The organism is Psychrobacter sp. UBA2514, from assembly GCF_002341255.1.
In the GTDB taxonomy this organism is placed as follows: domain Bacteria; phylum Pseudomonadota; class Gammaproteobacteria; order Pseudomonadales; family Moraxellaceae; genus Psychrobacter; species Psychrobacter pacificensis.
Map to the genome: position 1 here is coordinate 1 of NZ_DDNS01000007.1, position 115,343 is coordinate 115,343.

The 115,343-nt window shown below is 44.6% G+C and carries 98 protein-coding genes, 5 tRNA genes and 1 pseudogene (1 of these 104 running past the window's edge); 53 read left to right on the forward strand and 51 right to left on the reverse strand.

Going from position 1 to position 115,343, the window contains the following annotated elements:
- Positions 1 to 201: 201 nt before the first annotated feature.
- The 8 genes from B3V51_RS01840 to B3V51_RS01875 form a co-directional block, all read right to left on the reverse strand.
- Entirely contained in the window at positions 202 to 891 is a 690-nt protein-coding gene (locus B3V51_RS01840; protein WP_071002496.1) for a 50S ribosomal protein L25/general stress protein Ctc, read from the reverse strand.
- 407 nt (positions 892 to 1,298) lie between these two features.
- Positions 1,299 to 2,246 (reverse strand): ribose-phosphate pyrophosphokinase, encoded by a 948-nt coding sequence (locus B3V51_RS01845; RefSeq protein ID WP_057758042.1) that lies wholly within the window; start codon positions 2,244 to 2,246, stop codon positions 1,299 to 1,301.
- A 110-nt stretch (positions 2,247 to 2,356) separates the two neighbouring features.
- A tRNA-Gln gene (locus tag B3V51_RS01850) sits at positions 2,357 to 2,432 on the reverse strand.
- A gap of 240 nt (positions 2,433 to 2,672) precedes the next feature.
- Positions 2,673 to 2,748, reverse strand: a tRNA-Gln gene (locus B3V51_RS01855).
- Positions 2,749 to 2,915: 167 nt separating this feature from the next.
- The gene (locus B3V51_RS01860) at positions 2,916 to 3,500 is read right to left on the reverse strand and encodes a hypothetical protein (RefSeq protein ID WP_286707860.1); all 585 of its coding nucleotides are present in this window, start codon (positions 3,498 to 3,500) and stop codon (positions 2,916 to 2,918) included.
- A gap of 1 nt (position 3,501) precedes the next feature.
- The gene (ispE, locus tag B3V51_RS01865; RefSeq protein ID WP_286707861.1) at positions 3,502 to 4,464 is read right to left on the reverse strand and encodes a 4-(cytidine 5'-diphospho)-2-C-methyl-D-erythritol kinase; all 963 of its coding nucleotides are present in this window, start codon (positions 4,462 to 4,464) and stop codon (positions 3,502 to 3,504) included.
- 90 nt (positions 4,465 to 4,554) lie between these two features.
- Positions 4,555 to 5,184 (reverse strand): lipoprotein insertase outer membrane protein LolB, encoded by a 630-nt coding sequence (gene lolB / locus B3V51_RS01870; protein ID WP_286707862.1) that lies wholly within the window; start codon positions 5,182 to 5,184, stop codon positions 4,555 to 4,557.
- A 178-nt stretch (positions 5,185 to 5,362) separates the two neighbouring features.
- Positions 5,363 to 7,300, reverse strand: coding sequence for a tetratricopeptide repeat protein (locus B3V51_RS01875; protein WP_286707863.1), 1,938 nt, complete (start codon positions 7,298 to 7,300; stop codon positions 5,363 to 5,365).
- Positions 7,301 to 7,850: 550 nt separating this feature from the next.
- On the opposite strand from B3V51_RS01875, the gene hemA reads away from it, so the two are divergent.
- The 4 genes from hemA to B3V51_RS01895 all read left to right on the forward strand — a co-directional run bounded on the left by hemA (position 7,851) and on the right by B3V51_RS01895 (position 12,053).
- Positions 7,851 to 9,242, forward strand: coding sequence for a glutamyl-tRNA reductase (hemA, locus tag B3V51_RS01880; RefSeq protein ID WP_093067289.1), 1,392 nt, complete (start codon positions 7,851 to 7,853; stop codon positions 9,240 to 9,242).
- A gap of 516 nt (positions 9,243 to 9,758) precedes the next feature.
- Positions 9,759 to 10,895 (forward strand): aminotransferase class V-fold PLP-dependent enzyme, encoded by a 1,137-nt coding sequence (locus tag B3V51_RS01885; protein ID WP_186475244.1) that lies wholly within the window; start codon positions 9,759 to 9,761, stop codon positions 10,893 to 10,895.
- A 205-nt stretch (positions 10,896 to 11,100) separates the two neighbouring features.
- Positions 11,101 to 11,538 carry a YeeE/YedE family protein gene (locus B3V51_RS01890; protein ID WP_075105759.1) on the forward strand — a complete coding sequence of 146 codons (438 nt, stop codon included), beginning with the start codon at positions 11,101 to 11,103 and terminating at the stop codon, positions 11,536 to 11,538.
- Positions 11,539 to 11,633: 95 nt separating this feature from the next.
- Positions 11,634 to 12,053: a DUF6691 family protein gene (locus B3V51_RS01895; RefSeq protein ID WP_286707864.1), complete on the forward strand. Its 420-nt coding sequence runs from the start codon at positions 11,634 to 11,636 to the stop codon at positions 12,051 to 12,053.
- 207 nt (positions 12,054 to 12,260) lie between these two features.
- On the opposite strand, the gene B3V51_RS01900 is transcribed toward B3V51_RS01895, so the two are convergent.
- Positions 12,261 to 13,925 carry an AMP-binding protein gene (locus B3V51_RS01900; protein ID WP_286707865.1) on the reverse strand — a complete coding sequence of 555 codons (1,665 nt, stop codon included), beginning with the start codon at positions 13,923 to 13,925 and terminating at the stop codon, positions 12,261 to 12,263.
- Positions 13,926 to 14,337: 412 nt separating this feature from the next.
- Here B3V51_RS01900 and B3V51_RS01905 point away from each other — a divergent pair, with 412 nt between their 5' ends.
- Positions 14,338 to 16,473, forward strand: a complete 2,136-nt coding sequence (locus tag B3V51_RS01905) for an NADPH-dependent 2,4-dienoyl-CoA reductase (RefSeq protein ID WP_286707866.1) — start codon at positions 14,338 to 14,340, stop codon at positions 16,471 to 16,473.
- A gap of 150 nt (positions 16,474 to 16,623) precedes the next feature.
- On the opposite strand, the gene B3V51_RS01910 is transcribed toward B3V51_RS01905, so the two are convergent.
- The 3 genes from B3V51_RS01910 to B3V51_RS01920 form a co-directional block, all read right to left on the reverse strand.
- Positions 16,624 to 17,319, reverse strand: coding sequence for a hypothetical protein (locus tag B3V51_RS01910; RefSeq protein WP_186475240.1), 696 nt, complete (start codon positions 17,317 to 17,319; stop codon positions 16,624 to 16,626).
- Positions 17,320 to 17,369: 50 nt separating this feature from the next.
- Positions 17,370 to 18,377: a lipoate--protein ligase gene (locus B3V51_RS01915; RefSeq protein ID WP_286707867.1), complete on the reverse strand. Its 1,008-nt coding sequence runs from the start codon at positions 18,375 to 18,377 to the stop codon at positions 17,370 to 17,372.
- A 226-nt stretch (positions 18,378 to 18,603) separates the two neighbouring features.
- The gene (locus tag B3V51_RS01920) at positions 18,604 to 18,858 is read right to left on the reverse strand and encodes a hypothetical protein (RefSeq protein ID WP_071002476.1); all 255 of its coding nucleotides are present in this window, start codon (positions 18,856 to 18,858) and stop codon (positions 18,604 to 18,606) included.
- Between the two features lie 626 nt (positions 18,859 to 19,484).
- Here B3V51_RS01920 and B3V51_RS01925 point away from each other — a divergent pair.
- The gene (locus B3V51_RS01925; RefSeq protein ID WP_286707868.1) at positions 19,485 to 20,414 is read left to right on the forward strand and encodes a DMT family transporter; all 930 of its coding nucleotides are present in this window, start codon (positions 19,485 to 19,487) and stop codon (positions 20,412 to 20,414) included.
- Positions 20,415 to 20,655: 241 nt separating this feature from the next.
- Positions 20,656 to 21,762 carry an alkene reductase gene (locus tag B3V51_RS01930; RefSeq protein ID WP_071002472.1) on the forward strand — a complete coding sequence of 369 codons (1,107 nt, stop codon included), beginning with the start codon at positions 20,656 to 20,658 and terminating at the stop codon, positions 21,760 to 21,762.
- Between the two features lie 98 nt (positions 21,763 to 21,860).
- Here B3V51_RS01930 and B3V51_RS01935 read toward each other — a convergent pair whose 3' ends face one another.
- The gene (locus B3V51_RS01935) at positions 21,861 to 22,877 is read right to left on the reverse strand and encodes a pirin family protein (RefSeq protein ID WP_093067314.1); all 1,017 of its coding nucleotides are present in this window, start codon (positions 22,875 to 22,877) and stop codon (positions 21,861 to 21,863) included.
- 115 nt (positions 22,878 to 22,992) lie between these two features.
- Positions 22,993 to 24,276, reverse strand: a complete 1,284-nt coding sequence (locus tag B3V51_RS01940; RefSeq protein ID WP_093067317.1) for an NAD(P)/FAD-dependent oxidoreductase — start codon at positions 24,274 to 24,276, stop codon at positions 22,993 to 22,995.
- Positions 24,277 to 24,714: 438 nt separating this feature from the next.
- Here B3V51_RS01940 and acs point away from each other — a divergent pair, with 438 nt between their 5' ends.
- The 3 genes from acs (at position 24,715) to pgsA (ending at position 29,454) form a co-directional block, all read left to right on the forward strand.
- Complete coding sequence (gene acs / locus B3V51_RS01945; protein WP_071002467.1) at positions 24,715 to 26,676, forward strand: acetate--CoA ligase; 1,962 nt, start codon at positions 24,715 to 24,717, stop codon at positions 26,674 to 26,676.
- 259 nt (positions 26,677 to 26,935) lie between these two features.
- Positions 26,936 to 28,099 (forward strand): NAD(P)/FAD-dependent oxidoreductase, encoded by a 1,164-nt coding sequence (locus B3V51_RS01950; protein ID WP_212563995.1) that lies wholly within the window; start codon positions 26,936 to 26,938, stop codon positions 28,097 to 28,099.
- 674 nt (positions 28,100 to 28,773) lie between these two features.
- Positions 28,774 to 29,454 (forward strand): CDP-diacylglycerol--glycerol-3-phosphate 3-phosphatidyltransferase, encoded by a 681-nt coding sequence (gene pgsA, locus B3V51_RS01955; protein WP_071003712.1) that lies wholly within the window; start codon positions 28,774 to 28,776, stop codon positions 29,452 to 29,454.
- Between the two features lie 99 nt (positions 29,455 to 29,553).
- On the opposite strand, the gene B3V51_RS01960 is transcribed toward pgsA, so the two are convergent.
- Both B3V51_RS01960 and B3V51_RS01965 read right to left on the reverse strand, forming a co-directional pair.
- A complete protein-coding gene (locus B3V51_RS01960) occupies positions 29,554 to 30,048 on the reverse strand; it encodes a pyridoxamine 5'-phosphate oxidase family protein (RefSeq protein ID WP_186475228.1) in 495 nt (164 codons plus the stop codon).
- A 345-nt stretch (positions 30,049 to 30,393) separates the two neighbouring features.
- Positions 30,394 to 30,888 (reverse strand): pyridoxamine 5'-phosphate oxidase family protein, encoded by a 495-nt coding sequence (locus tag B3V51_RS01965; protein ID WP_212563994.1) that lies wholly within the window; start codon positions 30,886 to 30,888, stop codon positions 30,394 to 30,396.
- Between the two features lie 442 nt (positions 30,889 to 31,330).
- On the opposite strand from B3V51_RS01965, the gene purL reads away from it, so the two are divergent.
- Positions 31,331 to 35,320, forward strand: coding sequence for a phosphoribosylformylglycinamidine synthase (gene purL, locus B3V51_RS01970; RefSeq protein ID WP_212563993.1), 3,990 nt, complete (start codon positions 31,331 to 31,333; stop codon positions 35,318 to 35,320).
- A gap of 76 nt (positions 35,321 to 35,396) precedes the next feature.
- On the opposite strand, the gene B3V51_RS01975 is transcribed toward purL, so the two are convergent.
- The 13 genes from B3V51_RS01975 to B3V51_RS02035 form a co-directional block, all read right to left on the reverse strand.
- Entirely contained in the window at positions 35,397 to 35,936 is a 540-nt protein-coding gene (locus B3V51_RS01975) for an MltR family transcriptional regulator (RefSeq protein ID WP_212563992.1), read from the reverse strand.
- A gap of 71 nt (positions 35,937 to 36,007) precedes the next feature.
- On the reverse strand, positions 36,008 to 36,211 hold the full coding sequence (locus tag B3V51_RS01980; protein ID WP_212563991.1) for a hypothetical protein: 204 nt from the start codon (positions 36,209 to 36,211) through the stop codon (positions 36,008 to 36,010).
- Positions 36,212 to 36,226: 15 nt separating this feature from the next.
- A complete protein-coding gene (locus B3V51_RS01985) occupies positions 36,227 to 36,976 on the reverse strand; it encodes a type 1 glutamine amidotransferase (protein ID WP_212563990.1) in 750 nt (249 codons plus the stop codon).
- Positions 36,977 to 37,001: 25 nt separating this feature from the next.
- Entirely contained in the window at positions 37,002 to 37,748 is a 747-nt protein-coding gene (locus B3V51_RS01990) for a pyridoxine 5'-phosphate synthase (protein WP_286707869.1), read from the reverse strand.
- A 171-nt stretch (positions 37,749 to 37,919) separates the two neighbouring features.
- Positions 37,920 to 38,807: an N-acetylmuramoyl-L-alanine amidase gene (locus B3V51_RS01995; protein WP_071002450.1), complete on the reverse strand. Its 888-nt coding sequence runs from the start codon at positions 38,805 to 38,807 to the stop codon at positions 37,920 to 37,922.
- Between the two features lie 96 nt (positions 38,808 to 38,903).
- Positions 38,904 to 39,152, reverse strand: coding sequence for a hypothetical protein (locus B3V51_RS02000; RefSeq protein WP_071002448.1), 249 nt, complete (start codon positions 39,150 to 39,152; stop codon positions 38,904 to 38,906).
- Positions 39,153 to 39,166: 14 nt separating this feature from the next.
- Positions 39,167 to 39,664 carry a type II toxin-antitoxin system HicB family antitoxin gene (locus B3V51_RS02005; protein WP_071002446.1) on the reverse strand — a complete coding sequence of 166 codons (498 nt, stop codon included), beginning with the start codon at positions 39,662 to 39,664 and terminating at the stop codon, positions 39,167 to 39,169.
- Entirely contained in the window at positions 39,657 to 39,917 is a 261-nt protein-coding gene (locus B3V51_RS02010; protein WP_071002444.1) for a type II toxin-antitoxin system HicA family toxin, read from the reverse strand. Before B3V51_RS02010 ends, B3V51_RS02005 begins: the two co-directional genes overlap by 8 nt.
- Before the next feature lie 213 nt (positions 39,918 to 40,130).
- Positions 40,131 to 40,859: an MOSC domain-containing protein gene (locus B3V51_RS02015; protein WP_156770981.1), complete on the reverse strand. Its 729-nt coding sequence runs from the start codon at positions 40,857 to 40,859 to the stop codon at positions 40,131 to 40,133.
- A 210-nt stretch (positions 40,860 to 41,069) separates the two neighbouring features.
- Entirely contained in the window at positions 41,070 to 41,483 is a 414-nt protein-coding gene (gene rsfS / locus B3V51_RS02020; protein WP_071002442.1) for a ribosome silencing factor, read from the reverse strand.
- Positions 41,484 to 41,614: 131 nt separating this feature from the next.
- Complete coding sequence (locus tag B3V51_RS02025) at positions 41,615 to 42,535, reverse strand: nicotinate-nicotinamide nucleotide adenylyltransferase (protein ID WP_212563986.1); 921 nt, start codon at positions 42,533 to 42,535, stop codon at positions 41,615 to 41,617.
- 359 nt (positions 42,536 to 42,894) lie between these two features.
- A complete protein-coding gene (gene pta, locus B3V51_RS02030) occupies positions 42,895 to 45,042 on the reverse strand; it encodes a phosphate acetyltransferase (protein WP_212563985.1) in 2,148 nt (715 codons plus the stop codon).
- 134 nt (positions 45,043 to 45,176) lie between these two features.
- On the reverse strand, positions 45,177 to 46,409 hold the full coding sequence (locus B3V51_RS02035) for an acetate/propionate family kinase (RefSeq protein ID WP_186475215.1): 1,233 nt from the start codon (positions 46,407 to 46,409) through the stop codon (positions 45,177 to 45,179).
- Positions 46,410 to 47,131: 722 nt separating this feature from the next.
- On the opposite strand from B3V51_RS02035, the gene lptM reads away from it, so the two are divergent.
- The 4 genes from lptM to B3V51_RS02055 all read left to right on the forward strand — a co-directional run bounded on the left by lptM (position 47,132) and on the right by B3V51_RS02055 (position 51,042).
- Positions 47,132 to 47,446 (forward strand): LPS translocon maturation chaperone LptM, encoded by a 315-nt coding sequence (gene lptM, locus B3V51_RS02040; protein ID WP_071002432.1) that lies wholly within the window; start codon positions 47,132 to 47,134, stop codon positions 47,444 to 47,446.
- 46 nt (positions 47,447 to 47,492) lie between these two features.
- Complete coding sequence (gene lysA / locus B3V51_RS02045; RefSeq protein WP_212563984.1) at positions 47,493 to 48,869, forward strand: diaminopimelate decarboxylase; 1,377 nt, start codon at positions 47,493 to 47,495, stop codon at positions 48,867 to 48,869.
- A 213-nt stretch (positions 48,870 to 49,082) separates the two neighbouring features.
- Entirely contained in the window at positions 49,083 to 49,970 is an 888-nt protein-coding gene (dapF, locus tag B3V51_RS02050; RefSeq protein WP_093067369.1) for a diaminopimelate epimerase, read from the forward strand.
- Positions 49,971 to 50,022: 52 nt separating this feature from the next.
- Positions 50,023 to 51,042: a tyrosine recombinase XerC gene (locus B3V51_RS02055; protein WP_286707870.1), complete on the forward strand. Its 1,020-nt coding sequence runs from the start codon at positions 50,023 to 50,025 to the stop codon at positions 51,040 to 51,042.
- Between the two features lie 42 nt (positions 51,043 to 51,084).
- On the opposite strand, the gene B3V51_RS02060 is transcribed toward B3V51_RS02055, so the two are convergent.
- Positions 51,085 to 51,984 carry a nitrilase-related carbon-nitrogen hydrolase gene (locus tag B3V51_RS02060; RefSeq protein ID WP_286707871.1) on the reverse strand — a complete coding sequence of 300 codons (900 nt, stop codon included), beginning with the start codon at positions 51,982 to 51,984 and terminating at the stop codon, positions 51,085 to 51,087.
- A 298-nt stretch (positions 51,985 to 52,282) separates the two neighbouring features.
- On the opposite strand from B3V51_RS02060, the gene rpoN reads away from it, so the two are divergent.
- Together rpoN and hpf are read left to right on the forward strand one after the other, a co-directional pair.
- Positions 52,283 to 53,929: an RNA polymerase factor sigma-54 gene (gene rpoN / locus B3V51_RS02065; RefSeq protein WP_212563982.1), complete on the forward strand. Its 1,647-nt coding sequence runs from the start codon at positions 52,283 to 52,285 to the stop codon at positions 53,927 to 53,929.
- Positions 53,930 to 54,288: 359 nt separating this feature from the next.
- Positions 54,289 to 54,669, forward strand: a complete 381-nt coding sequence (gene hpf / locus B3V51_RS02070; protein ID WP_071002423.1) for a ribosome hibernation-promoting factor, HPF/YfiA family — start codon at positions 54,289 to 54,291, stop codon at positions 54,667 to 54,669.
- A 228-nt stretch (positions 54,670 to 54,897) separates the two neighbouring features.
- On the opposite strand, the gene thiS is transcribed toward hpf, so the two are convergent.
- From thiS to B3V51_RS02090, 4 genes are all read right to left on the reverse strand, one after another.
- Positions 54,898 to 55,098 (reverse strand): sulfur carrier protein ThiS, encoded by a 201-nt coding sequence (thiS, locus tag B3V51_RS02075; protein ID WP_058025626.1) that lies wholly within the window; start codon positions 55,096 to 55,098, stop codon positions 54,898 to 54,900.
- 148 nt (positions 55,099 to 55,246) lie between these two features.
- Complete coding sequence (locus B3V51_RS02080) at positions 55,247 to 55,621, reverse strand: DUF423 domain-containing protein (protein WP_212563981.1); 375 nt, start codon at positions 55,619 to 55,621, stop codon at positions 55,247 to 55,249.
- 24 nt (positions 55,622 to 55,645) lie between these two features.
- The gene (rpoH, locus tag B3V51_RS02085) at positions 55,646 to 56,509 is read right to left on the reverse strand and encodes an RNA polymerase sigma factor RpoH (RefSeq protein WP_201587611.1); all 864 of its coding nucleotides are present in this window, start codon (positions 56,507 to 56,509) and stop codon (positions 55,646 to 55,648) included.
- A gap of 241 nt (positions 56,510 to 56,750) precedes the next feature.
- A complete protein-coding gene (locus B3V51_RS02090) occupies positions 56,751 to 57,218 on the reverse strand; it encodes a sulfurtransferase TusA family protein (protein ID WP_071002420.1) in 468 nt (155 codons plus the stop codon).
- A gap of 476 nt (positions 57,219 to 57,694) precedes the next feature.
- Here B3V51_RS02090 and B3V51_RS02095 point away from each other — a divergent pair, with 476 nt between their 5' ends.
- The gene (locus B3V51_RS02095; RefSeq protein ID WP_286707872.1) at positions 57,695 to 59,233 is read left to right on the forward strand and encodes a M48 family metalloprotease; all 1,539 of its coding nucleotides are present in this window, start codon (positions 57,695 to 57,697) and stop codon (positions 59,231 to 59,233) included.
- A 104-nt stretch (positions 59,234 to 59,337) separates the two neighbouring features.
- Here the strand turns inward: B3V51_RS02095 and B3V51_RS02100 are convergent, their stop codons facing one another.
- Together B3V51_RS02100 and rpsU are read right to left on the reverse strand one after the other, a co-directional pair.
- Entirely contained in the window at positions 59,338 to 59,787 is a 450-nt protein-coding gene (locus tag B3V51_RS02100; protein ID WP_058025631.1) for a GatB/YqeY domain-containing protein, read from the reverse strand.
- 206 nt (positions 59,788 to 59,993) lie between these two features.
- Positions 59,994 to 60,209 carry a 30S ribosomal protein S21 gene (gene rpsU / locus B3V51_RS02105; protein ID WP_010195908.1) on the reverse strand — a complete coding sequence of 72 codons (216 nt, stop codon included), beginning with the start codon at positions 60,207 to 60,209 and terminating at the stop codon, positions 59,994 to 59,996.
- A 370-nt stretch (positions 60,210 to 60,579) separates the two neighbouring features.
- Here rpsU and B3V51_RS02110 point away from each other — a divergent pair, with 370 nt between their 5' ends.
- The 4 genes from B3V51_RS02110 to crcB all read left to right on the forward strand — a co-directional run bounded on the left by B3V51_RS02110 (position 60,580) and on the right by crcB (position 63,213).
- Entirely contained in the window at positions 60,580 to 60,945 is a 366-nt protein-coding gene (locus B3V51_RS02110) for a hypothetical protein (RefSeq protein ID WP_286707873.1), read from the forward strand.
- An 89-nt stretch (positions 60,946 to 61,034) separates the two neighbouring features.
- Positions 61,035 to 61,538 carry a c-type cytochrome gene (locus B3V51_RS02115; protein ID WP_286707874.1) on the forward strand — a complete coding sequence of 168 codons (504 nt, stop codon included), beginning with the start codon at positions 61,035 to 61,037 and terminating at the stop codon, positions 61,536 to 61,538.
- A gap of 221 nt (positions 61,539 to 61,759) precedes the next feature.
- Complete coding sequence (gene tsaD, locus B3V51_RS02120; RefSeq protein WP_286707875.1) at positions 61,760 to 62,797, forward strand: tRNA (adenosine(37)-N6)-threonylcarbamoyltransferase complex transferase subunit TsaD; 1,038 nt, start codon at positions 61,760 to 61,762, stop codon at positions 62,795 to 62,797.
- A gap of 44 nt (positions 62,798 to 62,841) precedes the next feature.
- Positions 62,842 to 63,213 carry a fluoride efflux transporter CrcB gene (gene crcB / locus B3V51_RS02125; RefSeq protein WP_071002415.1) on the forward strand — a complete coding sequence of 124 codons (372 nt, stop codon included), beginning with the start codon at positions 62,842 to 62,844 and terminating at the stop codon, positions 63,211 to 63,213.
- 200 nt (positions 63,214 to 63,413) lie between these two features.
- Here crcB and B3V51_RS02130 read toward each other — a convergent pair whose 3' ends face one another.
- The 6 genes from B3V51_RS02130 to potA form a co-directional block, all read right to left on the reverse strand.
- The gene (locus tag B3V51_RS02130) at positions 63,414 to 63,935 is read right to left on the reverse strand and encodes a DUF2247 family protein (RefSeq protein WP_286707876.1); all 522 of its coding nucleotides are present in this window, start codon (positions 63,933 to 63,935) and stop codon (positions 63,414 to 63,416) included.
- A gap of 88 nt (positions 63,936 to 64,023) precedes the next feature.
- Entirely contained in the window at positions 64,024 to 64,476 is a 453-nt protein-coding gene (locus tag B3V51_RS02135) for a PH domain-containing protein (RefSeq protein ID WP_093067414.1), read from the reverse strand.
- A 226-nt stretch (positions 64,477 to 64,702) separates the two neighbouring features.
- Positions 64,703 to 65,593 carry a LysR family transcriptional regulator gene (locus B3V51_RS02140; protein WP_093067420.1) on the reverse strand — a complete coding sequence of 297 codons (891 nt, stop codon included), beginning with the start codon at positions 65,591 to 65,593 and terminating at the stop codon, positions 64,703 to 64,705.
- Between the two features lie 91 nt (positions 65,594 to 65,684).
- A complete protein-coding gene (gene potC, locus B3V51_RS02145; protein ID WP_212563979.1) occupies positions 65,685 to 66,473 on the reverse strand; it encodes a spermidine/putrescine ABC transporter permease PotC in 789 nt (262 codons plus the stop codon).
- The gene (gene potB / locus B3V51_RS02150; RefSeq protein ID WP_212563978.1) at positions 66,473 to 67,351 is read right to left on the reverse strand and encodes a spermidine/putrescine ABC transporter permease PotB; all 879 of its coding nucleotides are present in this window, start codon (positions 67,349 to 67,351) and stop codon (positions 66,473 to 66,475) included. The genes potC and potB overlap by 1 nt, the downstream gene beginning before the upstream one ends.
- Complete coding sequence (gene potA, locus B3V51_RS02155; RefSeq protein WP_286707877.1) at positions 67,351 to 68,592, reverse strand: spermidine/putrescine ABC transporter ATP-binding protein PotA; 1,242 nt, start codon at positions 68,590 to 68,592, stop codon at positions 67,351 to 67,353. The genes potB and potA overlap by 1 nt, the downstream gene beginning before the upstream one ends.
- Positions 68,593 to 69,023: 431 nt before the next feature.
- Here potA and B3V51_RS02160 point away from each other — a divergent pair, with 431 nt between their 5' ends.
- The 3 genes from B3V51_RS02160 (at position 69,024) to B3V51_RS02170 (ending at position 71,424) form a co-directional block, all read left to right on the forward strand.
- On the forward strand, positions 69,024 to 69,662 hold the full coding sequence (locus B3V51_RS02160) for a carbonic anhydrase (RefSeq protein WP_286707878.1): 639 nt from the start codon (positions 69,024 to 69,026) through the stop codon (positions 69,660 to 69,662).
- A 152-nt stretch (positions 69,663 to 69,814) separates the two neighbouring features.
- Entirely contained in the window at positions 69,815 to 70,372 is a 558-nt protein-coding gene (gene gloA / locus B3V51_RS02165) for a lactoylglutathione lyase (RefSeq protein ID WP_286707879.1), read from the forward strand.
- Positions 70,373 to 70,449: 77 nt separating this feature from the next.
- Positions 70,450 to 71,424, forward strand: coding sequence for a mechanosensitive ion channel family protein (locus B3V51_RS02170; protein ID WP_252962665.1), 975 nt, complete (start codon positions 70,450 to 70,452; stop codon positions 71,422 to 71,424).
- A gap of 270 nt (positions 71,425 to 71,694) precedes the next feature.
- Here the strand turns inward: B3V51_RS02170 and B3V51_RS02175 are convergent, their stop codons facing one another.
- The 3 genes from B3V51_RS02175 to ribA form a co-directional block, all read right to left on the reverse strand.
- Positions 71,695 to 72,168 (reverse strand): c-type cytochrome, encoded by a 474-nt coding sequence (locus B3V51_RS02175; protein WP_286707880.1) that lies wholly within the window; start codon positions 72,166 to 72,168, stop codon positions 71,695 to 71,697.
- A gap of 290 nt (positions 72,169 to 72,458) precedes the next feature.
- The gene (gene hemF / locus B3V51_RS02180) at positions 72,459 to 73,457 is read right to left on the reverse strand and encodes an oxygen-dependent coproporphyrinogen oxidase (protein WP_286707881.1); all 999 of its coding nucleotides are present in this window, start codon (positions 73,455 to 73,457) and stop codon (positions 72,459 to 72,461) included.
- A gap of 7 nt (positions 73,458 to 73,464) precedes the next feature.
- Positions 73,465 to 74,124, reverse strand: coding sequence for a GTP cyclohydrolase II (ribA, locus tag B3V51_RS02185; RefSeq protein WP_286707882.1), 660 nt, complete (start codon positions 74,122 to 74,124; stop codon positions 73,465 to 73,467).
- Positions 74,125 to 74,657: 533 nt separating this feature from the next.
- Between ribA and dxs the strand changes: the two genes are divergently transcribed.
- Together dxs and B3V51_RS02195 are read left to right on the forward strand one after the other, a co-directional pair.
- Entirely contained in the window at positions 74,658 to 76,715 is a 2,058-nt protein-coding gene (gene dxs, locus B3V51_RS02190) for a 1-deoxy-D-xylulose-5-phosphate synthase (protein WP_286707883.1), read from the forward strand.
- 353 nt (positions 76,716 to 77,068) lie between these two features.
- Entirely contained in the window at positions 77,069 to 77,896 is an 828-nt protein-coding gene (locus B3V51_RS02195) for an inositol monophosphatase family protein (RefSeq protein ID WP_071003709.1), read from the forward strand.
- Between the two features lie 57 nt (positions 77,897 to 77,953).
- On the opposite strand, the gene B3V51_RS02200 is transcribed toward B3V51_RS02195, so the two are convergent.
- Together B3V51_RS02200 and B3V51_RS02205 are read right to left on the reverse strand one after the other, a co-directional pair.
- The gene (locus B3V51_RS02200) at positions 77,954 to 79,381 is read right to left on the reverse strand and encodes a WS/DGAT/MGAT family O-acyltransferase (RefSeq protein WP_286707884.1); all 1,428 of its coding nucleotides are present in this window, start codon (positions 79,379 to 79,381) and stop codon (positions 77,954 to 77,956) included.
- A 120-nt stretch (positions 79,382 to 79,501) separates the two neighbouring features.
- The gene (locus B3V51_RS02205; protein WP_201587609.1) at positions 79,502 to 80,284 is read right to left on the reverse strand and encodes a thiazole synthase; all 783 of its coding nucleotides are present in this window, start codon (positions 80,282 to 80,284) and stop codon (positions 79,502 to 79,504) included.
- A 384-nt stretch (positions 80,285 to 80,668) separates the two neighbouring features.
- Here B3V51_RS02205 and gspE point away from each other — a divergent pair, with 384 nt between their 5' ends.
- Positions 80,669 to 82,222 (forward strand): type II secretion system ATPase GspE, encoded by a 1,554-nt coding sequence (gene gspE, locus B3V51_RS02210; protein ID WP_286707885.1) that lies wholly within the window; start codon positions 80,669 to 80,671, stop codon positions 82,220 to 82,222.
- A 147-nt stretch (positions 82,223 to 82,369) separates the two neighbouring features.
- Here gspE and B3V51_RS02215 read toward each other — a convergent pair whose 3' ends face one another.
- Positions 82,370 to 82,846 carry a RidA family protein gene (locus tag B3V51_RS02215; RefSeq protein ID WP_228724640.1) on the reverse strand — a complete coding sequence of 159 codons (477 nt, stop codon included), beginning with the start codon at positions 82,844 to 82,846 and terminating at the stop codon, positions 82,370 to 82,372.
- 87 nt (positions 82,847 to 82,933) lie between these two features.
- Complete coding sequence (locus tag B3V51_RS02220; RefSeq protein ID WP_186475192.1) at positions 82,934 to 83,662, reverse strand: DUF4442 domain-containing protein; 729 nt, start codon at positions 83,660 to 83,662, stop codon at positions 82,934 to 82,936.
- Between the two features lie 309 nt (positions 83,663 to 83,971).
- Here B3V51_RS02220 and B3V51_RS02225 point away from each other — a divergent pair, with 309 nt between their 5' ends.
- The 24 genes and pseudogenes from B3V51_RS02225 (at position 83,972) to tfpZ (ending at position 108,966) form a co-directional block, all read left to right on the forward strand.
- A complete protein-coding gene (locus B3V51_RS02225) occupies positions 83,972 to 85,435 on the forward strand; it encodes an McrB family protein (protein ID WP_252962659.1) in 1,464 nt (487 codons plus the stop codon).
- A 12-nt stretch (positions 85,436 to 85,447) separates the two neighbouring features.
- A complete protein-coding gene (locus B3V51_RS02230; protein ID WP_286707886.1) occupies positions 85,448 to 86,992 on the forward strand; it encodes an McrC family protein in 1,545 nt (514 codons plus the stop codon).
- Positions 86,993 to 87,222: 230 nt separating this feature from the next.
- Positions 87,223 to 87,299 (forward strand) — tRNA-Pro (locus B3V51_RS02235).
- 108 nt (positions 87,300 to 87,407) lie between these two features.
- Positions 87,408 to 87,484: transfer RNA gene (locus B3V51_RS02240), tRNA-Arg, on the forward strand.
- A 42-nt stretch (positions 87,485 to 87,526) separates the two neighbouring features.
- A tRNA-His gene (locus B3V51_RS02245) sits at positions 87,527 to 87,602 on the forward strand.
- Between the two features lie 434 nt (positions 87,603 to 88,036).
- Complete coding sequence (locus tag B3V51_RS02250; protein WP_071002397.1) at positions 88,037 to 88,972, forward strand: AraC family transcriptional regulator; 936 nt, start codon at positions 88,037 to 88,039, stop codon at positions 88,970 to 88,972.
- Between the two features lie 291 nt (positions 88,973 to 89,263).
- Positions 89,264 to 90,319 (forward strand): hypothetical protein, encoded by a 1,056-nt coding sequence (locus tag B3V51_RS02255; RefSeq protein ID WP_286707887.1) that lies wholly within the window; start codon positions 89,264 to 89,266, stop codon positions 90,317 to 90,319.
- A gap of 228 nt (positions 90,320 to 90,547) precedes the next feature.
- Complete coding sequence (gspF, locus tag B3V51_RS02260) at positions 90,548 to 91,750, forward strand: type II secretion system inner membrane protein GspF (RefSeq protein WP_286707888.1); 1,203 nt, start codon at positions 90,548 to 90,550, stop codon at positions 91,748 to 91,750.
- A gap of 558 nt (positions 91,751 to 92,308) precedes the next feature.
- Positions 92,309 to 92,749 carry a type II secretion system major pseudopilin GspG gene (gene gspG / locus B3V51_RS02265; RefSeq protein WP_058025683.1) on the forward strand — a complete coding sequence of 147 codons (441 nt, stop codon included), beginning with the start codon at positions 92,309 to 92,311 and terminating at the stop codon, positions 92,747 to 92,749.
- 241 nt (positions 92,750 to 92,990) lie between these two features.
- Positions 92,991 to 93,557 carry a protein-disulfide reductase DsbD N-terminal domain-containing protein gene (locus B3V51_RS02270; protein WP_286707889.1) on the forward strand — a complete coding sequence of 189 codons (567 nt, stop codon included), beginning with the start codon at positions 92,991 to 92,993 and terminating at the stop codon, positions 93,555 to 93,557.
- A 47-nt stretch (positions 93,558 to 93,604) separates the two neighbouring features.
- Positions 93,605 to 95,773 carry a protein-disulfide reductase DsbD gene (gene dsbD, locus B3V51_RS02275; RefSeq protein WP_286707890.1) on the forward strand — a complete coding sequence of 723 codons (2,169 nt, stop codon included), beginning with the start codon at positions 93,605 to 93,607 and terminating at the stop codon, positions 95,771 to 95,773.
- A gap of 369 nt (positions 95,774 to 96,142) precedes the next feature.
- On the forward strand, positions 96,143 to 97,555 hold the full coding sequence (locus B3V51_RS02280; RefSeq protein WP_286707891.1) for a phospholipase A: 1,413 nt from the start codon (positions 96,143 to 96,145) through the stop codon (positions 97,553 to 97,555).
- Between the two features lie 40 nt (positions 97,556 to 97,595).
- Positions 97,596 to 98,432 (forward strand): ComF family protein, encoded by an 837-nt coding sequence (locus B3V51_RS02285; RefSeq protein WP_286707892.1) that lies wholly within the window; start codon positions 97,596 to 97,598, stop codon positions 98,430 to 98,432.
- A gap of 268 nt (positions 98,433 to 98,700) precedes the next feature.
- Positions 98,701 to 99,207, forward strand: a complete 507-nt coding sequence (locus B3V51_RS02290; RefSeq protein ID WP_286707893.1) for a GspH/FimT family pseudopilin — start codon at positions 98,701 to 98,703, stop codon at positions 99,205 to 99,207.
- Positions 99,207 to 99,773 (forward strand): type IV pilus modification protein PilV, encoded by a 567-nt coding sequence (gene pilV / locus B3V51_RS02295; RefSeq protein ID WP_286707894.1) that lies wholly within the window; start codon positions 99,207 to 99,209, stop codon positions 99,771 to 99,773. Before B3V51_RS02290 ends, pilV begins: the two co-directional genes overlap by 1 nt.
- A complete protein-coding gene (locus B3V51_RS02300; RefSeq protein ID WP_286707895.1) occupies positions 99,773 to 100,777 on the forward strand; it encodes a prepilin-type N-terminal cleavage/methylation domain-containing protein in 1,005 nt (334 codons plus the stop codon). The genes pilV and B3V51_RS02300 overlap by 1 nt, the downstream gene beginning before the upstream one ends.
- A 70-nt stretch (positions 100,778 to 100,847) precedes the next feature.
- On the forward strand, positions 100,848 to 101,651 hold the full coding sequence (locus tag B3V51_RS02305) for a PilX N-terminal domain-containing pilus assembly protein (protein WP_286707896.1): 804 nt from the start codon (positions 100,848 to 100,850) through the stop codon (positions 101,649 to 101,651).
- 597 nt (positions 101,652 to 102,248) lie between these two features.
- Positions 102,249 to 105,791 (forward strand): pilus assembly protein PilY, encoded by a 3,543-nt coding sequence (locus B3V51_RS02310; protein ID WP_286707897.1) that lies wholly within the window; start codon positions 102,249 to 102,251, stop codon positions 105,789 to 105,791.
- A 12-nt stretch (positions 105,792 to 105,803) separates the two neighbouring features.
- Positions 105,804 to 106,352: a type IV pilin protein gene (locus tag B3V51_RS02315; protein WP_286707898.1), complete on the forward strand. Its 549-nt coding sequence runs from the start codon at positions 105,804 to 105,806 to the stop codon at positions 106,350 to 106,352.
- Positions 106,352 to 106,801, forward strand: a complete 450-nt coding sequence (locus B3V51_RS02320) for a type IV pilin protein (RefSeq protein ID WP_286707899.1) — start codon at positions 106,352 to 106,354, stop codon at positions 106,799 to 106,801. Before B3V51_RS02315 ends, B3V51_RS02320 begins: the two co-directional genes overlap by 1 nt.
- A gap of 334 nt (positions 106,802 to 107,135) precedes the next feature.
- Positions 107,136 to 107,235, forward strand: a pseudogene (locus tag B3V51_RS12870) (prepilin-type N-terminal cleavage/methylation domain-containing protein); the annotation flags it as partial.
- 44 nt (positions 107,236 to 107,279) lie between these two features.
- Positions 107,280 to 107,609 (forward strand): pilin, encoded by a 330-nt coding sequence (locus B3V51_RS02330; RefSeq protein ID WP_414706361.1) that lies wholly within the window; start codon positions 107,280 to 107,282, stop codon positions 107,607 to 107,609.
- Positions 107,610 to 107,699: 90 nt separating this feature from the next.
- Positions 107,700 to 108,149, forward strand: a complete 450-nt coding sequence (locus tag B3V51_RS02335) for a pilin (RefSeq protein ID WP_286707900.1) — start codon at positions 107,700 to 107,702, stop codon at positions 108,147 to 108,149.
- 79 nt (positions 108,150 to 108,228) lie between these two features.
- Positions 108,229 to 108,966: a TfpX/TfpZ family type IV pilin accessory protein gene (gene tfpZ / locus B3V51_RS02340; RefSeq protein ID WP_286707901.1), complete on the forward strand. Its 738-nt coding sequence runs from the start codon at positions 108,229 to 108,231 to the stop codon at positions 108,964 to 108,966.
- Positions 108,967 to 109,052: 86 nt separating this feature from the next.
- Here tfpZ and fdxA read toward each other — a convergent pair whose 3' ends face one another.
- Positions 109,053 to 109,376, reverse strand: a complete 324-nt coding sequence (gene fdxA / locus B3V51_RS02345; protein WP_011279554.1) for a ferredoxin FdxA — start codon at positions 109,374 to 109,376, stop codon at positions 109,053 to 109,055.
- Positions 109,377 to 109,473: 97 nt separating this feature from the next.
- A complete protein-coding gene (gene mutS / locus B3V51_RS02350; protein WP_286707902.1) occupies positions 109,474 to 112,557 on the reverse strand; it encodes a DNA mismatch repair protein MutS in 3,084 nt (1,027 codons plus the stop codon).
- A 459-nt stretch (positions 112,558 to 113,016) separates the two neighbouring features.
- Here mutS and secA point away from each other — a divergent pair, with 459 nt between their 5' ends.
- Positions 113,017 to 115,343, forward strand: partial view of a preprotein translocase subunit SecA gene (secA, locus tag B3V51_RS02355; protein WP_286707903.1) — the 5' portion only. 475 nt of this gene lie beyond the right edge of the window; only the first 2,327 of its 2,802 coding nucleotides appear in the window; the start codon lies at positions 113,017 to 113,019; its stop codon lies off the right edge, out of view.

Genomic DNA, 115,343 nt, shown 5'->3' on the forward strand with positions numbered 1-115,343 from the left:
AAATAAGCGCTTAGAGTGACTAAGCTTATTATTTTTAACATCGAATCGCCTAAAAAATAGTCGCTGTCAGTGCCATGGTCGAATGTTCAACACGCCCTACTTACAAAAACAGCAGGAGATTTCAAATCGCCTGCTGTCTTCTTAACTAAACGAATCTGTTACTAAGTAGCACAAAATAAAATGCTACCTAGACATAGTATATTACTCGTCGTCGTTGCTTTCTTCAGCATCAGCGCCGTCGTTTTGCTCAGTTGCTGGTACTTCATCAGCATCAACGTCGTCAGCATCTTCGTCAACTTCTTCAACCGTTGGTGGCTGCATGTTAACGATAGTACGGTCATGGCCGTCTTCTAGCTCAAGCTCATGAATCACAACGCCTTCAGGAAGTTTGATGTCTGATAGACGGAACAAATCACCGATTTCCATACCAGATACATCTACTTCTAGATATTCAGGAAGTTGTGATGGTAGGCAGATCACTTCGATATCAGATACTAAAGTAGACAATACGCCACCAGCAGCAGTACCTGGCGCTTCTTCACGACCAACAAAATGCACAGGAACGTTCATGTGGATTTTTTGACCTTTTACAACGCGCTGGAAGTCAGCATGCATTGGGAAGCCTTTAGCAGGATGACGCTGCAAGTCTTTGATAACAGCTTGATGCTCGGTACCGTCAACATTGATGGTCAAGATGTGTGAAAAGAATGCTTCAAACTCAAGTGCTTTTACTAGCTCGTTGATTTTGATAGAGATCGCTGTTGGCTGCTCACCACCACCATAGATGATAGCAGGAACTAGGTTCTGCTTACGTAGGCGGCGGCTCGCACCTTTACCTTGTAGGTCAGCAGAACGATCAGTAGCGTTTAGTTCAAAATGATTATTGCTCATGGATATAATCCTATAAAAAGAATGATGAAGTGTCTGGTCATAAAAAAGTGGATTTGCGACCAATCCACTAATACGTGATGAGAGCTAATATCTATCGTTGCGTATAAATGACACAACTATCGATGTTAGCCATTTGCTTATAACAATGATTTTTATAGTAAAAATTACCAAAATAGCCATTATTATTCAGCATGATCAGCACTTTTGATAATGCTGGCCTGATTGAATAAAACAAACGGTCAGCACAGGCGCGCATTATACGGGATTTTGTAGTAATAATAAAGACCTACGCAAAGTACGTACATAAAAATAGCGTCAAGTACTGATACTTGACGCTATTATTTTTATGACTAAATTTTTATTGTCACTACAATGTTATTAAAATTTATAGCAATGACTGTCTCATATTAAGCATCAAACATCGCACTAATAGATTCTTCATTATTAATGCGGCGTAAGCTCTCAGCAAGCATTGGCGCGATACTGACCTGACGGATTTTGCTACAGGCTTTTGCTTCGGCAGATAATGGAATCGTATCAGTCACGACGACTTCGTCTAGCGCAGATTCGCTGATGTTTTTGAGTGCATTACCTGATAGGACAGGGTGAGTGATATAAGCTAAGACGCGGCGTGCACCATTCTCTTTTAGTGCTTCAGCGGCTTTACATAATGTACCAGCCGTATCGACCATATCATCAACGATGACGCAATCACGGTCACGAACATCACCGATGATGTGCATCACTTGTGACTCATTGGCACGAGCACGGCGCTTGTCGATAATCGCCATGTCGGTATCGCCTAACTGCTTGGCCATTGCACGGGCACGAACCACACCGCCAACATCAGGTGAAACCACCATGATGTTGTCATAATCTTGTTTTTGTAGGTCGTTTAGGAGTACTGGCGTACCATAGATATTGTCTACAGGAATGTCAAAGAAACCCTGAATCTGATCTGAGTGCAAATCAACTGTCATCACGCGATCGATACTAACGATGTTCAGCATGTCAGCGACGACTTTTGCTGAGATAGGTACACGCGCTGAGCGCGGGCGACGATCCTGACGCGCATAACCAAAATATGGCATGACAGCTGTGATACGACCAGCACTAGAGCGACGCAAAGCGTCAGCCATCATCATGATTTCCATCAAGTTGTCGTTGGTCGGTGCACAAGTCGGCTGCATGATAAACACATCTTTACCGCGTACGTGTTCTTTGATTTCCACGGCAATTTCGCCATCAGAAAAACGCGTGATGTCAGCTTTACCAAGAGGTATGTGAAGATGATCGGCTACGGTTTTTGCTAATTCTGGGTGGGCATTACCCGTAAAAATCGCCAAATAAGGCATGACAGAAGTCCTATTGATTGACTCAAGCAGCGACCGCTAAGCAGTGACAAACTGCTCAATTTAAGAAAAGAGTGGTGAAAAAGATTGAAGACTACTATTACAGTAAAAAATGGCAGGGGTAGCTGGACTCGAACCAACGGATGTCAGGATCAAAACCTGATGCCTTACCAACTTGGCTATACCCCTGTAATGTCTAGGCTACGAACAACCGAAAGCTAATAGCGACTAATTTGTCATTCTTAGAATGGTGTCATGACCTGTCAGTTATGTTATAAACGATTGAGCCGCCTAAAACATAACCTTTCCCTAGCGGTGTTCATTGCGAACTATACCGAAACTGGGATAACGTTGTCAATGACAATAGCATAAGAGGTTGTCTATAAACCGCTTATACTCAATGTATGTCTAACGCTTCGTACTAAAAAATGGCAGGGGTAGCTGGACTCGAACCAACGGATGTCAGGATCAAAACCTGATGCCTTACCAACTTGGCTATACCCCTATTGTGGCGACCTATTATAAGTAAATTTTTAGATTTTGCAAGTCATTTGCGCCTTTTTCTGGTATTTATTCGAAACTAAGTGAATTAGCCTGAGTTGCATCGCTAATATTGTAGTGAATAGAGGTTTTTTTATTAAGCCTATCAATCGTAAGCTAATGCTGTGCGAGTTACTTTTGTACGAGAGGATTGACCACTCTACCACTCATAAATATTGAAGGTTCCGTCAAACAAGCTGTATTCTCTGGGTCTTCGATGACAATATCACCTTTTCGTAAATAGTAACTGCCTATACGCTCTTTAATTATACCGCTAGTGACAACCTCCTCACCGAGCTTAACTTTGGTTCCATTTAGAGAAATGGCTTGTTCATTCTCAAAAAGAATCGCTCTATCGGGATAAAAAATAGGACTAAGATACTTATCATCGTTCTGAACAAAGTATAAGCAGTTATCTTTTATAACGTATTTGCCTTTCAAAACAAAATTGATTTCGCGCATTGAAAGAGCCGGTGCGTAAGTAAATAGTTCAGCAGGTGAACTGGTTTTACGGTGTTGCTCAGAAGTAGATATATTCTGAGAGTTATCTTTTAATGCAATTCCTAGCTGCGGTGGTAAAATTACATTATCAGACAAACGCTTGGAATTAGGTTCATCATAAGACTTAGGTAGCGATATACACCCAGTTAGACTTAATGATAAGCAAACAAAAACCGTACCTATTATTGAGCATTTTTTTAGATATAAAGTATTCACATTACAAACTCCCCACCACATACCCTGAACAAGGCGTACCTTCAATCCACTTTGCCAATAGCTTTTTATCACTGGCAATACTCGCATCTAAGGGTAAAAACACCGCGCTACCAGAGCCAGTCATGCGTGCTATGCCCAGTGCTTGCGATTCTAACCCTTTTAAGTAATCTAAAGCCTCTGCAACCGCAGGAGCGAGGCTCGCTACCACTAGCGTAAACACATTGTGATAAGGCGTATTCAAATTTTGAACATAATCATTGGATTGATTTTTAATCGTATCAATCGACAGAGAAGTGATATCTCGCTGTAGTTTGGGGTGGGCGAATAGTTTGGCAGTATTGACATGCGCCTCAGGCGTTAAGACTAAATAATGCTGGTCAGGTAAATTGATGGCAGTTAATTCTTCACCGATACCCATGGCAATGGCATCTTGACCAAAGATAAAGATTGGCACGTCTGCGCCTACTTTTGCACCGATTTTTATCAGCGCATCACAAGTAACGTTAAGCTGCCAAAGCTCATTGAGCACCAGCATAGTCGTTGCGGCGTTGGATGAGCCACCGCCCAATCCTGCACCCATGGGCAAATGCTTGTCTAACGTGACAGTGACTTGTGCCAATTGCCTAGGTAGAGTCTCTGACTGTATGGCAAAAGCGAGCAATGCGCGCGCCGCTTTGAAGATTAAGTTGTCTTCTATATTGGCAGTTATCGCCTCGGCACCAGCTAATACTAATAGCTGATGACAGAGGGTATTGGCATCTGCTTTATTATCAGCCGTTTGTATCACAACATCATCTATGAGTGAAAAATGCAAATAATCGCCCCAATCAAGCAGGCGAAACACCGTTTGCAAATTATGATAACCGTCAGCACGCTTGCCTGTAATATGCAAAAATAGATTGATTTTTGCAGGGGATAGACGCGTAACAGTAGAGTCAGATGCTTCGGCTATGTTTTCAATCATGTTTTTTCATCATAAGGTACAGTCATAAACGACTATGTTAATGAGCAATAGGGGCTGATTTTTCAGTGGTGATACCCTAGTAATGACGGACTAGTGATTAATCGTCATCACCACTTTATTGCCCTGTGGTTGTACAGCGCTGATTTTACTAGGGAGCTTGTCATTCCCTTTATAAGTAAAGCTGGCACTCCAGTCGCCATTGACTGAGCTGATCAATCGGTTTTGAGCATCTAGCTGCGGAGCGCTATCTGAAGGCGCGGGGCGACCAGAAATCCAGTAAGGCATTTGCGAGATAGGCGCTTGCCAGCCAGTGGCTTTTTGTAATAGTTCCTCAGGGTCATCAGCGGTCAATGTACCTGTCTTTTCACTGACTAGTGTCGCGGTTTGTCCATTGTACTCAATGTTGGTTTTACCAATGCCAAGCGCGCCGATGAGTTCAATAGCAAAACGATCGTTTTCTTGTCCCCATGCATAAAACGCACTACCGCCTTGGGTACCTGAGGTGTCATTAGCAGGTGTGGTCACCCCAATTTTACCCGTGATATTAAAGCTCTCTAGCTTTTTGGGCTGATTTGCGTTTTGAGCTTGCATTGTGGTTGGTTGATTGGTCGCATTGGCTGTTTTTAGTGACTGACAGCCAGAGGTAATCACCATTGTAGTCGCTATCGCAGTAAGCAAAGCCAGTTTATTTGGTTTATAAGACATCGTTGATGCTGACATAATGTGCTCTCAAAATGGGAAAATGGACAGGTTAACAAAGATATTAGCTTAAGGGCTATTTGTTGCTCGGTTATGCACGGCTGTTAGCTTCTTATACGTCCCTTGTAATTGATAAGTGCTTTGTGACGTGTCAAGCCTAATGGCATCATGCCGCAACAGTTATTTTGAAAAACCACTATCAATATAGCTGTATGCTGTCATTGATATTGTGTTGTCCAAAGGAGAAGCGCTGTTGCAAGTCTGCGAGTAGTGCTTCGACTTTTTCGTTATTGCCAAGACCTTGATAAGCACGCAGTAATAGCGTGCCTGAGCGCAGAGTTGGGAGCACATCGTAAGGCGTTTGCAGATAATCGATGACTTGCTTATAGTTTTCTTTGGCCAGTGCATTACCCGCCAGTACATTGAGCGCTTGCAAGTGCAGCTCGTTGTCGTAGCGCGGATCATCATAACGAATTTGGATGATATCGGTCGCCAAGGCCAAGCCTTGCTCAGAGCTACGCTCGTTGGCCAATAGCAACTGTGCATAACTGAGCTGATAGGATAAATTGGTAGGATCGAGCGCCTGCAAATGATTAAGAAGTGTACGTTTGACGACATAGTCGCTTTTGTCATCTAACAGTTGGACACGGGCAAAGAGTAACATCTCATTATCAGGGTATTTACGAGCGGCCCGCGTCAATAGACGTAAGGCTTCTTCTGATTCATTTTGCTGCCACAAAATATCGGCTTGCATCACAAAGGTGTCAGGGGCGAACACCGTAAAGTCTTTGCGTAGCTTTTCTAAAGTAGCAATGGCAGCGTCGACGTCGTCATTGAGCAATTCAAATGCGACCACTTTTCGACGTGCTTCTAATACTAAGTCTTCTTGCATCACGGCATTGAGATAGTATTTGGCTTTATCAAACTGCTGCTGGCGCTCAGCACTGATACCGAGATAGTAATAAGCTTGGTCAAGGTAAGCGGGGTTTTTGGCAAGCATATTGAGTAGATCATCCGCACTCGCATATTCTTCGATATCCAAGCTCACTAGTGCTGCTAACAAGGTAATCTCAGCATCGTCGTTAAAGCGGCTGTGGGCTTCGAGCAATAGTTTCCAAGCTTGCTCGCTTTGTTTTAAGTCTAATAAGTAGCGAATCTCGTACAGGTACAAACTTTTGCTATCAGGATTGCGCAAGCGTGCTTGGCTTATATAGTTGACCACAGTTTCAGAGGTGACGATTTTGCGCAAGATGTCAGCCTTTAGGGTGATAAAAGGCACATAATCAGGCTGGCGCTCTAGCGCACGGTTGATATGCACGATAGCGATTTCGGGCTCATTAAATTGGTAAAGTAAACCAGCTTTTAATACGGACAGTGAAGCATTTTGCTCACTATCTAGTGGCTGCAAAGCGGCAAGCAGCTCGCGTTTGTCATCGTCATTATTGGGATAAATACCGATAAGGATTCCGCTCAAATCTGCACGCGGATCGTAACGCAAGATGCGGTTTAAGGTCTCGCCAGCTAAGATATAGTCGTGTGCTCGTAGTGCCAAATGCGCCACATAAAACCAAGCAGGTACATGATCAGGATTCTGGTCTTGCCATGATTTCGCAAAGGCTAATGAATCCTCAACCCTTTCATTACGCAATGATAGAGTTAGCGCCCTCTCAAATACCGCTGTGGCATCTTCTTTAAAAGATTGTTGCTTATAGATCGTAATCGCACGTTGTTTGTCATCACGATCCGCAGCAAACTCTGCATCTAATAGAGCATATAAACTGGGTTCGTTGAGTTCAGGCTGCCATAGGCTGGCTGGCGCTAGACCATCAATGTTGGTTACGTTATCTGTCATTTGGCTGTTTTTATGAACAGTCGTGCTGATAGAGGTGCTAGAAGTAGCATTATTATTTGCCCCGTTATCGCTAGTAATGACTGATGCTGGTGGCGTTTTTGCGGCCAATTCTGTATCAGCATGGCTGGCATGTGCAGGTACGGCAAGGCATAAACAGACGGCCAATGACAACGCTAGCTTATAACGCTGGCACAAACGATCGATAACGACCTGCAATAAAGCGCGGAGGCTAGATTGCTCGTTATAAAGAGGTTGTGATCTAGATAATGATCCAAAAAACATCATAGATAGTCGTGTTCGCCCATGGTTTACCTACATAGCTGAGGCAATTTATTTTAATCATTTCAAATCAAATAGTGGTAAAGAGTACCCATGACAAATATTATAAGAGCGGATGAACAGTATAAACAATAGCATCCGTGTTACTTATATCTGAGCAATCATCATTCTATTGATAGGCTATGACTGATACTTGTTTTAAGCATGAGTTATCTTGCTAAGACTTTTATACAAATAGGTATATTGATCAGAATACTGTGGAAATATAACAAGTTAGGCGACACTAAGCGAATGATTTATGGCGATCTTAGCGACTATTTGCCAAAACACATCCATTGATTTTATCAATCATATCGGTAGTTGATTTGTTACATTTGCGACCAAATACAGAGATATCGCTATCATAGATGGGTGAGTGTTAATTAACGCCAGCAATAATGATATAATAAGCGGTTTTTAGGGTCTTCCTTTCAGCGCTGTCGTCAAAAACTGTCTTTTAAAAATAATAAGATAGCGTGAGTGAGCAGCTAGGCGTCATGTTTATGGTCTATCGATAATGAGATTAGTGGTCATTGGGGTCAATCACAAAACTGCACCAGTCGCTCTGCGAGAGCGTTTGGCGCTGGTGGGCGACGATGTGAATGTCGCGCTTGAGCAAATAGAATCCTTCACGGATGGCAGTGTGATTGTCTCCACTTGCAATCGAACTGAGATCTACGCGCTTGTGCCCCATACGTTGACCCCGCACCACTCACACTCATCAAGCTCGGCAGTCAATGAGCAGACAGATCACGCCATCTCTCATAATGATTTTAGTAGCAGTGCTCATGTCACATCAAGCATGATCAGCGCTCATATCCTCAAGATTAAGACGTGGCTTGCTGAATTCAAACAGCTGCCACTCGTAGATATCGATCCTTATCTCTATGTGCACCGCGACACGCACGCATTGACCCACTGGCTAAGAGTCGCAGCGGGGCTGGATTCTATGATACTGGGTGAGCCGCAAATACTTGGTCAAATCAAGCGCTCTGTGCATTTGGCACAAGAGCAAAAAGTATTGAGCAATCAGCTCGGTTGGATCGTTGATCAAGTATTTGCCGCTGCCAAACGAGTACGTAATGAGACGCAAGTGGGTGCACAAGCGGTATCGCTGAGTTTTGCGGCGGCCAAATTGGTCACGCAGATATTTGATGACTTGCCGAGTCGTACGCTATTGGTCGTCGCGGCAGGTGAGATGAATCGCTTGGTTGCCACCCATATCGCAGGACTTGGCGTTGGGCGAGTGATTATTTGTAATCGTAATCCTGAGCGTGCTGAGGCATTGGCGGCTGAACTGCGTAGTCCCAATCGCCGCATAGACGTCAGACCCTTGCAAGATTTGCCGCAAGTGCTGGCAGACGCCGATATTGTCAGCAGCTGTAGTGGTAGTATGGATTTATTGATTGATAAAACCATGACCATGCAAGCGCTTAAGCGTCGCCGTTATCAGCCAATGCTAATGATAGATTTGGCCGTACCACGTGATATTGACTCAACCATCAGTCGCATGGATGATGTCTATCTGTATTCTGTCGATGATTTGCAGCATGTGATTGCTGGCAATATTGAGCAGCGTCGGCAAGCGGCGGTCGATGCGGAACTTTTAGTCAGTCAATTGGTCGTTGAAATAGATCGTCGCTTCCAAGTTCGTCAAGTGGGTAAAGACATCCAGCAGTATCGTACCTGTACTCAAAATCAAGTAGATAAGCTACTGCATGAGTCCATTGCTAAGCTGCAACAAGAAGATAACAGTCCAGAAGACATTCTCATTGAGCTGTCACGGCGCCTGACTCAAACACTGACGCACGCACCATCCAAGCTCATGCGTAAAGCGGCCCGCGAAGGTGATAGCGATTTGCTAGATTTTGTGGTGTCTGGGCTACAGGATGCCCATCGCGGGCGCTAATGTTCTCACAGCGTCGATCAACGAACACTTACCAATAAAACTCTAATCACGCAAGCCATATCAGTGCCTGAGCGTATCGTTGTCAACCTCTAGTATCAGTGCTACTATCAAATCTTATGGATGATTTGGGTCAAGACAGTTTGGCTTGACATAGGGTGATGAGACTCGCTCATGTTGTGACTATAACGTGACTAGAAATAGTTTCGCCCCATGTTTATAGCCCTCATTAATGTGTATTAGAATCAGTGCGTTTGCATATCATGAATCTGAAGCATTGATATCAAAACAACACATGACCTCATCATCAAAGACAGTAGCGCTGGGTTAAAGGGTTATCTTGTCTATCCTATATCTTCTTCATTTTTGTTCGATATGAGTATTCGGTTGATACCAATCATCTATGGTACTTAACGATATTAGTATCTATATTATTTCCTATCCCCATATTATGGTATAAAAATAAGGTCCAAAAAATTAAGAAACAGTCATCATCTAATCATATACTAGGAGTGTTCCATGCCTGCATTACGTCAAGATATCGATCCAAACGGCTTATTAGAGTATTCGGTGGTCTACACTGATCGTGCGCTAAACCATATGTCAAAAGCCTTTCAGCAAGTGATGAATGACTTATCTAGTGATCTAAAATCTGTCTACAACGCGGATGCCGTGGTGATCGTACCGGGTTCTGGTACTTATGGTATGGAAGCGGTCGCGCGTCAACTGGCAAATGACGAAGATTGCCTCATCATTCGTAATGGTTGGTTTAGCTATCGTTGGACGCAGATTTTAGAAAAAGGCAAAATTGCCAAATCCTCTACCGTGCTCACAGCCAATCGTGCAGATGATAGCGAGTTACCAAAGCCGTTTGCACCAGTCGATATCGACACGGCGGTAGCTAAAATCAAAGAAGAGCAGCCAGCAGTGGTATTTGCGCCGCACGTCGAGACTTCGTCTGGCATGATTTTGTCAGATGATTATATCAAAGCGTTGAGCGCGGCTGTGCATAGTGTCGGTGGATTGTTGGTTATCGACTGTATCGCGTCAGGCTGTGTCTGGTTAGACATGAAAAACTTGGGTATCGATGTGCTGATTAGCGCGCCGCAAAAAGGTTGGAGCAGTACACCAGGCGCTGGTCTTGTCATGCTAAGCGAGGCGGCGGTCAAAAAAGTAGACAGCACAGAGTCTGATAGCTTTAGTATTGATCTAAAGCAATGGCTAAATATCATGCGCGCTTACGAAAACGGCGGTCATGCCTACCATGCGACGATGCCGACAGACAGCTTACGCCAGTTCCGTGATGCGGTGAATGAAGCCAAAGCGGTTGGTTTTGATAAGCTATGTGAGGCGCAGTGGACGCTTGGCAAACGTATTCGTGAAGTACTAGAAGCCAAAGGCATCGAGAGCGTTGCGGCTAAAGGCTTTCAAGCGCCTGGCGTTGTTGTGTCTTATACCGATCGTGATGATATGCATAAAGGCAGCGCTTTTGCGGCAGCGGGTGTGCAAATCGCCGCTGGTGTACCCTTAAAAGTAGGTGAACCTGACAGCTTCAAGACGTTCCGTTTGGGTCTGTTTGGCTTGGATAAATTAACCGATATCGACGGTACGGTCACGCGTTTTGAGTCCGCACTGGATGAAGTACTAAGCCAGTAGTTATGATTGAGAAACCTTTTAAAATGATACCGCTAACTTTATAAGTACTTCTGAAGACGCTTTTATCATCATAAAATACTGAGCCGTTATTATCATCATACGTGCTCAGTATTTTTTTACCCTTTTATTATATTTTATAATATAATGTATTTATATAAATAGAACGTTAAGCAAATACTTAATAAACCTAAATGGGTAGTCCGTTATGAGTATACAAATAGACTGGCAAGCATTTACACCGATCTCTTTAGTCGGTGGTCTGATGCTAGGGGTGGCGACGGTTATTTTGCTGCTCGGTATCGGGCGTATAGCCGGTATCAGTGGCATTTTTTCAAGCTTACTAAAACCCAAGCGTGTAGAGATGTGGCAGGTGCTGTTTATACTGGGTTTGGTCATATCGCCCGTGCTGTACAGGCTGGCAAGACCGCTACCTAACGTAGAGATTAGCACTTCTTTGCCACTGTTGATTGCCGCAGGGCTATTGGTGGGCTTTGGCACGCGTCTTGGCTCAGGCTGTACCAGTGGGCATGGTATTTGTGGTAATGCACGTCTGTCTCCACGCTCACTGGCCGCGACCGTCACCTTTATGCTGTTGGGTATTGTGACCGTGTATATCGGTCGTCATGTCCTAGGGCTACTGTAAATGCTCAATGGCAGATTGCTATGAGATTGCTAGTAGGACTAAAGCACGCACGACATATGATAGTTAATAGAAGATAATAATAGCGAGAGACGACGATGCTAAAAAATATAATCGGATTGCTGGCAGGGTTATTGTTTGGGTTTGGGCTGCTGGTGTCAGGTATGACAGACCCTGAAAAGGTGCAAGGGTTCTTAGATGTGTTTGGCGCATGGGATATCTCCCTTGCACTGGTGATGGGTGGTGGTTTGTTCCTTGCATTTTTTGGCGTACTATTGGCCAAGCGTCAAGAGAATAGCTGGATTGGCACGCCCATTGATATGCCAAGCAAAACCGTCATCACCAAACAATTGATTATCGGAGCCATGTTGTTTGGTATCGGCTGGGGGCTGGTCGGTATTTGTCCGGGGCCAGGCATCGTCTTGCTCGGGACGGGTCAGTGGCAAGCGTATGTGTTTATCCCTGCGATGATCATAGGGATGCTGGTCTATCAGTGGTTTGAGCCAAAAATTGGCTGATATAGTTAGTTCTCTATAAATTGGATACGGTGTCAGCCTCGCTTAGTCTACTATTTGTAGTACCTTTACTTGGCTTCCTTGTCTCCAAATTATATTGAACCAACTATAGTATAAATAGGCTAGCACTCGAAAAAAGGTCAGCCACGTATATGTGATTGACCTTTTTTATGAATGTTAGTTGATGACAGGATTTAATGTATTGTCAGATCACTTAGCACTCGCAGTGACTTTTGACGTTTCGTGCGCCAACGATTTGGCTGCTTGGCGTAGCTCAAACTTTTGTACTTTACCCGTACTGGTCTTTGGGATTTCGGCAAAGACGATATATTTTGGCACTTTAAAACCTGCTAAGTGCTGACTACAATGCGCCATTACCGCATCGCGTTGCAAGGTGCTGCCCTCATGAATCTCGATAAAGGCGACGGGCACTTCGCCCCATTTATCATGTGGCGCGGCGACGACCGCACAGCTCTCAATCGCAGGGAGCTTGTATAAGACATTTTCGACCTCGATACTAGAGATGTTCTCACCGCCTGAGATGATAATGTCTTTGAGCCTGTCCATGATTTTGATATAGCCATCAGGGTATTTGACACCCAAATCCCCCGTGCGGAACCAGCCATCAGTGAATGCTTCTTCAGTGGCTTTGCGGCTTTTTAGATAGCCTTTCATCACCATATTGCCACGTAGTGCCAGCTCACCCATCTCTTCGCCATCGGCGGCGACTGGCTCAGTCGTGCCTTGTTTAAATACCTCAAACCCTGTCATTAAGTGTGAGGTCACGCCTTGACGTGATTTTTTTTGGGCGCGGGTGGCGACATCAAGATCACTCCATTCTTCTTGCTCAGCGCAAACGGTCACTGGCCCATAGACCTCAGTGAGACCGTAGACGTGAGAGATATCAAAGCCCATCTCTTCCATTGCTGCCAGCATGGTTTCAGATGGCGGTGCCCCAGCGACCCAGCCTTTGACGGTATGCGTAATGGCTTCCTTATACTCAGGTTTGCCGCCTGCAATCATATTATGGACGACGGGCGCAGAGCAGTAATGGGTCACTTGATGCTTGGCAATCAGCTGCAATATCAAATCCGCATCAATCTTACGCAAGCAGACATTGACCCCAGCGCGCTCAGCGATGCTCCACGGGAAGCACCAACCGTTACAATGGAACAGCGGCAACGTCCACAAGTAGGTCGGATGCTTTGGCATATCCCAATCCAAAATATTCGACACCGCATTGAGCGTAGCACCGCGATGATGATAAACGACGCCTTTTGGTTTGCCTGTTGTGCCAGAGGTGTAGTTCAGGGCAATGGCATCCCATTCATCCGCTGGCATCTCCCAATTATCCAAGCTGTCTGAACTGGCAACCAATGCTTCATAGTTCATCTGTCCAAACGGCTCGACATCGATAGCATGATCGGTCGCATGAATGACAATGAGGTTTGGGAAGGTCTCATCGATGATCTCAGCGTGCTCCGCAAACTCGCTATCCAAGATCAGCACCTTGGCCTCTGAATGCTGCAAACAAAAGGTCAGGGCGTTGATATCAAGGCGCGTGTTCAACGTGCAGAGTACGCCGCCTGACATGGGTACGCCAAAGGCGCATTCGACCATCGCTGGCGTGTTTGGTAGCATGACGGCGACCGTATCGTTTTTATCGATACCCAATTTGCGTAAGCCATCCGCCAATTGACGGCAGCGCGTATAAGTATGTTGCCATGTCTGAGTGAGATTGTTGTGTGCAAGGTCATCATAAATGATCGCAGTCTTATCGGGATAAACCTGAGCGCTACGGATAATAAAATCAATAGGGGTGAGCGGTTGATAATTGGCAGCGTTTTTGCCGAGGCCGGTATGAAAATCTGTCATGATGATAATCCTTTATCGTATTTTTATAACGCGTCAATAGGGTAACGCAGCACCGTAATTTAACATAGAAAGGTGTTAGATTAGAATAGTCGATGTTTATCGATTAGTCTAATGGGCGGTGAGGAGGAAGTGATAAAATAGTTGTCTGATTATAAAAAAACATTGTCAACACTGGAGCGGGTTTTATCGTAATAACCTAACGATACGCCACCAGCCCGTGTGATAATTGGCACACTTCACGATCATATTCTGATCGTCGCTAAATAGTGCTCACTCATCAGTCGTTTGTCTGCATAGCTAGTGATAATAGCGGTGTGTTACGATACCAGTAACGCTAAATCCCGTAGCACCACGATTTCTACAAAGCCATTTTTAAGAAGCCGTCTCAAAAAACATTCATAAGGAAAATGATATGACCGCCAGCCGTTCTGCCAATACGATCGATTCCGCCAGCACTAATGAATATTATCCACATTTATTTGAGCCATTAGATTTGGGTTTTACCACGCTAAAAAACCGCTTGGTCATGGGCTCTATGCATACAGGGCTTGAAGACCGTTTCTATAACTACGGTAAGCTGGCGGCGTATTTTGCAGAACGTGCCAAAGGCGGCGTGGCAATGATGATCACAGGCGGCATCTCACCCAATCGCGAAGGTTGGTTGTTGCCTGCTGGCGGTACGATGAATACCAAAGCTGACGTCATCAATCACCAACGCGTCACTCGTGCTGTGCATAAGCATGACAGCAAAATCATCATGCAGATATTGCACAGTGGTCGCTATGGCTATCATCCGTTTGCGGTATCCTCCAGCCCAATCAAATCCCCAATCTCGCCGTTTAAACCGCGCAAGATGAGCATAAAAAATATCGAGCAGACAGTCAAAGACTATGCTCGTTCAGCGCGTCTTGCCAAACAAGCAGGCTATGACGGTGTCGAAATCATGGGCTCTGAGGGCTACTTACTCAATCAGTTTTTATCGCGCCACGTCAATCAGCGTAGTGATCAATACGGCGGCGATATCAATGGCCGGATGAAGTTTGCCGTCGATGTGGTCAAAGCTGTTCGCGAAGCCGTGGGTGAAGATTTTATTATCCTATTCCGCTTGTCAGTGATTGATTTGGTCAAAGATGGCAACGTCATGGATGAAGTCATCACCGTGGCAAAAGCGCTAGAAGAAGCGGGCGTGACGATCATGAATACGGGCATCGGCTGGCATGAAGCGCGTGTCCCGACGATCGTCACCAGCGTACCACGCGCCGCTTTCGTTGATTTCACCGCTGAGATCAAAAAACACATCAGCATCCCGATGATGGCGGCCAACCGTATCAACATGCCAGATACCGCAGAAAAAATCATCGCTGATGGTCAGGCAGATGTGATTCAAATGGCGCGTCCATTCTTGGCGGATGCAAACTGGGTCAACAAAGCCAAAAACGGTCAGACAGATCGTATCAATACCTGTATCGCCTGTAACCAAGCGTGTCTCGATCATACGTTTGAAAACAAACGCTCGACTTGTTTGGTCAATCCACAAGCCTGTTATGAGACAGAGCTGGTGTACAAAAAAACCAAGAAACCGAAAAAAGTCGCCGTTATCGGTGGCGGGGTCGCTGGTATGTCAGCCGCTCATGTCGCCGCCTTACGTGGTCATGAAGTGACCTTGTTTGAAGCCAAAGATGTGTTGGGTGGACAGTTCAACTACGCCAAAGTCATCCCGGGTAAAGAAGAGTTCTTTGAGACTGTTCGCTACTATATCAACGAGCTTGAGCACTTAGGCGTCGAGATTAAACTCAATACCTTTGTGGATAAAGACATGCTGGAAAAAGCCAAGTTCCATCATGTTATCGTCGCCACTGGCGTTGTACCTAGAAGTCTCGCAGGTAAGCTTGAAGGAGCTGATCTGCCACAAGTGATCAGCTACGCAGAATTGCTCTCTGGTGAAAAAGCCGTGGGCAACACCGTGGCGGTCATCGGTGCGGGCGGTATTGGTTTCGATGTCAGTGAGTATCTGACCGCCAATCACGGACAATCGCTGGATGAAATCGGCCCTGAAGGTCTCAAAGATCCAGACTATCGCCCTGAGCCGCAGTCCATCAGTGAGTGGCGCGAGGAATGGGGCGTGACCAACGATACCGATTATCAAAGTGATGGCGGACTGGTCAGACCTAAAGCGATTAAGCCCATTCGCCAAGTCTATCTGATGCAGCGTAGCAAAGGCCGTTTGGGTAGTGGTCTGAACAAAACCTCAGGCTGGGTACATCGCGCGCATATCAAATCGCATGGCGTCATCCAAGTCGCTGGCGTGCAGTACGACAAAATCACCAACGAAGGTATTTGGGTCACCAACTCTCAAGGTCAAAGCCAGCTACTCCGTGTCGATAGCGTCGTCGTCTGTGCCGGTCAAGAGTCCGTCGCCAGTCTGATGCCAAACGTTGGCGATGCGCCAGACGCGCAATATCATCTTATTGGCGGTGCTAAGCTTGCCGCTGAGCTAGATGCCAAACGTGCGATTCGTGATGGGGCTGAGGTTGCGGCAGGGATTTAAGGATTATTTAGACTTTTCAAATAATCTATATTTGAAAAAATGAATGTTTTGACAAAGGCTGTTTTTCTTGAGAACAGCCTTTGCTTAAGTACATTAATTTGCTAAAGAAACTAATTCTTGAAATTATTAATGATTCTTTATCTAGCTTGATTAAGGGATATTAAGTATTTTTTTTACTATTTTGTCATATATTAATTCTTTATGTATGATATTGATATCACTTCGATGTATGTCAGCATGTTTTTTCAATACTATTACTGCTTCCAGAGAGACTTCCTTTTTTATACTGAAAAACGATCCCAAAAGAAAATAAAGCCCTAAAAACAGTAATACATACTGATTGTCTACAGAGACATAGATTTTTGATAAGTACTCATATTCTAAGAAATAAGATAGAAAACCTACAATGAAAAAAACCGAGAGCATATAGTAAAAATAAGAATATATTTTATTTAGTGTTTTTAATATAGGGTATGAATATCTATAAATTAAGCAGATATTTTCATTTTCGTAAGTAATATAGTTATTTGCTTTTCTAAAAGTCGATAACTCAATATCGCAAGAATTGTTGGAGATATCAATAATTTTTCTACGATAATATTTACTTATATTTAATTTATAAATCTTGTGGAACACCTCTCTTTCATAGGTAGTAACTAACTGTTCTCTGAGTTTGTTATCAACTTTTTCTGTTTCAAAAGCTTCTTTGAGCTTATCCAAGCTATAGTATCTATTCTCTTGGTAAGATTTACATACCTTTCCTATCTCAAAAAGTATTTTCAATGTTGCCATGATAATTGCGATTGGCCATAAACTGTCTAAAGATTCAAGATTTAAACCTAACATTTCTGACTTCTATGTGATAAAAAATTAAACTATACACTTTTAATCATAAATTAGTAACCTTCCATCTCACTAGTCAGCCACTCAGATACATCGTCTATCTGTGCTGCCAATTCAGGATGTGCTTTGCCCAGCTCAGCAAGCTTGGCATTAATCTCATGCTTATTATATTTCACACCAGTCAATGTCTCTTTGAGCAAATCAATCAGCTCAATATTTAACGCATCAGAGAAGATAACAACCTCCGTAATCACAGCTTGCTTGATATCCAAATGCACATCCATCATGCCCCAATCAAAGCGCGTCTCGATATGATGGCTAAACTCAGGCGTCTTGCCAAAGCGCCAATCCCAGTCAGCCATCTGCTGATAGTAAGCGTTTAGCGCCGGCTGCTTGGCAAGGCTGGCTTCATCCAACTGTTCAACTGGCGCAGTCTCTCCGTAATACTCACAAAACGCCTCGATAATCGCCTCAGACAAGGTTTCATGATTGATGGCATCATTGAACTCTACCAAGTTTGCCACGCGCGCACGTACCGATTTGATGCCTTTTGCTTTGAGCTTTAAGGGATGCGGATTGAGATAGTCGCCAAGCTTTTGCATGTTGGCATTGACTAGTAGTGTCCCGTGATGAAAGCTGCGATCGGCGGCGTGTTTGAAGGCGCTGCCTGATATTTTTCGATCGCCCACTTGCATATCATTACGACCAGACTGCTCAGCATCGATACCCAGCTTTTTTAGCGCATTGATGATAATGGTAAAGTTGGCCGTTTGGTCGTACGCGTGTTTTGGGGATAAAAAAGTAAAATTGGTATTGCCCAAGTCATGAAATACCGCACCGCCGCCACTTTGACGCCGCGCCAAAAAGACATCGTCTGCTGCCATCTTATCCGTCTTGCATTCTACCCATGGATTTTGTGAGCGACCAATGACCACGGTCTCAGAGTTGCGCCATAAGAAAAGCGTGTGCGAGTCGGGATTGAGCGTATTAAATATCCAATCCTCGGTGGCAAGATTGAACCAAGGATTGGTCACCGCAGACTTTAAGATGCGCAGTTTCATGATGGATCCTTTTTTAATCGTTTTTATAGGGAAGTGCTACAAATAGATACTGATATTCTTACTGATAAAAGATTGGGGTTCAATGATAGAGTGGTAGGGAGAGTAATTCGATGGAATATGTAAGCAATACTATAACGTAAAAAGTATTAAGTCTTGCTGCTAGTAGTGGAAAAGCTGAGCAATAAGCTCAGCTTTATGATGTATTAAATCTCAATAATATCTCACTCTATTCAGCACAAATCTCCCACTGCGACTTGGTACTAAGATAACACTGCATCACCGCTTTGCCAGACTGCGCATAGGCATCACTGACGATACGCTGATTGCTTGGCAAACGATATCTGATAATGGCTGGCTCATCATTGACGGTGGTCGTCCATCCAGTGATCTCATTACGGTCATTGTAGTTTGCTTGATTAGATGTGGCCATTTTGCCAAGTCCTGGCAGGTTATAAGAGACCTGCCTAAAGCTATAACTCATCGCTGCACCTTCAGCGCCCTCATACTGACAGTTTAGCTTTTTGTGTAATTTGTCATCTATTTTTGTATCGCCAGATACGAGCCAATACCTCTTAGATAGTAAATAGATAGTAAAAAATTAGCAAACAAATATCAATTATTATATTTTTAAGGAAACCTCCTACTGATTAGATGGCATTGCTTATACTTTGATATTATTAAGATTGTCTATCGATGAGTCTTATTGTTAGAAAGCTTCGATATCAAGATAGGTTCTATTCTTATACATACTGATGAGGGTAATGACTCAAGAGTGACTTTGGAGTTTGCCAGTATATAAATAATAAAGCGCTGAAATAGGCTAAAGTAGAAAAATTGTAGGGTAGCAGCGTCTACTGGCTTTTCGCTCGATAAAGTATTTTACCCAGTTATCTAAGATATAGAAAAGCTAGACATCGTGAAATGACTTTAAGTAAGACAGGTTAATCCATAAGAATGCGCGATAACACCTATAAAAAGCAATATACAAGGTGGTTATAGATTTACCATCATAGTGCCTTATTAGCACGTTAGCCTCCACCACATATCAGACGGTTATGACCGACACGAGTTGGCAAATGCAGTCTAAGCACTTAATAGGATTACCTAATGACCAACCGTGACCTCATCATCTTTGTGACGCTCTCTTTTATGTGGTCGCTCTCCTTTGTGTTTTATCGAGTTGGCGTGCCTGAGTTTGGGTCATTGGCTTTTGCCAGTCTGCGGGTGATATTTGCCGGACTGGTCATGCTCGTATTTGTACTGCTAAAAAAGAAAAACAGAGACGGTATCAAACAGCACTGGAAAATGCTATCGCTCGTCGGCATATTTTCGGCAGCGTTGCCATTTGTGTTGTTTTCTTTTTCTGCGCAGTCAGTGAATGCAGGGGTACTCGCCGTACTAAACGCTTCCGTACCGATGATGAGCGGCTTTATCGCTCGCGTCTTCTTTAAAGACAGACTGTCCAAAAAACAAGCGCTTGGATTGGTGATTGGGGTAGTCGGGGTGATTATATTGATGAGCGAAAGCTTATTTGGTGGTGGCGATCAGGGCAAAGGCTTGGTCGAGGGATTATTACCGATGGGCTACGCGCTATTCGCTTGTGTGGGTTACGCGCTTGGCGCAAACATCACCAAAAACTACTTATACGATGTCTCGCCAGTTGCGATCACGGCAGGCTCACTGATTATTGGTAGCCTCATCATGCTGCCGGTGGTTTTTACAGAGTTTCCTTATGGCAAAGCGATCAGCATAAAGGCATGGGTGTCTGTAATATGTATCGGCGTATTTTCGACCGCCATTGCCCTTATTTTTATGAATCAGTTGATCAAAAATATTGGGCCAACGCGTGCCACGAGTATCACGTTAGTCATTCCAATTTTTGCGATTATTTTGGGCTATCTATTGCTTGGCGAAGCGCTAAATATACAAGCCATCATTGGTTCGATTGTGATATTGATCGGCACGTATTTGTCACTAGAGCTGTCAATTAAGAAAATGCTAAAGCCAAAAGACAAGACTCAGACGAACAGTATTTAAGGCTTAGTAAACAGTCTTCGTAGTAAATAAATATGAATATTTGTATAGGTGAATATTACTGTATCTGTTTGTAAATATTGCTTGGAATAATGAAATCTATCCCCTATAAATGTAGGCGCTAAACGTAGATTTACTAATGATATTATAAGTTTTTCTAAACAGCATTCGATAATAATCAGTATGAATGATGGTTGCTATAACTAAAGATCATAAATAGCGACAATAACCAATAGGACAGATTATGGCACACGATATTTTATTTGAGCCTGTAAAAATGGGCACACAAACGCTAAAAAACCGCATTATGATGGCTCCACTGACACGTCTGCGTGCCGTTGAGCCAGGCGATGTCCCTATCACATGGGCAGCAGAGTACTACTCGCAGCGTGCAGGGGCGGGCCTTGTCATCACTGAAGCGACGCAAGTATCGTTTCAAGCAAAAGGCTATGCAGGCGCACCAGGGCTACATACTCAAGATCAAGTCACTGCATGGAAAGCCATCGTTGACAATGTCCATGCCAAAGGTGGCAAGATTGTCGTCCAGCTATGGCACACAGGACTTGTCTCACATGAAAGCGTACAACCTGAGCGCCGTGCGCCAATTTCAGCCTCAGATGTCGATGTAGGTATCCGTACCTCATTGCGTGATAGTGACAACCAAGCCATTCGCGCGGATGCCACGCCGCCGCGCCCAGCCAGTCTTGATGAGATTCAGCAAGTGGTTACTGACTTTGCACATGCAACCAAGTGCGCGCAGGAAGCGGGGTTTGATGGTATTGAGATTCATGGCGCGCATGGTTATTTGCTGCATCAGTTTTGGGCCAAGCATACCAATCAGCGTGACGATGAGTACGGTGGCAGCCGCGAAAACCGCGCGCGTCTGACCTTGGACGTGATTGATGCTTGCGCAGAGGCATGGGATGCTGATCACGTGGGTATTCGTATTTCACCACTTGGCACGTTCAACAATGTTGAGGGAGGCTACGAAGAAGACGATAACATTTGGCTGATTGAGCAAATCAACAAGCGTGGTCTAATGTATTTGCATCTGTCAGAGCCAGACTGGGCAGGGGGTACGCCGTATAGCGATGAGTTCCGTCAGCGTGTCCGTGATGCGTTCGATCAGACCATCATCGCGGCGGGAGGCTATGATGCGGACAAAGCAGAAAAAAATATCAAGGCAGGTTATATCGACGCAGTAGCATTCGGTCGTGATTATCTTGCCAATCCTGATCTCGCTGAACGTATTCAAGAGGGTGCACCGCTCAACGAGCAGCATCCAGAGAGCTTCTATGGTGGCAGCACGGTTGGCTACACTGATTATCCGTTTATGGATCAGGCGCAATAGTTTATTTGTCGGTTCTGCTGACTAAATAGCTAAATTATGCTTCATAAAAGCCCTCTGACTATCGGTAGTCAGAGGGCTTTTTTGTGCTTCTATTTTCATTATGTACCAAAATTGCCTGTTTGATAATCACGGAACGTTTGTCGTAGCTCATCTTGGGTATTCATTACAAAGGGGCCGTGACCTGCGATAGGCTCACCGATAGGTTCACCACTTAACAACAGTAGTTTGGCAGGAGTGTGTTCATCGTTATCGGTAGAATAGGTGAGCTCAATAGTATCGGTAGCAGCATCAGATAAAGGTACAGGTTGAGAATCTACAGATGGTTCAATCGGCGCTGCAAACTGAATCAGATTGCCTGCACTGATAGATGTGCCATTGACCAGTACTCGGCCTTCTTGTACGAGAAGCAGGGTATTGTGCGTGCTAGGTACTTCGAGTATCGTTGTGCCTGCGGTATGCAGCGCGATATCCCATAGGTTAATGGGCGTAAAGGTTACCGCATTACCTGTGACGCCATGCCAGTCACCTGCAATGATGGCAACTTGACCGATGACCGTTTGTTTGTCAGCGCTTTGAGCAACAGCATCTTTAGTAAGATTATCTTGAGAGTCGGCATCGCGACTGTCCACCAATTCTATGATAGGCATCTCAGCACGTTTGATAAATTGATATTTAGGATCAGTCAGCTTGTGCGCGCTTGGCAGATTGACCCACATTTGCACCATACTAAACACACCACCGCGCTGCCCAAACGCCTCAGAATGGAACTCTTCGTGTAGAATGCCGCGACCAGCGGTCATCCATTGCACATCGCCTTCCAAAATATCCCCGCGTCCACCGATAGAGTCAGCATGACTGATTTCACCTGAGTACGCGAGGGTGACGGTCTCAAAACCTTTATGAGGGTGTTTGCCAATGCCATGTGGCTGCGTCTGATAATCAGGATTTGGTGCAAATGTCGTCGGCTCGCCATAATCAAATAGTAAAAATGGATCGGTATGACTGTAATTGAAGTCTGGTTGGTCATCGACATAATTGATCAATGTTTTCACAAAGAATCCGTCACCGACCCAATGTGGTGCTTTATCACCATGAATCTGTTTGATTGGACGCATGGATTACCTCATGATTTTATCTAGCATAAGTCATATTAGTTAATATTATACCGCAATTTCATAATAAAATGAACTTATGTCGTGTTTATTTTAAGCTATCAAATGCGACTGCTTCTTAAACGACCTCGCCACTCACAAAGCCACTGGCCCAAGCCCATTGGAAGTTATAACCACCAAGCCAGCCTGTTACATCGAGCACTTCGCCGATGAAATACAAGCCCTCTTGTAGATTGCTTTGCATGGTCTTTGAGGATACCTCATCGGTTTTTACGCCGCCGCGGGTGACCTCGGCCGTGCGATAGCCTTCAGTACCAGACGGCTTGAGCTGCCAGCCGTTGAGGGTAGCGCCAAGCTCACTCAGTCGCTCATCTTTGATATTGGCAAGCTCAGTATCTTTGATATCGTCCCAAAGCTGGGTCTGTAGTGCTGCCAATAGTTTTTTGGGTAGTGCGTTGTCTGTGTTTTCTGCCAATACAGTACGGATCAGTTGGCGTGGGTGTGACTTTTTGCGGGTGAGTAAAATATCGGTGACATCTACATCGGGCAGTAGGTTAATGCTGATCGTCTCACCACTGTGCCAATAGTTCGATAGCTGGAGCATGGCAGGGCCAGAGAGCCCGCGATGGGTAAACAGTACAGGCAGTTTAAAAGAGATACGCTCGTTACTGGCAATGACTGGTAGGCTGATGCCTGCTAAGCTACGAATCAGCTCGCCTGTTTTGTCCGTGAAGGTAAATGGTACGAGACTGGCATCGGTTGCTATCAAGGTATGCCCAAACTGCTGCGCTAGCTCGTAGCCAATGCCGCTTGCGCCCATCGTTGGAATAGACAAACCACCAGTGGCTACCACTAACGACTCACAACGATAGCGCGTCTGTGACGATTGACTCTCGCTTGCGACGTCTTTTTTGCCAAGCTTTTTGCTGGTTATTAGCTCAAACCGTTTTGCTTTATCATGGTCAGTCGTCTGTACATGATTGATTTGGGTATTGAGCTTGATTTGCACACCGACAGCCGTACATTCATCAAGGAGCATAGTGAGGATATCTTGGGCAGAATCATCACAAAATAGCTGCCCGTGTTCACGCTCATGGTAGGGAATCTGATGCGCCTCTACCATGCCGATAAACTCCCAGCTTGGATAGCGACTCAGTGCCGACTTACAAAAGTGAGGATTGGCACCGATAAAATGCTCAGGTTCGACGAAGTAATTGGTAAAGTTGCAGCGGCCACCACCTGACATCAAAATCTTTTTGCCTGCTTTATTGGCGTGATCTATGACCAAAACGCGACGACCACGGCGACCGGCGGTGAGCGCACAATATAATCCTGAAGCGCCAGCGCCGACGATGATGACGTCATAGTGAGTAGAGGGTTGTGCATTGCGGTGATTAGTCATTGTGGTCTCGTAAAACAATCATTTAAAAAAAGGTGATAACAAAACCAATTGTATGTGTTAATAATACAGATCGGCGGTGTTGTCTAAAGCAGTATCGGTAGGGTAGCTATTGTCCATATTTCATTTGAGGTTACAAGGATTAAATGTGATATCCGATGAGCTGTGACATGGCATCTGCATATCAAGAGCACTCTTGATTGCGATGTTGCAATAATCCTTACTAATAACTCTTCAATAACCGCTGCTATCAATCACCAAGTATACAGATGTACAGCGAAATTGTTATGATTGGCTGATGATGTCTTGCAACCGACACGCTTATTTGTCAAACTATCGCTGAGTGTCACGCATTATGGAAGATGACTCTTATTGCCTGCATGGTTAGTCGTTATATACGATTTTCTGTGTAAGTCATGATAATTAAAAAGGAACCATACTATGACCCAGAAATCATTTCCAATCTCAGCCGAGTTTATGGCTGCTGCCAATACCACCCCTGAAAAGTATCTCGAAGACTACAATCAATCTATCGAATCAACCGAAGCAAATGATGCGTTTTGGGCGAAGCGTGCTGAGCTGATCGACTGGATAAAAAAACCGACCAAAGTCAGCAATGTCAATTATGACTTAGACGATTTCAGTATTAAATGGTTTGAAGATGGTGAGCTGAATATCTCCGTCAACTGTCTTGATCGTCACCTCGAAAAAGATCCATACAAGCCAGCTATTATTTGGGAAGGGGATCACCCTTCACTACACAAGATTATTTCTTTTAAAGAATTACATGAAGCAGTCTGTCGTCTGGGCAACTCGCTACGCAAGCTTGGCGTTGGCAAAGGCGATCGGGTCACGTTGTATATGCCAATGATACCAGAAGCCATGGTCTCGATGCTGGCATGTGCGCGTATTGGTGCGGTGCATTCAGTGGTATTTGGTGGGTTTTCTGCTGAGAGTCTGGGCAATCGTTTGATAGACAGTCGCTCAAAAGTCGTTATTACGGCTGATGAAGGTTTACGTGGCGGCAAACATACACCGCTCAAAGCCAATGTCGATCATGCTCTTGAGATGGATGGCACAGACAGTGTCGAAAAAGTCATCGTCGTCCACCGCACAGGCAACTCTATACCGATGAGCGGTCGCCGCGATGTCTGGTATCACAATCTCGTTGATGGGCAATCAGAAATCTGTGAGCCTGAAGTGATGAATGCCGAAGATCCATTATTCCTATTGTATACCTCTGGCTCAACGGGTAAACCCAAAGGCGTTGTGCATACCACAGGGGGTTATATCACTTATGCCTTGTCTACCTTCCGTGATGTCTTTGATGTCAAAGAAGATGACGTTTATTGGTGTACCGCAGATGTGGGCTGGATCACAGGTCATACCTACTCAACATATGCACCGCTCGCCAATGGCACCACGACAGTCATTTTTGAAGGGGTGCCAGAGTATCCAACATGGGCACGTATCGGACACATCATCGACAAGCACGACGTGACCATTTTATACACCGCCCCAACGGCGATTCGAGCAATGATGAAAGAGGGTGATGCCTTTGTACGTGAGTCAGATCGCTCAAGCCTGCGTTTGCTAGGTTCAGTCGGTGAGCCAATCAACCCAGAAGCGTGGGATTGGTACTATCATGTCGTTGGTGACAGCAAGTGTCCCATTGTCGATACGTGGTGGCAAACGGAGACAGGCGGTATTTTGATGGCACCGATTCCGGGAGCGGTCGATCTTAAGCCGGGTGCCGCGATGACGCCACTATATGGTATTAAACCTGAAGTCGTCAATGCTGAAGGCGCAATCATGGAAGGCGCTGCTGAAGGTAATTTGGTCATCAGTACTGGTTGGCCTGGGCAAATGCGTACGATCTACAATGACCATCCGCGCTTTTTGAAAACCTATTTTAGCGATTATCCCGGCTATTACTTCACAGGTGATGGTGCGCAGCGTGATGAAGACGGACATTATTGGATCACAGGCCGCGTGGATGACGTGCTAAACGTCTCAGGGCATCGCTTGGGTACGGCAGAGATTGAGAGTGCATTGGTTGCTCATCCGGCTACTGCCGAGGCCGCGATTGTTGGTATGCCGCATGAGATTCGCGGGACAGGTATCTGTGCCTTTATCATTCTAAAGTCTGGCGAAGAAAAAACAGACGATCTAAAAGCGGAGCTAAAACGTCATGTGCGTGCCGAGATTGGGCCGATTGCGACCTTAGATGCTATTTATATGGTGGATGCGCTACCAAAGACTCGCTCAGGAAAGATTATGCGTCGTATCTTGCGTAAGCTGGCAGAAGGTCAGTATGTCGGATTGGGCGACTTATCTACGCTGGCGGACAGCTCAGTGATCAATGATTTGGTAGAAGAAGTCAAAGCGAGCCGCGGAGAGTAGTTGCGTTAGCCCGTCTATCGGGCACGCGAACGGTGCTATTTCAACTTTGATATCCGTTCAGCAACGTCAAATAAAAGCCATGTTATTGTGAATAGCATGGCTTTTTTACGCAGACGATATTGATATTGCGGCGTTTTGACGATTCAATATCAATGGTCAATGAACATTGCTACCCACTAGTTGCCCGCCATATAAGAGATCGTTTTGCCATTTATAGATGGTAGCGACTCATAAATACTCGATAAGGTTTCCTGTCATTATGACTGATCATACTTTGCTCTCAACGGATAAATCTTTACCAAAAATCGCGATCATCGGTGGTGGTCTGACAGGACTGCTAACCGCGACACTACTAGAACGCGCCTCAAATCAGACACACGATCTATCCAATACACCGCAAATCACTATTTTTGAAAAGTCGCGTAGTGTTGGCCGGTTAGCGACGCGCTATCGTACCGACAGTGACACAGGTAAAAACTGGCAATGGGCATTTGGTGCACAGTTCTTTACGGCAAAGACTGATAGTTTTCAGCAGTTTATCGTCCCTTGGCTAGATACTGGGCTGCTACAGCCATGGTGTGCCAACGTGGTCGAGCTCACGCCCGCGAATGATAATGGTCAATCGCCTGATATCCAAAGTAAAGAGCAGTGGGATACCGTGCATGCGCGCTATATCAGCACACCAAAAATGAGCAGTTGGGGACGTGAGTTGGCCGCTGGGCTCAGGCACACAAACATAGTGTTTAAGACGCGTGTGGCTCCGCTGGATGAGCATACTATTCACTCAAATAATAAAAAAACTGAGCTATTTGACGAGACAGGGAATAGTCTTGGTTGGTTTGACTGGGTCATTTGTACTGCACCAAACGGTCAGGCAGTAGAGCTGATGGCAGACAGTGGGTTTAGTCAGCAAGTTAACATCACTCAGCCGCAGATGCAGGCCTGCTATACGTTGATGCTCGGTTGGGACAATACCCAAGAATTACCTGAAACATTGAACTCTCAAACAGCACCGCAGTGGGATGTTGCTTATTTAAATAGTGAGGTACTCGATAGAATATTTATTGAACATCATAAACCCGCTCGTGATGAGCTATTACCAAGCATCACCATTCATGCGCGTAATGACTGGTCACAAGTCCACGTCGATGATGATTTGGAGACAGTCAAAGCCGCGTTATTAATGGCAGCGCAGCAAGCCTTAAACTGGGACAAAGATAGTGCTCCAAGCCAAACAGATTGTCATCGCTGGCGCTATGCGGCTACTATAATAGATACAGATACTAAAGAGCTAGGTATCTTAGTCGATGAAACCAGACAGTGGATGGTCAGTGGTGACTGGTGCGCACGCGGCAATATCGAAAGCTGCTATCAGGTAGCTCGGCAGACAGTAGAGGCAGTCTATAGGGCACGATCTATATGAGTTGATTGCTGGCTGAATCTATCGGCTGCCAATCGCTAGAGAGGTTTTTACGTGTTTATAGCGATAGGCATCGAGATTTGAACCTGTTATAAATAGCGAGGCAAAAAAAAGCCCACAGAGGAGGTGCTGTGGGCTGAGGAAAACGGGCTGTGGAGATTGACGACAGACTCCGTGGTCATGACTTGTTGTCATTATTATCTTTCTATACCGTTATTTATTAGGGCAATAATAACCAATACAATGGGTACATATATTTGCTTACATATTTAAGTGTACAAGTGTTTTGTGACAGTTGATATCATAACTCAGTTGCTTGCTATTTGGTTATTTTGGTTACAGTATATTACTTTGTAAAAATACTCGGCTGCACGATCACAGCATAGACTCTGTCATTGGGAAGTAAGAAGAAAGACGCAGATAAGTAAACAGCCTGTGACCAACTATCGAGCCCTATACATAATAGGACGTTACATTAGGTAGCAGATTGTTTTTAAGAATTTTATAATGCTTTTAATAAAAGATACAAATGATTTCAATGGGTTATATCATTATGAAACGAATGACTCGATGTTGATAGTTTGAATCATTCAATCATTAAAGAGATGGCATGACGGCATGACGGAAAAATGCTAAGCTATCTGCCATTATTATGTCGATATTACACTGGGTTTGCCATGACTGAGAGCACGCATTTGCACACGCAGGAGCCGTCAAGTTCGCAAAATACTAAAAGTATTTTTAACTTGCCCAACAATCTTACGATTGCTCGTATCTTGATGATTCCGTTGTTTGTTGCGATTGCGTACTGGCCACCTGCTATGGGCATCGGTATGCCTGCAATCTCAGACAACGTCATTGCGCGAGTGGGGATGAGTGAGTTTAGCGATAGCCTATTGCGCCATTTATTATTAACCAGCGTCTTTATTATTGCAGCAATTACCGATTGGCTAGATGGTTACTTTGCTCGTAAGCTGAATGTCATGTCAGCGTTTGGACGCTTTTTGGACCCAGTTGCTGACAAGCTGATGGTGGCGGCGGCCTTGATCGTTTTGGTGCAATGGCATCCCAATATTATTATGGCAATCGCTGCGATCGTCATCATCTCACGTGAGATCGCTGTATCCGCATTGCGCGAGTGGATGGCAGAGCTTGGCAACCGAACCAGTGTCGCTGTGTCCTATGTGGGCAAATTAAAAACGACCTTTCAGATGATAGCGATTACAGTACTGTTATTAAACTGGGAGTCGCTTGAGACGGTCGGTTATGCGCTGATGGTCGCCGCGGTGATATTGACGCTTTGGTCAATGATGATTTATCTCAAAGCTGCGTGGCCTTATTTGAAGCAAAGCGGCTAATAGTAAGACAAACAATCGTAACCTGCATAAAAAACGCCAGTGGCTCATGCGACTGGCGTTTTTTATTTGTCTATTCTTACTGTTTTAAAGATTGAAGCATTACAGCTCTATCGAAAAATTCTCACCCAAGCTCTTTTCAATGGCATTATCTGTCACTGCCGCCGCCGCCATTTTGACAGCACTAGTGATGGCATTACCATTTGCCCAGTACTCAGCGCCATGTGGGGTGACTTTGATTAGCTGAACGCGTGGGTCCTCTTTGCCTTTTTCAAAATACGCATTGTACATAGGCGACCACAGCTCATCTAACTTGTCTTTATCATCTACCAGCTCCGCTTTACCAGTGATAGACAGATATTGTTTGTTGTCTTGGCTGACATAGGCCAAATTGACTTGTGGATCGTTTTTGATGTTATCGATGGTCTCACAAGGGCTGTGACCGATAAACCAAATTTCTTTGGCACCAATACTGGTCTCGGTGGTATTCATGGGGCATGAGTGAAGATGGTTCTCACTGGTGCGCGTGGTCATCATCGTATATTTGATGTCTTTTACCATGGCTTGGATGGTGTCCATTTGTTGTTGCTTGCTCATCGTAGTTATCCTTTACTATTTAAAATTTGGAGTAAAAATTATTATTCGGTAAGAGTGATCTAGAGTACTGATAAGGTGGTCAATGACGCCTATTAACAGTTATCAATATAGCGATATCACCTAATAGAACGATACAGCTGGTCTGTAATACCCTGTGAAAGTTTGTAATTATCTGCGTGATTTTATTCAGTAGATGATTTATCAATCAAAAAATACTGTCTAAAAATAACCTTACCAAAAATAAGGCAATAAAAAACGCCAATAAACCGAGGCATATTGACGTTTTGGGCGACTCAGTAACCGTAGGCTTATCTGAGCCAAATGAAGTTATATATGGCTTCTAAACTATAGCGATATTTCGAACTGCTCACCGATATCTTCGGCGGTTTTGCCATCTTGTAGGGCTGCTGCTGCCATTTTGAACATATTGATAGTAGAGCTGCCACCTAACCAGCACTCAACGCCATGTGGAACGACCTTGATTAACTGTACGTTTGGATCTTCTTTACCATGTTCAAAAAATGCATTGTAGACTGGTGACCATAGTTCTTCTAATTTGTTTTTATCCGTTGGTAACTCAGCATTGGCGCTGACAGAGACATAGTCTTTTTCATCTTTAGAAGCATAAGACAGACCAATTTTTTGATTGTTCTGAATGTCTTTGACCACATCTGAGGTTTTATCACCGATGAACCAAATTTCTTTACCACCGATACTCGCTTCGCTGGTTGTCATTGGCCACGCATGTACGTCACCTTTACTATTGACGGTGCTTAACATCGCAAATTTTACATCTTTAATAACGTTTTGAATTTTGTCGATTTGTTCTTGCTTATTCATAGAGGATTTCCTTTTCTTTATAGTGATTAGAAAGTTAATTGTTTGTAGTAATCATTTTTATTCAAGGTAGATGTAATTCATCTTTTAAAAACATCGCCTTAACAACTGGAACTAGAATACCGATTAGCGGTCCTACATTTATATAGGTGGCCAGTAATGCGATGTGAGTGTTTGTAAGGAGTATGAGGGTTAGGTAAAAATTGCGACGCCGAGTGTCGTCACTGTATGTGAATGCTATCTAAACATTCATGGGCTAAACACTCATGGGCGGATTATTGAATTGATTGATTGTGTTATTGAGCATGTAGTTAGCGGCGACACCGTATCAGTTATCAGCAATTTATCTTGGTTTAAACCTGCTTATTATAGGTCTTCTTGTTATAATACCCAGACCATTTACTTAGCATGGCAGAGATGCCTTGATCTTACGGATTATGCCTTTATGATGACCATCGCCGGACAACCGTTTCTTACCGATTTTCAGACGCAGCAACTCATCAGTCAGTTCCAGCAAAAAACCAAGCTAAATGTTAGTCAAATAAGTACTCAGCAAGTGTATGTACTCTCACGCGAATTGAGCGGTGATGAGCACAAAAAATCCTTAGACTTGTTTGGGATCAAAGAAGCGATTGCGCTTACCACGCCACAAGACAACCAACTGCAAGTGATCGTTGCGCCGCGCTTTGGCACCATCTCACCATGGGCAAGTAAAGCCACCGATATATTCAATAACTGTGAAATCGAGATCAACCGTGTTGAGCGTGTCGTGGTTTACACGCTAACACTTGAGAATGAAGCGGCTGACAACAAGCTACCCGCTGCCGCTGAGCAGTTATTGTTTGACCGTATGACTCAGAGCTTGGTTTATGACTTGAGCGATGTCAGCAAATTGTTTGACGATCAAGCGCCAGCCTCACTGAATCATATCGATGTCATCGGACAAGGTCAGTCAGCGCTAGAGTCGGCCAATACCGAGTTCGGTTTTGCGTTATCCAGCGAAGATATCGACTATCTGATGAATGCGTATGTCAATGAATTAGGTCGCAATCCAACGGACGTTGAGCTGATGATGTTTGCACAGGCGAACTCAGAGCATTGCCGTCATAAGATCTTTAATGCCCAGTGGACCGTTGATGGTGAGGTGCAGCCAAAATCACTATTCCAAATGATCAAAAACACCTATCAGTCGAATCCACAAGGTATCTTATCAGCCTATAAAGACAACGCCGCTGTGATGGCTGGATCTGATGGTATGCGTTTTTATCCTATCCCAACGGATGCGATGGATGCCAATTCAATCCATCCTTATGGATTCCATCAAGAAGACATCGATATCTTGATGAAGGTTGAGACGCACAATCACCCAACGGCAATTGCTCCGTATTCAGGTGCAGCAACGGGTTCTGGCGGTGAGATTCGTGATGAAGGTGCGACAGGTCGTGGCGGTAAGCCAAAAGCGGGTCTAGCAGGATTCCATGTGTCACACTTGCATATCCCAGAGCTGTCCGAGAAATGGGAGCAGTCAGGCCAACTGAGCACGCAAGCCTATGGTACGCCAGACCGTATGGCAACCAGCCTTGAGATTATGCTTGATGCCCCATTAGGTAGCGCCAACTTCTCAAACGAGTTTGGTCGTCCAAACCTATGCGGTTATTTCCGCAGCTTTCAGCTAGATACATCTACGGCAAAAGACGGTAGCGAGATGCGCGGCTATCATAAGCCCATCATGCTGGCAGGTGGTTACGGCAATATCAAACGCAATCTGATTGAAAAAAATGCGATTAAAAAAGGTGATTTGCTTATCGTCTTGGGTGGCCCTGCGATGCAAATCGGTCTGGGCGGCGGCGCGGCCTCATCGGTCGATAGTGGCGAGCTTGATGAAGGCTTGGACTTTGCCTCAGTCCAGCGCGATAACGCTGAGATGGAGCGTCGCTGTCAAGAAGTCATCGATCGCTGCTGGGCCTTAGCTGGCGCGGACAAAGACGGCAATGACAATTCGGACAACAACCCTATCGTCTCGATCCATGATGTGGGCGCGGGCGGTCTGTCAAACGCCATGCCTGAGCTGGTCAACGACCATGAAATGGGCGCGCATCTGAACTTGCGTAAGATCCCATCGTTAGAAGCGGGCATGTCGCCAATGGCCATCTGGTCTAATGAGGCGCAAGAGCGTTATGTGCTGGCGATTCGTCCAGAGAGCAAAGATCAGTTCGATGCCATCTGTGCCCGTGAGCGCTGTCCATATGCCATCTTGGGCGCGGCGACGGATATCCGTCAGCTCATCGTTGATGACGAGCTATTAGCTGAGCAACCAGTCGATATGCCGATGCAAGTACTACTCGGCGGTACACCAAAAATGCAGCGTAGCTTTGAGCGTACTGATAGCACGTTACCAGCATTAGAGCTTGGTGAAGTTAATCTAGCCGAGTCAATTACCGATGTATTGCGTCACCCAACCGTGGCGAGCAAATCATTCTTGATTAGCATTGGTGACCGTTCTATCACCGGTATGGTCGTGCGTGATCAGTATGTGGGACGCTATCAAGTGCCTGTATCAGATTGTGCGGTGACGGCGTCAGGCTTAGTGGCGCTAGATGGTCAGCCGATGACTGGTGAAGCCATGAGTGTCGGCGAGCGTACGCCTGTTGCCCTTATCAATCCAAAAGCCTCTGCGCGTCTAGCGGTCGGCGAAGCGATTACTAACATCGCGGGCGCGCGTATCGCTCAGTTGTCTGATATCACCATGTCAGCGAACTGGATGGCAGCATGCGGTGATGATGCAGAAGATGCGGCACTATTCGATGCAGTACATGCAATCGGTGAAGAGCTGTGCCCAGCACTCGGTATCGCCATCCCTGTTGGTAAAGACTCGCTATCTATGCGTGCTAACTGGACTGATGAAGAGGGCGCTGACAAATCAGTCGTCTCGCCAATGAGTTTGGTTGTGACTGCGTTTGCTCCTGTCGTTGACGTCGCAAAAACGCTAACCCCTGAGCTAATCAATGGTGACAGCGCGTTCTACCGTATTGACCTATCTAAAGGTAAATTGCGTCTAGGCGGTTCGATCCTTGCGCAAACGCTTAGCCAACTAGGTAACGACTGCCCAGATCTAGAGCAGCCAAGTGATTTGATCGACTTCTTTAACTTTGTGCAAGCGGGCAACGCGCAAGGCGTCATCAGCGCTTATCACGATATCGGTGATGGCGGTCTATTAGCGACCATCGCAGAGATGCAGTTCACCAGCCGCCAAGGTATCAAGCTGTCATTAGATGATGACAACTTACTCGGTCAACTGTTCAGTGAGGAGCTGGGCGCGGTCATCCAAGTCATGCCAGAGAACGTTGCCGCTTTAGTGGCGCTAGCGGACGAATACAATGTCAGCGATATGCTTAGCCTCGTCGGACAAAGCACTGAGGAAGATAGCCTCATTATCCAAACGCCGCTACATCAAGGCGATAAAACGCTTAGATTTAGCCGCAGCGAGCTGCAACAGCAGTGGAGTCAAGTCAGTTATCAAATCGCGCGCCGCCGTGATAATCCAGCATGCGTGCAACAAGAGTATGACTTGATTGCCGATACTAATCATAAAGGTCTTATCGCTGCGCCAAACTTCGATCTCAATCAAAAGATCGAGACGCCATATCTGAACAGTCGTGAAGACAAGCCAAGAGTCGCAATCCTCCGCGAGCAAGGTGTCAACGGTCAGACGGAAATGGCAGCAGGCTTTACCCAAGCTGGCTTTGAAGCGGTCGATGTACATATGAGCGATCTACTGAGTGGTCGCGTCAATCTACGTGATTTCGATGGTCTGGTCGCTTGCGGCGGCTTTAGTTATGGTGACGTCCTCGGCGCAGGCTCTGGCTGGGCGAACTCTATCTTGTTCCATGACGAGCTACGCATGCAGTTTGTGCGCTTCTTTGCCCGTCCTGATACCTTTAGCTTGGGTGTCTGTAACGGCTGTCAGATGATGGCGCAGCTTAAAGACCTCATTCCAGGTGCAGAAAACTTCCCACGCTTTATCGCAAATGAGTCGGCACGATTTGAAGCGCGTACGGTCAACGTCAAAGTTGAGCGCACCAAGTCCATCTTGTTCAAAGGCATGCAAGACAGCATCTTGCCAATCGCGGTGGCGCATGGTGAAGGCTATGCCACGCTGGACAATACCGAGATCGACGGTATGGCAAAACACGGTCAGCTTGCGATGCGTTATGTCGATAGCCAAGGTCATCCAACTGAGACGTATCCGCTCAATCCAAACGGTTCGCTCGGCGGTGTCACGGGTCTGTGTAGCACCGATGGTCGCGTCACGATTATGATGCCGCACCCTGAGCGTAATCTAAAAGCCTATAACCATAGCTGGAAACCAGAAGAATGGGATGAGGACGGCGCGTGGATGCGTATGTTCCGTAACGCGCGGGCTTGGTTGCGTTAGGATAGTTTAGAATATTGTTTGAGGTAATAAAAAAAGGTGGGCGTAATGCTCACCTTTTTTGTGTTTGGGGTTTCAACTACTTAGCATTGTTTTTAGGAAGTATAAAGTTCGATGTAGGTGTAATTGGTCTTTTATTAGATAACTTCTCACTACGATCTAAAATAGTAAGACATAAACTGAAAACTAGAATCTGAAACTTGTCTCTCGGTTTAGAAAAATGGTGCACCAATGAAGGATGATCTGTTTCGGCTTCCTTGACCAAGTTAAATTCAGAACAACGAGACTTAATGGAATGAGATTCAAATGTAAGTTCACCCTCGGTATGCGCGAACTCATTACGAATTTTTCGAATTAAGTTTAAATCACGATATTCTTTTTCACCGATGTGTCCTAGGGCATAGCAAATATCTATTCTAGAAGAAAATGTAGAAAAACTACTTGTTCCAGAAAATAACTTCTTTTCTATCTCTTTCGGTAAATTTATACACAGTCTTTTTATAAAATTGCCTAGTCTATTCTCTAAGTTTGACGAAAGTATAAGTGCACAACCTCTATCAGATTCTATATTTGCTGAAGCAATCATTTGTTCAAGTGCTAAGTATTCTTGACTTTTCATTACATAGTCCTGACTTTTCAAAAGTTAAGGAGTTATCTTTCAATTAATATTTCAAATGTATTTTCATCTAACTATTCATTCTCTGAACGCTGATTAGTTTTCTTCTGAGCCTCAGCCATCAACTCCTTTACCCGAGCACTCTCCCTAAGCACACAAGCCTCATATTCAGACAGCGATTCACTTTCTTGTTGTTGCTGATTTTCCTGCTCTTCTTTAGCCTTGGCTTCTAGATACGCTTCAAGTTTTTGTTGTTCATCTTGCTGTGAATGACTCATCACTGACTCCTTATACTATTTATTTGCTGACGATGCTATTCGATTAAACATAGTGGCAAGTCTGGCGTTATTTTCTTCGATATATTTATCGCCTAGCGCTAATATCTCATCCGGTGCTTGTACCGTTTCGGGATAGTCTTTCAGTCCACTTTGAATAGCCGTATTACCATTGGAGACCATCTTCGGTAAGCTCTCTTTGGTGACTTCAAAGTGACATTGCCAAGCGAGTACCCAAGTGCCACGCGCTTTATGTTTTGGCGTTTGATAGATAAAGCCTTGATTTGCCCAAGCCTGCGTCTCAGCAATAATGCTTGCGCCTTTGGGACAGTCAAAACCTTCGCCGCGCCAGTGAAACACCGTAAAGTCTTTGGGTAGATCTTGTAATAATGGATGCGCTTGACCTGCTTCGGTCAATTGCATCGGTAACCAGCCAATCTCTTTGATTCCAGACGGTTTCACCTCAGCGCCCAAACAATGCGCGATGATTTGCGCGCCTAAGCAAATGCCAATGACTGTTTTACCGGCATCAACGGCTTGTTTTATCAGCCGCTTTTCTTTAATGAGCCAAGAATATTTATCCTCATCATGAACGCTCATTGGCCCACCCATCACGATGAGCCAATCAAAGCTATCCAGCGTTGGCAGATTGTCGTTATCGTAGGAGCGACTAACGGTGATCGGATGGTTATGCGCGCGTGCCCACTGTTTGATAAAGCTTAGATCCGCATAATCGGTATGAAACAGCGCGTGAATACGTAAGCTCATAACGTACCTCTTTTATCAAAACGTTCTATTCACAAATCTGCAAATACTGACGCACGACGTTATCCATGCCTTGCTCTAGCGATTCAATAGTAAAGGCATGACCAATCGACACCTCCGCGATATCACCAAGGCTTAGCAAATCGGCTAAATTGTCTAAATTCAAATCATGACCAGCATTGACGCGAATGCCGTTATCACTGGCGAGGGTAATACAATCGCTAAAGCGTTGCTTGACCTCGTCGAAATCAATATTGCAATCGTTCTTACCATTATTGTAGGCGCGCGCCCATTCTTCGGTATACATCTCTATCGTTTGCACATCGCTAGCGATGACGGCTTTAATCTGCTCGATATCAGGGTCGATAAATACGGCGCAGCGTGTGCCAAAGCCTTCAAGCTCATGGCTGAGTTTGGACAGCATGTCGCTATATTTGATAATATCAAAGCCGTGGTCAGAGGTCAGCTGGTCTTCACTATCGGGTACGAGGGTGCATTGATGCGGTTTGACCTCGCGAATGAGTTTTAAAAATTGTTCATTCGGATTGCCTTCGATATTAAATTCGATATCTTGATAATCTTTGAGATACTCACTGATATCATAGACATCTTGGTATCTGATATGACGTTCATCAGGTCGCGGATGCACGGTAAAGCCTTTAACTCCTAGATCAATCAGCTTTTTTACAAAGTACAGCAGATTGGGATAATCTGTGCCACGAGAGTTTCTGATTAAGGCGAGTTTGTTTAAATTGACACTAAATAGGGTGCTCATAATATGTCCTTTTTCATTGTTGTTATGTCCGATAATAAAACATAGACCTTATGTTATCACGCTTGACTGGTATGAGTTTTCTGGTGTGCTGTGTCTACGCTGACAGAGGCTGCGAAAAATTCATGCCAGTCGCGCCAGTTATCTTTTTAAACTGCCTATATTTGTATCGCTTCAATAAAAATCATCCCGACTAGCATACTTCATATTGAGCGCCTGCAATATCGCATAGGTCTCGATATCCATGATGCCTGTTGGCTTTAGCGGCCGGAAATGCAATTGAAACGCATAGATGACATCGCGGCTGGGCTTGTCCCACTCGTCGCTATTATTGATTTGATAGCCGTATTTGCGAAAAGCTTGCTTGATCTCCTGCACGCTTGGCGCGACCAAGGTACGCCGATTCATAATTTCTTGCTTATCGGCTTCATCATACCAAGCGCCAATACCGTAATCATCATGCAATCGCTGCCAAGGGAACTTCGCACCGGGGTCGATCTTGCGCGAGGGGGCAAGGTCCGCGTGACCGATGATGTTTTTGGGAGAGATGTCATACCGCTGCGCAATATCTTGCACCAATTGCGCGACTTTTTTGATTTGTAGCTCATCAAATTCGACGAAATGCGAGTAGGGATGATAGTCAAGCTCGCTATTTTTGAGGACGTTTCGATATTGAGGTTTGATACCTTTATTGACGATCTCAATACCGATAGACGTGTCATTCAGGATCGTTCGACCGGCAAAACCGCCGTCGCCGGCATGCCAAGCGCGCTCGCTCTCAGGTACGAGGTTATAGATTTTGTCATCGTCATTGTCTAAGACCAGATAGTGCGCGCTGACATTGCCTGTGGTCAAAGTCTTTATCGAGCGCTCATTGTCTGAGACGGTGTAGTGTAGGACGATGGTTTTGATGCGCTGGCTTTTGCCAGTCGATTGATAAGTGTCGCTATCGATAACGAAGGATTCGGTCGTCGCCATCTGCGCTTTGGGAGTGGTGATACAGCCTATCAAAGGTAGCGATAAGAAGGTCGCTAATGCTAAAGCGGTAAAGTTTTTTGCCATGACATGCTCTTTTCTGAAACATATAATGTATTAAATACAAAAAAGGTGAACTAAAAAGTTCACCTTCTATTTACTAAAAATTTTTCAAGCTTTCTATTATGTTAAACAACTAGCATCAACAGCATTTTCAGTATTCTCGTTTACTTTTATTAGATTTATAGCATTAAATTCAATTATTAATCCTTGGGTAGATTTGTCTTCAGTATTTGATTTTATCTGTCCACCCGTTATATCTGGAACTATAACTGCTAAATAATGTCCTTCAGTAATTTCTTCATTTCTTAAAATAAGTTCTGTTAACTCAGTCATTGTATATAAAGCTTTAGCATTGCTATCTTTAGTCATAACTTTTACCTCTATTACTGTATGGCTTGTGAAACAGTAAATGTTTTAGGCTCAATTGAATATTCGTAATCGAAATCAATTTCTGAACCTACTGTAGAGTAACTTTTAGGATGAGTGAATTGTTCTATAAACGTATCTTTATCGACAAATATATAACTATCTTTTAGAGTATTCTCTTCAAAATAGTTTGTCACACATTTGGAAATGAAACTATTTAAAGTAATACCTAAAATATTAGATTCATGAATACTTTTTCGATGCATACTTTCTGACATACGAACATTGAAGGTACCGCTACAAGGTTTATCAGGACATTTATTTTCTTCTGCGCACATCTCTAAATATTCATCGACAGCAGACTCAAAAGATAATTTTAACTCTTCTAAATTTTCACCATCGTACATAACAAGGTCTTGAATCATTTGAATTTTGCCAAAAAGGCATAAATCTTCTGTACTGACCTCTATTGAACCAGTATAACCTTTATAAGAGAAGTATTGTTTATTAGCCATTATTTGACCATACCTTATTATCATCAAAGTGCTGAATAACTTGACGTATATAGCACCTCTTCATGATCGATTGTGGATGAGGTTCATGGAAACTCATAGATAAGCCAGTTCTTTTATTAATGAACTTTCTTCTAGAACCGCTACCTTTCGCTAACTGATAATCATGCAAAGACAACAGCTTAACAAATTCATCCCATGTGAAATCTGTAGGAACAGTTCTAAAGCGTTTTATAAGTTTTTCTGACTTAGACATATAGTACCTAACTGCACACGAGTTTTGCAACTACTTTATAGTTGCGTTTTAAGATAAAGAGAGCGTTTACAATATATTGTATTTAAGAACCTTATAAGCACAATATATGGATTATTGATAATAGTTTACAAAATTCGATCTTAAAATACTATATTGATTTTCGAAATATAATGTGCATTAAAATGGCTTAGTGATATATTTTTTCTTAGTTGTTCAAATCTTTTTCCGAAGCACAGACTTCCAACTCTCCTCCAAACACTCAATAGCTAGCCAAGGCTCAATCACTTCAGCGTCATGTTTTTCTTTTGAATTAGCCAGTTGCCATAGCGCCTCTAGCGTGGCAAACGGATAGGGACGCTCTACCAAATAGACCGGTAAATCCGCGTTAATGATGCCATCACGCACTACTTCAAAATACCAGCCTGAGATACCTTGCTTGCTGACCCATGCTGCAATATTGGGCACTTTGGTAAATTGGCCGATTTGGTCGTTGATTTTGTAGCACGGGCGGCGTGGTTGGACGATGCGCAGCTGCACGCTACCTTCACCGTTTATTTTGTCGTCGCCATACTGATAAACGTCGCCAATACAGACGTTAGACTCATCCATCTCAGGCAAGCCATTAACAGTTTCAGTGGTGAGGTTTTCTCCGAGCGTACCGATACGTACTTTTAGGTCAAACTCTGTATTGATTTTTTCATAAGTGGCCATTGGCAGTTGATGCACGGCTTTGAGCGGGCCGCCATGATGTTTGCGATCGGCTTGCTCGTCAGTGGTCAATCCCATAAAATTGACGGCGACGGGTGCTGTAATGGGCGCTTTATCAATGGCGCTCATCTCATCACGGGTAAAGGGCATGGCTTTGCCTGCGCGGACACATACTACGTTTGCCACATGCAAGGGTAGGTTAATCTCAGGGTTTGAGCGGTGAGTAGAAGACATGGACAATCCTTAATGAGCATTGAGATCAAAACAAAAATTGGGCAATGGTGATTGATAAAGATGATAGCAACCTCTGCAGCAATTATCTATTTAATCAGGCATTATCATGACGCGTATCCCCAAATATCGGCACAAAAAAAGACCAAAATAACGATTCTGGTCTTTTGGTCTTATGCTTTTAGTATGACGCGATTATTGTACTCAATAATCTTATTTGTTCTTGTTGCGACGACCAGCAGTTTTCTTTTCACGCGGTGTGGCGACCAGCTCAGCCAACTGATCCGGTGATGACCATAGGCCTTCTAAGTCATAGAACTCACGCGCTTGTGGGGTCATGATATGAACGACAACCGCGCCCAAGTCAATCAGTGTCCAGTCAGAGTCGATACCGCCTTCGCGGCCAAGCGGCATAAAGCCCGCTTGTTTGACTTCAGCGCCGACGCTATCCGCCATCGCGCGTACATGACGTTTTGAGGTACCATCAGCGATGACGATACGCTCGGTGACGTCAGTTAAGTCTTCTACATTCATTACAGTGATGTTCTTTGCTTTCATATCATCTAGCGCGCTTTGTACAATGTTTAAGCACACGGTTAAGCGTTCTTCGGTCATGGTGTTGATCATAAATTTTAATCTCTTCAATCGTAACTATTAAAAATAAAGGGGTAAAACGTCAATTTGTCTGATTCGACTGATCATATGTCGTCAGTCACGTATAGAGACAGGATAGGCAAAATGACATAGATAAGGCGATTTTAACGGAATTGAGCAGCAGAATATAGCTGATGGGCGATAATATAGTGATAAACGGCAGGATTGAGCCATTTAGCTAATGAATTGGGGTGAGTATTGCTCATAATATCATTTATTGCTGCGATAGATGCGACTTGCCTGTCAGGGACGGGCATTTTATTTGTTTCAGTCGCCAATATGTGTAGTTGTTCGCGTATTTGCGTGCTTGATACGGCAGTGATCGGTCGCGTATCTATATAAATGCGTCCTTTCATAGCGCTTTTCAAGTCAGTGCCATCTGTTTCTAAGCTATCTACCAAGCATCGAGCAATTGGAGTGAATAGCTCAATCGGTGAGTCGGTTACATGTGATTGTAAAGGTAGCGGCAGTTGCGATTGCAAGGTTGCTAGATATTGCGAGGTCGATATAGGGTTTTCAAATGATGTCGCCCTGTCAGAAACTCTACCATTAATATGATCGCTATCCTCACGATTAAAGATCCACAGATTGACATAATCAGTGAGTCCTAACCCGTCTTTCCATTTATCCAAACTGCGCGCGCTGTCCATACCCATGATAAATATTAAACAGTCATAAGGGTACTGTTGTCTGAGTGCGCGTACAGTGTCGATTGTATAGACAGGCGGCGCTTGCCATAGCTCAAGCTCATTGACTTGTATCAGTGTGTCTTGTACTGCCAGCTTTAGCATGGCTAAGCGGTGTTTAGGGTCAGTGCTCTGCGTTTTAAATGGCGAGCGCGCATTGGGTAATAATGAAACGTGCAAGGGGCGGTTTTGCTGCTTTGCGATTGGCAACAAGTCCTGATAGGCGTGTAGAGCCACTTCTAGGTGACCATTATGTACCGGATCAAACGAGCCGCCAAGATAGGCACGGATGGCAGGGGCAGAGATCTTTTCGTGAGAGTTATTGCTCGTATTTGGCATAAATAAATGCAAATAAAAGAATGAGGTGCACGCTGTTTTTGGTACCTCTCATTCTTTTATTAGCTAACCTTTTTATATTAACTGAATCATAGCGCTATTGTAGAGGGCGGGCGAGTATCTGTCATCACTATCTATCACCACCTATAGTCAGTGAAAATTAATACCGCTACATTATGCACTGTTAAATCAATTTTTTTGCTTGCTGTGCTTGCGCAGACAGAGGCTGCAAAAATTGATATTAGCAGTACCGTATCGTTTTTGAGATACTTTGACTATACCACCACAGCACCAATAAAAAACCGACCATCATGATGATAGTCGGCGATATAACGGACTTTGATTGGCAAATCGTATAGCGATTAAATCAAATCACTATACGCTTGGATAGCGGTCAGCGCGATGGTATAGACGATATCATCAACGAGTGCGCCACGCGATAAGTCATTGACTGGCTTATTCAAACCTTGCAGCATCGGTCCAACGCTGATGACATTGGCGCTACGCTGCACCGCTTTATACGTGGTGTTACCAGTATTGAGATCAGGGAAAATAAAGACGTTGGCTTGACCTGCGACAGGAGAGTCAGGCGCTTTTTGTTTGCCCACACTCATGACCGAGGCGGCATCATATTGTAGTGGGCCATCGACTTTGAGGTTCGGCGCACGCTCACGGACGATTTGGGTGGCACGAGCGACTTTTTCGACATCCGCGCCTGCGCCTGATGAGCCCGTAGAATAGCTGATCATCGCGACTTTTGGATCGATACCAAAGGCAGCAGCAGACTGTGCCGATTGAATGGCAATTTCTGCCAACTCTTCAGCATTCGGATCAGGATTGATCGCACAGTCACCATAGACAACCACTTGCTCAGGCAACAGCATAAAGAACACGGACGATACGAGCGAGTACTGCGGCGCGGTTTTGATTAATTGAAACGCTGGGCGGACGGTGTTGGCAGTGGTGTGAATCGCGCCTGAGACTAGACCATCGACTTCATCGAGCTGGAGCATGATGGTGCCAAGATATACCGTGTCTTTTAGATATTCAGCGGCGACGTCTGCCCCAGTTTTACCTTTACGGCGCTCAACGACAGCAGCGATATATTTGCTCATATCAAGGGTGTCAGGGTCGATGATTTCTAGACCTTCTGGCAACGTCAAATCGCGATTCTTGGCGACTTGTTCGACATCGCTACGCTTAGCTAGCAGTACGCAATCAGCGATACCGCGGCTCTGACAGATACAGGCCGCTTCGACGGTACGTGGTTCAGAACCTTCTGGCAATACGATACGTTTTTTAGCGTGCTGTGATTTTTTGACCAACTGATGGCGAAAAGCCGATGGGGACAAGCGTGGCTCATGATTACGACTAAAGTATTCCTTAATCCAGCTCAAATCCAAATGCGCTGCTACGTAACGCGCTACTTCTTCCGCACGCTCAGTGTCATCACTTGGAATCTCTGAGCTCATATGGACAAGGCTCTGTACCGTTTGATAGCTGTCACTCTCGACGCTCATGATAGGGATGCCCGTTTTGAGCGCCGACTGCCACAGCTCCGTTACGGTCTCGCCTGGTAGGATACCACCTGTCAAGACCAATCCTGCCAGCGGAATACCATTGATACAGGCCAATCCTGCGGCCAGTAGCAAGTCATCGCGGTCACCAGGGACCACCATCAACGTACCACGTTTGAACACTTGATTGACACGAGCGACTGAGCGCGCCGTTAGACTGATGCGATTGATACGACGTGTTTTTGCTTCACCAACGTTAAGCCAAGTGGCATCAAGCTCGGTGGCAATGTCCCAAGTGCGCGGTACAGACAACGAATCGCTGAAGGGAACGACACCGATGAGGCGAAACGCGTCGGTATTGAACGAAGGCGATAGACGCTGCACTTCTTGCAAAAAGGTTGGATCTAAGCTGACGACCGCCTCACCCGGAGCGACTGGTTGATTTTCAAAGGTATTAGGCACGTCTTGTACCCGCATCAATATCACGCCAAGCGTACGCGCATCCATGACACCGCCGAACTCGCGCGCATGCACATCAAGCTTGTCCGCCAACGCCGCTGGTTGACCGATATCAGCGGCACCAACAAATATGATCTTGGCATCTAAAGCATGGGCGAGGGCGCGGTTGATTTGTGAAGCGTAAGAGGTCTCAGTGGTCGGCACCAGGCCTTCACAGATGATGACATCAGGGCCATCATCAATCGTATGATAATTGGCAATCACTTCTTCCATCAAATCATCAAGGTTGCCATCGCCCAACATCCGCTCGACGTGCTGACGGCTGATCGATTTGGGCGGCTTTAGACCAAAGGCATGCATGGTCAATGCGCTTGAGCTGTCTAAGCTGTGCTGCTTATCTAGGGTATCGTCTTGCAAAAACGGCTTCATAAAGCCCGCTTTGATACCGTTATAATCAAAGGCGCGAATCAGTCCAAGCGCGGCTGATGTCACACCGATACCGCGGCTAATGGGAACAAGTAAAATGGTCTGCATAGTGTATCCTACGGTTTATTTTATTATTAAGTTCAATTCATCCTTGGCAGAATGAGCAATGTGCTGAGTATGTACGCCATAGCCTTATAGCAAATGTTAATTATATAGATATGGCGTATCAAACACGCTCACGCTTATATTAAATTCAATGCCTGACGAGTCTCTTGAGCAATACGGCACTCTTCATCAGTTGGGACGACCCATAACTCGATACTGCTGTCATCTGCGTGGAAGCTGCCTTCTTTACCACGAACCAAACTGGCATTTTTGTCAGCATCTATTTTGATACCGAAATGACGCATCACTGCCAGGATTTTGGTACGTGTAATATCGGAGTTTTCACCGATACCGCCAGTAAAGACAATACCGGTAAACTCTGGTAGCGCACAGCTAAGGCTGGCCAGATATTTACCAGCACGATAGCAGAACATCTCGATAGCGAGCTTGGCATCTTCGTGACCTTCACTGGCTGCTTGCTCGATGGTACGCAAGTCGTTAGACAGTCCTGAGATACCAAGTAGGCCGCTGTCATTATTAAGCATTTTGTCGGTCTCTTCTAAGCTCATACCGAGCTGACGCTTCAGGTGCATGTGCAAGCTAGGATCCACATCGCCACTACGCGTACCCATCATAAGGCCCTCAAGTGGGGTCAGACCCATGCTGGTATCGAGACTTTTGCCATCGTATACTGCGGCGGCTGAGCAACCATTGCCTAGATGTGCTGTTAGCCAGCCATGCGGGCCTTTTGCCTCAGTGATTTGGCTGGTGCGTTCTGAGACGTAAGCATGTGATGTGCCATGGAAGCCATAGCGACGGATTTTATGTTCTTCGTATAGATATTTGGGTAGTGCATAGCGAAAAGCAACGGGCGGCATGGTTTGGTGAAAAGCGGTGTCAAACACTACCACTTGCGGCATATCAGGATAGATCGCCTGAACCGCTTCGATACCCAGTGCATTTGCAGGGTTGTGTAGCGGAGCTAATATTTTGAGACGCTTCACTTCTTCTAACGCATGCTCATCAACGCGAACGGCTTTGGAATATTCGCGGCCACCATGTACCACGCGGTGCCCAACGGCGATGAAGTGGTACTGCTCTAGTAGCTCAAGGATTTTTTGTAGCGCCAGCTTATGGCGACCACCAGGAATAGAGATTTCAAGTTTTTCACCTTTTAAGGTCGTGTGTTTAATACGGGCGGTATCGAGACCTAGGTTTTCGGCAAGACCGGTGATACGAGTAGAGTTGTCATCACTAATCAACGCGTATTTGATGGAAGACGAGCCACAGTTTAAAACCAAGGTTGGGCTGGTCAGGGTTGATGTTTCAGAGTTCTTATCATCAAAAGTGGTGGTTAGGCTGGCGCTCATACTCTATCCTTAGATTGGTTTTTATAGGTGGGTTTTTTTAGGTCGAAAATCATCATATCGTCAGATTACTATGATAAAAACGACACTGACATCGCATCGTGCTCATATTAAGGTGATGATAGATTGATCGTATTTAACACAAAATTAGCCATATCCATGCTGATCTATCAAACAAGTATATGATCGATCTTAGTCATACTGAGGCTGATGGTTGTATCTTATTACTATATAGCAGTACCGCTGAATCGTAGGCCTGAGCCTCAGCATAGCCGTAAGACCGCGGTATAATGTAACATATTTTTGTAGCTATACCGCGATAATGGTAAGGTTTAAAATTGGTGTCTATCAAGCGTTCAAAATATTGGTACATCTGTTATAGCTAGTGGCTCTTAGGTACTTTAGCCATTGGTTATTGGCTGTTGTAGAGCTGCCTTATGAATATCAAAAATTGTAAGAAATATTGTCCAAATTCCTATCAGACATGTTTTTATGCGCAAATTATCAAGCGACACCGTCAGTAAATTATGATGAAAGCATCAAATCAATCCCCACTATGAGCCAAATTTATTGACCAATGCTGTTCAGTATGCGTACAGCTTTGTGTCATAATGCTATGATTAAAACTTTGATATTGGCCATTTTTGGGCTGCCTTTTTCGCTCTTTATTTATTACGATTTTTAATCGCACTTACACCGCTACACGCTCACAGGTGATCCACTCTATGTCTACTATACTTCGCTCATCAGAAACTGGGTATATCGCCTTATGGAGACTTGCCAGTCGCCGCGCCATTATTACTTTAGTCATTGGCAGTGCGATGATGGTAGGGTTGTCAGGCTGCGGGCAAAAAGGCGCTTTGTACTTACCAAAGTCCAGTAGCCAAACGGTAAAGGGTAGCCCATCTGTACTAAATAGTACGAGCCATCCACAAGATGCCGCTTTTGCTGGTATTGATGATGATACCTATCAAAAAAATGACTATCTAGATGAACAGCAAATACTGCCCGAGCCGAGTACAGATCCTAACGATTATTAATGTTTATTCTTACCCTTGATACCCTGATTATATTAGAGATGTTTATATGAGTTATTCTGAACTACCTGCTGACGTAACCGATGTTGCTACTGGCGAATCTGTCACTATCCAAACTGAGCACGGTCTATATGTTGATCCTAAAGCGTTAAGCGCTCATCTGCCCGCGCTAAGCTATCGCGACGACGCGCTATATATGGAGCAGGTTAGTGTTGACGAGTTGGCAAAACAATATGGTACGCCATGCTATGTCTACTCAAAGCAGGCGATACTGGATGTTTATCAAGCCTATACCGATAGCTTTGCCAGTCTCGATCATCAGGTATGCTACGCGGTAAAAGCAAACTCGAATCTTGCGGTGCTTGGAGTGCTTGCGCAGGCAGGCGCTGGGTTTGATATCGTCTCTCGTGGTGAGCTGATGCGCGTACTGGCTGCAGGTGGCGCCGCGTCGCGCGTTGTATTCTCAGGTGTTGGCAAAACTTACGGCGATATCGAATACGCACTGACCCAAGGTATTGGCTGCTTTAACGTCGAGTCGATCAGTGAGCTGACCTTGATCAACGAGGTAGCGGCAGCACTGAATAAACGTGCGCCAATCTCATTACGCGTCAATCCAAATGTCGATGCCAAGACGCATCCGTATATCTCAACAGGTCTTAAAGACAACAAGTTTGGTATTACCCACGAAGACGCCTTAGCGGTCTATCAGCAAGCGGCGGATTTATCGCATATTGATATCGTTGGTATTGATTGTCACATTGGCTCGCAGTTGACGGAAGTCGCGCCGTTTGTCGCCGCACTAGATAAAGTCATTGAGCTGATACATAGCCTGCGCGATCATGGTATTGAGCTGCGTCATATTGATTTGGGTGGCGGTCTAGGCGTGCGTTATATTGATGAGACGCCCGTGTCTATCGATGAGTTTGCCGAGGCTTTATTACCAAAGCTTAGCGAGCTTGGTTTGACCGTATTCTTTGAGCCAGGTCGTAGTATCGTTGCCAATGCTGGTGTGCTATTGACGCAAGTCGATGTACTTAAGCCGACTGAGCATAAGAACTTTGCGATTGTCGATGCTGCGATGAATGACCTGATTCGTCCTGCTTTATATCAAGCTGAAATGGCCGTGATTCCAAGTACATTACCGAGCGATGGTATTGATACAAATGGTACAAAGCCGTGGGACATCGTTGGCGCGATTTGTGAGACAGGGGATTTTTTAGCAAAAGACCGCTTACTGTCATTAGAGGCAGGAGCTGTCTTGGCAGTGACGGGCGCAGGGGCTTATGGCTTTACTATGAGTAGTAATTACAACTCGCGTCCGCGTGCCAGCGAAGTGATGGTATCAGGCAATAACCATCAGCTCATCCGCAAACGTGAAACGGTTGAAGTATTGTATGCTGACGAAATACTGTGGCAGGATAAATAAAGCCGCCAACCCGCCAACACTGACACTGTTTTTGCATAATAAATAAAACCCACCGTGATAATAACGGTGGGTTTTTTATGGCAAACTCGAATGGGGTATATCGAGTTTGAGGTATAACGATAAGTTAGTATTTGATAGCGGTGATAATTATGATTGTATCTGACAGCGTGCTAATATAAGCCATACATAAAAATAGGATAGGACATCAAAGATATGCTAATAGAATTTACTAAAATGCATGGGCTGGGCAATGATTTTATGGTTATCGATTTGGTGACCCAGCGCTTAGATTTGAGCAAGGAGTTGGTAGCGTTATTGGGAGATCGCCACCTAGGTATTGGCTTTGATCAACTGCTTGTGGTCGAGCCACCGATGCGCCCCGATGTTGATTTTAGTTACCGTATTTTTAACACCGATGGCACCGAGGTGGAGCAATGCGGCAATGGTGCGCGCTGTTTCGCCCGTTTTGTGCAAGCACGTAAACTGTCATTTAAGCAGCGGCTACGGGTTGAGACGGCGAGCGGCATTATCTCTTTGACCACTGATCGGTTTGGTTGGGTAGAGGTTGATATGGGTAAGCCCAAGTTTGAGCCAAATGAGATTCCCTTTAGCCCAAGAGCCACGACCAAAATCCAAAACACTTATCACCTCGATGTCAATGGCACACCTGTACAGCTATATGTCGCTAATATGGGCAACCCACATGCCGTTATCAAAGTTGATGACGTGCTTGACGCTGAGGTTGAGACGTTAGGCAAGGCCATTGAGTCCCATCCAGCGTTCCCAGATCGCGTCAACGTGGGCTTTATGCAAGTGATGAACCAGCGTCATATTCGTCTGCGTGTGTATGAGCGCGGCGTGGGCGAGACGCAAGCTTGCGGCACGGGCGCCTGTGCAGCAGTTGCAGTCGGTATAAGAGAGGGCTGGCTCGATGAAGGCGAAGAGGTGCGCGCGCAGCTCTATGGTGGCAGCTTGATCATCAAGTGGCAGCCAGGCTATTCAGTTATGATGACAGGTCCGACTGCTTTTGTTTATGAAGGAGTCTTTAGTCCAGATGGTTTGATGGCGCAAGCAGGTATTAAGCCAAGTTCTGAAGGCTGATATCTGTCGTTAGAAAAATGATATCAATAACATGGGTGCTTCTGATATGGTTATGTCCACTCATCAAGACGGTCAGACAACGCAAACGGCACCTTGGCTATCAGCTGAGCTGGCGGCGAATATAGAGTCAGATGCCGCGCTACGAGCGTTATTAGCACCTGTCCATCGTTGGCTCAATACGCTGTCTGTGCGTAATCACTCGCCGCATACGCTGACCGCTTATTTTGCTGGCTTAAACCAACTGGCACTGTTCTTACGCGGTAAGCGTCTGACGTGGACGCGTTGTGATAAGCGCCAACTGGCTCAGCATATTAGTCAGCGTCTCGATGAAGACAAGCTTGCGCTTGCTAGCGTTCAGCAAGAGCTGTCAGCGATTCGGCATTTTTATGGTTGGCTCATAGAGGAGGATTTGGCGCGTATTAATCCAACGACCGGCTATCAGCTCAAGCGTAGCCCTAGACCATTACCCTCTATCGCTGATGTGGATTTATTGACGCAGTTACTCGATCAACAAATCCCTGATACGCCAGAGCAGGCGCGCTTGTGGTTGCGTGATAAAGCCATGTTTGAGCTGCTCTATAGTAGTGGTCTACGTGTCGGCGAGCTGGTCGCACTTGATATAGCAGATGTGGACTTGTCGGATTTGCGGGTGCGAGTCACTGGTAAGGGTAATAAAACCCGCTTAGTGCCATTAGGCACAAAAGCAGCAGAAGCGATAACACGCTATCTACCGCATCGCAATCTATGGGTCGAACAGATGGACAGCGCCTTGTTCATTAGCGAAAAACTCGGCACCAGACTATCGACGCGAGCAGTACAGCAGCGTCTAAAAGTTGCGGCGACTCGCGCAGGTATTGCGCAAAACATGTATCCACATCTACTGCGTCATTGCTTTGCCTCACACATGCTGTCAGGTAGTGGTGACTTGCGTGCCGTGCAGGAGATGTTAGGACATAGCGATATCAGTACCACGCAAATTTACACCCACGTTGATTTTGCCAAATTAACACAAGTCTATGATCGCGCCCATCCACGAGCCACCCACACTCAAAATGATGAAAGTCCTACCTAATTGAGTAATCTACGGTTTAAGCAATCTATGTTACTTCTTAAGTTATGCCAAACGATGACAATCAAAGATAGGTAATTTCTGTCGACCTTGCGCTTGAGCTTGCTTGTCTAATGATGCCATGACGATGGCGTATCCTTTATCTATGTGAGATGTCGTAGACAGATTTAGCTCACTGCTATCATGGCTCGCAATAACGCTGCCATCAAAAGCAGTAATGGTAGTATGTCCCCACGTCTGGCGAGTATTGCCATCTTTATATGCATGATCGCCGCCCTGTGCTGCACCGATCACCATGCACTGACTGTCCAAAGCACGTGCCTGTAACAATAGCGACCAATGCGCCTGTCCCGTTAGATAAGTAAAAGCAGATGGTGCGCTTAATATATCAGCACCTGCTTGACGTAAGCGCTGCGCTAGAGCAGGAAAGCGCAAATCAAAACAGACCATCATACCCAACTGATAGACAGCGCCTTCTGACTCAAGAGGCGCAACCACGGTCTGCGTGCCCGGCTCAAACGTCGCCGCTTCATTGTAGCTGCCTTGCTTGTCGGCCACGGTCGCGGTGAACAGATGAATTTTATCGTATCGTGCCACTCGCGACCCGTCTGGCGCAAACAATTGACTGACTTGGCGCAGCCGACCATCAGGAACGACCATGCCATCAGGCCGATAAGGGCAAGGCAGTGAGCCTGCCAGTAGATATATATTATGAGTGCGGGCATACTCTGCCATCGTCGCTGATAGCGCGTCAAAACGCTCTGCAGTCGCAAACTGCTGGCCCATGCTACAGCAGTTTTCAGGTACGACAACGAGTTCAGCACCTTGCGATTTAGCATCAATGATCGCCGCTTTTATATTCGCTAAATTGCTATCGATGTCTTGCTGGCTGTTCATTTGAATGGCAGCTGTGCTAAATTGAGAGGGCATTGTTGTGTCAGTCATGACAATATTCTCCGTGACGGGTAAGTCTTGATGGCTGCTCATGACAATTTTTTATGACGTTTTTTATTATAAAATGTTGATGACGCTGAACAAACCATTCATAGTTATCGGTTGGTTATTAAGGCAAACATGCTAAATTTGTATCACAAACATACCAATCGTATCTGGATAGGATATAAATTAACGTAGCAAAATTGTGATAAAAAATGCTATCGTCATGTTCTGTTAAGGTGACATCATCGCCTTAATTGGCAAAATAAATACAATATGACCAAGACTGGAGTGTAATAAGCCGCCCATGAGTATGTCATTCGGATTGGCGAGCACGCTAAGTACCTCACAAAAACTGACACCGCAAATGCAGCAAGCCATTAAATTGCTGCAGCTCTCTAGTCTTGAGCTTGCACAAGAGGTTCAAGCCAAACTGGATAGTAATCCGCTGCTTGAACGTATCGAAGAGGATGATGACGAGTACGAGACTAACCGTGACGATAGAGCAGATGAGCTGAGCGAGTCATTAACACTTGATAGCTGGAACCAAAGCAGCAGTGACGCATCTAGCGCAGGATCTGATAACCATACAGACTATGGTGACGATAGCACTGACAGCTGGGAGAAACTGCAGCAATCTAGTATTGATGATGGAGCGATGGATAGTGATAGCAGTTTTGACACTGATAGCTTCGATGCTAGCAGCTTTGATACAGGTAACTATGCTTCTGCCTCCACAGGTTCTGGTAGCAGTAGAGCGGATGAGGATTTTGATAGTTATCAGGGCGGTACTTCGTCGACTATCCAAGATCACGTACGTTGGCAGCTCAACTTTAAGCGCCTATCAGAAGCGGACACCCTGATTGCAGAGTATTTGATGGACTCTATGGATGACATGGGATTCATACGAATTGATATCGATGAGCTGCTACAGAGCTTTGATACCATGGCCAACTTTTATCAGTGGGATGAACGCGTTGAGTACGACGAGGTCATGGCCGTATTGCGTATGATCCAATCTTGCGATCCGATTGGCGTTGGCGCACGTCATTTGAGTGAGTGCCTAGCGATTCAGTTATCCAAGCTAGACGCCAATACTGCATATCTCAAAGAAGCAAAAGCGCTGCTAACAGCCGGCGAGCTTTTGGTGAGTAACAATATCAAAGCGCTGACTGAACGGACAGGCCTTGCCCCTGAGAACATCACCCCTGCGCTTAACTTACTGCGCACCTTAAACCCTTCACCCGGATTACTCTTTCAGATCAACCAGCCTGATTATACCCAGCAGCCCGACAGTTACGACATTCCAGATGTATTAGTCACACCCATTAGGAGTCGTAAAGCCACTGCCAATACTGAGGCATTAGAAGACGGTTGGCATGTACGCCTCAATCCTGACACCTTGCCGAAGCTGCGAGTAAACCAAGAATATGCCAATTTAGTCAAACGCGGTGATGACAGTCCTGATAATCAATACCTGCGTGAAAACCTCACCGATGCGCGCCTCTTTATCCGCAGTATTGAGGAGCGCAATCAAAACCTATTAAAGGTAGCCACTAGCATTGTGCGTTATCAGCAGGAGTTTTTGCAGCACGGTGCGACGGCCATGCAGCCCCTTATTCTAAAGGCAATCGCAGAAGAAGTAAATCTACACGAGTCCACCGTTTCACGTCTCACGACCAGTAAGACGATTTTGACACCGCAAGGACTATTTTCACTAAAGCACTTTTTTTCTTCTCACGTCAGCAGTTCGGATGGCGATATCTCATCAACGGCCATCAGTGCCATGATTAAAAAGCTCATCGCTGATGAAGATCCCAAAAAACCGCTATCGGATAGCCGTATTCAAAAAGAATTATTGGCAGACGGTATCGATATTGCCAGAAGAACTGTTGCCAAATATCGTGAAGCCATGAATATTGGCTCATCTACTCAGCGCAAACAGAAGTATTAATCGTTTAAATACAGCCATGTGCAACAATTTTGAGTAATCATTGATATTTCTGTGGCAAGATATAAAAAATAAAATTTTTTGATTATATAGAAACATGATGGAAACAACAGCTATTGTTACACTTAATTACAATTTAACGTCTTGCTACTATCCCTCTTTCATGACAAATTAGAGTCATACCAACAACGAAATCTAAGTGCCAATCTATAGTATTTACTTGTAATGAATAAAGGAGACGATAAAGGGATACGTCGAAATCTTACTAGAGGCATTAGATAAATTATTGGTAAGGCAGGATGATAAGAGCAGGAATGCGACTTCATCTGTTGAATGTAAGTTACAAATACAAGGACAATAATATGAATGTTTCTATCAGTGGTCACCATATCAGTGTTACCGAAGCTATGGACACAGCAGTTCGTGAAAAGCTTGAAAAAGTAGAGCGACACTTTGATCAGATACAGAGTATTAAAGTGATATTATCGTTAGACAATAGTGGCGCAAGTGATGGCGGTAAAAAAAGTCATAAAGCTGAAGCAATTATGCGCGTCTCAGGTCAAGAAATGTTTGTCCAAGCCTTAGAAGATGATATGTATAAAGCCATTAATGAGATGGCAGACAAACTTGATAGACAAGTACGTAAGTACAAGACCCGTCAAGAGCGCAAAAAGACTCAGGGTGCTGGGCGTGATGAGCGCTATCAAGACACCACGCCTGCTGAAGCAGTACCAGCAGCTTAATCATAGGTTTGAATAACGTTGATTAAGTGGGTAATCAGATCATCAAGAGCGTCTGAACGAGCTAAAAAATAAGAAATTTGACAAACAGCTATTTCATTCATTGGTGATCTATAAAAGAAAAAAGACCTCGAACGTTTGACACGTTGAGGTCTTTTTTAGTACGTCTCTAATGATGCGGTTAAGAGTTCATAATTAATAAAAACTAATGACAGACTGAAATATAAAAAATTAGCCTCCGCCCACAGCCTGTACGACTTCTATATTCATACCTTCTACAATACGCAATTGAGCCAGCTCACTCTTTGGTGTTAGCTCACCATCTACTTCAACGGCATAGCGTCCTTGACTGAGTCCAAGTTCATTGATGACTAATTGCACTGTCTGATGAGTGGTTTGTAAGTTTTTACCATTAACACTAATGGTGCTCATATAAAATCCTCCTTAATAATTTGAGATTCCTTGTAGTAACGGTCCTATAAGTATTAGTCGCAATATAGGTGCTTTGAATCTTATAGGCGACTATTTGTATCTATACTCATAATATCAATCAATCTTCGGCAGGTATGAGTAAAATGGATTAATCCATTGAGTTCTCAAGTCGAAATGTAGAGATAGCAAGCCATAACCAACCTGCAATCATAAGAACCCCGCCAATGGGCGTAATCGCGCCAAACCAGCGCGGTGCTCCAAGCGTCATGGCATATAGACTACCGGCAAATATAATAATACCGGTTTGCAATAACCAAGCCGTAGCTTGAGTGGTATATTTTAAGCGTATCAGTAATCCCACAACTAATAGACCCAGCGCATGTATGAACAAATACAGCGTCGCAGTATGCCACCATTCAAGTTGTTGCACATTTACGACGCCCTTCAAACCATGCGCACCAAATGCACCCAAAGCGACAGCGATGGCCATATTAATCGCGGCAATACCGATCCAATTTAACATGACAACACTCGTCTTTTTTTGATGCTATTGAATATCATCAGGTAAAATCACGCTATCAATGGTCATGGCATCGCGGATTTTGTCCATCGCGTTTTTTTCGATCTGACGGACGCGTTCAGCGGATATAGAGTAAACTGCGGCCAGCTCGTGCAAAGTGGATTTTTGCTCAGAGAGCCAGCGCTGCTCGACGATATCACGTGAGCGATCGTCTAATGTCCCCATAGCCGCGATGAGGGCAGACGAGTTATTTTCTTCCCAGTCTTCTTCTTCTAGCTGCTCAGCTGGGTCAATGCCATCTTCCAAAAACAGCTGCGGTGCATAGCGACCGTCATCATCGTCGCTGGATTGCGCTTCAAATGAGGCGTCATAAGAGGTCAGACGCGACTCCATCTCGAGCACTTGCTTGCGCGTGACATTCAAATCTTTGGCAATCGCGTCTGCTTCTTCTAGCGTGAGCTGATTATTGGTTTTCTTTAAACTACGTAAATTAAAGAATAACTTGCGATGTGCTTTGGTGGTCGCGACTTTTACGATACGCCAGTTACGGATGACAAATTCGTGAATTTCAGCTTTGATCCAATGTACGGCAAAAGACACTAAGCGCACGCCTTTATTCGGATCAAACCGTTTGACCGCCTTCATTAATCCCAAATTGCCTTCTTGAATTAAGTCGGCTTGAGGCAAACCATAACCTGAGTAGCTACGTGCAATATGAATGACAAAGCGCAGATGCGACATCACCAGCAGACGCGCTGCCTCAACATCGCCCTCATCATAATAGCGATGGGCCAATTCTTGCTCTTGTACAGGCGTTAAGATCGGAATTTGATGCACAGTATTGATGTAGGCGCCCAGATTAACCCCCGGCGCTGCCAAATGGGTTGGCATTGCTGGCACCAAATCGCGCGTACTGGTATTGCCTAATGTACTGGCATCATAAGGTGGGCGCTGAGCTGCGGCTTTTAGTGCCGCATCGCGCGCATCGTTTTTTATAGGAGCTGTGCTGTCTTTTTTATTCGCATTCGCAGCATCAGAAGTAGTAGTAGCCATATTCTTGACCTTGGTTAAATAGTTAAGCAAATAGTCAGATAAAAATCTCTATAGTTGTAATTGTAAAGGACAGCAGCGTTTAGTTGCTATCAGTTTTGGTAATGATGAAGTGATATATTGTAGCGAAACGCTGCAATGATGTGCTATTGCCTGACAAATCAGTAACTTCGTTGACGATTAACGCTAAGTAGTCGCCCGTTTGTGTTTGCTGACTCTGACGACAAAACGCTGTGATATCAGCTTGTGAGTTGGGATCCGTCGCGACCACATATAATGAGTCACCAGCGGCTACATCGCGTAACGCAACCTTGGTTTTCAGCAGTGGCATTGGGCATGCAAGCCCGCGACCGTCGACGAAACGCTTGATATTTAGTAAAGGTTGCTCTTCATCTATTTTCGTCTCAGTGCCAACATCTGGGCCACCATTCTCTACTGGCAACAAGTCTAACAGATGATTGATCTCTTGCTGTTCTGGATCGGATAAGCTCGCTGATAAGTAAATAGAGTGTGATGCACGTTTGATGGGTAATTGGCTATCAGCGGACATAATACAAACCTTACAAGTATCAGTATTTCGGTTTCTTTATCAAAAAAGGCTCTAACAATTATTTTTGAATATCGTCAATCTATTTACGGCAACCATGAGCTTACTATTATTGTGTTTAACCATTATACCAAATAGCCGATGTATAATTGCATTTGAATATAATCAACGCCATGTTCGGTTCATTAGAATCACACAGTCATGTTGCACAATCGTGACGGGTGGCTGAGTGATTGGTAGCTAAGCACATAGTAGAATTGACCTTATACAAACAAGCTCGTATAGTCGAAAAGACGTCGTCAACAATCTGATAGGATACGAATTTGTACCACGCTAATAGACCGCCACGACTTATTAAAGCCACCAGCCATTCGATGAATAAGCTGTCGGAAAGCTCGCTATCTAAACTATTTGGGCAAACAGATAGCCGCAACTCTGTGGTTTTATCTTTTTCAAATAGTATCAAAATCGGACTGTCAGTGACATTTCTGGTAATTGCTACAAGTGCTCATAGCAAGGATGGTGATGATAGCCAAGCTATGCCATTTGCCAATCATTCATGGCAAACAGTAGAGTCACAATCGTTAGAGCTACCCAATTTGCGCGGGCAAGGACTGAGCTTTGCTGAGCAGTATCAAAATAAAATGCTGGGTGAGTGGTCATTACAGAACATCAATGGTCGGGTCAAAATGGAGCACGACCCTTGGGTGCAAGAAACGGTAAAAGACATGACATGGCGATTGAATGCGCAAGCCCGTCAGCAAGCACCACTTGGCTTAGTTATTCTTGATAATCCCGGCATCAATGCTTTTGCGGCACCTGGTGGAGTCATCGGGATCAATACAGGGACGATATTGGCCGCCAAAAGTATGGATGAGCTGGCAAGTGTCATCGCCCATGAAGTCGCGCACATCAGTCAACGTCACTATGAGCACAGCGCAGACGAGCGCAAAAAAGCCTTACTGATGCAAGTAGGCGGTATGTTGGCTGCGATTGCCGCATCAGCAGTCGATGGTGATGCGGCGGCGGCTGTAATGGCGGGTAGCCAGACAGCTTCTATGAATAGCAGCATGGCTTTTAGCCGTAACAACGAGCGCGAGGCCGACCGAGTAGGGATGCAAATCATGATTCAGGCAGGCTATGACCCTCGGGCAATGCCACGGTTTTTTGCCACGATGAATCAACAAAGCCAGCTCAATCAGGTTGAAAATCGCTTTTTACCAAGCTTTGTGCGCTCGCACCCGCTCAGTGATGAGCGACTGAGTGAATCGCAGAGCCGTGCTGGGCAGTATCCCACACTGTCATTGAGCCAGCAGCAGCGCCATCAAGCCTTGTTTGATTTGCTCTATTGGCGTGTACAAGTTACTGGCAAACATGCTTCTGAAGTGACGCTCACAACCGCTGCTAAAAATAGTCTGGGTGCCAAACTTGCCTTAGTGAGTTGGTACGGAGAACAGCAGCGCATCAAAGAGGCTAATGAGGTATTGGCACAGATTAATAAACTCCCAAATACGCAGCGTCAAAGCCTAGAACCTTTACTATCGATTACTCATAGCCAGCTTTTAAGTGAACAAGGCAGATGGCAACAAGCTGCAGATATTTTAGAGAGTCAGCAGCGTCTGTATCCTGAGCGCCGTGACTTGCGTCTGTATTTGGCGGAAGCACTGACCAATAGCAATCAGCCATTAAGGGCACAAGTACTGCTAAAACCACTCACAGAGCAACAACCAAGCGATCGCTATGCATGGCAAAGTTTGCAGCTTGCTAATGAAAAGCTCGCTAAAACCGCAACGTCACCACAACTGGCTAATATTGCAACGATCAACGCATTGCGTTATCGCAGTTATGATCAACTTTGGAATGGGCGCTATGAGAGTGCGTTGACATCACTGACGCAGGCCAAGCAATTGACTGAAAACCTGCAAGCCACAGCACAAAGCAGTAGTGCGCGCCCATTGCTAGCCAATATCAACGCAGAAATCAAAGCAATAAAAACCGCCAAAGACTTTGAGCCTTAGGCGGTTTGTAAATAGTCAGTTTTTCGTACAACAACAGGTGCGCTTGACAACATCATTTTCAGTAGTAGCAGCTCATATGCCGGCTTGCTACCCAAAATGAAAAATTAGCCTTGTAGCGCATCTTTAACCATTTTAGAGATCAACGCAGGATCAGCACGACCAGCGGTCTTGTTTTTCAGTACACCCATCACGCTGCCCATATCACGCATAGAAGTGGCACCTTGCTCTGCGATTTCCGCGTTGACCAATGCCATGATTTCATCTTGATTCATTTGCTGCGGCATAAACTCATTGATAATATCAATTTCAAACTGTTCTTTGGCCGCCAAATCATCACGACCATTTTCAGTAAAAATAGTGAGCGACTCTTGACGTTGTTTGAGCTGCTTTTGTAGCACTTCTAATACTTGCGCGTCATCAAGCTCTGTCTGACGATCGATCTCAATTTGTTTGACGACTGATTGTACGTTACGCAGTATTTTGACACGCTCAAGCTCACGAGCTTTCATAGAAGTTTTGATGTTGTCTGATAACGTCTGTTTAAGTTGGCTCACTGCTATTATCCTTATTCGTTTGTTAAATGCTATTTGTTGGGTACTGTTTAATAAGTTTTTTTGGGGTAAAACCTGCTGAGAGCGGGCTTTGATAAAAAATTGCGTCAGCAGTAACAACGAAAATTGTAGCATAAAAAACGCCACTGATATCGATGGATAACAGTGGCGTTAGTGTAGCACTGGTACTTAACTAATCAGATCATTGATTAGTACATACGAGTAGTACGAATAGTTTCGCGTTGTAACTTCTTCTTATAACGCTTTACGGCAGCTGCTTTTTTGCGCTTACGTACTTGCGTTGGTTTTTCATAAAACTCACGCTTACGTACGTCTGATAATACACCAGCTTTTTCACAAGCGCGCTTGAAACGACGGATAGCGATATCAACTGGTTCGTTTTCTTTAACCTTAACTGCAGGCATGAAGACTCCTCGATTAGGATGAGATATAAGGGCATTAGTTTGGCTGTATATTAGTATTTAGCCGTAATATCTCAAGATTACTGGCATCAGCTCAAACTAGGACAATTCTCACGCATTGGCGTAAGGGCAGGTATTTTAATAAAAAATATCAACAAAGTCAATGATTTTAACAGTTTATTGTCTATTTATACTTTGTTTGAAATGTATCCAAGCTAAGCTGTCAGGTTTTAGGTGGAATTGGAGCACAAAGTTTAGTGTTAATAAAAAATCCCTACGGTCTATAACGGTTTAGTGGGATTTTATGCTATGATATTTCCCATATTGTAGGGTCTATGAACCGTTTTGTGCGTATTTTATTGAGGATGTTGGAATGAAAAAAACAGTATTGAACACGGTGTTAAGCACAGCTTTTATCGTAGCTTTGGGTGCGGGCGTGAGCGCTTGTAGTGGGGGCGAAGAGCACGAAGAAGTACTGGCGATCGATATGGTAGATGAAGCGGCTGAGCTAGCACGCGCAAACGCCCCTGAAGCAGAAGACATGGAGTTTCCAGAGACGGCACCGATGCCAGCGGCTGACGCAACAGCTGCAGATGGGACAGAAGCTGATGCCACTGCTGAAGTAGGTACGGCGGATACAAGCATGGCAGACGCGACCACCCCAGCCACAGAGAGTGCTGATACCGCGGCTGCGCCTGCTGCCACTGACAGCGCCGATATGGCAACACCTGCTGAATAAGCTTTTAATTAGACTCGTAATATAATATTGTGAGTCTATGAACTGCTACAAAAAATTTGGCTACAGACGCATCAAATAAAGGTAAGGTCATGATCGATATACAGCAGGATATAAAAAGACTGAGCTTATCTGTTATCAGTCTGAGTGTGTTATTAGTATTGAGCGCTTGTAGTGGTGATAACGCGACTACGGAAGCGTCTAGCGCAGCCAACGAACCTGCTGCTACGAGTGTTGAAGAAACAGTTGCAGCAGAATCTGAAACTACGGTGCCTGAGCCTATGGCTGAATCTGAGACTACCGACATGGTGGTTGAAGAAAAGACTGCTGTTGTCGCTGAGCCTGAAGTGCTCGCTGCAGATGCTGGTGCTAAACTTTACGAGTCAAACTGTAAAGTCTGCCATACAGCGGGTTTATTGAATGCACCGAAATATGGTGACACAGCCGCTTGGGCGACTCGTTTGACCAAAGATAAAGAGACACTATATATGCACTCCGCTAAGGGCTTTAATAAAATGCCAGCACAAGCGGTAAATGGTGTCAGTGAGGCACAAGTCAAAGCCGCTGTTGATTATATGCTCGCGTCAGTAAGCTGATATAGTATATATAGAGTATACCAGTCATTGAAATTTGTTAAACTGACCGTCATTGTGACTGACAATGACGGTTTTTTTATGCGCGTTTTCTATTACTATCGATTTTAACAATATGACTGGCTGTGCGAAGCGGATTTGATTCGCTATTCAAAATTTTAAAGCGATATACAATAAAAACGCGGCAAAAAATAGTCCGAAAACAAAAGCATAAAGGCAAAAGTATGAAGGTATTGGGTTTAGAGACGTCTTGTGATGAAACTGGGCTGGCGATCTTTGATAGCGAGCAGATCAATAATGACAATCAAGGGTTGGTCGGGCAAGTACTGTACTCACAGATTGAGCTGCATGCGCTCTATGGCGGCGTTGTACCTGAGCTTGCCAGTCGTGATCATATTCGTAAGCTCGTGCCCTTACTCAATGAGCTGCTTGAGCAGTGTGATATGAGTAAAAACGACATCGATGCGATTGCCTATACTAAAGGGCCAGGGCTGATCGGTGCGTTGATGACCGGCGCATTATTTGGCCGCAGTCTGGCGTATGGTTTGGATATTCCTGCCATTGGTATTCATCATATGGAAGGGCATTTGCTCGCGCCGCTTATGGGTGCCAATCCGCCCGCTTTTCCTTTTGTTTCACTGTTGGTCTCTGGTGGTCACACTTTACTTATAGCCGCTCATGGTGTGGGACAGTATGAAATCTTGGGTGAGTCGATCGATGACGCGGCAGGGGAGTGCTTTGATAAAGCCGCTAAGATGTTAGGCTTGCCTTATCCTGGTGGTCCAAATATTGCCAAACTGGCAGAAGCTGGCAACCCTGATGCTTACGCACTGCCAAGACCGATGCTACATCGAGGTTTGGACTTTTCATTTAGTGGTATGAAAACAGCGGTACATAACTTGATCAAAGACACTGAGGGCTCTGATAGCGATCCGCAAATTCGTGCAGATATCGCCGCGAGCTTCCAATATGCAGTGGTCGATACGCTAGTAAAAAAATGCGTCAAAGCGCTTAAACAAGCGAATATGAGCAGACTCGTTATCGCGGGCGGCGTCAGTGCCAACACACATCTGCGCGAGACGCTGGAGACGGAGCTAGCAAAAATCAATGCTACCGTCCATTACGCACCGCCAGCACTGTGTACGGACAATGGTGCGATGATTGCTTATGCCGGATTTGAGCGCCTGCAAGCTGGGCAGTCTGATGATCTAGCCGTCAGCTGCGTACCGCGTTGGCCGATGACGGAATTACCAGCCGTATAATTGAGCCTTTTGTCCACCAAACCTATTTGAACTAAGGACAGTCTATGCAGTGGCTAGCAATCGGCTTAGGAGCAGCATTAGGCGCATGTTTACGTGGCTATTTAGCGCGCTTTAATCCACTGCATCATTGGATACCACTTGGCACGCTTGGCGCAAATGTCTTGGGCGGCCTGCTGATTGGCCTTGCGCTGGTGTGGTTCGAGCGTATGGGTAGCAACTTATCTGATCATGTGCGCGTGTTTGTGATTACCGGATTTTTGGGCGGGTTAACTACCTTTAGTACGTTTAGTGCAGAAGTATTTGGTTTTATTCATGATGGGCGGCTGCTAGCAGGCTTAGCGCTCGTTGGTTTGCATGTTGGCTTGACATTATTAGCAACCGCGCTTGGGTTTTATTTTTTTAAGTGCGTACTTTGAGCTTGTATCGATATCACCTGCTTATTGAGTGGTCTGATTTAAGTGGTTATCGAAATACAGTCTGTTTTAAATGGTCTGTTAATGAGTCTAGAGGGCATAATGACTGGTTCCGCTGGGGTATACCGCAACATTACAAGATGACTAGGTAACTAGGTTATATCTCTAGTTTTGACGGCATAGTTTGTGTCAATATGACAGTGTCAGGTTTTTAACAGATAGCTATACGTCTCTAGATAGCTCTGCCAGTGATTATATATTAGGTTGCTCCTTCCTTTATCGCCACTTTCTTTAGTAGGCATATAACTGATAAACCCTACCATATCAGAAGGATAGCCAAAATCATCATAAACGCTGTTTACCTTATTAAAGTCAGCATCACTGTTAAGTCTTTTCTTAAATAACCAAAGTAAGATAATATATCGCAATCTATCATTTACACGTTCATCATCTATAGTTATGGTGCCATTCTCTCTACTTACACCACTGTCATCTATCTCTAAATATTGAACATGAGGGTTCAGATAGCTGCCGTTCAATAAAATATCAAGAGCAATTTCAAGTAAGTATTTACTGTCAGGGTAGTTAATTAGGGAAACGTCAACTATCTTTCCTAAGTCTTGTAAATCTATTATCTTGCGACTGATAGCAAAATCGACTTCCTTCTCAGATAAGACAATATCGTTTTCTTTTAAAAAAGAAAATGGAATACTAATATTTTTCACGTTTAGTTTCTCTATATCTTGAATGATACTGGTTACGGCTGCCAGTGCGATGCCTGTATAGCGCACCGAACTATAGGCTAATTCTTTATTAATTCTTTATTAATCCATCATTACCATCATTCTTTAATGCAGGAACACGTTCTTGTATTGCATGATAAAACCCATCTTTGTCTTTTGGTGATATCACTATGCTACCCCCTTTATATATTATCTCAATCCTATCTAAGGACAGTGCTGGAGCAGATAACGTACTGTTGGTAGGAGTGATTTGGGTAATATCTTTCAATGAAATGCTTCGAGTAGAAAAACCATAATTCACTAACAGTTCGTCATCTGACAAACTGTACTTTACGCTGAAAAATATTAATAAGAGTAATATTGCACCTGGCATGGTAAAAAGACTAATAAATATTGTTCTTTTAATTGAACTATTGTTGTATATCCATTCTCCTACAGGCACCAAAATGAGTAACAAGCTAAAACCTAATATTAAAAAAGCTAACCAGAGATCGATCTTTGATGCAAATACAGTATTTATCATAATTTATTAGCAGAAAGCCCTTAGTTAATTTTATATTCGAAAAGCTCAGTTCATGTACACCATGAAGTACATTGTGACTGTTTCAGCGAGATAAAACATTGATACCAGTAGCCTACAGCCTAGTGTTCAAGTCCTCACTAGGGAACCATTATTTACCATAACATTCATTACGATATGAAAAGGTGAATAATATTTCATCACTATAAAAAAGTAATTAGTAATGAAACTACAATGGCTTCACAATTCCATCAAGTAAACTCGCAAAACCCTGCATATACGCCGTATCTTGACTCGACGTGCGCGTTGCGGCATAAAGCTGACAATACACGCCATCACCTAATGGTCGCGAGACTACCCAGCCTTTTTTCTCATACTCCGCCACCACCCAATCAGGCAATGCCGCTACGCCACGTTCACTGGCGACCAGCTGAATCAGCATTGCGGTCAGCTCCGTGGTGCGAATATCGGCAAAGCTTACATCGCTTGGCGTCATAAAATTGGCAATGATATCGAGGCGTTTGGCTTCTACCGGATAGGCAATCAATGTCTCGTTGGTCAAATCATCTGGTTCAATAAATTCTTGCGTCGCTAAATCATGCGTTGGTGACAGCACCAAGCGACTCTCATACTCAAACAATGGCTGATAGCTAATACCGTCGAGCGGTAAATCACTGGTGGTGATAAGCAAATCGATATCACCTTCCATCAAGAGATGATGCGGCTCAGGCTCAAAGCCCGTGGCAAAATCAAGCTCGACATCTGACCATTCACGGCGATAGTGATTGAGTATCGGCATGAGCCAATCAAAGCAGCTGTGACACTCTGATGCCAGTCGTAACCTGCCCGCTTGACCATGTGCCAAGCGCTTTAGATCGTTTTTGGTACGCGTGACTTGCGGCATGATATTATCCGCTAAGGCTAGCACGGCCTTGCCCGCTGGTGTAAAGCTAAGCGGGCGCGTGCGGCGATTGACGAGGCTGACGTCGTAGTAGTTTTCTAGCTCTTTGAGCTGATGCGAGACTGCAGACGCCGTGACATGTAGCTCATCGGCCGCTGCCGCAAGTGAACCATGCGCCCGTAGCGCAGTTAAGGTATTAAGATGACGAAGCTCAAGCATGATAAGACCTAACCGCTAAAGTGAGAAAAACTCATTATAGTGGATACTGTGTTGATTTTCACTCATAGATGTTGTCAATGAGTGATTGCTGCTAGCGCTTGCGTAACAACAACTGTGAGATGACCACCAATACTAGCGAGGCGACCAGCAATAACGTACCTATCGCATTGACTTCTGGTTTGAGGCCTACCCGCACCATCGAATAAATACGCAGCGGTAAAATCTCATAACTAGGCCCTGTGACAAAGGTCGATACCACCACGTCATCAAGCGACAAGGTAAAGGCGAGTAACCAACCTGCCATGACCGCAGGCAAGATAACGGGGATCAATACCGTACGTATCATCGTCGACTCAGATGCGCCCAAATCGCGCGCCGCTTCCATCAAGCGCTCATCTAAGCTGCTCAGACGCGCAAAAACAGTAATGACCACGAACGGCAGGCAAAAAGTGATATGCGCTATCAGTAAAGACACAAAGCCTAGCTGTAAGCCTATCAATAAAAACAGTGCCAGTAGTGAGATAGCCAGCACAATCTCAGGTGACATCATCAGCACAAACAGCAGCCCGTTTAGTAAGCCTTTACCGCGAAAGTTATAGCGATGTAAGGCGAGGGCAGTGAGCGTCCCTATAAGAGTGGAAACGGTAGCCGCGACTAGCCCCAAGACAATAGAATGCCAAAACGCATCGAGCATCGCTTGGTTGTTAAACAGTGATTCGTACCACTTTAAGCTAAAGCCGCCCCAGTTATAGCCAATTTTTGATTTGTTAAATGACATCACCACCAAAACAATGATGGGTAGATATAACAAAGTATAAATGAGTCCGAGATAGCCTTTAGCCGCGATCCTGCCAATCTTGAGCTTACGTGAATAAGACATTAGGCCACCTCGTTAAAATCAGTCTTGCCAATGCGGCGACTACTGGCGCGATAAGCCAGTAATAATACCGCCATTGCCACTGTCAATAAAACGCTAGCAGCAGCACCAAACGGCCAGTCACGGGCGTCTAAGAATTGGTTTTTGATGATATTACCGACGAGTAGGTTGCGAGAGCCGCCCAAAATATCCGCCACATAAAACATACCCATCGCAGGCAACAGCACGAGCAGTACGCCAGAGATAATCCCTGGCGTCGTCAGTGGTAGTACCACATGCCAAAAGGTCTGTGTTTTTGATGCACCCAAATCCTGAGAAGCCAATAGCATGTCATTGCGTAAATCGGTAAACACGGCATATAGCGGTAATACCATAAATGGAAATAATAAGTAAGTTAGACCAGCAATGACCGCGCCTTGCGTATATAAAATATCGATAGGAGCATCAATGGCACCGATTGCCAGCAGTGACTTATTAATCAAGCCATTATTCGCGAAGAGCAGCTTTAACGCATAGGTGCGTACCAGAGAGTTGGTCCAAAAAGGTAGTATTAACAGTAGCATCAGTAACGGCTGCCATCGCACTTTTACCTTGGAGATGATCCAAGCAAAAGGATAGCCCAGCAGTAGACAGATAACCGTCGTGATACCTGCCATCCACAATGAATGAACGAACACCTCAAAATACAACGGATCAACCATGCGCACATAGCTGTCAATATTGATAGGTAAGCTAATAAAGGCGCTGCTATCTCGGGTTAAAAAACTGACCGCGATGACCAATATATTTGGTAATAGCGCAAATATCAGTAGCCAACCCCAGATCAGCCAGAGCGTTGCCGTACGAAACGGACTTTTGCTGCCTAAGTGGTTGCGGGCCATCAGCTACCATCCTTTTGTACAGTCGCCTTGTTTGTATGGTCAGCGTCTTCTGGCAATACCCACTCCCAGCCATCTACCCATGAGACTTTGACGCCTTCGTTGAGTTTGTAATCAAAGCTTGGGTCGTCTTCATCAAAAAACTCAGAGGCCTTAATGATATGGCCATTTGCCAATTCGATAATCGAATCTAACGTACTGCCTTTATAGTTACTTTCGATGACGCGCCCCAGTAGTCCGCTATGCTCATTATCTTTTGGATCATATATGCGTAAGTCTTCAGGACGAAGTAGTAAATTAACGATGTCACCTACTTGTACATCATTGGCAAAATTGGGTCGACGCAAGTTACGTAGCGTTGTTGGCCCTTCTTGCGCTTGAGCCTCACAGACTTCGACTTCGATGCGTCCATTGGTCACGTTGCCATCGCGATCTGGAAGGTCTGGATAGACACCCTTGACCTCAGCTCTAAACAGATTGGTCTCACCGATAAACTTGGCAGTAAACAAGTTGGCAGGAGTCTCATAAATCTCAATAGGCGTGCCGATTTGCTGGAACATGCCGTCTTTCATCACGGCAATGCGGTCTGACATCGACAGCGCTTCTTCTTGATCATGCGTGACAAATACAAAGGTAATGCCAAGCTCACGTTGCAGACGTTTGAGCTCAGATTGCATTTGCAAACGCAGTTTGTGATCAAGCGCGGATAGTGGCTCATCGAGTAGTAATAGCTTGGGGCGATTGATCACCGCACGGGCGATCGCCACGCGCTGCTGCTGCCCACCAGATAAATCCTGCGGTTTGCGATTGGCCAAATGCTCCAACTGCACCATGGCCAGCATCTCGCTGACGCGAGCTTGAATCTCAGCTTTTGGCACTTTTTTTAGCTTTAATCCATAAGCGACGTTTTGCGCAACTGTCATATGCGGAAATAAAGCGTACTGCTGAAATACCGTATTGACCGGACGTTTATCAGCGGATAAGCCTGCCATCTGTACGCCATCTAGATAGATTGTCCCCGCATTGGGTTGCTCAAAACCTGCAATCAAGCGCAGTAATGTCGTTTTGCCACAGCCTGAGGGCCCAAGCAGGGTCAAAAACTCGCCGTGCTTGATATCAAGGTTGATGTCTTTTAGAACCTCGGTTTGATCGTAGGTTTTTTTGATACCATTTAATTGCAGCAACGTCTTGTCATTTTGAGGTGACGCAGAGGTTTTGTGCGTGCTTGGCGATGGGTCGGTCATAATATCTGTTCCTAAGCGTCCAATAGATCAGAGCAGTAAATCAATGCAGCCATCAAGGTATCTCGATGTCATCAAAAAACTGGCAAGAGCGTAAGCACGATTTGAGTGCTGCCTGATAGCTGTCTGATTGCTGCGTATTATAACAAACCCGTGATATAAATCAGTGCAAGTTCGTTATCAGTTACGCGAGTCGTACCGTCATAGCAGCGATGGTTACGGCTATATTTTTACAGTTATAGGTTGGTGTATAACGACATTTAAACAAAATTTTTTACCGTTTTTTGGCCTCTATTCCTATACAATCACGGTATGGCTGACAAACATAAGGCATCTGATGGGTGAGTATGAATAGTCATCTGCCCATTTATGTTTGCATACAAGTATATAAAGCCGTTTATAACTCTCATATTATTGATAATAAAGGATCTCTCATGCCTACTGATATACGTCCAACAACAGGTCAAGAAGCCCTTGAGCTTTTAAAAGAAGGTAATGCCCGTTACGTGGATAGTCTCACCAGTACCGATGAATATATGCAGCGTCGCCCAGAATTGGTCAAGGATCAAAATCCATTGGCGATTATTTTGGGCTGCTCGGATGCACGAGTACCTGTTGAGATTGTCTTTGATCAAGGCTTGGGGGATTTGTTTGTCATACGCGTGGCCGGCAATGTGGTGGCGCCATCACAGATTGGCTCAATCGAATTTGCCGCCGAAGCCTTTGGCACACAGTTGGTGGTAGTCCTTGGACACTCAAAATGCGGCGCGGTCACGGCCTGCGTTGAGACCTTGATCAATCCTGATCAGAACTATTCTCCTAATTTGCAATCGATCGTTGATCGCATTCGCCCAAGTGTTTATAACTTGCATGAGCTGGCAACGGCCAATGGTCAAGACGTCGATGCCGATGAGCTGGTTGATCGCTCTATCCGTGCCAACGTGCGCATGTCAGTGAGTCAGCTCAGACATGGATCGCGGGCACTAGAGGATTTGACTAACAGTGGTCAGCTGCTCATCGTCGGTGCTGAGTATGACCTAGAGACAGGTAAGGTAAGGTTCTTAGACGGCTAATATATCTAAATATGAACATACTTTGTTCATATTCTTACAAAACCCTATCAATTATTTTGCCAATTTTTATTATGATGAGAGACGGCAGTGAATCATGACAGTCGTGATTCGCTTATTTATAACACTCTTATTTGAATAACCTTAGGATAGCTATGTCTACTAACGATAATAATGCGACCATCGCACAGCCTGCGAGCAGTATCAGTACAGATGGTGTGCAGTCAATCTCTACGCAAACGACAGGTTTTACGTTTAACCACACCATGCTACGCGTCAAAGATCCTGCCAAGTCATTGGCGTTTTATACTGGGGTTTTGGGAATGACGTTGCTGGCGGTCAAAAAATTCCCTGATATGGAGTTTGATCTGTATTTCTTGGCAAAGCTAACTGAGAGCGAGCGTGAGAACCTGCCTGCTGGTGATGACTTAGAAATCTTTGCTTTCCGTCAGCGCGGTATCTTAGAGCTGACCCATAATTATGGCACTGAGACAAAAGCTGACTTTAGCTATCATGATGGCAACCAAGACCCTCAAGGCTTTGGACACATTTGTTTTAATGTGCCCAATTTGGCAGACGCGGTGGCTTGGTTTGACAAAAACAATGTCGAATTTAAAAAACGTCCAGAAGACGGCAGCATGAAAAACATCGCCTTTATCAAGGATGTTGATGGCTACTGGATTGAAATCGTACAAGCTGATTTGATGTCATAACTGGCAAAACAGTAGTGAGATGTTCATTTATTTATCCCCTTAAACACGCGCTAAGACAGCAATAGGAGCAACCCTTTATGCCCACCCCTGACGTGAGCCGCCTATCGAACACGCTAACCGATGGTGTGACCGTCTATCAACAAGTGGTCTATACCACGCAAGACTTGGCAAGTGGCTTTATTGAGCGCATTCCATATTTTATAGCGGCGCTCATTGTGTTGGGGATTTTTTGGCTGTTGTCGATTATTTTCAAAAAAGTGGTGCATAAAACCTTAGGCGCGCGCGTGCGTCATCAAAACTTGGTGAAGGTGTTTCAGCGCATAGGCGGGGCACTTATTCTGTTTATTGGCTTTATGATCGCCATGGTTGTTGCTATTCCAGGATTTACACCAGCCAAATTAATCGGCGCGCTGGGTATTGGTTCGGTGGCGATTGGTTTTGCTTTTAAAGATATTTTTCAAAACCTACTCTCTGGTATTTTGTTACTTATCTCAGAGCCGTTTCGTATCGGTGATCAAATCGTCTCAGGGGACTACGAAGGAACGGTAGAAGATATCAAAATCCGTGCAACGACCATCAAGACTTATGATGGCCGGCAAGTGGTTATTCCAAACTCGGAGCTATATACCTCGGCATTGACCGTCAATACCGCTTATAAGCAGCGCCGCTTACAAGTGGCGGTGGGCATTGGTTATGAAGACGATATCGAAACAGCAAAAGCTGAGATTCTACAAGCTTTGGATAAAGTTGATAGCGTATCGAGAAAAGCGACGCCAAGCGTGATTGCGACAGGGTTTGGCGGCTCTTCTATGGATTTGACAGTACGTTGGTTTATTGATAACGGCACTCAGGCTAATAAAGTCGCTTCTATTCATCAAGTCATTGTAGAAGTCAAAAAAGCGCTGGATGCAGCCGGTATCAATATTCCTTTCCCCATACGTACGATAGATCTAAGCGACCCTTCGGTGAAGTCTATTGTTAAGCAGATAAATAAGCAGCAAGATGACAATGTTAATGATGATGATAATGCCAAAAAAGCAGAGACAGAGTAATTTGCTTAGAGCGCTATTTCAAAGAGCTGTCTTCACGTGATGTTTTTTGAGCAATAAAAAACCGCCATATTCAATGATATGGCGGTTTTTTTGTCTTTCTACAAACTATAGTGAATTCAGTATAAAAACGATACAGTGGGACTGGGATAAATTTTTCGCAGCATCGAGCAGCGTAGGCACAGCACGTAAGGAAAATTTAGACCAGTTCCACCTTGATATATAATGTATCTGTTTTATTTAGGATTGATTATACTAGGCCAGTACAAAAAGTTAGTCATTCTTTGCTCTAAATTCGGTATGGCACGATTTACAACTTGCACCCACTTCACCAAAGGCAGCCTGGACGTCTTCGACACTAGTAGCCGACTGTGCAGCAGCATTTAGCTCATCCGTCACTTTTTGAAAGTTGTCCGCTTCAGCACTGAAACCATCAGCATTTGACCATACGGCTTCAGTCGCGTTGCCCATGGCTTCTTGGTTTTCAAAGTGACTCCAAGGGTTTGCCGCATCTTCTGCCAAAAATGATGCCTGCTCCTTGAAAACCGCCGCATCAAAGGTATCAGGGGCTTTGACCATATCACCCATGACGCCCATCGCATCGCCCCAGCTTTTCATGCTGTCTTGGCGCGCTTTGATATCAGGATCGTCGCCTGCACCGCTACACGCTGTCAAACCCAGCGCCGCTGCCATTAAGGTGATGCTAAAAAAAGATTTCAAAGATTTTTTGGTATAAACCTGTGCCATATGACTTACTCCTTTAAACGTGGCTAATAGTAGGCATCGCTATCACGCTTGCCTTACCTCAAATATTATTATAAGAATATTTCTTAAGATTCTTTTGCGCACAGTGGCTGCGAAAGAGTCTCTACTATTGTAGCGTTTATCGGCAGAATGGGAGCAATATAATGTTATATCCTCGTAATCATCGGATGATATAAAACCCCTTTAGCAAAACGTTTGTTAGATATAAAAAAGGCCCACGATAATCGCTGACCTACACTCTCAAACCTAACATTCTTGAGCTTTAAAAAAGCTTAGAGAGCCAACCAATCACGCGGCTTGAGATAATAATCAGTCAACTCAAACTCAGGTGTGCCCTCAGCCGGCTCAAACCGATAATGCCAGCTGGCAAGAGGTGGCATACTGACTAAGATCGACTCAATACGGCCGTTACTTTGTAAGCCAAATAAAGTGCCACGATCGTAGACCAGATTGTACTCTACATAACGGCCACGGCGATAGAGCTGAAACTCACGCTGTGCTTCGGTATAAGGCATATCTTTACGCTGCTCAAAAATCGGCATGATACCGTCAAGGTAACCATTGCCAACGGCCTTCATAAAGTTAAAGCAAGTCTCAAAATCCCAGCCGCGACTCTCTGTACTGACGTCGTCATAAAACAAACCACCGATACCACGCTGCTCATCGCGGTGACGCAGATGAAAATACTCATCGCACCACTGTTTGAAATCAGCATAAATATTGTCCCCAAAAGGTGCACACAGATCGTGACAGACTTGATGCCAGTGTACACAATCGGCGAGTACGGGGTAGAAAGGCGTCAAATCAAAACCACCACCAAACCACCAAATCGGCGCTTCGCCTTCTGCTTCTGCCACGAACAAACGTACGTTAGCGTGGCTGGTTGGGACATTTGGGTTTTTGGGATGTACCACTAAGGACACGCCCATGGCTTGCGCTTTACGACCAGCGATATTGGGGTGGCGTGCAGTGGCAGAAGCAGGCAAATTGTGGACATGGATATGACTAAACATCACGCCTGCTTTTTCGATGACCGTGCCATCTGTCAATACGCACGAACGACCGCCGCCACCCTCTTTGCGCTCCCAATCGTCAGGGACGAAAGTTGCATTGCCGCCGCCATCGCGTTCTTGTGCCTCTAAGGCGTCGCAGATACGAGCCTGCAGGTCCACCAAAAACGCCCGTACGCGCAGGATGTCTTGATTGGTTGGCGTGGTCTCTGACGCTACGGTTGATAGGTCTGCTTGGTTATCTATATTTGAAATACTCATAAGACATCTATTTATTTAGGTGTATGGCTGTATTAAAATCTTTATCGAGCATGTGCCCCATACGATCGCGTTTGGTTGCTAGATATTCAGCGTTCATATCGTTGACACCGACCAATAATGGCACCCGTTCAACAACGTCAATACCGTGCTCCGTCAAATAAGCAACTTTGTTTGGATTGTTAGTGATGAGTCTGACAGCGTTGACACCAATATGGGCAAGCATCGGACCACACATATCATAGATACGCGCATCAGCAGGCAAGCCTAACATGAGATTGGCATCCAGCGTGTCGTGTCCCTGATCTTGGAGGGCATAAGCGCGAATCTTGTTGGTCAGACCGATACCGCGACCTTCTTGACGCAAATACAAAATCGCACCGCAACCTGACTCTTGGATGGCTTGCATGGCAGTATTGAGCTGTGGTCCGCAGTCACACTTTAATGAGCTAAACGCATCGCCTGTTAGGCACTCAGAATGAATCCGAACCAGCGGAATTGGTCTTTGCGACGACGTGTCATCTGAGCTAGATGCTGTCGTTTGATCGACCACAGACAGACCGACGGTCAGCATAACATGCTCTTGGCCTTCGTCGTTTTCAAAGATATGAATATCAAACTCGCCATGACGAGTGGGTAGTTTGGCACTAGTGATAAATTGATATGACATTACTGTCCTGCATAAGCCTATAATCGTGGCGGTGAAGAGTTTGTGATAATGCTATTAAACCCGCGATAACATTCTAGCCTGAACGATAAGGCCAAGATGATAGCAGTATAACCCTTTCATAAAGAACGCGTGCTTATTGTATTTATTATAAAAACACACAAAGTTCACAGACGACGCACGATGATTAAAGCGACAATTAAAAAAAAATGCTATTATGCCATACTATTTTGGTGGATACAGTGACAAGTCTTTATCCTTACATTACTATGTCGTCACTAACATCCGATATTGATGCAAAATAATAGGGCATAATAATAGTCCTTGGTATTAAAGCACGTAGTTTTGAGGCACGATCTACTGTGGTAGCGTGTTCATATGATACGTAGCGCAGCTATATACACGTAAAGTTGCATGAATAATTATATGGTCGATTACATCAATAATGATGTAGATATTATTGACGTCTCTCAATTGTAGCTATTGCTATATTGGAGACACGTCTTGTCAGCAGATTGGTAGGTATCGTACGGTTTATGCAGCAGTCACTTCATTCCCCAAAGTCTCAGTCCTCATCTGCATCAGTATCTGATTCTGCCGCCCAGCTATCGAGCTTACAGCAGACTTATACTGTGATTCCTCGCGTGCGTCCGCATACGCCATTGCTTGATGCCATTAACACACCTTCTGATATGAATACGCTTTCAACCACTCAGCTGATTACGCTGGCTGATGAACTGCGTCTTTTTTTGCTGTATTCAGCAGGACAAAGCGGTGGGCATTTTGGCGCCAATTTGGGTGTGATTGAGCTGACGATTGTATTGCATTACCTACTTGATGCTCCGCAGGATCAGATTGTATGGGATGTGGGTCATCAGGCCTATGCACACAAAGTCCTGACCGGTCGCCGTGAGCAGCTGGCAACGATCAGATCAAAAGGTGGTCTGACTGCATTCCCAGAGCGTGCAGAGTCTATCTACGATACATTTGGCGTTGGGCATTCATCAACCTCTATCTCAGCCGGTTTGGGTATGAGCTTGGCGCTGCGCTATCAAGGCCTCGCGCAAACGGTTGCTTGTATCATTGGTGATGGTGCGATGACTGGTGGTATGGCTTTTGAGGCCATGAACGATGCAGTCCAACAAGATGCTGATCTACTAGTCATTTTGAACGACAACGATATGTCGATTTCTTGTTCTATCGGTGGTTTTTCGCGGCATTTAGCGATGCTTTGGGAGTCGGGCTACCAAGTCGATATCTCTGAGTCAGGTGAGCCTGTGCTTTGCCAGCGTCCTGATATGCAAGCATTTGATCGCCGCAAACGTCACAAAGAGATGCGTGATGTACCGCAATTAGAAGATAACTTATTCAAAGCGATTGGCTTTACCTATTTTGGTCCGTTTGATGGACACAATATCCCTGAGCTACTACGTGTGTTGTCAATTGCCAAGCAAGTCAAAGGGCCTGTTTTGGTACATATCTATACCACCAAAGGCAAAGGCTTTGCACCAGCAGAACTAGATCCGGTCGGCTATCACGCGATTAGTAAGCTACCAGCAGAGATTCATAATGAGTCTCAGAGCAAATCTGCAGATGCATTAAAGCAAAACACAAAACCTGCGCTAAAATACTCGCAAGTATTTGGTAATTTCTTATGCGATAAAGCGGCCGAAGACGATAAGTTGCTCGCGATCACTCCTGCGATGGAAGAAGGCTCGGGCATGATTGACTTTGCTCGTCATTTTCCAACACGCTTTTTTGATGTGGCTATTGCCGAACAACATGCGGTCACGCTAGCGGCCGGTATGGCAACGCAAGGTGTCAAACCTATTGTGGCGATTTACTCGACGTTCTTACAGCGCGGATACGATCAGCTGATTCATGACGTGGCACTACAGAATCTCGATGTCATGTTTGCAATTGACCGTGCAGGCCTCGTTGGTGAAGATGGTGCCACGCATGCAGGCGTGTTTGATTTTAGCTTTTTACGCTGCATTCCCAACATGGTGATTGCTGCGCCAAAAGATGAGAATGAATGCTACCATCTGCTCAATACTTGCTATGAACATCAGGGATGTACGGCAGTTCGTTATCCGCGTGGTACCGGTACAGGCGCAGCTATCGAGCAGCCAGCACAGAATTATAAAATCGGTGAAGCCGTTATTGAGTCAGTATTGGGCAGCAATGATGCGCCTTATAAGCTAGCACTATTGGCTTTTGGGACGATGGTTGCGACTGCTCAGCAAGCGGCCGAGAGCTTAACCAGTGATGATACAGCGTTAGAGTGTCAGGTACATGTGGTCAATATGCGCTGGGTAAAACCGCTAGATACAGCCATGCTTGAGAGTTTACTGTCGCAAGGGGTGACGCATATCGCAACCATAGAAGAGCATGTGATTATGGGTGGCGCGGGTAGTGCAGTGAATGAATACTTGCTCAATGAATCGGCTGCTTTTAAACGTCAGCGTCCAGCTGTTGGCAACATCGGTATTCCTGATCGCTTTATCGCGCACGGATCGCAAGCTGAGCAGTGGGCGGATTGTGGTTTGGATGTGACAGGTGTTATTAAGCAGCTTAAGCAACTGTTGTCGTAAATTTTACTTTTTAGATTTGCAGTATTATTTACAAATTATTGTTTTAAAAGCTATTACTGTAAACAGATACTCGCTCTTTAAACAGAGCAAACGCCTGCTAGCCGTAGGTGCCAACTTTTTTACAACTTGCGCAGTTTGTATGACCACCAAAATATTGGCTTGGTCAGCGTGACGGTTTTTTCGTTTTTATCGAACAATTTTAGTATAATGCGGGTGTCGTTTATAAGTTTTTATTTATAAAAGACACGTTTCTAATCGCATAGATGTGGTGTGATGCGGCGGCTGTTTGGCATGTTGTGGGCACAGAGTTGGTTTTATTTTTTATATTCATTCATCAAGCAAATAGGTTATTTATGGAACCCATGGTCGTCATCGCAGCGCGTACTGCTGAAAAAGTTGGTAAAGAGATTTTATATGCGCATCAAAACCGTCACAAAATCGAGTTAGATATCGAGTCTAAAGGACTTGATGGTCTGGTGACGCGCATCGATCGCTTTAGCGAAGAGCTCACGATTGAAACCCTAAAAGCCAGCTATCCGAATCATTCATTTTTGGGTGAAGAGTTTGGTATGCAAGAAGGTCGCGGCGAAGACGCCGACTGGTGCTGGATTATCGATCCGCTAGATGGTACTAAGAACTTCGTTCATGGTGTACCGCAGTTCTGCGTATCTATCGCTGTACAGCACAAAGGCGTGACGCAGCACGGTGTCATTTATGACCCAGTCCGTGACGAGATGTTCTCTGCTAGCCGTGGTAAAGGCGCACGTTTGAACCAACGCCGCATTAACGTCAGCGAACGCAAAACCATCGATGGTGGTTTCTTTACCACAGGTCATCCGCTTGAGCGTAAGCGTAATGGCGAAGTGATCTCTTATGCCAAGCAGCATTTTGAGAGCTTACAAAAGATCTCTGAAGCTGGTGGTCAGGTACGTCGTCTGGGTTCAGCGGCGCTTGATTTGTGTTATGTTGCTGCTGGACGCTTTGATGGCTATTTTGAGATGTCGATTAAGCCTTGGGACATCGCCGCAGGTGAGCTTATCGTCACTGAAGCACGCGGCGTGGTGGTCGATCACACGGGCGCGCACAACTCTATGACATCAGGCTCTATCTTTGCTTGTAACGTCAAACTGCTCAAGCCATTGATGCAAACCGTCGTGCCAATTTGGGGCGATGTGCTCTAATTATAAAATAAGCAGGCTTAAACGCTGAGCGAGTCAAACATAAAAAAGCTGGTTCCGTTAAGGAGCCAGCTTTTTTGTTTTTTTAGCGCGTTTGTCTTCAACGGTGATACCTTCAAACGCCAACTCTTGACTGACAGTTTCTAACAACTGTAGCTCTTCTTCTATCAGCATGAGCATGTCTTGGACACGCGGTAATGCTTTACTGCAAGCAGTGATGCCAAACTCAATTCTATCTAAATAACTGGCCAAAGTAATATTCATGGCTTGACCGTTGAATACGATAGAAGCGGGATACAGTGATTGTAAGCGCGCGCCATTCCAATATAGCGGCTTCTCAGAACCAGGAACGTGAGAGATGATAAGGTTGAAGGCTTGTTTTTTGGGAAAGATACCAGTCGCCAAGTTGATACCTTGCCATGCATAGGCGATGACGCTGTAATTAATGACTTGCGCTTGATTCATACGGCGAAAGCGACGTTTGCCATTATTCATACTACGATGGATCAGCTCTAATCTGCGTAATGGGTTGTCCAAATGTGTGCCCAAATTCGCTAGTACAAATGACAGCTGATTGCCCGATATACTATCATCAGTACGCAGTGACATCGGTACAAACGCAATCAGCGGCTTGCTTGGTAGCGCATCCATTGAGATCAAATAACGACGAATAGCGCCAGCACAGACGGCTAATACCACATCGTTTCTACTGATTTTTAATCTTTCGGCAATTTTATTAAAGCGCTGTATGTCATAAGACTGCGCCGAGATACGACGCGATGCGGAAATGCGCCTGTTCAAAATACTCATCGGCGCGTCAAACGTACCGACATAGCCTTCATCACCATAGTTTTTCAGATTGTCTATCAGTTCTGTAAATACCGGTTTGATGGTAGATATCTGCTCTTTCATGATGCGCCTGATAGATCTTTCGGCAGGCAAAATAGCATTCATTTGATTACGGTGACGCGCCATCAGTGACCATACTGGTAGCGAGACGGGTTCGGTAGGGGATTGTGATAAGGATTTTTTTACCAAACGCATGGCAGCGATACCATCAACGAGCGAGTGATGAATCTTAAAATACCAAGCAAAACGTTCAGGCCCACCTTCTACTTCTGGCTCAATTCCTTCTATGACGTGGCATTCCCAGAGAGGCATCGCACGATCCAGCAGTCGCCCATGCTCTCTTGAGACATACATCAACAGCTCACGAATACGCCCAGGACTCGGTAGCGCCACATGATGTAAATGATGCTCTACATCAAAATCTTTGTCTTTTTTCCAAAACACCAAATGCTCTAGCACCTGATTGAACGGAAAGCTCGGCGGTACATCAGATTCTTGCATTTGTTTTACCAGCTGATAAACAAAGTCGCTATCAGCGCCCTCGGGTAATTCAAATAAAAACAATCCGCCAACGTGCATTGGTTGTTTACGCGACTCAAGAAGTAAGAACAACTGGTCGACTGCTGTGAGAAGTCGCATAATAAATCCTTTTATGACGATAATGAATAAAAATGATAACTGACGGCGTGCTGACCCAATCAGATTTCCGTCTTATTATTTTATAATCGGTTTTTTGTTAGGGGTGACCCGAGCAAGCGCTTACTGGAAAAAATAGCCCGTCTGCGGTGAGCTGGCAGTTGCCATCTTACGCATTGGCATACGACCTGCCAAAAATGCGGCGCGGCCTGCCCATACGGCATGTTTCATGGCATGTGCCATCATCACAGGGTTTTGTGCATGGGCAATTGCTGAATTCATCAGAACGCCATCACAGCCAAGCTCCATGGCAATCGCAGCATCAGAGGCAGTACCGACACCTGCATCGACCAACACAGGTACTTTGGCGTTTTCGATGATGAGGCTGAGGGTATGGCGATTAAGCAAACCAAGCCCCGAGCCAATCAAGCTACCAAGTGGCATAATAGCGACGCAGCCCATGCTCTCTAACTCTTGGGCGACGATAGGATCATCTGAGCTATAGACCATGACTTCAAAGCCATCATCGACCAGTACTTGCGCCGCTTTTAAGGTCTCAGTGATATTAGGATAAAGGGTTTTTTCATCGCCCAATACTTCAAGCTTAACCAGATTGTGCCCGTCCAATAACTCGCGCGCAAGTTTGCACGTACGAATGGCAGTTTCGGCATCGAAGCAGCCAGCCGTATTCGGCAAAATCGTGTATTTGTCAGGGGAGATGACATCGAGCAAGTTTGGCTCGTCGCTGTTTTGTCCGATATTGGTACGGCGAATAGCGACGGTCACGATTTCTGCTGCCGAAGCGGCAATGGCTTCTCCAGTCTCGCTCAGGTCTTTATATTTGCCTGTACCGACCAGCAGGCGAGAGGAAAAGGTACGACTACCAACGGTAAAGGTATCTTGCAAAAGTGGTGTCGGGTGAGTAGCAGTGCTAACGGTCTCTGACATAACTAAAAATCCTAATGGCGAGCGGGCAAGGTGGACAGAAAAAATATAACGAGATTTCTAAGTAATATTAAAAAAGTGCAGTAGACAATAATAGCGCACTGTTAGCAAAATAAAAAATCGCATGATAAGTTGGCTATATATACCGTAAAAATAGGCGAGTGGCGATACATAAAAAACGCCGACCACATAAAATAATACGCGTCTAAAACAAAATGTTATTATAACAAACTCATGCAATCTTACTTGCAATCTTTTTAGGCTTGGTCAGTCAAGCTCAGTGTATTTACAGTGCTTTGGTGTGATTGTCTATTTGACACTATCTCTATTTATTAGGTTGTCTTTATGATGCAGTTGCCGTACAGCTTTGCGAAACGCCATCAGATTTTGGCCATACTCGCCATTGATCCTGAGTTGCCGCCAACTTTGGTATTGACGAAAGCCACCCCATTATCCGCAATCAATGAAGCGGTGCGGTTTTTGCAGCAGCAAGGCAGTCGCGGCGTACCAACTTACGAAAGTGTCAGCTCGGATGATTTTGAAAAACGTATGAACGCGGCTTATGCTGGTAATACCGGAGAGTCGCAGCATATCGCTGCTGGGCTTGAGGATCATCCGGATCTTGATAGTTTAGCAGATAGCGTCCCTGAGACTGAAGACTTGATGGATCAGCAAGATGATGCGCCGATTATTCGTCTGATTAATGCGCTGTTGTCAGAAGCCATTCGCCTAAATGCCTCGGACATTCATATCGAAACTTTTGAAAAACGCTTGGTGGTTCGCTTTCGAGTCGATGGCGAGCTTAAAGAAATCATCACGCCAAAACGCCAACTCGCGCCGTTATTAGTCTCGCGTATCAAAGTCATGGCCAAGCTGGATATCGCTGAAAAGCGTGTACCGCAAGATGGGCGTATTAGCTTACGATTGGCAGGGCGAGAAGTTGATGTGCGTGTGTCGACACTGCCGTCGAGCTTTGGCGAGCGCGTGGTGATGCGTCTACTAGACAAGCAAGCGGGACGTCTTAACATGACGTATTTGGGACTATCTGATAATGACTATACCGAGCTGAAGCGCTTGATTCATCGTCCGCATGGCATTATTTTGGTCACAGGGCCGACGGGGTCGGGTAAGACCACCACGCTATATTCGGCATTGACTGATTTGAATGACCAAACGCGCAATATCTTGACCGCCGAAGATCCCATTGAGTTCCAGCTCGACGGTATCGGACAGACACAGGTTAATAATAAGGTGGATATGACCTTTGCCAAAAGTCTGCGTGCGATGTTGCGTCAAGATCCAGATGTGGTGATGGTGGGTGAGATTCGCGATTTAGAGACGGCAGAGATCGCTGTACAGGCGTCTTTGACAGGGCATTTGGTTTTATCAACGCTGCATACCAACACCGCGATTGGCGCGGTCACTCGCTTGCAAGATATGGGTGTTGAGCCATTTTTATTATCGTCGTCACTGATCGGCGTGGTAGCACAGCGCTTGGTGCGTACTTTATGCTCACATTGTCATGGCTGGCAGGCAGCGGACACCGAACAAGCCAAGCTTTTTACCGAAATTGGTATTGAGAAAGTATTGGACAGCGATATTGAAAATGCAGCAAGTAAGGCGATTCGTCTACCCAAGCCAGTTGGCTGCGTTAAATGCAATCAGTCAGGGTTTAAAGGACGTACGGCGATATATGAAGTCGTACCAGTTGATGATACGCTGCGCCGTATGATTCATAGTAATACCGCTGAGTATGAGTTAGAAGCGTATGCTCGCCAGCAGACACCATCGATTCGCGTGGATGGTCTACGTAAAGTGATAGAAGGGCGCACGACACTAGAAGAAGTACTGCGAGTGACGAAAGAAAGCGCCCTAACGGATGATACGATACTGGTATAAATGCTTAGCTATAAACGATGAGAAACAGTATTTGGAGAACAGTGTCTAGAGAGCAATGTCTGAAAAGCAGAAAAAGATAACTGAGCGAAATAGCCAGTTATCTGATCTTTTTTTTCGAAATTAACAGGGTAACGTTTTCAACTGCTATTACTTGGCAGCGATGCATTCAATCTCAACGCTCGCTCCTGCGGCCAACTCCGATACGCCAAACGCTGAGCGTGCAGGATAAGGTTTGGACAGTTCTGCCTTATAGACTTTGTTAAAATCATCAAGGTCATCCATATCTGCCAGCATGGCTGTGCATTTGATCAGGTCGGATTTTTGATAACCGTATTTGGATAGCGTGTTCTGGATATTATCTAATGTTTGCTTGGTTTCAGCGTCGATACCGCCTTTGACCAACTTGCCGTCTTTAATACCAATTTGTCCCGACATATATAATGTATTGCCAACACGTACGGCTTCTGAGAAAGGGTAGGGACCGCCATCACCCAAAAAAGTTGGGCTAGATTTAATATTAGCGGCAGAAGCTGTCGCCGGATTGGCGTTAGCACCAACAGCCAAGCCTAATGAGCACATAGCAACCAGTGGTACGATAGATAAATAGGTGCTAAGTTTGGACATCCTTGTTTCCTTATTAAGTTGATTGATCATAAACATGCTAGATGCGCCACAAAATGCAGATAGCAAATGTTATGTCGGTTTAATCGATTATTTGTTATTAATAGTCTCGTCATCTGCAGAGAGTGTGTCGTCTTGCTCCTTATCTACTGTAGTATCCGTATTATTTTCTGAGGCATTTTCATGTGCTTTGCCTTGGCGGCGCGCCTCTAGTTCAGATTTTGGAATCCAAGCCCAAGTCATCTCCACTACAATCGGGTCGCGGTCACTATCAGATTCACGGTCATCAATGACGCAAGGGATAACCATTTCACCTTTTGGCGTATTTAAAATCTGCAAGCGCTGCTCATCAGATAGGCTGGCTACGGCTGCAATTTGACCTTTTTTGATCGGGCGATAAAAATTAACGGAATAAGATTTAATCAGTAGGACACGGTCAGAGGGTAGATTTAAGCCCAAGATAAATCCCGTTGCTGTTTCAGCCAGTAAAGTAATGGCTACCGCATGGATTGAGCCAATGTGGTTCTGTACTGCTTTGACATTGTTTAGACTGACGATGACTTGATTGGGCTCAACCATTTCATAGTACACGCCTGTTGTCCCTACGTAGGGTACAACTTTGCCAAAGGCTTTTGAGAGAATACTTGAGCGTGCACTGACAGGTAGATATTTGGTCACAGACAACAGTTTGGTAAATTGATTACTGATTGGTTTTAGCGTGCTGCTAGGTTTTTCGATGGATGATCTTGTGCTGTCAGAGACTTTGGCTGGTTTTTTATTGGTCAGCTTGACGGGCAGTTTTTTTAATAATCCTGACATACAAATTTCCTTAATGTAGATAAATCGAATGTTGTTTTTGATAGTGGCAAACAGTAAGTGTTAGCAAAGCCATTACAAACACTATGGTACATTAACCGCTGCTTCCCTACTATTATTAGCATGAACTGCTGCGCTTATAAAACAGCAGTCATCTATATTGTGTTGCTAGGATATAGTTTTAAATAATTAAAATGGCTCAATGGTGATGCACGGATCTGCTTAGTAGACAATCTCTTACGAGACCACCGCGCTATAATAGCGTGATGTTGGTACGTCTTATTTCATAAATTTTCAATACTGGATGATGCTATGTCTGATATGTCTACTCACGAGCCGACCAATATTATTTATACTGGCGTCGCGGGTACTGGCAAAACCTATCGATTGCTCCAAATCGCGAAGCAATATACCGATTACCTGCCTGAGACAGATAATGAAGCGCTACTTGGGCAGCTGTTGCAAAGCCTAAGCTGGCGCGAAGTTGTATGCTTGATATTTTTAGATCTTCAGTCAAAAAAGCAAGATTTGGTAAAAGTACCTGAATTGGTTAATCATATTTTCTTTGCTACAAAAGCACTGCAAAACGATCGAGAGAAAAACCTAAGCAATACCGCTTGGTCTGTATTGCAAATGCACAGTCCTACGACGTCAGACACAGTGAGTTATAAAAACCGTGCCAACCAAGCATATTTTGATAAAGATAACAGCGGCGCATGGTATTTACTGCCTGAGAGTATGGTGTTGCTAACAGAGTTGTCACAGCAATTGGCGGAGTTTCAGCAGGCACAGCATGATAACCAGTCCAATCAAAACCAAAACTCTGGTCAGCAGCGTTTTAGTATGGTGAGCTTTCATCAGGCTTACGGTTATGAAGAGTTTGTCGAAGGTATTCGTCCTATTGTAAGTAACTCTCCTCAGGCAAATAGTAGTCACTCGAGTAATACCCAGATGAGCTACGCCGTTCAAGATGGAGCGTTTTTAAAGCTATGTCAGCGTGCCGCGCGTGACCCTCAGCATCGTTACGCGATGTTGATTGATGAGATCAATCGTGCCAATGTGTCACGAGTATTTGGTGAGCTGCTCAGTTTGATCGAGCCAGACAAGCGCGCTGGCAAACCAAATGCGATGACGATTCATTTGGCGTATTCTGGGCGTGCGTTTAGTGTGCCTGCCAATATTGATATCTATGCCACTATGAATACACAAGATCATTCACTTGCGCCCCTTGATATGGCATTACGTCGACGTTTTCGTTTTATTGATTGTCCGCCGCAGCCTGAATTATTACCGATAATTGGTGATATCGCTAGCGCGACTGATCGTGCACAAGCAGACACGGTAGATTTAAGCAAATTGCTAACAGGCTTAAACATGCGTATCACACAGACGCTAGGAGCCGAGGCGCAGTTGGGGCATGCTTTTTTATTTTCAGTCGATGATTTAGCTCAATTGCAAATGGTGTTGGTCGAACAGATCATTCCGCAGTTGGCGCAAGCTGCGGGCGGTCAAGTGGCTATCTTGCAGTATGTTTTTAGAGATGAGCAGCAACCGCTAAGCACCCAGTTCATCCACGACAGCCAAACAATGATAAATAATGATTTGTATGATCCGATGAGTAAGAACCATGCAGCGACGCAACATCAAATGTTTGCAGAACAAGGCGCCTTTCTTGGTCAGTCGATGAACGTAGGTGGTTATATGATGAATCCTGACCTTATTGCTAAGACTGGTGAGTTTGGCAAGCCCGCTATCTATCATCGTTTGTACGAGTAAGGTGGCTGTTTAGTGAGAACTCATAATAAATATTATGCGCAAGGAAACTATATTAATGCAGACAGTTTTTATGCTCATATGCCTAACAGTCAGGCTCTCGTAGCAAATGTTATCACGGTATTTGAACATCAACGCCTCACAGCGCACGATTTTGCGCATGTCTCTGACTTTCATTGGCTAATGGCGCAAGAATTTGCCGTGTTTACCATCAAGCGTAAACAAGGACAGTGGCAACTCAAGGTTGGGCATCATATAGGAATTATCCTTTTGCCTAGTGGTATGACACTTGAGCTATTGCCAAAACTGAATCAATCCACTCAATATAATAATATTGCTCAGACTCGTCACTGGGTACAAGGCATGTTATCTGACTTAACTCGTCTTGATGCGCGTCAAAGTCGTAAGCTGCCTAGCATGAAAAACCTAGGTCAATTTAGTGATCAGTCAATGCCATTATCTGTAGAGGCTCCGCCATTGTCAGACTGGCTATTAGAGCAGTTTTTGCAGCGCTTGGTTCACTATCAGCCAACCCAGCACTATCAGGCGCAGATCAATAACCAATCATCGCTACAAGGGCGCCTGCTCATCAAAGAGCAGCTTCGCTACAATAGTATGCAGCCGCATAAGTTTGTCTGTGAGCGTAGTGTGCTGAGCCAAGATATGTTGGCCAATCGGTTGATTAAAAGTGCGTTACTCTACTTGATGCCACTATTGTCTCAGTCGTCTCAGTCGATGTGCTCAACTCTTTTGCAGCCATGGCGGCCGTTATCTGGGCTAAGTCGACAGGAAAGGCTGCGACTCTCCTCCATTTATACCCAAGCAAAGCGGCAACTAGATATTCAGCCACTTCAAAAACAAAAACTGCACGCCGCTCAGCAATTAGTAGATTTGGCTTATTGGCTATTACAGCAGTCAAATGCATCGACAGGTTATGGTATTGACCCCACTCGACCAAACCTATTTCAGCCAAGATTGTGTCTATTGATCGATATGAATCAGGCGTTTGAACAGTGGGCGAGTCAGCGTATCGCATCGATGTTTCAGCAAGTGAGTAGCCATTATCGTGCTTTTTATCAAACCCAAAGTGTCTGGCTCAATGATAGTGAGGGTCAAGCATGCGTATCGATACGACCAGATTTGCTGATATATAAAACGGCTGATAATGATAATAACCAAAATCAGAGTGACACCGCGGTTAGTAAAGAGACAGTAAACGGTTGCTATAGCCACGTCATCGATATCAAATGGAAATATCTGCCTCATGCTGGTGCTATTAGCGCAAGCGATGTTTATCAGTTGACCAGCTATGCACAAGCTTATCAAGCGGGTCAAGGTTGGATGGTATATCCTGTATTAGGAGACAAGAGACGACCAGTGGCGCTTAAGCAGCAGATTTATCGCGACAATGGCGATAATAAAAGTAACATTAGCAGTGACATTAGCGATGGTACTAAAAGTAACCACTCAAACCATGCGGATTTATGGCTAATACCGTTTGATGTGCTGACAGGTATGGTCAACGGTGATTTGCCTGCGAATTTGAATGAGAAATTATGATTCCATCAATCACAAGAATCATAATTAACGAAGGTTTTTAAAGAGACTGTTTTTATAAGAATGCCTTTTTTGAAAGAATTTAGAGATTATTTAAAATTAATCGAAAATAGGTGTTGACACAATCGCCTTTACCCCTTAATATGTGCACCTCGATAGCGAGGAACATTAACAAGTTAGCGGCATTGCCAACAACGAGTTAATTAACACACTATCGTGATAATAGAGAATTTCGGAGTGTGGCGCAGTTTGGTAGCGCATCTGGTTTGGGACCAGAGGGTCGTAGGTTCGAATCCTATCACTCCGACCATCTATTTTAAGAGCCTTACAGGCTTTTTTTTATGTATAATGATTTAGTTTCTGATATAGTAAATATTGTATGGGAAGTCTAAATTAAGTATATAAAAGTCCTCTAAGAGCGCCTGTAGCTCAGCTGGATAGAGCATCTCCCTTCTAAGGAGGTGGTCGCAGGTTCGAATCCTGCCAGGCGCGCCATTTAGCCTGCAAATCTTGCCTATTCTTTTGGCAATAGTTATGGCGGTTGTAGCTCAGTTGGTAGAGCCCCGGGTTGTGATCTCGGTTGTCGTGGGTTCGAGTCCCATCAGTCGCCCCATTTTATTCTGCATTATCTGTATATAAATCCTATCTTTATACTAAACCTTATCGAATAAATAGCACTCGCCACTGTTGGCGTTTTTTTGTGCCTGCTTGATTTCTATTTCTCTGTATTATCCTATAATATTAAACGGTTAAAGCTTTCTGAACTTTTGATTGTTTAACGATTCACTGACTTCTTATTCATATCAATTTTGCGATAGGTTTTTCTTCAAAAACCTAAACTGACTGTGTCTACTCTACTATTTATTAGTACTGCTTATGAGTAAATAGACATCATGTTTTAAATCGGGCATTATGCTTAGGTCTTGATGCATCCTGCTGATTGAGACATCGTATTGGCTAGATCGAAAAAATTTAAAGCATTTTGGATACACACCCGCCTTTTTAAGATTTGTTGTTATTGACCCTGTATTATTGAGGAACTGATTGATGGACGCATTGAGCGTATTGCTACAGAATGTGCACCTATTTGAGACCAAGTATTATCGTTTGAATGGTGCTGGCAATTGGTCTTATTCTATGAGTAGAAAAGACACCATTTTATTTTACTTGGTGATGTCTGGTGGTTTTTGTATAGACGTTGGCAATGGCCTACGCGAAGCTCGTGCTGGTGATATGATTATGATCCCGAACGCGCATAAGCACGTAAGCTATGCACTCAATCATCATGGTGACGTGGCTGAACCCCTCGATGAATTACTGACCAATTGTCAAGATCGCACGCTTGAGATTGATGGCAATGGCGATCCTAATTCCTCATTGATTTTGATTGAATGTAAATACGATAAAGAGATGATTAGCCCTCTACTATCTGTGTTACCACCGATATTGCCTGAGCTCAATGATGCGGCTGATGGTCGGTTTGAGGTGATTGATGTGGAAATCAAGCTTTTGACCTTGGAGTCTGAGCGCGAACGCATGGGCAAAACGGCTGTGATCAATCATTGGGCAAGCATCATGATGATTGAATGTTTGCGCGTTTATATTGAAAGCTTACCTGAGGCGACTGAGAATTGGCTAAAGGCCATGAAAGATCCGTTTTTGACCAAGGCGCTTGCAGCGATGCATGAGGCACCAAGTCAAAGCTGGACCATTCATAAGCTTGCAGAGGTGGCAGGTATGTCGCGCTCGAGCTTTGCCCAGCGCTTTAAAGATACGGTAGGGATGCCGCCGCTCACTTATTTGATTGATTATCGCTTGCGTTTGGCAGCACGTTATTTGCGCTTACAGCAAAATAGTATCAGCCGTATCAGTGATATGGTGGGCTATGCGTCAGATTCAACTTTTAGTCAGGCGTTCAAACGCGTTTATGGTGTCTCACCAAAAGCGTACCGTAAACAGTATCAACAACAAAAGCTTGCATAAGTTAATATTTTAACGTCCTCAGTGTTCATTTATTAAAAGCGTTAAGGCGACCAAGGTATCCTTAACGCTTTTTTTGATTGATATATATCTAGCATTTGCCTAGGTAAAATACTTGGCAGTCAACTGGCGCTATTTTGGCTAGGCAAGGCTGACAATACGCTTGTGTTCAGGTACTATGGAATAATGAATCGTCGAGGTGTGAGCGTTCATATTTGACGCATGATATGTGACTGTATATCCGTTGCATAAAAGGATCGAGACGATGTTTATTTTTGCTGCTGATGGTATGTTATGACTGAACCGACCGCAAAGCCAAGTACAAAAGCCAATAGCCACCAAGGTACTACTGTAACTGCTAAAAAAGAACAGAAATCTGATAAAGCTAATGCGCAAGATAACGTGCATGCTAGCAAAACGATGTTAGCTAATACGGCTGAGATGCCTGATAAAGCGGCATTATTAACGCTATTTACTTTGTCAGATACCAAGGAGAGCATTGATGAAGTAGGCGCTAGCGAACAGCCTGACACCGATACATCAACCATACAGCCTACTGCCAATGAGTCAAACGTGGCTGCGCAGCGTGTGGCTCTTTATCATACCCAGCACGAGCGCACTCGACTGCTATATATGGCATCCGCCAATACGCGCCCCACGTATTTAGTACAAACCCTCAAATCACAATTTGCAGAATATCAGCAGTATTTGCTTGCTCAGCAGCTTGATAAGCGTGGTTTGATGGATACAGAAATGCTTGAACGACTTTGGCAGCAGCTGCACGTGGTCGATGATATTATTGCAGATATCGTGCATCATATGCCCGCTCAGCAGCCAGCAGGTTGGCAGCTTACCACGCAGGATGGGCGCAACCCGCTGTGTTTTGCCACTGTCGGTAAGCTAAAACATGGCAAGCCAATCCGCGATCAAGGCAGTCTCAATAGCTACGTGCTAGGTCACTTTGGCGTGAGCAGCTTTACCTATGATCGCGGTTATTATATCGGTCACGTGGTTGGGTATTTATTCAGCTGTTATTTCTGCGCGCACTTATCTATCAGTTATGGTGTGGCAGCGCTGGGTCAGCAAGTCGTTGCTGATTATGACTATGCTAGTCTTGAGACGCCGCACATGGTCAGGCTGTTACAAGGTCTGGATGGGTATTGTAAAAAACGTGTCTATCAATTGGCAGTGATTTGTGCGCGCTTGAGTGTGTTTGCAAGTGATAAACGCATTGAGAGAATGCTGATCGCTGAGGTCAATGATTTTGATAAAAAGTTACAGCAGCAGCATTTGGATGTCTTATTATTACAAGGCTTGATGCCTGACAGTAATGACTCAACGCCGCTTTGATATAGTCAATCCTAAATAAAACAGATACATTATATATCAAGGTGGAACTGGTCTAAATTTTCCTTGCGTGCTGTGCCTATGCTGCTCGATGCTGCGAAAAATTTATCCCAGTCCCACTGTATCGTTTTTATACTGAATTCACTATAGATAGTTTTTATAGACATTACCCTTTTTGTTAAGCCATACATCCAAACCCCTACCTGTGACTTTTTTAGGATATCTGCCGCTATGCCCGCTTATCATTTTAAAGCGCTTGACGACCAAGGTAGTGTCCAAAAAGGCTTACTAGAAGGGGATTCTGCTCGGCAAGTTCGGCAGCAGCTGCGTGATAAGCAGTGGACACCAGTCGAAGTCAGTGCGGTCAATGACAGACAAAGCCAAAACAAAAGCCGCTATAAAAAACCATCTGCTTATGAGCTTGCATTACTCACACGCCAGTTAGCTGTGTTACTAGCGGCCGGTATTCCACTTGAAGAAACTTTGGCTGCTGTCGCTAAACAATCGCCAAAGACGCATATCAAATCTCTGATGCTGGCGGTACGCTCACATGTCCTCGAAGGTTTAAGCTTAGCACGAGCATTACAACAGGCCGCGAGCTTCCCACCGTTATATATTGCCACGATTGCCGCAGGCGAAAAATCTGGTCACTTGGATTTAATCCTTAATCAGCTAGCCGACTACACTGAAAACCGCTTTGCCCTTCAAAAGAAAATCCAAGGGGCGATGGTCTATCCGATTGTACTGATGGTTATGGCAATTGGCGTGATCATGGGGCTGATGAGTTTTGTGGTGCCCAAAATTGTCAAAGTCTTTGAGCAGTCCGAACATGCCTTGCCATTGATTACTCAAGTCGTTCTGACGTTATCAAATATCATTACGCAGTGGTGGTGGTTAATGCTGCTGGTATTGGCAGGTACTGCGTTTTTGTTTTATCGTTTTGCCCAAACGCAGGCTGGGAAATTGGCAATAGATAGTATGGTGCTCAGGCTACCGATATTAGCCAGATTGTCTAAGGGATTGAATGCGGCGCGTTTTGCTAGTACGCTTGCGATTTTGGTGCGTTCAGGGGTGCCGTTGATTGAGGCGCTACATATTGGTGCGGCAGTGACGACCAATCTGCACATCAAGCAAACGATCATGAGCGCTGCTGATAGGGTCACAGAAGGCTCAAGTTTATCCAGCCAACTCGAAAAATCCACTTACTTTCCGCCCATGATGGTACAAATGATCAAAAGTGGGGAGAACTCAGGCGAGCTTGAAAGTATGCTCAGTCGTGCCGCCACAATGCAGGAGGCGGAGGCCACCAATTTTATCAGTACCTTACTATCATTACTTGAGCCTTTGATGCTGGTCTTGATGGGTGTGGTGGTGATGATTATCGTGATGGCAGTGATGCTACCAATCGTTAATATGAATGACTTGGCAGGCTAGTCAATAGTTAACTGACTAGCTGAAAAATAGCCGATATGCTCTTCTCAAATTATCAACTATCTGCATTTTTATCCTCTCTTAATCCCCTATCTTGCTAAACCCTACGTTAGCTTTCTTAAGATTTGCTTACTGTTGTATATTGTTGACCAAGCAAAATTTTTGCTATGGTAAACCTAAGCACCACGTTATAGTGAAAGCGGGTCAAAACGATAGTGATAAATATCGATGATTATTTGGTGACGGCTACTTGCTGCTGATTACTTGTTGCTGATGGTTACTTGGTATTGACTGTAATGACAATCTGAGCACAGCGCTGGATAAAAATAAAACCATGGTTTATAGTGACAATGATTTAGGGTTTTATTGATAAGCTCCTAAATGCACGAGTGCTACTAGAACGCCACTTTTACTATTTACATAACTGTGATGACCAAAGCAATGACTATGACTGACACCCTTCAAGTAAATATTAGCCCAAAAAGTGCCAATACCAAAGATGACAATAATAATACTCAAGCCCATGGTGGCATTGTAAATGACCATCAGAGAGTCCATTCAATGACACATCGCAGCTTGATAGGTAAGTCTAGACAATCGGGATTTACGCTTATTGAGATTATGGTGGTTATCGTTATCTTGGCTATTCTTGCAGGCTTGGTCGTCCCAAAAGTAGTCGGGCAAAGTGACAAAGCGCGTGTCAAAACCACTGAAACCGCGCTCGCTACCGTTTCCAACGCGTTAGATATGTATAAAGTCGACAATTCACGCTATCCGACGACAGCGCAAGGGTTAGAGGCGCTTACCACACCGCCAAGTGACGCCAAAAACTATCCTGAAGGGGGCTATATAAAAGGTGGCTATCCTACTGATGGTTGGGAGAATGAATTGCAATATGTGTCGCCAGGTAGTGAAGGGCGAGCTTATGACTTGTTTTCTTTAGGTGCAGATGGACAGCAAGGTGGTGAAGGTCAGGATGCGGATCTTTATGCTCAGCTATAAAATTTAGCTTTGTCTGCATCTAAAAAATCTATACCAATAAAATATCGTTAAACGCACTTGCTATCGTGCAATTAACGACCTATCAATATCAACCAATATCTTTTTATTGGTTGATATTTTTTATCGATACGTAAAATAAATACCATCTGATATGAACCTTGTATTGAGGGTCAATAGTTTTATCAGTAGGTGTATGTCCGTACTGCCAGTCACTGGAAGCTAACATCAAAGGTAATAACTTATGTCAATAAAAATACCAACACTACAATCAGTCGCTATCAATAAACGCGCTACTAAGTTCCATGTGCTTGCGTTTACTGTTGCAACCACCTCGTTGATGACAGCTTTATCAATGACATCAATCAGCGCACAGGCGGCAGGATTGAACGACTTATTTAATAGTAGTGGCGCTGCGCAATCAAAATTTTTACCAGTGGATGAAGCTTTCCAAGTGGTCAGCAGCACAAAAGCCACATCTAAGGGCACGCGTTTATCCATCACGTTTGATATCACGCCAGGACATTATGTCTATAAAGAGCAGCTCGCGTTAAGCTTTCCCAAAGGAATAAATGCGACACCATTTACTTTTAATCAGGCACCAGTGTCCATTGATGATCCAACCTTTGGTAAAGTTCCTGTATTTACGCAAAGGAGTGTCGTTGCCACCACGATGCTGACGACCAATAATGGTAAAGGTGCAAAAAATGCCCCGATTATCATTGGTTGGCAAGGCTGTGCAAAAGCTGGGCTATGCTACCCACCCGAAAAGATCAAAACTAAGGTAAATATTGCTGCGACACGTAGATAAGTATTGAGAAGTTTGATTCAAATATTGGTAATAACAGGTAGCTATTCATGCTCATGAAGATATCACAACAATCGGCATCATTGACTGCAAATACACATGCAAAAAAAGCGTATGTCTTAGCATGTGTGATTGCTAGCGGCTCGCTATTGACAGGGTTGTTAGCGACCTCAACGACGGCGCAAGCGGCAGGATTGGGTGATCTATTTGGCAGCAGTCAAAATACAGCGCAATCGAAATTTTTGCCAGTAGATGAAGCCTTTCAGGTGAGTAGCAGTAGTGCCTCTACCAAGTCAGGTACGCGTTTATCCATCGCGTTTGATATCACGCCTGAGCATTATGTCTATAAAAATCAAATCAAACTGACGCTACCTGCGGGCGTGACGGCGGCACCTTTTACCTTTAACCAAAAGCCATATTCAATCGACGATCCGACATTTGGTAAGGTATTGGTGTTTGATCAAGCCAATATGGTCGCAACTACCACATTGACCAGTAACAACGGCAAAAACATCGATGAAGCAGCAGTTGTCATTGGTTGGCAAGGTTGCGCCAAAGCGGGATTGTGCTATCCCCCTGAAAAAATCAAAACCACTGTCAATATCACAGCAGCATCGTCACAGAGCGCGACAAGTAATGCCAACACTGAGGCAGAACGTGCGTCTGTTGGCGAGACGGCCGCGAGCGACAATCTGACTGATGCGACGATATCTGCTGGGAATACTGAGACGACATCTATAACAACCAGTAGCACCACGGCGCAAGCAGAACAGGCGTTAACGGATGAGGATGTTATTGATTATGATCTAATCGATGACAGTACTTTGGAGTACGACTCTTTAGATGGTAGCACTGCAACGACCACGATTTCTGGAGCAAACGCCAATGTATCAAGTGACGCGAACAATAGCGAGAATGTAAATGCTAGCAACCTTGTTGATGGTGATCCCTTTGGTTTGGCGTCTCATCCTTGGCTCGCATTGGTATTGCTATTCTTAGCAGGTCTAGGTTTGGCCTTGACGCCGTGTGTCCTACCGATGCTGCCCATCGTTGCCAATATTGTCGCCCGCGAGCAAAACCCAACGGTCAAACGCGGCGTCATTCTAACCACCAGTTACGCAATTGGTGTGGCGACTGCCTATGGTATTTTGGGCGCTGTGATTGCGGTATTTGGCGAGTCATTAGGTATTATTGGCTGGTTGCAAAATCCTATTATTTTGATTGGCTTTGCGATTGTTTTTGTCTTGTTAGCGCTATACATGCTGGATGCTTTTACTGTACGTTTACCGCAAGCACTCAGCCGAAAAATGCAAGGGCTTAGCCAAGCAGGCGACAGCAAGCTTGGTAGCACAGGCGGTAGTTTGATTGCTGGATTTTTATCTGCATTAGTCGTATCTCCTTGCGTCTCTGCGCCATTATTCGGTGCGCTACTGGCAGTCTCTACCATTGGTAGTCCGCTCTTGGGTTTCGCCGCCTTATTTATGCTGGGTTTTGGTTTGTCAGCACCGCTTATTTTAATTGGTGCTACTCAGGGCAAAATCATGCCGAAGGCAGGAGAGTGGATGAACTGGGTCAAGCAAGGTTTTGCCTTATTGCTCTTTGCCGTTGCTTTATTATTAATTGAGCGTGTCTTTATCTCACCCGTGATGCTAATGGTATGGGCATTATGGTTTATGGTGGTGGCGACATGGGCGTGGAGCTGGATTGGCAAAAGACGCATGTTAACCCAAGCCATGAGTCTGATCGCTGGTATTTGGGCGGCTTGTTTGATAGTGGGTGCAGCACTAGGAAACGATGACAGCTTGCATCCATTAGCCTCGCTAAGCGCTGCGCCGATGATGGTACCATCCACGGCTGGTCAGCCATTGGGTAACGATAATATGGCGACAGATGAGACCATTACTACATTGGCAGAGCTAGACGCCATTGTCGCTGACAACTCTAAAGTGATTGTCGATTTAACAGCAGACTGGTGCGTTGAGTGCCGTATTATGGACAAAAATTTATTCCATAATCGCCCCGCACAAATGCAAGATTGGCAGTTAGTAAGGCTTGATATTACCGAGACCACTGACGACTCCAAAGCCGTTTTGTCACGCTACAAGCTGTTTGGCCCGCCAGCATTACTCTATTATCAAGATGGTCAATTGGTTAATCAGCAAGTGGGCGAAATCGGTCGCGTGGAGTTCGAACAAACCTTAACGACGCTAAATAACTGATGGCTCACAACCCGTACTTAATAACCTGAGTAATTCTTTTGCTAAAGCTTAATAATGAAAAAAAGCCAGCGTACGCCAATAATGGTACGCTGACTTTTTTCATCCCATAAAATTATTTTAATAATATCTTCTAAACGTTTGGTTTTACACACAATATGTCTTTTTAAGCAGATTTAATATATCGATAACGCTAGTATAGTGATTATATTTTCATTACAATAAAGTAACAATACTGAAGGGGTATATCAGTTTGTCATAACTGCTTCTGATGTTCTCATTTTTTCTAGTTTTTTAGCGGCGACGCTAACAGTTATATTAATTAACTCACATACTCTGCTGGCGATAATGCTGGTTAGATAAAGGACATTTATGTTTGCCCACATCACCACTCAGCGTCAATTACAACGTACTCATGTAATCAGTCGTAACGCCAGTAGTCGCACGATACATACTCATTTGAGTATCGCAGTCGCTATCGCGTTGAGTTGTACGGCGGTACAAGTACAAGCAGCTGACAATAGCCAAACTTATAACGAACTGCCAGTACCAGAAGCGGCGTTTGAATATGAAACCGTTGAGATGCCGCAGAGCTTAACCACACAGAGCGGTAAAGTAATCAGCAAAGAATTTATTGCTCAACAAGCGAAGCTGTTTTCTGAATGTACGCAAGTGCAGAGCAGTGCCGCTCGTTTGGCTTGTTTTGATAAGGTAGCTGAACAAGGTAAAACACCAAGCTACACCACGACCAAACAACCAGTTGATTTGGCAAAAACATTCAAGACGACTATTTCGGGTAATCCACAAGTTGTTTTTGTGGAAGAGAACTCGACCAGTACTTTTAGTGATGAGAGCGCAACTGCTAATCAACAGTCTGCTACTAATAGTTTGGATACGGTCACAGACAATCAGCAAGAAGCACAAGTTCTAGAAAATGTGGGTGTCACTCAAGCAGATATTGAAAAATACACACCACTCAGTTTGGCATATGATCTCGATCAAAACAGTGAGCGCGGTACTTGGACAGTAAGACCATACCGTCCGACTTATCTGCTGCCATTGTTTTATACTTTTGATCCTAATTTAAGCCCAACCACCCCTTCTCAAGAAATTGAACCTTTTGACTCTAATGACATACGTGAGACAGAGCTAAAATTCCAGTTGTCTCTAAAGAGTAAAGTCGCAGAGGATCTATTCGATACCAGCGCTGATCTGTGGTTCGGCTATACCCAAGAGTCACATTGGCAGGTGTATAACGAAGACAATTCACGGCCATTTCGTGCTACCGACTATCAGCCTGAGATATTTTTGACTCAGCCTGTGACGGCAGACCTACCTTTCGGTGGGCGTTTACGTATGTTAGGCGCGGGTGCTGTGCACCATTCTAATGGACAGGACGATCCGTTATCACGTTCGTGGAACCGTGCTTATCTGATGGCAGGGGCCGAGTGGGGTAAGCTGTCAGTCATACCGCGTCTATGGGCTCGAGTGAATGGTGATAGCAGTAGCGACGATGACAACCCAGATATCGAAGATTACATGGGTTATGGCGATATCAAGTTCTTATATGATTTGCCTGCCGAGCAGAGCATTAGCGGTACCTTGCGCTACAATCCAAGCACCAATAAAGGCGCTGCCCAAATCGATTATATCTATCCATTGTCAGAAAACGTCAATGGTATGGTGCAGCTATTCCAAGGTTATGGCGAGTCCATTGTTGATTATAATCATGAGAATACCTCTATTGGTTTCGGTATCGTACTGAATGATTGGAAAGGCCTCTAATATAAGCGAGTCTTAACATATTTATGATAATCACTAGTCTATGCACCGCTTAGTGCCTTATCAAACTGGACTGTGGCTGGCAGAGTATTTAAGTGTACGCTGCCAGCTATGCCGTATTTATCGCAGTACACCACAGTCTCAGCTATTGATGCAGCAATCACAGGCTAATAGTAATGACGCATCGAGCGAACATTCTGAGTTTTCCCTTTCAAGCAATCCATCCTCGTTCGCTCATATTTTTCATCAAATCAATCACCGCTTAAATAGAGGTCTACTCTGCACTTATTGCCATAATAGTATCGCATGGCTGCCACAGCCTTTTGATGTTGACATTGCTGCTGGTAAATCCTTATCTATCCAAGTATCCACCTATTATGAATATCCAATCCGTCAAGCGATTCGGGCGTTTAAGCATCATGAAGACATGACAAAATTGCCATTGTTGTTACATGCATTACGCCAGCTACCACGCCCACATGGCTGTCATCGTAATAATAGCGTGATTGTTGCCATGCCAACGACCAATCAACGGCTAGTGAAACGAGGGTTCGATCCGGTCAGTATTTTATCATTACAACTGTCAAAGCATTGGCAAATTCCTTTATGGCACGGTGTGGAGCGCATTGATGATACGGTCAGTCAGCAAGGGCTCACACGCGCTGAACGTCTAAGCAATTTAGACAACGCTTTTGCACTAACAGAAAAACCTCCGGTAAAACGCTTGCTATTGTTCGATGATGTCGCGACGACAGGCGCAAGCTTGCAAGCATTGGCACGTGCATTCATCTCATCTGAGCAAACAGTGACCATAAATGCTCAAAGCCATAGCAATTATCATATTTCTGCCTATGCGTTAGCTCATGGCAGTCAGTCCTAAAAATCATCTATCTAATTGAAATTATTAATATATTGCTTATATATCATCGTAACGCTATATTATTAATTACATATATATTTACTGGTCTATCAAGTATGTATTATTGTTCATCCGTATATAACATGAACAGAATGTTGTGGAACAAAAATTGCATATTATTAGTTAAGCTAACTATAAAACTATTAGCAAAACTGACACCAGATTTTAGTTATTTTAAAACAAAAACTGATCAGAGACAGACATTAGCAGTGCTAAATAGGGATTTGATGTGAACGCATCTATGAATAGTCTACCGACCTCGCTAAGAACAGCCAGTTTAGGATTTACCCTGATTGAGCTGATGGTCACGATTGCGGTGCTCGCTATTATTGTCGGTATCGCAGCGCCTAGCATTAGTACGCAGTTGGCCAATCAGCGCGTAAAGGCAACGGCGAATACGTTGGCTAATGCGTTAAAAGAGGCGAAAGTGGAAAGTATACTTCGGCGTCAGAATGTAACAGTCGTATACACGAGTACTAGCACACCTCAAACGATCAAATTACAAGTTGGTGGTGACGATATATCTACCTATAATCTTAACGCTAGAAGTACAGTTACCCAAAAGATTACCCCATCTACAGTAAGCAGTATTGTTTTTCAACCCAATAAGAAAATAGCTAATAATGCCACAGTAATATATACCATCTGTGATAGTGGCTCTACTAATGAAACACCTAAACAAGTAAGCCTTACGAGCATTGCTAATATTAATACGACGAATGCTGGGAGCTGCTAATGAAGACCGTAGACACACAGGCAGGCGTAGGACTAATAGAAGTAATGGTGGCACTGCTATTACTAGCTGTCGCCGTGTTAGGTTTTAGTGCAATGCAGATGTCAGCTATAAAAGCGACAGACGAAAGCCTGATGCGTACGCGAGCGTTAACTATCATTCGGGGTGGTGCTGAGACGATAAGAGCAAATCCTACTGGTATCACTGCTTTTAAGGCGGCAATAAACGGATCTTCAGATTCAATAAGTATTGAGGGCAAAACAATAACTAAAAACAGCTGTGTTAATAATACCAATACAGTACCTGCAGCAGCAGATATTTGTACTATTAATCAACTAGCAACTCGTGATGGATTATTAATGAAATCATATGCTAGTGCTAATGATATTAGTATTGGTATGGTTCCAAGTGGCTGTCCTGGGACATTAGGTAATCAAGAGCTGCAATGTTTTGTAGCCAGCTGGGGTGATACGACGGTTGAACTCAGTGACTCTGCTTCGAACGCCTGTGCTAACGCTGATGGTAGTTATAAGAATGGTGCAGAGTGCTTTATCGTGGAGACGTACTGATGTCATACAATCATGAAGTTAGCTATGGTACTGAGAAGCAGGCGGGCTTTACTTTAATAGAGCTTATGATTTCATTGGTACTTGGTTTAATTGTGTCAGCAGCTGTTATTCAAGTATATCTAATTAATGCAAAGACCAGCAGTATTCAAGCCAGCGGTAGTGAGCTGCAAGATGCAAGTATTTTTGGCTTACAGCAACTGGAGAAAAGTATCCGCTTAGCCAACTTAGGTAATTCAACGACTAGGATTGATGGAGCCACACCCAATGGTGGTATTGTCTTAACAGGTGCTAATATCGTCGTTCCAAATCCGAGTGAACCGAACCCTTATCCGAATACAGGATATTTGACCAGACGAGCAGGGGAAAGTGCTGTTGGTCCAAATGGATGGACGGGAATATCTAATACCAATACTGGTAGCGATCAGCTGACAATTCAATATACCAATATAACGGGTGCACCAATGTCAGACTGTGAAGGTGCGACTGCTGCTATCAATGACATCGTTATTGAACGTTATTTTTTACGCCAAGCAACAAATGATACCAGTACTGGCGCTATCAAAAACTTGGTATTGGCGTGTGACGCAGGTCGGGTTAATCCAGCTGGTGGAATAGACGATACAATGCCAGCAACTGACTCACGTCAATTTGGTCAAGCGGGGCAAGAGTCTATTATTAATGTCGATCAATTTAAGGTGCTATTGGGAGTACAGTATACCACTGGCGCTAATGCAGGACAGATGGTGTATTTACCAAGTAACGCCTATCTTAATATAACATCTGGTAACCCTGTTATCACGGCAGTGAAAATTGGTCTAATCGTACATGGTAGTACACCTATTATCGGTAGCGCAGAACAAACACAATTTGCTTTGTTGGGACAGCCGCCAACAGAAAATAAATTAAAAACAGATACTGGTAGTACAAAAAAAGTTCGCACTACCTATGAAGCTACAACATTGTTGCGAAATGCTCGTGTCGTCAATGTAAGTACTGACCTATAGCATATTGGTAAGGAGACTAGAGGTGATACGATACCGTGATCTGTCAAGATCGACACAAAAAGATATTCATATGACCTATCGGAGTACCGAGCAAGGTGCAACACTGATAGTGGTACTACTATTCTTAGTACTTATTATTTTAGCTGGTGCAATAGCCGTTAGGCAAAGTACGACAGACCTTAAAATCGCAACTAGTGATCAAATTAATACAGTCTTACTGCAGTCGGCAGATAGTGCTAATCAAAAGCTAGAAATGATGTTAAATGGTAGTGCAGACTCTACAGGATATAAAGATGTGACCAGTGCAACAGGCGCCCTTGGTCATTTTTTACTATTTGAAAATAATAAGACAAATGAGTTTATTTATTGTTTTAATCCTCGCACGCAAAGTTACCTGACAAATAGTGCAACCGTTAGAGCGTCTACTGGTGGATATGTAGATGGATTAAATAATGGAATATGTGATTATGAAAAAGCGGAAGATTATACTAGTGCCCGACAGGCCGTGATGACTCAAATGAGTATTACCATCACCCCACCTGAGCCTAACGCAGAGCGGTTTGGTCATGTGGTTTTGGGTAAAGAAAGTGAAGATCGAACCAGCAAAAAATATAAGTTCGATATTCGACCAACTGCTTCGCTTCCAGCTTATAGTGAGCCGGAGCTAGCGGGTAATAATTGTTATGCGCAAACCAGTATCAAAGCTAATGTAGCAACTGGCGAAAAGTCGTTAAATGAATGCTTACTAGAAGTTGGCACACCGAGCAAGATGCTATATGAGCAAGCGGATGTGGAAAACGTTTCATCCTCTACCAAGTGTTATCCCTTTGGCAGAGGCTCTATGGATTCTAAGTGTGTGCTTTCTACACCTTAATTTGCCTATTCATCGTGCTGATATAATATAAGGATAGATGTCATGAACCGACTCGGCAATGCCCCAGCCCGAAAAAAAGCATTTCCAGTGCCCCTAAAATATTTAGTTGTTGCTATGGCATCGATGATGACGCTTCCTGCACAAGCAGATGTAGCAGGCAAAAAAATTGGTGATTTAGAGATATATAAAGCAGCTGAGGGTGGTAAGACCACAGTTACCATGATGCTTGATACCTCGGGTAGTATGTCAGCCCTCGTATCTAATGTTGGAGCTGATGCGTGTGACCTACCTAATGGAGTATCTTCTAATGCAATTAAAACCATAGATTCCACTACCTCGCCAGTCTATCCGAGAACATACTGCGAAGCTATTAATAAAAAATATTTCTATAAAAAAACGTCTAGTTGGAGAGGTACTACTTGGTATAGTTGTGATGGCAGCACTTTTTGTAATACTGTAATATCAGCACCATCAACCTCTGGTTATACTGAAGAAAGTGGCGGTTGGTTTTCTAATGATACGTACTATTATAAAAACATTGAAAGTGGTAGGTATTACGACCGTTTAACCCGTCTGAAAGATGCACTTTTTGCTTTAATGGATAACACCCAACTAGATGCTACAAAAGTAGCCATTGGAATTGGTCAGTACTCAACGCAAAGCAATAAAAATAATAATACATATATAGGTGCTGATGGTACCAGTGGAAAGATAGTCGTACCGGCAAAACTGGTTGATCAGACCCAGCGTAATGCCATCAAAACAGCAGTAGCAGCATTAAAGGGAGAGAATGGAACACCGACAGCCAATGCCTATGCAGAAGTTGGCGCATATATGTTAGGTAAAAACACTTCTACTTCTATCACTTATCCGAGAGAAGAGTATGTAAGATTAGGTAGCTATTATTATGAATGCAACACATGGTCTGGTACGGATTGTATAGGAACTAATAATAATAGAATCGAATCATCATATGGTTATAACGTTGTAAATTGTGGACGTTACAATAGTACTTGTCTATCAAGAAACAAAACCCAAAGTTCTAAAGACTGGGGCTTTAGTGGTTTTGAAAAGTCTATTACAAGTGCAAAGTCTGGTTCAAACTATATAAGCCCGCTCTCATCAGCCTCCAGCTGTGATGGACGTGGTATTTACTTCTTAACTGATGGTGAACCGAATAGCTCGCCTAATCCTTTACCTTTAATGAAATCAGCTTTAGGGTCTACTAATTTTAGTATACCAGCGGTTACACTACCAAGTGGTAGTCAAAGTGGTAACGGCATGCCTGAAGTTGGTGCCTTTGCCAAAGCCTTACGTGATCCAACTATCAATCCACTAGGTACAGATAGAGAAATATATACAGCGGTGGTTGGCTTTGGCTCTGTTTTTGATGTTGATCGAGTGGCAGATGCACAGAAACAACCAGAACAGCGAATCATTCGCAGGTTACCTTATACTAATCCAAAAACGGGTGTGACCGCAGATCGCGATTTTTATAACTGTGAAAAAATCAACAATATTGATGCAAGAAACGCCTGCAACTGGGGCGAAAAATCCCATCCATCTTTATCAGGCGTGGGCGGCTTTGGCGAAGGTGGGTTCTATTCAGCACAGTCCACAGACGATATTGTTAATAGTATTGTTACCTTCGTCAGTGATTTAAACCAAACCTTACCATCGGTACCTTCAGGTACGATTGTTATTCCTGATGACCCATATCGTGCCGATAGTCAGCTCGCCATTGCCTATTATCCTACGTTACAACCCAAAGTAGCGGAAAACGCAGTTATTTGGGAAGGTAATTTAAAAAAATATACCTTAAACGAGGGCACCTTATTTGGAAAAGGAGGCTCTAAGCTGTTTAAAAGTATCGCTGGTGATCTGAATCCAGCGACGCAAGATATGTGGTCAGATAAAAACTATCCTGGTGCCAACGATAAGGTAGAAAGTGGTGGGTTTTTTGCGCAATTAAAGACACCAGCGACAGGGGTTGCCTCTGTTAGAACACTGTATGTAGAGGATTGGGATAACGCTACCAACAAAAAACCTGTATTGAGAAAAGTAGGCGTAAATGCTTCGGGCAAAGTCGTGGTAGATGGTGCCGTACTGACCAACAATACATTTAAAGATACAGCTACCTATAACGAAGTGACATTAAGAAAGATATTGAATTTCTTAGGGTTTACCTCTCTTCCAAGCACTGCCACAGCGGTAAAAGACATGACGCTTAGTAGTGCCAATGCGCCTGAAGCAATCAGGGTGCTGGGTGCAACGGTGCACTCCACGCCAGCCGCAGTTTCGTATTCAGCCAACTTAGATACCACCACAGGTAGAGTGACTGGTACACGTGATGATTATGTGTTATTTGGTTCATCCGAAGGTGGTTTGCACTTAGTGGACGCCGATAATTATGGAGTGGGTGATGGCGGTGCAGAAAAATTCGTGATCATTCCAAAAGAGATGCTCATGGATAGTAGCAAGTCTGACGCGCTGATCAAAGGTGCAACGAAACCTGAAATAGGTGCGCCCAACTTTGGTGTAGATGCCCCGTGGCTAGTCACGGCTGACTACAGGTATGATCTGAGCAACGGGCAAGTAAATGTCGAGACAGGAAGCGGCAAAGGTGTATTCGCATACGGTGGTCTGCGTATGGGAGGGGAGGCCTTTTATGGTGTAAACCTTACCAATACTAATGCTCCTAGCATGATGTTTACGATCACGCCTACAACTTCGGGCTTTAGCCGTATGGGGCAAATATGGTCAAAACCTACTAAAGCCAAAATAAAAATGAGTAAGACTGATGAAGGAACCGAAGTCTTAGTGTTTGGTGGTGGTTATGACATGTGCTATGAAAATGAGGGCTTTCAGGTTGGTATCACAGATACAGAGTTAGGTGCTTGCTCAAACAAATCATCGGTTAAAGGTAACGCAGTATACATTATTAATGCCAAAACAGGCGCTTTGATATGGTCGGCATCTGCTGAAGGCTCGCCGACTAAGACGGTCAATAGTATGACCAATAGTATTGTCGCTGGTGTCACTACCTTAGACCGTGATAATGACGGCTTTATGGATCATATCTACTTTGCCGATCTGGGCGGTCAAGTATTCCGCGCTGATTTTACCAATGCAGGTTTTGTGAAGCCAGTGGCATCCGGCACTGCTTCACCAGAAACTTCTTTTAGTAACACCAGAGTCACACGCGTACTCAAACCTGCCTATTCAGGCAGCAACAAAAAATACAATCACCGTTTCTACGAGCGGCCAGTTGTCAGTTTTTATCGTAACGATTTAACCAACTCACTATTTGCACTCGTAAATGTCATCTCAGGGGACCGCAGCTCACCGCTCTCTAAAATACGAGACAATGATAAGGCTGATAGGCTATATGGCATTATCGATAGTGATATTACCAAGGCAGACCATGTATTTTATGCGAGCAACTTTACCACTTCAGGCACCACAAATGGTCAAGAAATCGTAGAGCTTGAAGCCAACAGTACGGATCTTGCCGAGCTGCCGTCAAGTATTGGTAATTTGACGGGAGCTGGATACACCTTGGCACAAAAAAACGCCGTGATAAATACCTTAAGAAAAGGAGAGAAAAACGGCTGGTATTATCCATTAACGCGCTTTGACGGCTATGGTAATGTCAGATATACCAAAGGCGTTGGCAAATCTGCAGTGGTAGACGGTTATTTGTATACAACGGTCTACAACCCAGATATGAGCTATAATGCCGTGGACTCTTGTTCTGCCAAAGTGACAGGCGGCTCAGAGAGACAGCTCTACTGCTTACCTTATGGTATCTGTACCGATGAAGCCTCCAAAAATGGGACTGCAGGTTATGTACAGGCAGGTAAGGGTATTCAAGAGCTCACGCTTGGACCACGCAGCTCAAGCCTCTCAAATCAGCGACTGCTGATCGGCACGCGAACATTGGCTGAACGCGCCAATGACCGAGTCGATTTTGGTTCTGATAATGGTAAAGGTCTATTTAATGCGCTCACAAACCCCAAAGGGTTAAATCAAGGGAACTTAAGCGTGAATGATAGCATCATAGGCAACGGCACCGCGCCTGAGTTGATATTTAACGAGCGTTATACGCTGCAGCCAAAAGTATGGTATGAAGTAGACTGATAAGGTGGTCGCATGGGCATGAAAGCCTCAAAACAACACTCAGGCTTTACGCTGATTGAGCTAATGATAGTTATCATGATCGTGGCGGTATTGGCAGCGATTGCGGTTCCTTCTTATCGTCAGTATGTAGTCCGAAACGCTGAAGCACAAGCGCAAGCAAGCATGCAGCAGCTACAGATAGAGCTGAACCGCTGGCGCGCTAGTGCACTGACTTATAAGGGTTTTGTACCAAAAAAACAAGCCAGTGATGGTACTGCAAGCTATGGCTATGATGCTACCGACAACAAGACCATTTATGTCCCCAGAGGCAGCGATAGCACCAATTACAGCTATGTGATTACCTTGGTAGATGCGAGCACTGGTAACACACTAGCACCTACAAGTACAGGCTACTCTACAGCAGGTAGCTCATGGCGTATGCTGGCCGAACCAAATGCATCATTTGAAAGCTCAGATGCGCATATCATCATGATAAGTAGTACTGGCGTACGGTGTAAAAGCAAAGATAGGACTGTGACTAGTACAGATGATGACTGCGGCACAGGTCAAAAGGAGTGGTGATGACAGCAGTGAAGTACCATCAGAAAGAGATGATTGGGCGTCAGCAAGGCTTTACACTGATAGAGCTGATGATCGTCGTCGCCATTATCGGTGTATTAGCAGCGATTGCTTATCCTAGCTACCAACGATACGTCATCAAAACCAAACGCACCGACATGATGAGTGAGATGCAAAATATCGCTTCAGAGATAGAAAGTCGTAAACTAGCGCAAGGTAGTTATAGCGCGATTAGTGCAAGTGTCAAAACAGATTTTTCGACCGCATATCCAAGGCAGGGCACTGCGCTATATGATGTGACCATAACCGATCCACTTGTTGCTAAATGGGAAATTACTGCCAGTCCTAAAACAGCGACACAAATGATAGGTGATGGCAACTTGACTTTGAATTATCAAGGCATCAAATGCCGCGGTACTGTCTGTGGTACTGGTGATGAGTGGAGTAAATAACTAAAACAATAATCTCTAAAAAAGAACTGACAATTATTGTCAGCTATCGTGAGCCAAAGTAGCTGCCATTGACATAAACTGACACTTTTAGGTATGCTTAGCGTAACAATTAGTATCAGTAAATAGCAGTATGGTAAGTGACTGCACGAAAATATCAATAAATAGCGATAAGAATTGGACACTTAGCATATATAGCTACTGTGACTAATAATATTGGCACGCTATATGCATCTACTAGGACATGAAAGATCAATACATTATATCCAATACCTAACATAACAAAAGATAGCGCGAGCGAATATCCGTTATCTTTATCCTCTCTAAAGGAGTTCTTATGAACGCTCAAAAAGGTTTTACCTTAATCGAACTAATGATCGTTATCGCTATTATCGGTATCCTAGCTGCGATCGCTCTACCTGCTTATCAGAACTATACAGCTCGTGCACAAGCATCAGAAGGCTTTAAAGCAACTTCAGGTTTGCAAAGCGATATTGGTGTATATGCCTCAACTGAAGGTAAATTACCAGATGCCGTAACTGATGCTGCACAGCCTAAAGTAGCTTCACTTTTAGCGCAAGCAGCAGCGTTAGATGGTAAGTATTTTGCACCAACAACTGGTGTAACTCTTGCTGATGATGGTGTGATCGGTGTTTTATTTGATGCAGGTGCTAACTCAGGTACTAGTATGACACTGACACCAACTTTAAATACAGCCAATGGTCAGATCAGTCAATGGACTTGCGCCGGTGCCGTTGTAGGCGGTGGAACAGCTTTAGCTTCTGATAGATTGCCTGCTAGCTGTCAGTAATTGCTAATATGATCTGCTAGTCTTCTGAATATAAAAAAGCCCTAGCAATTGCTAGGGCTTTTTTTAATTTTTTGATAAGGAAGACCTATTATGAGAATACAGAACGGCTTCACTTTAATAGAGCTAATGATTGTTACTGCTATAATAGGTATTCTAGCAGCTATCGCCATACCCAGTTATTTAAATTACATTGGTAAATCTCAAACAGTCGAAGGTTTTACTGTCTCTAGTGGTTTGCGTAGTGAGATAGCGGCACACGTATGGGAAAACAAACGCTTCCCTAATGCAGCAGAGGTCGCTGTCACGGGAATTATCGGTAGACAGGCTGATGCACTTGATGGCAAATACGTTTCTGAGAATGGGGTTAAAGTCGCACCAAATACAGGTGTTATCATTATCAATTTTGATGCTGGAAATATCGCTGGTAAAACGCTGGTATTAACGCCCGAAATCAACACACTGAATAACCAACAAGTCATTCAATGGGTGTGTAGTGGTACAGTAAGTAGAGACAGGCTACCAACCACTTGTCAAAATTAACACTGTTTATATCATTTTATTTAAAACTGTGATAACTGATATAAGCGCTCTATCTATACATAAAATATTGATGTAACTTATGCTAAATTCCTCTCTAAAGTTTCGTCTCAAAGCTTTTGGAATTCACCTTGGGATTTCTATTCTCATAGCCTTAGTGAGTTTGTATATAGTATTTATGGTATGGCATCCTGCACCGCTTGCGAAAGCAGTTGGTGTAACTCATATATTTATCATGATGCTGGTCATTGACGCTGTGCTTGGTCCCTTACTCACTTTAATCATTGCCAAACCGGATAAAAAGTCATTAAAGTTTGATTTGGCAGTCATTATTATTTTACAGCTTGCAGCCTTTATCTATGGCATGTATAACATTGCTCATAGCAGGCCTGTCTATATTGCTTTTGATACGCTACGCTTTGAAGTCGTTCAAGCTAATGAAATACCGAAAACCAGCTTAGAGCAAGCCCAAGCACCGTATCAGCACTTAGAGTGGGGAGCGCCTACGTATGTAGCTGTCGCCGCGGTAAAAAATGACAAGGAAAAAAGTGCTCGTTTGTTTCAAGAGCTAGAAACAGGAATCGCGCCAAGTAAGCAGCCTCATCTGTATGAGCCATTAGATAAACAGTGGTCGGTGATTAACGATAAAGCCAAACCTATCAGCAAGCTATATCAGTCCAACGATAAGTCGCGGGTGGATGGCGTCATCGATAAATATCCATCTATTATTGCATGGTTGCCATTGGTCGCTTATGAGCAGGATATGATAGTGTTAATCGGTGATAATAGTGTAATAGATATTGTAGATTTAAAACCTTAAGAATAAAAAACCACCGAACAGCAGTTGCCGCTCGGTGGTTTTTTATTGACGGGGTTTATCCCCGCCTCAAAGTGCGATCAGGCTGCCTACTTCTCTAAATACTGAATCTTACCCTCGACGCCGTCCCATTTGGCGGCTTCTGGCATTTGCTCTTTCATCTCTGTGATGTTTGGCCATTTTTGCGCCAGCTCTTCGTTTAGCTGAGTGAACATCTCTTGCCCCTTCGGCACCTCGTCTTCTGAGAAGATGGCATTGGCAGGACATTCAGGCTCACATAGCGCGCAGTCGATACACTCATCAGGATCGATGACCAAAAAGTTTGGTCCTTCATAAAAGCAGTCCACAGGACAGACTTCTACACAGTCGGTGTATTTGCAAAGAATGCAGTTATCTGTAACGACAAAGGTCATAGTAATGTCTACCTGTTATTGATTTGGCTTTTGGCTAAATAGAATAGTCGAAAATAAAGCGTATTTTAGCGCCTTTACTACGATTTGACAATTCCCTTTAGTGACCAATGATTTTCTTCAAATGATAGATTAAATCGTGCGCTTGTTTGGGGGTCAAGCTATCAGGATCAATGGCGCTTAGTTCGTCTTCTATGCTAAATAACTGATTTTGCTTTAAATTATCTACTATATTTGGTGATTGAAACGTGTAACTAGCCTGCTGCTCTTGAACCAAGTTGTTGTTAGACTTTTGCTGTTTATCCGTTACTGAATTAGCTAAGTCATTTTTATCATCAATAGTTTTTTCATTTTCTGCTTTTAGATTGTCTATCAAGTAACGTTTGGCATCATTTAATACTTGAGTGGGGATACCCGCCATCTTCGCGACATGCAATCCAAAGCTTGAGCTTGCTGCGCCCTCACAGATATGATGAAGGAGGAGTAGCTGACCGTCGACTTCACTAGCGGCGACGTGGACGTTACGAATATCGTCACTTGTCTGTCCCAATTGCGTCAGTTCAAAATAATGAGTGGCAAATAACGTCAGGCAGCCAATATCGACTAGACGGTTGACACAGGCATGAGCGATTGCCAAACCATCAGTGGTGGCGGTACCGCGTCCGACTTCATCCATCAATACCAGTGATTTATGGGTTGCTTGATTTAATATATTGGCCGTCTCTATCATCTCCACCATAAAGGTAGATTTGCCACCAGCCAGATCGTCCGCTGAGCCGATACGGGTAAATATTCGATCAATATCACCAATATGTGCATGCTCGGCGGGCACAAAGCTGCCGCAATGAGCAAGCAGGACAATCAGCGCTGTTTGGCGCATATAGGTAGACTTACCACCCATGTTAGGGCCAGTGATGAGGAGCAGTCTTTCAGGATGTCCTTCATCAGCATTGGCACTACCCAGCACGCAGTCGTTCGCGACAAAATGGTTCGTACTTGATGCAGCACCGTTCCGATTGTTCGCGTTCGCCTGATTTAACGCCGCTTCGACCACGACATGACGACCTTGGCGGATATCGATATGGGTCTGATTTTTGGCTATAGATTTATTTTGGGTTTTTGAATCTTCTCCCATGGTTGGACGCTGCCAATGATAAGTCGTCGCAAGCTGCGCCCAATTGCTCAGGACATCTATTTGGGCAATAGCCGCACTCAACTGTTGTAGTTCAGCCAAATGCGTATTTAATTGGTTAAGCAGGGCTTGGTACAGCGTTTTCTCACGAGCTAATGCTAAAGATTGCGCAGTCAGATATTCTGTCTCGACCTCTTTTAACTCATCAGTGATAAAGCGCTCACTACTCTTGAGCGTTTGCCGACGAATAAAGTGAGCGGGTGCGTTTTTGGCTTGCATTTTGGGTAGTTCAAAGTAAAAGCCACTGACTTTATTAAAGCCGACTTTTAGACTCGATAATTGATTGTCTTGACGCGCTCGCTCTACCATGTCGTCCAATGTCACTTGAATATTGTCATGCAAATGAGTCAAACGATCAAACTCTTCATCATAACCGGCAGCTATCATACCGCCATCACGGATATGTGCAGGTGGTTCAATAACGATAGCGCGCTCGATTAACTCAGCCACCGCTTGAACGGCTGGCAGCCTGGCAGGCAATTGCTGCATCAACATCGGCAATAGACCAGCGTCTTCATGGCTGATACCTGACGCTGTCAATAAAGTGGTAATCTGGGCGCTGCTAGCGATACCGTCAGCAAGCTTGCGTAAATCACGAGGTTTGGCACTCATCAGCCCGATGCGACTACTGATTCGCTCTATATCGCCAATGGTATTCAGTGTTTCTCGTAAACGTGTCACCAGTGAGCTATTTTCTGAATGCTGATGTGAATGACCATCCGCATTCAATAGGGACGTTATCGCATCTAGGCGCATATTGATGCGCGCATGCTGACGCAGTGGACGCTTCATTTGCTGTACGAGCAGTCGCTTGCCCATTGGCGTTTGACAATGGTTAAGGACGGATATTAGGGAAGTACCGCTACTACTGACTGGACTAAATAACTCAAGGTTTTGCTGACTATTGGCATCAATAATCAAATAATCGTCACTGTATTCAACGATCAGCTGATTGACTTGTGGCACATGGCGCTGCTGCGTTTGCTGTGCATAATGAATAAGCGCAGCACAGCTAGTTTGCGCCAGTACGTTATCTGCTATACCCAAACCATCGAGACGTTGCACCTCAAACTGCTGACAAAGCGTGTCGCTCGCGTGCGTACGGTGAAAGTCATTGGCAGCGACTTCTATAATAGGGCAGTCCAGATGTTGCCGCAACCACAGCATCCACTCTGCATCAGTGCCATCAGTGCCGCCAATGCTATCGCTGAGTGCTTCACTAATGATACATTCACTAGGCGCAAAACGCGCCAACACAGTAAGCATTTGAGTTTGCAATCCATCTATATCGTTTTTATCTGCTATTAGCGTCTGAGTAGTCAATGTACCTGCAGCTAGATCCATTTGGCTAACAGCTGCTTGTAACGTCTGGCTATTATCTTGCGTTTTTAAATGAGCAATATCGATGGCGACGACAGTCGGTGTATGGTTTGGTGCAATGAGTGCATCATCAGTAATAGTACCTGCTGTCAGCGTTTTGACTACTTCACGGCGCATGATGCTACCGGCCGCCGATTTACTTTTGTCTTTTTTTTGCTTGTCGCCCATCGCAGGGATATTGGCCTTATTGTTAGCGCTGCCAGCATTGGTCGTTGTCGACTCGTCAATTTGCTCACACACGACGACCGTTTGCCCAGCCGCGATGAGGCGTGCCATGTAGCTATCGGCTGCATGAAAAGGAACGCCCGCCATCGCTATCGGGTTGCCCGCTTTATCCGTACCACGACGCGTTAGGGTGATGTCTAATATTTGCGCCGCCCGCTTAGCATCATCAAAGAACAGCTCATAAAAATCCCCCATCCGGTATAGCAGCAATGCTTGTGGATAGTTGGCTTTCATGGTTAGATATTGCACCATCATTGGCGTATGATCTGCTAATTTATAGACGGTATCGCCGATGCTTAAACAGTCAGATGTATTTGGTTTTGATAAGGCATTATCTGATTGAGTAGAAATAGATGAATGATTTTGGACGGACGGCTTTACGGTCATGCAGAGTCTCTTATTGTGTTTCGATAGATTTTTATTAAATAGCATTTGCGGCAGCTGGTTTCTGATTAGCGCCAGTTTTATAGATTGTTTTGGTACGATAGAGTTGATATAACAAATGCGCCTGGTACGTACCGAAGAAGGATATAACGATTAGATTTAGGCTAGATTATATCGACAGCGCCATATGACAGCTACCTTATAGCTATCACATACAGGCACCAAAAAAGCTAAGAAATTTAATAAAGTAAGCGCTATTTTAACACGTCCTGCTCGGTTTTTGCCTTGGCAAATATCTACTCACCGCCCTTGTATCCATCAGCGCCATAACCATATATAATGACGGCACACTTAATTGGGCGATACTAAATTAGGTAGTACTTAGTCGGGTAATGACAAGGCCACGAGCTAAGCTTTGGCTAATGCGCACTAATTATCGAATATTCCATAGGTCAAAAAATTATGTTATCAAAGATTATAGGCAGTGTGGTTGGCACCAAAAATGACCGCGAACTAAAACGCATGCGTAAAGTGGTCAGCAAGATCAACGCACAAGAGGCTGAAATACAAGCCCTGTCTGATGAGCAACTACAACAAAAAACGGCAGAGTTCAAAGCCCGCCACCAAAAAGGCGAAAGCTTAGATGCACTATTGCCAGAGGCGTTTGCCGTCTGCCGCGAAGCCTCATTGCGTGTCAATGGTATGCGCCACTATGACGTACAGCTGATCGGTGGTATCACTTTGCACGAAGGCAAAATCGCTGAGATGAAAACGGGCGAAGGTAAAACCCTAATGGGCACCTTGGCGATGTATCTCAATGCCATCAGTGGTAAAGGCGTGCATTTGGTCACGGTCAACGACTATCTTGCGGCGCGTGATGCGGAGCTCAACCGTCCGCTCTTTAACTTTTTGGGCATGACTGTCGGTGTGATTTACTCACAGCAGCCGCCACAAGAAAAGATCGACGCCTATCAAGCCGATATCACGTACGGTACCAACAACGAGTACGGTTTTGATTATTTGCGTGACAACATGGTCTTTAGTCTAAAAGAGAAAAAACAGCGCCCGCTGAATTTTTGTATCATCGATGAGATTGACTCAATCTTAATCGATGAGGCACGTACGCCGCTGATTATCTCAGGGCAAGCCGAAGACTCTTCGCGCATGTATGCGCTGATTAACACCATCATTCCACGGCTTAAGCGCTCAAAAGACGAAGAAGCCAATAAAAATAACGAAGATGAAGATTTTTGGATTGATGAAAAAAACCGTCAGATTGAAATCAGTGAAAAGGGTTACGAAAAAATTGAGCGCTTCTTAGTCGAAGTGGGCGAGCTGGGTGAAAACGAAAGCTTATATAGCCCAAGCCGCTTGCCGTTATTGGCTCACGTCCAAGCTGCCATACGTGCGCATCATGTATTTGTCAAAAACGTCCACTATATCGTCGATGAAGGCGAGGTGGTCATCGTTGATGAAAACACAGGCCGTACTATGCCTGGTCGCCGCTGGTCAGAAGGTCTGCATCAAGCAGTAGAAGCCAAAGAAAACGTTGAAATCCAAGCAGAAAACCAAACACTTGCAACCACCACATTCCAAAACTACTTCCGTCTATATGACAAGCTGTCTGGTATGACGGGTACCGCTGATACTGAAGCGGCAGAATTTAAATCTACTTACGATCTAGATGTCATCGTCATTCCAACGCATGAGCCGATTGCTCGTATCGATATGGATGATCAGATTTTCTTAACCAAGTTAGGCAAATACAAGGGCATTATCCGCGAGATTAAAGACATTCAAGCCAAAGGTGCACCTGTGCTGGTCGGTACAGCGACCATTGAAGCCAGTGAAGAACTGTCTTATTTGCTCGATCAAGAAGGCGTGAAGCATAACGTCCTAAACGCCAAGCAGCATGAGCGTGAAGCTGAGATTATCGCACAGGCTGGTAGCCCAAAATCAGTGACGATCGCCACCAACATGGCAGGTCGTGGTACGGATATTATCCTTGGTGGTAATTGGCAGTCGTTTATTGAAGATGTCGATTCGGTCAGTCCAGAGGAGATGCAGCGCTTAAAATCACAGTGGCAGGTAAAGCACGATCAAGTGGTAGCGGCTGGCGGTCTACATATCATTGGTTCTGAGCGCCATGAGTCACGACGTATCGATAACCAGTTACGTGGTCGTGCTGGTCGTCAGGGTGATCCTGGGATGTCGCGCTTTTTCTTATCGCTCGAAGATGATTTGATGCGTATCTTCGCAGGCGATCGCGTGGTCAATATGATGCGTGCCATGGGTCTCAAAGAAGACGAAGCCATCGAGCACAAGATGGTCTCAAAATCGATCGAAAACGCGCAAGGTAAAGTTGAGAGCCGCGATTTTGATGCGCGTAAGAATCTGTTGAAATACGATGACGTTGCCAACGAGCAGCGTAAAGTTATCTATGGTCAGCGCGATGATTTGCTTGCCGAAATGGACTTATTAGAAGCCATTGAAGTGATGCATCATGAAGTCTATAACGCCATGATCAACCAGTTCATTCCGCCTGGCTCTATCGACGATCAGTGGAACATTGACGGATTAGAAGATGAGCTTGAGGACGAGTTTAAAGTTACGATGCCGATCAACGATTGGCTAGATGAAGACCGCCGTCTAGATGAAGAAGGACTGCGTGCTAAAATTATTCAAACAGCCATAGAGCGTTATCACAGCCGCCGTGAGCAGATGGGTGAGCAAGACGCCGCCCAGCTTGAGCGTCATTTTATGCTACAGAGTCTAGATAAGCACTGGAA

Bases quoted from the DNA above. Each gene is read 5' to 3' on its own strand.
- B3V51_RS01840 (WP_071002496.1), bottom strand. From the start codon at position 891: ATGAGCAATAATCATTTTGAACTAAACGCTACTGATCGTTCTGCTGAC.
- B3V51_RS01845 (WP_057758042.1), bottom strand. From the start codon at position 2,246: ATGCCTTATTTGGCGATTTTTACGGGTAATGCCCACCCAGAATTAGCA.
- ispE (WP_286707861.1), bottom strand. From the start codon at position 4,464: ATGATTGAAAACATAGCCGAAGCATCTGACTCTACTGTTACGCGTCTA.
- lolB (WP_286707862.1), bottom strand. From the start codon at position 5,184: ATGTCAGCATCAACGATGTCTTATAAACCAAATAAACTGGCTTTGCTT.
- B3V51_RS01875 (WP_286707863.1), bottom strand. From the start codon at position 7,300: ATGATGTTTTTTGGATCATTATCTAGATCACAACCTCTTTATAACGAG.
- hemA (WP_093067289.1), top strand. From the start codon at position 7,851: ATGAGATTAGTGGTCATTGGGGTCAATCACAAAACTGCACCAGTCGCT.
- B3V51_RS01885 (WP_186475244.1), top strand. From the start codon at position 9,759: ATGCCTGCATTACGTCAAGATATCGATCCAAACGGCTTATTAGAGTAT.
- B3V51_RS01890 (WP_075105759.1), top strand. From the start codon at position 11,101: ATGAGTATACAAATAGACTGGCAAGCATTTACACCGATCTCTTTAGTC.
- B3V51_RS01895 (WP_286707864.1), top strand. From the start codon at position 11,634: ATGCTAAAAAATATAATCGGATTGCTGGCAGGGTTATTGTTTGGGTTT.
- B3V51_RS01900 (WP_286707865.1), bottom strand. From the start codon at position 13,925: ATGACAGATTTTCATACCGGCCTCGGCAAAAACGCTGCCAATTATCAA.
- B3V51_RS01905 (WP_286707866.1), top strand. From the start codon at position 14,338: ATGACCGCCAGCCGTTCTGCCAATACGATCGATTCCGCCAGCACTAAT.
- B3V51_RS01910 (WP_186475240.1), bottom strand. From the start codon at position 17,319: ATGTTAGGTTTAAATCTTGAATCTTTAGACAGTTTATGGCCAATCGCA.
- B3V51_RS01915 (WP_286707867.1), bottom strand. From the start codon at position 18,377: ATGAAACTGCGCATCTTAAAGTCTGCGGTGACCAATCCTTGGTTCAAT.
- B3V51_RS01920 (WP_071002476.1), bottom strand. From the start codon at position 18,858: ATGAGTTATAGCTTTAGGCAGGTCTCTTATAACCTGCCAGGACTTGGC.
- B3V51_RS01925 (WP_286707868.1), top strand. From the start codon at position 19,485: ATGACCAACCGTGACCTCATCATCTTTGTGACGCTCTCTTTTATGTGG.
- B3V51_RS01930 (WP_071002472.1), top strand. From the start codon at position 20,656: ATGGCACACGATATTTTATTTGAGCCTGTAAAAATGGGCACACAAACG.
- B3V51_RS01935 (WP_093067314.1), bottom strand. From the start codon at position 22,877: ATGCGTCCAATCAAACAGATTCATGGTGATAAAGCACCACATTGGGTC.
- B3V51_RS01940 (WP_093067317.1), bottom strand. From the start codon at position 24,276: ATGACTAATCACCGCAATGCACAACCCTCTACTCACTATGACGTCATC.
- acs (WP_071002467.1), top strand. From the start codon at position 24,715: ATGACCCAGAAATCATTTCCAATCTCAGCCGAGTTTATGGCTGCTGCC.
- B3V51_RS01950 (WP_212563995.1), top strand. From the start codon at position 26,936: ATGACTGATCATACTTTGCTCTCAACGGATAAATCTTTACCAAAAATC.
- pgsA (WP_071003712.1), top strand. From the start codon at position 28,774: ATGACTGAGAGCACGCATTTGCACACGCAGGAGCCGTCAAGTTCGCAA.
- B3V51_RS01960 (WP_186475228.1), bottom strand. From the start codon at position 30,048: ATGAGCAAGCAACAACAAATGGACACCATCCAAGCCATGGTAAAAGAC.
- B3V51_RS01965 (WP_212563994.1), bottom strand. From the start codon at position 30,888: ATGAATAAGCAAGAACAAATCGACAAAATTCAAAACGTTATTAAAGAT.
- purL (WP_212563993.1), top strand. From the start codon at position 31,331: ATGATGACCATCGCCGGACAACCGTTTCTTACCGATTTTCAGACGCAG.
- B3V51_RS01975 (WP_212563992.1), bottom strand. From the start codon at position 35,936: ATGAAAAGTCAAGAATACTTAGCACTTGAACAAATGATTGCTTCAGCA.
- B3V51_RS01980 (WP_212563991.1), bottom strand. From the start codon at position 36,211: ATGAGTCATTCACAGCAAGATGAACAACAAAAACTTGAAGCGTATCTA.
- B3V51_RS01985 (WP_212563990.1), bottom strand. From the start codon at position 36,976: ATGAGCTTACGTATTCACGCGCTGTTTCATACCGATTATGCGGATCTA.
- B3V51_RS01990 (WP_286707869.1), bottom strand. From the start codon at position 37,748: ATGAGCACCCTATTTAGTGTCAATTTAAACAAACTCGCCTTAATCAGA.
- B3V51_RS01995 (WP_071002450.1), bottom strand. From the start codon at position 38,807: ATGGCAAAAAACTTTACCGCTTTAGCATTAGCGACCTTCTTATCGCTA.
- B3V51_RS02000 (WP_071002448.1), bottom strand. From the start codon at position 39,152: ATGACTAAAGATAGCAATGCTAAAGCTTTATATACAATGACTGAGTTA.
- B3V51_RS02005 (WP_071002446.1), bottom strand. From the start codon at position 39,664: ATGGCTAATAAACAATACTTCTCTTATAAAGGTTATACTGGTTCAATA.
- B3V51_RS02010 (WP_071002444.1), bottom strand. From the start codon at position 39,917: ATGTCTAAGTCAGAAAAACTTATAAAACGCTTTAGAACTGTTCCTACA.
- B3V51_RS02015 (WP_156770981.1), bottom strand. From the start codon at position 40,859: ATGTCTTCTACTCACCGCTCAAACCCTGAGATTAACCTACCCTTGCAT.
- rsfS (WP_071002442.1), bottom strand. From the start codon at position 41,483: ATGATCAACACCATGACCGAAGAACGCTTAACCGTGTGCTTAAACATT.
- B3V51_RS02025 (WP_212563986.1), bottom strand. From the start codon at position 42,535: ATGCCAAATACGAGCAATAACTCTCACGAAAAGATCTCTGCCCCTGCC.
- pta (WP_212563985.1), bottom strand. From the start codon at position 45,042: ATGCAGACCATTTTACTTGTTCCCATTAGCCGCGGTATCGGTGTGACA.
- B3V51_RS02035 (WP_186475215.1), bottom strand. From the start codon at position 46,409: ATGAGCGCCAGCCTAACCACCACTTTTGATGATAAGAACTCTGAAACA.
- lptM (WP_071002432.1), top strand. From the start codon at position 47,132: ATGTCTACTATACTTCGCTCATCAGAAACTGGGTATATCGCCTTATGG.
- lysA (WP_212563984.1), top strand. From the start codon at position 47,493: ATGAGTTATTCTGAACTACCTGCTGACGTAACCGATGTTGCTACTGGC.
- dapF (WP_093067369.1), top strand. From the start codon at position 49,083: ATGCTAATAGAATTTACTAAAATGCATGGGCTGGGCAATGATTTTATG.
- B3V51_RS02055 (WP_286707870.1), top strand. From the start codon at position 50,023: ATGTCCACTCATCAAGACGGTCAGACAACGCAAACGGCACCTTGGCTA.
- B3V51_RS02060 (WP_286707871.1), bottom strand. From the start codon at position 51,984: ATGACTGACACAACAATGCCCTCTCAATTTAGCACAGCTGCCATTCAA.
- rpoN (WP_212563982.1), top strand. From the start codon at position 52,283: ATGAGTATGTCATTCGGATTGGCGAGCACGCTAAGTACCTCACAAAAA.
- hpf (WP_071002423.1), top strand. From the start codon at position 54,289: ATGAATGTTTCTATCAGTGGTCACCATATCAGTGTTACCGAAGCTATG.
- thiS (WP_058025626.1), bottom strand. From the start codon at position 55,098: ATGAGCACCATTAGTGTTAATGGTAAAAACTTACAAACCACTCATCAG.
- B3V51_RS02080 (WP_212563981.1), bottom strand. From the start codon at position 55,621: ATGTTAAATTGGATCGGTATTGCCGCGATTAATATGGCCATCGCTGTC.
- rpoH (WP_201587611.1), bottom strand. From the start codon at position 56,509: ATGCCAACCCATTTGGCAGCGCCGGGGGTTAATCTGGGCGCCTACATC.
- B3V51_RS02090 (WP_071002420.1), bottom strand. From the start codon at position 57,218: ATGTCCGCTGATAGCCAATTACCCATCAAACGTGCATCACACTCTATT.
- rpsU (WP_010195908.1), bottom strand. From the start codon at position 60,209: ATGCCTGCAGTTAAGGTTAAAGAAAACGAACCAGTTGATATCGCTATC.
- B3V51_RS02110 (WP_286707873.1), top strand. From the start codon at position 60,580: ATGAAAAAAACAGTATTGAACACGGTGTTAAGCACAGCTTTTATCGTA.
- B3V51_RS02115 (WP_286707874.1), top strand. From the start codon at position 61,035: ATGATCGATATACAGCAGGATATAAAAAGACTGAGCTTATCTGTTATC.
- tsaD (WP_286707875.1), top strand. From the start codon at position 61,760: ATGAAGGTATTGGGTTTAGAGACGTCTTGTGATGAAACTGGGCTGGCG.
- crcB (WP_071002415.1), top strand. From the start codon at position 62,842: ATGCAGTGGCTAGCAATCGGCTTAGGAGCAGCATTAGGCGCATGTTTA.
- B3V51_RS02135 (WP_093067414.1), bottom strand. From the start codon at position 64,476: ATGATAAATACTGTATTTGCATCAAAGATCGATCTCTGGTTAGCTTTT.
- B3V51_RS02140 (WP_093067420.1), bottom strand. From the start codon at position 65,593: ATGCTTGAGCTTCGTCATCTTAATACCTTAACTGCGCTACGGGCGCAT.
- potC (WP_212563979.1), bottom strand. From the start codon at position 66,473: ATGTCTTATTCACGTAAGCTCAAGATTGGCAGGATCGCGGCTAAAGGC.
- potB (WP_212563978.1), bottom strand. From the start codon at position 67,351: ATGGCCCGCAACCACTTAGGCAGCAAAAGTCCGTTTCGTACGGCAACG.
- potA (WP_286707877.1), bottom strand. From the start codon at position 68,592: ATGACCGACCCATCGCCAAGCACGCACAAAACCTCTGCGTCACCTCAA.
- B3V51_RS02160 (WP_286707878.1), top strand. From the start codon at position 69,024: ATGCCTACTGATATACGTCCAACAACAGGTCAAGAAGCCCTTGAGCTT.
- gloA (WP_286707879.1), top strand. From the start codon at position 69,815: ATGTCTACTAACGATAATAATGCGACCATCGCACAGCCTGCGAGCAGT.
- B3V51_RS02170 (WP_252962665.1), top strand. From the start codon at position 70,450: ATGCCCACCCCTGACGTGAGCCGCCTATCGAACACGCTAACCGATGGT.
- B3V51_RS02175 (WP_286707880.1), bottom strand. From the start codon at position 72,168: ATGGCACAGGTTTATACCAAAAAATCTTTGAAATCTTTTTTTAGCATC.
- hemF (WP_286707881.1), bottom strand. From the start codon at position 73,457: ATGAGTATTTCAAATATAGATAACCAAGCAGACCTATCAACCGTAGCG.
- ribA (WP_286707882.1), bottom strand. From the start codon at position 74,124: ATGTCATATCAATTTATCACTAGTGCCAAACTACCCACTCGTCATGGC.
- dxs (WP_286707883.1), top strand. From the start codon at position 74,658: ATGCAGCAGTCACTTCATTCCCCAAAGTCTCAGTCCTCATCTGCATCA.
- B3V51_RS02195 (WP_071003709.1), top strand. From the start codon at position 77,069: ATGGAACCCATGGTCGTCATCGCAGCGCGTACTGCTGAAAAAGTTGGT.
- B3V51_RS02200 (WP_286707884.1), bottom strand. From the start codon at position 79,381: ATGCGACTTCTCACAGCAGTCGACCAGTTGTTCTTACTTCTTGAGTCG.
- gspE (WP_286707885.1), top strand. From the start codon at position 80,669: ATGATGCAGTTGCCGTACAGCTTTGCGAAACGCCATCAGATTTTGGCC.
- B3V51_RS02215 (WP_228724640.1), bottom strand. From the start codon at position 82,846: ATGTCCAAACTTAGCACCTATTTATCTATCGTACCACTGGTTGCTATG.
- B3V51_RS02220 (WP_186475192.1), bottom strand. From the start codon at position 83,662: ATGTCAGGATTATTAAAAAAACTGCCCGTCAAGCTGACCAATAAAAAA.
- B3V51_RS02225 (WP_252962659.1), top strand. From the start codon at position 83,972: ATGTCTGATATGTCTACTCACGAGCCGACCAATATTATTTATACTGGC.
- B3V51_RS02250 (WP_071002397.1), top strand. From the start codon at position 88,037: ATGGACGCATTGAGCGTATTGCTACAGAATGTGCACCTATTTGAGACC.
- B3V51_RS02255 (WP_286707887.1), top strand. From the start codon at position 89,264: ATGACTGAACCGACCGCAAAGCCAAGTACAAAAGCCAATAGCCACCAA.
- gspF (WP_286707888.1), top strand. From the start codon at position 90,548: ATGCCCGCTTATCATTTTAAAGCGCTTGACGACCAAGGTAGTGTCCAA.
- gspG (WP_058025683.1), top strand. From the start codon at position 92,309: ATGACACATCGCAGCTTGATAGGTAAGTCTAGACAATCGGGATTTACG.
- B3V51_RS02270 (WP_286707889.1), top strand. From the start codon at position 92,991: ATGTCAATAAAAATACCAACACTACAATCAGTCGCTATCAATAAACGC.
- dsbD (WP_286707890.1), top strand. From the start codon at position 93,605: ATGCTCATGAAGATATCACAACAATCGGCATCATTGACTGCAAATACA.
- B3V51_RS02280 (WP_286707891.1), top strand. From the start codon at position 96,143: ATGTTTGCCCACATCACCACTCAGCGTCAATTACAACGTACTCATGTA.
- B3V51_RS02285 (WP_286707892.1), top strand. From the start codon at position 97,596: ATGCACCGCTTAGTGCCTTATCAAACTGGACTGTGGCTGGCAGAGTAT.
- pilV (WP_286707894.1), top strand. From the start codon at position 99,207: ATGAAGACCGTAGACACACAGGCAGGCGTAGGACTAATAGAAGTAATG.
- B3V51_RS02300 (WP_286707895.1), top strand. From the start codon at position 99,773: ATGTCATACAATCATGAAGTTAGCTATGGTACTGAGAAGCAGGCGGGC.
- B3V51_RS02305 (WP_286707896.1), top strand. From the start codon at position 100,848: ATGACCTATCGGAGTACCGAGCAAGGTGCAACACTGATAGTGGTACTA.
- B3V51_RS02310 (WP_286707897.1), top strand. From the start codon at position 102,249: ATGGATAACACCCAACTAGATGCTACAAAAGTAGCCATTGGAATTGGT.
- B3V51_RS02315 (WP_286707898.1), top strand. From the start codon at position 105,804: ATGGGCATGAAAGCCTCAAAACAACACTCAGGCTTTACGCTGATTGAG.
- B3V51_RS02320 (WP_286707899.1), top strand. From the start codon at position 106,352: ATGACAGCAGTGAAGTACCATCAGAAAGAGATGATTGGGCGTCAGCAA.
- B3V51_RS02335 (WP_286707900.1), top strand. From the start codon at position 107,700: ATGAGAATACAGAACGGCTTCACTTTAATAGAGCTAATGATTGTTACT.
- tfpZ (WP_286707901.1), top strand. From the start codon at position 108,229: ATGCTAAATTCCTCTCTAAAGTTTCGTCTCAAAGCTTTTGGAATTCAC.
- fdxA (WP_011279554.1), bottom strand. From the start codon at position 109,376: ATGACCTTTGTCGTTACAGATAACTGCATTCTTTGCAAATACACCGAC.
- mutS (WP_286707902.1), bottom strand. From the start codon at position 112,557: ATGACCGTAAAGCCGTCCGTCCAAAATCATTCATCTATTTCTACTCAA.